The organism is Paenibacillus sp. FSL R7-0128 (assembly GCF_038002245.1).
GTDB lineage: Bacteria > Bacillota > Bacilli > Paenibacillales > Paenibacillaceae > Paenibacillus_AQ > Paenibacillus_AQ silagei.
Window position 1 is genome coordinate 2710560 of record NZ_JBBOCD010000001.1, and the last position, 115343, is coordinate 2825902.

Consider the following 115343-nt stretch of genomic DNA (forward strand, 5'->3'; position numbering starts at 1 on the left):
AAGCTCTTTAACAAGAAGGCCGGGTTCATCAGCAGAGAATGGTACCCGGACTTCGCCAATTACCGCCGGGACGGTTATGATTTCGATGCCAGATATGATGACGGACTGGCCTCCATGGCCAGCAAACGAATCATGGATGTGCTGCTGGAGCATGAGGCGGGGCTGCTCTCCAGTGATCTTAAAGGGCTGTCCGGCTTCGCGGCCAAAGGTGCGAAAGGCTTCGACACAGCCATGACGCTGCTCCAGATGCAGACCTACATTACAGCCAGCAAATTCGAGTATAAGCAGGACAAGCATGGCCGTCCTTACGGCTGGGGAATTGGGCGTTATGCCGTGAGCGAGCATGTATTTGGAGCAGACTATGTGACTTCGCGTTACAATGATCAGCCAGTGTCATCCAGGGAGCGGATTATGGAGCATACGGCTAAGCTGTTCCCGGAGGCAGGATCGAAGCAGCTGGAGAAGGTTCTAAAGTAAGGAAAAGCATTGTGCCGGTTAACGGCAGGAAAGGGCCGGAGTGCCACCTGGACCAAATGTAATTGAAAAACCGATTACAATGGGTCGTGTGGAGGTACCTGGGCCAGATGTAATCGAAAAACCGAGTATAGGTCCCCAGTATTCCAGACTATAAAGTCTGGAATAGCCGCTCACCACCAACGTATCATATATTGATCTGCACCCGCACCAAGAGCCTCGTCCAGAATAGGACGAGGCTCTTGTGTCAGCAGTACAATCCATTACAAGGTGCGGCTTAGATGGACATCGCCAACTGTTCGACTTGTTCTTCCCGGGGAAGGACGGAGGCAAGCTCGGCACCCAGTCCGAGGTAGGCACGCATACGCTGCATCATTTCATTACGGAAGCCGGGCCATAGAATATGGATCTCGCCGACATAGCCCCGGCAGTTATACTCGGCGGTAACTCCGCGCTGGTCCTGGCGGACGGTATTGATCTTCAGCTGATGGGAGGTAAGCTCGCGGGTAACCTCCTGCAGCATCAGGGATGTCTTCTTGGTAGCGCTGGATACCAGCTCCATGTAGAGCTGGGGAGTCTTGAACAGACCGCTCTTGCCGATGGCACGGCAGTCCCGTTCAAATACTTTATGAATAAACGTTAGCAGCAGATAGCTTCTGACCAGGGACAATTCATCTTTGGTTATATTCTCAGGGATGGTTGGTGTAGTTAGGGGGTGTCTCTTGGTAATCGCCATTATAAATCACCTCATTTATAGTATGCGAACCTTTGTTCTCATTATACACCGAATCCGCAAATAAAAGCAATATTTTACTTGCAATTTATGGATAGCAATTTACAATAAAATAAACTTGACTCCATAATTCAGGCATGGTAAGATCTATCTTGTGACTGCGAAAGCAAGTCAACTGAATATGCGGTCATGGCGGAATTGGCAGACGCGCTGGCTTCAGGTGCCAGTGGTAGCAATATCGTGGAGGTTCGAGTCCTCTTGACCGCATCATAGGTAACATCAACACAGGTTCTTGTGTCACTTATTTAAGTGATATAAGAACCTGTTTTTGCGTTCAGCAATTCATTTATTTCATTTTAATATGACAGAATGTAGTCATGTTAGGCATGCTATTGTTTTCTAGTCATTTGAAAAGGAGGGACTTGATCAAGTGGAAGAAATGAAGAAGAGCCTGAGCTTCAATGAGATTGTTGAGCGTTCCCTCGTTATAAGAGAATGCTATCACAGACTGGAGCAGCAGCATCACGGGACACAGTGGAGTGTGGAAGAGGATGCGCTTGCTTTTTTGACAGATGCCGGGTTAGTGGGCCGGTTGACGATGTCTGAGCAGAAGCGTTGGCCCAAAGGCGGCGACACCCGGTCTGAGCTGCAACATAAGCTTAGCGAGTGTATCTGGTGGCTAATTATTCTGGCGGAGCGGATGGAGGTTGATATCAGTGAATCCATGGAGGTCTTCCTGTCCTCATTCGAAGATCAGAATCCTTCATCAGTATAAGCCGATACCCCTCTTGAATATAAATTCTCCGCTAACTTGATGAATTCTTCTGGGGGTACATCCTTATCTCTTTGGAGCCAAAGACGAAATAAAGAAAGGGTCGTCGTCAGATAGAACTCAATGAAATACGGCGTTAAGGCATGGTTTTGCGGAAGGTTCAGGTATTGCTCCATGGAGATGTTCTTTTTTGTCCAGACAAGAGAGCGCATCCTGAACCGAATGCATAGACAGCTCTTTATCGGCAAGTTCTGTTTTGATGTCAAGGAGCAAGTTACTTTCAACAGCGTCCAGCAATTCGTAAATATCAGTAAAATATTGATAAAAGGTACTGCGGTTATACCCTGACCGGTTGGAGATTTCCTGAATGGAAATTTTCTCAAGCGGCTTTTGCCTGTATAGCTCACAAAAAACTTCTATAAATCTTTGTCTTGTTTTCTCTGTGATTTGAGGTTGTTTTTTTCATGTGTCCCTCCTGCTGGTGTATAAGATATCATCCGACAGATATTAAAAAATTGATGATTGATCAAGGAATCCTAAAGCTTTATGATCACATCATACAACATGTTGTTGGATGATCATACGGAAATATGAATCGGCGGGGTGGTAAGATGTCAGCAAAGCAAGAAAGAATTTTAATTTTCGGTGCAGGTGTGATCGGAAGCATCTATGCAATGAAGCTTATGGAAGCCGGGTTTGACGTTAGCCTGTTTGCACGTTCGGACAGATTCAGATCTTTACAAGAAAAAGGTCTGCAATACCATGACAAAGGTACAGTCAGATCGATTCCGGTGAAGGTTATAGATACACTCGAAAATGATGATGTATACGATTATATTTTCGTTACCGTCCGTTATGACCGGGCCGAATCCGCGTTGTTAGCACTAAAGGATAATCAAAGCCCGAATATTGTTACGATGACCAATAGTTCGATTGGATTTTCTTCGTGGCGGGGGATTGTGGGGGATAGACTTTTACCTGCTTTTCCCGGCTTCGGCGGACAGATTAAAGATGGGGTCCTGTACGCCCGGTTCATGCCCAAGTTTCTAGTGGCCACCTCATTTGGCGAAGTGAACGGCGCAGTGACGCAGCGCGTCTTAAAGCTCGCACAAATATTTCAAGCCGCCAAGCTTCCTTACGTTATCAAAAAGGAGATGCAGGCGTTTCTAATCACCCATTCCGTATCCGACATTGCTCTGCTGGGCAGTTTGTACGGCGGAAACGCAGACCCGGCCCGAACCCGAAAGACGGCACGTCAAATAACAGTTACTCTCAAAGCGTACCTCAGGAAAATAAAACAAGCGGGTGTTGCCGTTGATCCGCCACTTTTCACAATTGTCCCAAAGCTCCCAAGCTTCATACTGGATGTTCTCTTCATTGCTTGGCTACGCACGAAAATGGTTAAAGATATGCTGCTGCCGGATTATGCGAATGCTGCGAACCAGGAGGTTGTGCAGCTGGAGAAGGATCTAACGAAATTTTTATCTATGCAGAACGGCTGATGAATCGATTGTTCCGGTATTGTAACCTGTCTGTTTATTCTTTGCTTCCAGCGGATGGTAAGGTTGAAGGACTGAAGCAGGCGGGAGGCTTACCATGCTCACAAGATTAGGGATGATACTGAAAATATCCATATTGGCGGTCTGCCTGGCTGGATGCAGTCAGGCGGCAGAACCGGCAGGTGCGCAGCATGTTCCGGTCACTCCAGCGCCACCATCAGAACATGCTAAGCAAGAGGAGAATCTGATTCCGCTCAATACCTCCGAACCTTTTATCGGGCGAATGGAGCTGGATCAGGCGACGGAGGAATTCATCTATGGAACCTGGAAGGTGGACAAGCTGCTGGGATTCGCGAATTCCTATAATGACGCATCTGAATATCCGACAGGGCAGGACATCATTGGAGATGAGATTGTGATTCATCAGGATTACTTCTCCTCCAAGGGACTAGAGGGCTATGAAGCGTACCAATACGAGTTAACCAATCCCCGCTACAGCATAACCCAGAGAGATTATAACAGGGATTCCTTTTACAGAGTGAACAAACTGGATCTGCCCATTATCGAAATCAACGATGAAATGACAGTCATTGACATAGCGGAAGCTTCGCCGGGGCTGGGTATACCGCTAGGGTTCCTGGATGTGAATCATAGCAAACTGATCCTGTGGATCGAAGCTGCCACGTTTGAGTTGATAAGAGTGGACGAATCGGGTAATAAGTAGTCTAAGTACTGGAGTTTATAATGACAGGAGTGAGCGGCGATGAGCTGGGATGTACTTATTATGAAAACGAAATATGATTTTGAGGCACCGGAGGAAGAACAGCCCCCAGTGCCACCGCTGGGACAACGTGATGACATCGTCGCGAAGCTGACCCGTGCCATTCCGCAGCTGGATTACCGGGATAAGGCGTGGGGCATCCTTGAGGGTGAGGGATATTCGATCGAGTTCAATACAGGCGATGAAGAGCTAGTGGATTCCATCATGCTGCATGTCCGGGGCGGGGGAGCAGTGATGGATACCCTCCGCTTGATATGTGAGACATTGGAGGCTTATGCGCTGGATACATCGGATTCCGGCTACATCGACTTTGAGCAGCCTGAAGCAGCGGAGCAATCCTGGGAGCAATTTCAGAAGTATCGTGACCAAGTGATTAACCAGGATAACTGAAGAATATAGACATGAACAGAGGCGCTGGATGGATTACATCTGCAGCCTCTGTTTTGTTTTGAAGTGTTTGGAAATAACATGCAGAAGGGTATTGACGCCTAATGAAGTAGCATGTTAATATTTTCACGTGACAAACTAACATGTCAGTATACCTAAATAGCATGTTAGCATGTTAACTCATTTATCCTACTTCAGGAGGTTATTTTGTGGATGTGGCTAATGTTGTAATCGGTTTCATTATGGTCTTATCGTTTTTTGGATTGGTGTGGTATTGCGTCAAGGGGTATAACCTTATGGTCGGCTTCTTCGTCATGTCAGTGCTGTGGACCTCGATTGCCCTGATCGGAAATAGCATTCATCCTACCTCCGTGATGGAGGGCAAGACGTTCATTGACGTCCTGACGAACGTGTTCCAGACGGGGCCTGAGAATTACGGGAAGGCGATACTGGTTAATATTTTCTTCGGCGCCTTCTTCGGAAGAGTCCTGATCGACACCGGGATTGCCGCTACTCTGATTCGTAAGGTTGTAGAGCTTGGAGGAGACAAACCAAGAATCACTATGTCTCTGCTATGTATCGTTACCGCTGTAATCTTCACATCCATGACCGGTATCGGACCGGTAATCTCCATTGCCGTCATCGTGCTGCCGATCATGCTGTCGCTAGGAATTCCTTCCCCGATTGCCTTGTTCTCCTTCATGGGCTCAATCATGGCGGGGATCTTCGGGAACATCGTGAACTTTAAGCAATATCAGGCGATATTTGCAACAGCCAATGAAAGCTATGCCAGCTATGACTATAATACATATTTCAAATTCGGCATGATTGCGATGGCTGTATCCCTGATCGTGGTTCTGGTGGTATCTAACGTGATGATGAACCGGAAGCTCTCCCGGGCCTGGGCGGCAACACCGGATAGCGGAGCTACTGTAGATGCACCTGCGATCTCCTGGATCTCGATCATTCTGCCGGTAGTGGGTGTGGTGGTGCTCAAGGTTCCCATCATTTTTGGATTTATCTTCGCCGCCCTGTTCGCCCTGCTAACCTGTGGTAAGCTGAAGGGCGGTTTTGCAAGCGTTTGCAGAATGCTGTCGAAGCAGTTCGCGGACGGAGCCATTGATGTAGCGCCGATGATCGGCTTCCTGCTTACGCTGTCGATGTTCAATAATGCTGCTACCTATGCATCCCCTTATTTCAAAACCCTGCTGGACGGCGCAATGCCCCAGACCGCGCTGCTCTTGTGTATTGTCTTCGCCATTCTGACACCGCTCGGCTTCTTCCGCGGCCCGATGAACCTGGTCGGCTCCGGTTCGGCCATCCTGGCTGTCGTGGTGGCAACCGCTGCCTGGCCGGTACAATTCCTCTATCCGCTGTTCGCCATTACTACAGTAGCACCGCAGCATTTGGACGTTACACAGTCCTGGGTGGCCTGGGGCTTCGGCTATACGAAGGTTCCGGCCAAGGAATACATGAAGATGTCGATTCCTACCGGCTGGATCATCGGGATTATTCTCTGCGCGGTTGTGTTCTTCATGTATGGCAATTTGGTGTAGCGTGTAGCACTGCTTAGCATTAATCAATAAGTAGTACTCAAGTCAATAACGAGAAGCTATAAGGAACGAAGGGGAAATTTGGAACTGTAGGAGCGGTAGCGTCCGCCTTTGTCTGCGGATTTCCACCGCGAACAGCGGTACAAATCAAGAAATTTGCAGACAACAGCGGCCGGAAGTCCAAATGTTCACCGCAGTGACGGTTAGGCTTCAAATTTCACTTGGGTCTACTATTAATGAAGAGAAACGGAGAAATCATATGAGTACAATGGTTAGAATGGGGATCGATGTGGGGGGAACCCATACCAAAGCAGTTGCGATTGACAACGCGACACATGAGATTATCGGCAAATCGTCCGTGAAGACGACGCATGACCATGCCACAGGCGTAGCCGCAGGTGTGGTGAAATGCTTCCAGAATTGCCTGGAGGAGAACAATATCCGTCCGGAGGATGTAGTGTTCGTGGCCCACAGTACCACGCAGGCAACGAATGCGCTGATCGAGGGCGATATTGCCCAGGTGGGCATCATTGGCCTGGCGAAGGGCGGTCTGGAGGGCTGGCTCGCCAAGCGTCAGACCCGGCTTCAGAATATCGACCTGGGCAACGGCAAGGAGATCAAGATCTACAATAGCTTCCTTAATGTTAAAAAAATGTCCGAAGCCTCTGTGCTGACGGTCATCGATGAACTGAAGCAGCAGGGGGCACAGGTGATTGTGCCTTCGATGGCTTTTGGCGTAGATAACGGGCGGCCCGAGGAACTGGTCTATATAGAAGCAGAGAAAAAAGGCATGCCGACCACCATGGCCTCCGACATCACAAAATTATACGGGCTGACCCGCAGAACGCGGACGGCGGCGATTAATGCAAGCATTCTGCCGAAGATGCTGGATACCGCCAATTCCACAGAGAAGTCTGTGCGGGAGGCCGGGGTCCATGTTCCGCTGATGATTATGAGAGGCGACGGCGGCGTCATGGAGATCAGTGAGATGAAGAAACGGCCTGTGCTGACGATGCTGTCGGGACCGGCGGCCTCGGTCATGGGATCACTGATGTATCTGAGAGCGTCGAACGGGGTGTACTTCGAGGTCGGCGGCACGACTACCAATATCGGTGTGATCAAAAACGGCCGCCCGGCCATCGACTATTCCATCGTCGGCGGTCATCCGACCTATGTCAATTCCCTGGATGTACGGGTGCTCGGCGTGGCCGGCGGGTCCATGATCCGGGCGAACAAGAGCGGAGTGGTCGATGTCGGACCCAGATCGGCGCATATCGGCGGTCTGGATTATTCGGTATTCACCGATCCGGATAAGATCAAGGGAGCGCAGGTCGAATTCTTTTCTCCGAAGCCGGGTGATCCTGCTGATTATGTGGCCATCCGGCTGGAGAACGGGGAGCGGGTGACGATCACGAACTCCTGCGCGGCGAATGTGCTGGGACTGGTGAAGCCGGAGCACTTCTCCTACGGGAATGTGGAAGCGGCCAGAAGGGCGATACAGGCACTGGCGGATTACTGCGGAACGACGGTAGAGGATATCGCCAAGCAGATTATGGAGAAGGCCTATGCCAAGATCGAGCCGATCATTCTGGCGCTGGCCGAGAAATACAAGCTGGAGAAGGATCAGATCTCCCTCGTCGGCGTGGGCGGCGGAGCGGCTTCGCTGATCGTCTATTTTTCGGAGAAAATGGGCCTGAAATACAGCATCCCCGAGAATGCCGAGGTTATCTCTTCGATCGGAGTTGCCTTGTCGATGGTTCGCGATGTGGTGGAACGGATTATTCCGTCCCCGTCCAAGGAAGTGATTGCCGCCCTGAAGATGGAAGCCTTGAACAAGGCCATCCAGAGCGGAGCGACCCCGGAGAGCATCGAGATTCATATTGACATTGATCCGCAGACTTCCAAGGTGACAGCGATTGCTACCGGTTCCACCGAGGTGAAGACGACTGAGCTGCTGAAGGAATGTGATGAGGCGGAGCTGCGGGAGCTGGCTGCCCAGGATATGCGCATCCCTGTAGAGCGGACGGAGCTGCTGCAGAAGACTAGATATGTTAGTATTTTCGGCGAGAAAATGGATAAAGCCGGTGAAGCCGGCGCGGTTCGCATCCTGGACACCAAGGGCTTCATCAAGGTGCAGAGAGGCCGGGCCATGGCGCTGAAGACAACAGCCGGGGACTATCTCAGCGCGGTTAAGCAGTTGTGGGAGGCAATGGCCGTCTACCAGACTGAGCTGATTGCAAGACCTGACTTCTACCTGTGTATCGGCGCACGGGTGATGGACTTTACCGCCTCAGACTTCGAGCAGCTGGAGCTGCTGATGGACATTGAGATATCCACGTTCGAGCCGGACACGGAGGTTATTGTTGTGGCGGCCAATATCAAGCAGAGCTAAGAGCCGCGCGGAAGAACGTGTAGACAGGAGGACGTATGCAAGTACAGACGAAGGTGGGAGAGCTGTTGAATCCATTGCTGGAGGTTGACGATGAGGCTTGGGGAATGTATGCCTTCAGGAGAGACATCCTGAACCGGCGTATTCCGCCGGAGACGAAGCGGGAAATGCTGAAGCAGGCCAGAGCCTGCGGCACCGAATATGCACAGCGGATGATGCTTGAATATGAGACCTGTGATGTCCGGGTGCTTGCTGAACGTATGAACCTGAAGCTGGAATTCAAGGATGCGCTCATGACCGGCAAGCGTGTGCTGTTCGCCTCCTATACCCCTCCCGACCGGATCGAAATCATGGAAGAACCCTTGCACAGAGCGGCAGAACAGGTGCGGGAGGCGGGGCCAGGTCTAGTTGAACTTTTTCCGCAAGCTGGTATAATGAATACTATCCTTGGCCACGAAATTTATCATTTTGTAGAAGACCGGTTTGCACAGGAAATATACACCCGAACCGAGCGTATTCTGCTGTGGAAGCTGCTGGGCCTGAAGAATTATTCTACAATACGCACCTTAAGTGAAGTTGGAGCCATGGCTTTTACACAGGAGCTGAACAGACTGCGATACTCGCCGTTTATTCTGGATGTTCTGTTGTATTACAGCTACGATTCAGCCAGTGCGGAGACAATAACCCGTGATGTACTAGGAGTGAGTTCAGGGAAGGTGTAGGGAAGCCGTTGAAGATTATGAATAACAGCAATTCACTGAATGATGTAACTTACAATAGAATAAAAGAAGACATCATGAATATGACGCTCGAGCCAGGAATGGATGTCAGTGTGCAGAAGCTGTCTGAACGCTATGGCGTCAGCCGCACACCAGTGCGGGAAGCAGTGGTCCGTCTTCAACAGTCAGGACTGGTGGAAATATATCCTCAGCGCAAAACGGTAGTCTCCAAGATCGATCTGCAACGGGTCCGTGAGGAGTGGTTCATCCGCACCTCGCTTGAATCTGCGGTGATCGATGAGTTCATCCGCAAGTGCAGCGAGCTGGTAGCAGATACGATGCAGGAACTGATTAATAAGCAGAAGAAATATATGGACAAGAAATACTTCAGAGAATTCTATATTAAGGACAACAGGTTCCATCAGCTGATCTTCCAGACGGCCGGGGAAGAATTGTCCTGGTTCACCATTGAAGAGGTAGCGTCCCATTATAACCGTATCCGTCTGCTCTACGGGAAGATGGAGGGGGTGCAGCCGTCCGATATCGATAAGCATGTGAAGATGGTAGCGGCTACCCGCAAGCGGGATGTGGAAGGGATGCGCAAGGTCGTGATGGAGCATTCCAATACACTGCTGGACCGGGTCCAGAGCATGTCCAAGCAATACCCGCAATTCTTCTGATCATACAAATGACAAGCTTAAAGGCGTATACTGAAGTCTTCTCCGCATGGAGCAGAACTTCCGGTATACGCCTTTTGTTGCGAAAGCACTAAGCTGTCTCTACTTGTGCAGGGCCTTTGCAACAATAGCTATTGCTGCTTGAGCCGCCGGTAATATAGCCAGGTTCGGCCCGCGAACGAGCCGAAGAGCAGAATGGAAAGGAACATAATTGAAGTGTTCCACGCCTGGGAAGCGGTAAATTCATCCCGCAGGATGCTATCTATGAAGGCCGACACATTCAGGCTGTAGAGCAGAATCATGGGCAGGAACAGCAGGGTATAGCTGATGGCGATTTTACGTGCGTGCTTCAGGCGGTGTAACGGATCGCTGTAGAGCTCCGGGTATTCGGCATGCTCCGGGTTCTCCCGGCTCCACAGGGTCCATTTCTGCAGAGAGAAGGGAGAACTGTAGAGTCTGGTCCAGCCTGCCTCCTGATGCAGCTCGAAATACCCTTCACCCGCAACGACCTGATAGTCAGCGTGATATTTCATACGGCGCGGACGGCCCTTGCTGAAATGGAACAACGTTCCTCCGAAGCCTACTTTATAGAGATTCCAGCCGTCCAGCTCCTTGTCCTCCAGCCATTGCTCCAGCCGGTCAGGGGCATACATCCAGCCTAACTTCATCCGTGCCATCGTAGTGCCGGCAGGCTTAGGCGTTGCGGGAGGCTTCTTCATGTCCGTGTGCCCTTGAAGAAGTTCCCTGTTGGCTGCCCGGAGCTTGATAAGCGAATAAATGGCAAGTACCAGCAGGAGTACTGCCAAGGCAGCGGCCGTCCAGGTTGCCGCCCACATTGGGCTGGGCTGAATGCGGATAGGAGCATCGTTGGAGTAGGTTAAGCCTAGAGCAAGCAGGGGAATCAGTGCAATGAGCAGCAGATACACTAGAATTCCCGTGAAAACATAGGAGATGATGCGGTTACGCCTCAGGACATCCTTACGTGAAGGATAGGCGCTAATCTGTGACGGGGACCGATCATTCTCGTACAGGCTCCACTTCCCTTGCTGTAGCCGCCTGCTCCATCCCTCTGCGGACAGATAAGGAGACATGGATGAATGCTTGGATGAATGATAAGCCAGCTGATAAGTTAGCAAGGCGGGTTCACCCTTCCGGAAGGTAAAGCGCCGCAGCAGTAAGCTCCATTCCTCCAGACGCCATCCCCTGCCGGCCATATCGGCTAACCAGGCTTCTGTCCCCGGCAGATCGTAGCTCCAAAAGGGCCGAAATACAGTTCTCATTGAAATTCCTCCTCACTGGTGACGGCGTTGCGGTGAAGTTCCTTTAATCTGCCGATTTCTGCGCGCATGACTTCCTTCCCCAGCTCAGACACCTCGTACACCGTCTTTCTCTCTTCATCGGCAAATACGGTAATTAGCCCATCCTTATTCATCTTGGTCAAGGTTCCATACACCGTACCGGAGCCCAGCCGTAGCCGTCCTTCCGACAGATCATCCACATGCTTGATGATTCCGTATCCGTGGCGCGGCTTGGTTAAGGATAACAGAATATAGAAGGCCGTTTCGGTCATGGGGACGTATTTTTTTAGAACCTTTTGTGCTGCGGACATCGCGTTCACCTGCTTCGTCAATTCGTTGTGCCAAGTCATGGCTATAAAAGAATATGTCATGCTGTGACTATGTCATATCATGACTATATCACGGTGCGACATATAAATCAACTTGAGGTGAGCGAGATGAGGTAGCAGAGTTATATTGGCGAAAGAAGCAGGGGCCGGCACAATGGCTGCCAGAGCTCAGGTACAAGCTGGGGCTGTGAACAGTAGACTGCCTGTAGATACTGGCTGAGTGGGGCCAGCTTGTCCTGGGCCAGCACCTCCTTGATCTCGGACGGCTTGACGGGAATATCCCGCCCGGATGCGGACATGAACTCTGCAAGGGGCAACAGCATCCTGCAGCTTTTGCGGTACGCCATCCGGTGCGGGAACCTGGGGGAGCTGCCGGAATCGTATTTGGATAGTCTGATGCGGGCGTAGTGATCAGCCAGGACTCTGCGGGCATCAAGCTTCAGCACAGCGAAGACCTCGCCCGGCTCTCTGCGCGAATACATTGCAGCCATTGCGAGGCAATCGCGCCAGGTCGGCCACAGGAACACATGACGGTCCAGGCAGCGGCGGAATTCCTCCGCCGTTGTGCCTGGGGCCATGGCTTCGGGGGTAATTCGCAGATGGGCATTCAGAATCGCGGCTTGCCCGGCGTAGCTTACCCGGTGCGCCGCAGTCCGCCGCTCTCCGGCTGCATGGGCGGGACTCAGCACGGCAGAGGAATAGATGGTGTCAAAGGCAGCCATGGAGGGCAGATTCACTGCCCGGGTGAAATGATAGAAGGAGGTGCGGAGCGGGCTTTTGGTAATGGCGTCAATCAGGGAGGTGTTCATGGGAGCTTCTGCCCTTTGAAGGTGCTGAGGGGCATACTCTTCACCTTGCGGTTCAGCAGGACCGCATTGATCTCGCCTCCGGCCAGGATGATAAAAGAGCTGATATATAGCCAGATTAGCAGCACGGTTACGCCTCCGAGACTGCCGTAGGTTTTGGAGAAATCACTGAATTGATTGACGTATACGGAGAACAGGATCGAGGTCGTAATCCAGCCGATGGTGGTGAACAACGCCCCAGGCATTACCTCCCGCAGCGCCAGTCTCCGGCTGGGAGCGATCCAGTACAGCAGGGTGAAGACGATGAACATCACGAGCAGCGGAATCGCGTATTGGAGCAGATCCCAGAGCTTTTGGAATCCATAGGGAAGATCAACCAGCAGGAAGACCTGCGTCTTAAGCCAGCTGCCGAGGACCAGAAGCAGAATGCTGAGCAGTACAACGAACCCGATCGTCAAGGTAGCAAGCAGGGCGATCCCCCGGATTTTCCAGAACACTCTGCTCTCGTCAATCTCGTAGGCACGGTTCAGCCCCTTGATGATGGCATTGATCCCTTTGGAGGCGGCCCACAGGGTAGCCAGCATCCCGAAGGACAACAGCGTCTGGCTGCGTCCGGCGGACACATCCTGCAGAATCTCTTCTATAATAGAGATGGCTTCGGCGGGCATGATCTGCTCCAGCTGCCCTATATTTTTCTCCAGGGAGATATTCGCATACCCGATCAGGGTCATGATGAAGATCAGAAAAGGAAACAAAGACAGGATTAAATAATAGGTCAGTTGCGCAGCGATGCCCTGGACATCATCGTCGTTGATTTTTACCCATAGCTGCTTGATGAACTTGAAAGTGCCTCTTCTACTGCCGGAAGTGCTGTTCATAAGACCCTCCTTCAAGAATTCCCGGATAGACTGACATGGTAGCCAAATCGTTCCATATATATGTATACCCGTTATAATATCCTTTAGTCCGCCGGGGTAGTTTTTATTGTAACATACCTGGATTAGTTGGATCTGGGGCAGTGAAAATTCAAGCAGGAAATCCCCTTGTATTATACTGGAAAACTCTTAGAATAGTAGGAAAGATAACAATATAAGAATATAAGGAGATTGCCCATGAAGCTGCTGCTTGAGGATTACGAGGGAATCAGACGCTGGATGTACCGCAATGCCCGTCCGCTGGACCTGGCGAGATGGAGATTTCACTTTGAGGGCGGCGGGGCTGCGCCGGTACTGGAAGCGCTGTCCGCCTATCAAAATGAGGATGGCGGCTTCGGCCATGCCCTGGAAGCGGACGCGTGGAATCCGAATTCCACGCCCATCCAGACCGCTACGGCGGTAGAAAGGCTGCTGGAGCTGGAATTTGCAGATAACGGGCATCCGCTGGTGCAGGGAATTCTGAAATACCTGGACAGCGGTGTGGATATGGATGGCCGCACATGGAAGAATGTCGTAGCTTCCAATAACGATTATCCTCATGCCCCCTGGTGGCATACAAGCTCGGACAGTACTTCCCACAGTATGTATAACCCGACAGCAATTCTGGACGGATTCATTCTGAAGGCTGCTCCCAAGGATAGCGGGCTGTATGCCAACGGACTAGGGATTGCCCGTGAGCTGACGGAGCTTTTCCTGCATGACCCTGTGATTGAGATGCATCCGTTGAAATGCGTGGCCACCCTGCTGGAATGTATCGCTTGGGCAGAATTGCAGGAGGAGTTCCCTTACGCTGCACTAAGAGAAGCGCTCAAGGTGCAGAGTGTGCAGTTAATCAGCCGGGATGCGGGTGGATGGAACGGGTATAGCTGCAGGCCGTCTGTGTTCATCCATTCGCCGCATAGCCCTGAATATGCAGAGCTTGGCGGGCTGCTGCATCAGGAGCTGGATTATCTGCTGGAGACCCGGAACTCCGAAGGAATCTGGGACCTGACCTGGGGCTGGGCGGGGTATGAACGGGAATTTGCCGTCAGTGAGAACTGGTGGAAGGCGCATATTGTCATTGAGAATTTGCGGCTGCTGCGGGAATTCGGACGGATGGCGGAGCTGCCATAGGAACAATAGTTTACAGTTACAAAATAATGCAACGCATGTTAAGCCACAGCTCTCCGGATGGAGGGGCTGTGGCTTAATTTCGCACCGGATGCTTGCAATGGCAGCAGACAGTATCTGTTATAGTGCGCTGTTCGTCTGAATGAATTCCCGCTGATATATGGCCTGCACGTTCTTCAAAATGGTGCTACCGTGCTCAGAGAATTTGAGCGGCGTGACCTGGTTCTTGTGCAGGAACACCCCGGACCTGCCGCTATGTTCGCCAAGAGCCGCCTGATACAGTAAGCCTGCGCCGTGGGCTGGCGCCGGGAAAAACATGCGCGTAATCGGCCGCAGCCAGAAGGGGATGCCTGATTTTTTGCCGCTGCGAAGGGTGTTGTTGCCTCCGGGATCCGCGCTGCGGATAAGGATGCCTTCGGCTGCAAGCTCAGAGGCCACCGCCTCCGTCCACAAGGACATGGCCCGCTTGGTGTCGGCATAAGGTCCAGTCAGCATCTGAAATTTCGCCGGGCGCTCCAGCGAAGCCGGGTCGAAGCTGCGCTTCATCATAAAAGCGTTGGAGGACGTATTCACGACCGTGCGGAGCGTGCCTTTCAGCAAGAGCGGCTTCAGCTCCATCGTAAGGATATACGGAACCACCGTCTGCAGCTCATAATGCAGCTCACGCCCTTGCTTAGACAAGAGTAACTCGGGGAAGCTGCCGCCGGCATTATTGAACAGGATGTCAATATGTGATTCGTGGCGGTTAATGTCCTGCAGGGCACTTCGCAATTGGCCAAAATCGCTTAAATCTGCCTTATAGATTCGTAGCTGCCTGCTGCCGAGCGCCTTATGGATGAGTGGGTCATCTTCAGCAAAAGCTGAGCGGATCAGCGAAATAACCTCCCAGCCTTCGTTCAGAAGTCTATGGGTCAGGGCCAGCCCGATGCCGTGATTGGCTCCGGTAATCAGCGCGGTGCGCGGGGGATGTGATCGTCTCATATTGGTTACTCCTCTACATGGAAAGTGGTGAATGGTGCTCATTGTATAACTTGGAGCCAAGTCCAAGTCAAGCGATAAAATGTGTCATTGACTTGGAGCCAGCTCCAAGTTATATAATAGAACGAAGGCACCATTAGACCAGTGAAACGGAGTGATTCTATGAGTCTGGCGGAAGCAGATCTCCAGCAGGGATATTCGATTAAGGAAACGGCGGAGCGGACGGGTATGTCTGAGGATACGATAAGGTATTACGAGAAGATCGGGCTGCTGCCCCGGGCGAAGCGCAAAGGGAACAGCCACCGCATCTATAGCGATTCGGACCTGAACCGGATGTTGCTGGTGACATGCCTCAAAAAAACAGGAATGTCGCTGGACGACATGCGGCCCTATCTGGACTTGTCTCTGGATGCAGACCTGTCTCAGTATCCTGAGCTCCACGTGATGATTCTGAATCACCGGCAGAAGATTATCGAGCAGATCGCATCGCTGCAGCAGATTGTTGATTTCATTGACGTCAAAATAGAGCAGGGAAATCTGGGCCCGCAGACCTGCGAGCTGACCGGAGACCGTAAGCAGATGCCAAGAGGACGTAAAGCCAAAGCTAAAGGGTGAGGGTTAATGCGAAGCACGAGGGGATTCAGGTGCTGAAGGCTATGCTTGACGCTGACAGACGGGGAGCTAGAGGAATCGCTTAGCTGACAGGCCGCCCGTGCCGTATCCGCATCCCATTGTTAATAATTGCGTAAGCGCTCCGTACATATTTACCCTTCGTGAGCCAAACAATGAGTACAATTGTTCAATCACGAAGGAGGTGTTCCAGTATGAATACAAGCAACCACAGAGTAAAGCGTGTCCTTCTATATCCCTTGGCCGCAGCTGTGATTATGTCAGCGGCGCTAATCCCGTCAGCCCCGCTTGCCGTGTCTGCTGCACAGGCAGACACGGCACTTTCAGCACCCGCACCTGCGTATAGCAGAGGGAGCAGCGTATCGGGCAACCGGACAGCTGGGAATCAGCAGCAGCAGGCGCTCAGCCGTGTGGCGGTCATTATCGATGATTTCGGCAACAGCATGCGCGGGACAGAGGAAATGTTCAAGCTGCCCGTCAAAATCACCGTCGCAGTCATGCCGTTCCTGCGCTCCAGCGAGCAGGATGCCCGGCGCGCCCATGAGCTGGGCTTCGATGTGCTGGTCCATCTGCCGATGGAGCCGCGCCAGGGCAAGCCGGAATGGCTGGGACCGGGGGCTGTGCTGACCAGCATGAATGACGCCGAGGTCCGCCAGCGGGTGGAGGCAGCGCTGGATAATGTCCCTTATGCGATTGGAATCAACAATCACATGGGCTCCAAGGTGACAGGTGATGAAAGGGTAATGGGTATTGTGCTGGAGGTCTGCAAGGAGCGCGGTCTTTTCTTCGTAGACAGCCATACCAATTACCGTTCAGTCGCGGGACGGATGGCCCGGGAGCTGGGAATGCCGCCGGTGGAGAATCATATTTTCCTGGATGATGTGCATTCGGCAAGCCATGTGGCGAAACAGATGAAGCTAGTGCAGGAGCGGGCTTTGAGTCAAAAGTTCTGCGTCACCATCGGTCATGTCGGCATCCAGGGCAAAGAGACCGCCGCGGGCATCCGCAGCGGCATTGCCGAAATGAAGGACAAGGTGCAATTCGTCGGCATCTCCGATCTGGTCCGTGAGGAATGGAAGTGGAATTCCCGGCTTACACTTCCATAAGGTAGGCAGCGATCCCGTTCGCAATGGCTTCGGCGATCTCTTCCTGGCCCTTTGGTGTACAGAGCTTCTCCCGATCAGCCGGACTGCTGACAAATCCCGCCTCAACGATCACCGTTGTGGCGGTTATTTTGTTGAGCAGGTAGAAGGGCTTGCCCCGGACAGGATCATTCTTCATCCCGTAGAGCTGGTTGAGCTGATCCTGAATGGTCCGGGCCAGCAGGAAGCTGCGCCCTTCCTGGCGGTACAGAACGAGCGGACCATGCTTGGACGGGGATTTCGCCCAGTTAATGTGGATGCTGACCACAACATTGGCCGGAAGCGTCTCTGCCAGTTCCTTGCGCTGGGCCAGATCGCGTAAATGCCGGGATCTGTTCCTCAGCCACAGATTCTCATCGCTGGGCGCATAATCGCCAGTCCGGTTCAGAATCGTATCGAAGCCATCTGCACGCAGCAGGAGAAAGAGGCGGCGGGAGATGGCAAGGGTGATGTCCTTTTCCAGAATGCTGCCGTAGGAGGTTCCGCCGTCAATCCCTCCATGCCCGGCATCAATCAGAATGATCCGCTGGTCATGGCCGAGCATATGCTGGCGCTGTCCGGGCTGCTCTGCCTGCGGATTAGTGCGGGGTGCAGCCGCCGCGTGAATCACTGCGGTTTCTCCTGCCGTAAGCATGAGCAGAACGCTTGCTGCGGCTATGATCCGCTTAAGCCGCCGCCTGGATCTCAGCTCAGACTGCTCTTTTGAATGATGGGAATGTGTAGCCGTATGGGGCTCTAATGCTTCTGACTGTCTCAAGTGAATAACCTCCCTGCCGGAATAATCAACAGCTACTTGTACTTAATGACGGTTTATACAGGTGTAGTCTTGTTAGATTGTGCCTTAACGGCCTAACCTATACGAAGCTTCGGATTCCGGTTTAGAGATCGGAGGATTGGAGCACACTATAGGCATAAGGTCAAGGGGCGGGAACCCGCCCCGGCACTCACCTGGGAGGTGTATGAGATGGCATCCGGCGGAGATGATCTGGTGAAGTATATTACGGAGAAGGTAGTCGTCTACATTGAGAACCCTCGCGCTGTCCATGCCCGGCGGAAGGCAGAGAAGCAGCCGTGGGCGGAAAAATGGTTCGGCACGCTGCCGCTCGCCTGGTCCGTGTGGCGCAGCAAATGGAGCAGGGGCGGGGATAGTAAGGAGTAGGAGTAGCACTTCAGCGGAAATCGGTCGCTGTGTGGGCATGAGGTGCATAAATGCACCTGAATTAGAGGAAATCGGGCCCTAAGTGTGAATCAGGTGTATAAGCAAACAGCCTTCCCAAGTGGCGTCGTGCAGGCGGCACCCGGGAAGGCTGTTTCAATATCGAGCAGGAACTGCCAGTGCCAGTCTACCGGCTTGAACCGGGTAGAGCAGCGGAGCCCAGCGTGGCTCCCCCGGGCAGCGGCACCGGCAGCTTGTGGAAGGTGCCCGCCTTCTGAAGGGCGTTAAGCGGGAGATAACGGATGCCACCGGGACCGGCAGCGGCATAGACTACGGCAGCTTCTGTGCTGCCTTGGTCCCGGGAAGCACCGGGCTTCAGCCAGCTCTGGCTGCCTGTAATCATGAATGGCGCGCCGAGCGTGTCGTTGTGCCCCGGGGACTGGAAGGCGAGACTGCCCCGCTCCTGAAGCAGAGCGCTCAGGCTTGCTCCGTTCAACGTCTTCAGCCCGGGTGCGGTCAGCCACAGCAGATCGGCATACGGGTCATCCTCTCCGCCGCTCCGAAGAGCGGGCTGGGGAGCGCGCGCCTGGCCCGGACCGGAGGACAGCATGGCTGAAGCTTCCGGTGCGGCATTAAGAATATGCTCAGCCTGGCTCTGATTCCAGGGCAGCGTCTCCAGAACGGTAGCATTCAGATACAACGTTCTGTTCTCCGTAGTGATTTTCCAGACAGGCAGCATTGGAGCATAGAGTGCCGTAACCCCGATGGCACCTGAAGAATTAGAGGGTATCAGTCCTTGCTGCGCCAGATACTGGCGCAGTTCAGTCATACTATAAGGGAGACCATCGGTTCCGGCTCCGTATTCGCTAAGCAGATAGCCGCCCTGATCCGCAGCCGAGATAATGAGATAGCCGATCCGCTGACCGCTGTGCATCACATTGACCAGCCAGCTCCGCGTTCCCGGACCAAGAGGGTAAACCTCCGTGCCGGCATCCTTCCATTCCTTAAAAGGAGCATCCGCTGAGAGCTGGCTAATCGTCTGACGGGTGAAGGCCTGCAGCGTTTCCGGCGCTGGAATCGGCTTCATCTCAAGTCCCGGAAGAACCTCCTGCGTGACGGCCTGCATCACGGTCGTCCGGCTGGCTTGTGATGCTAGCGCCTGGGGAGAGGAGGCGCTGGCAGCCAGCAAAGTCAGTCCAAGAATCAGACAGAGGAGCAGGCGGCCACGCCGCCGGGAGCTCTTTTGCCTCGTAGTGATATTCATAGGTTCAGTCACCTTTCCTGTTATTGAGGGAATTTACGCTTCTTACTGTTCATTGTAGGGGACAAGCCCTGAAAAGGCTGTTACTTGCTGTCGCGCCAGGCTGCGGGAGTTTCGCTGTTTTTTTGCCTGCTTTTAGCGGACCAGGTCGCATTCTATGTGCTGCGCAGATGAAACAATCCGTACGTTACGGCAGAAACTGCAATCTGCGGCTCATACTGCCACGAGGTCTCCTGGCGGCGGCGGTTGTACTGCTCCAGGATGGCGAGGCGCTTCTCTTCTTCCGGTTCCTTCAGCAGCTCCGCGTAGTAGATGTCCACGATGCTAAGCTCCAGCTCCAATCGTTCGCGCGCTTCTTCCGCCCAGGTGTAATCCAGCAGCGCCAGCTTCGAGGTCAGGTATCCCTCCAGCCGGTCGGCCCCGTCCGTAATCCCCAGCTCGAACGGCTGGACATGAATGTTCTCCGGCAGCCGTGGCGTCAGCTCCTTGCCGGCCAGCCGGGCCTCGAAGTCCGGGACGATCAGCCCGGAGGTTAACGACACCGCGATGAAATGCAGCTCCTCCCGCTTCAGGTCACAGGTCATTTCGACCTTGTAGCAGACCGCCAGCCATGGCTCGTAGGCGGCCGAGAACAGCGTGGTCCGCTGTCTGAGGCCAGGGTCCTCGAACAGCTGGAGGCACCGGCCTTCGTCCCGTGCCGCCGACCAGATCTGCCGCAGGCGCTTGCTGCCGTAGGTCACATCCTCGCGGCGGATCATGCCCGGTCCGAGGCGCGGCAGCGCCGGAACGATGCCGAAGTACCGCGCGAGGATGCTGTCCTCCGGCGCAGCAGATACCCCGGGCGGCAGCGCAGCTCCCGGCGCCTGCGCTGCGCCGAGCGGCTCCGCAGCAGCTTCGGCATCCGCCGCCCCGGCCAGACCTGGCGGCGCTCCCGCCCCTGCCGGGCGGCTGGCCCCGCCGCGCGGGCGGACCGCAGGCGCCGCAGCCTGCGCGGCCAGTTTATCGTACTTCTGCGGGTCGAAGACGAAGCTGAAGGAGAGGGTCTCGGGATCTACGCCGGTGCGCTCCACGAAGCCCCAATAATAAGGGCGGTCCGTCAGCATCCGGTCCGCGCGGGGGGAGAGCTTCACCGTCACATGCAGCGGTGAGGATTCAAGAATGGTGCATTCAGTCGCTTCCAGATAATCCATGACCTGCTTGCGCACCTCAATAGGGGTCAGCATCAGTTAGGCACCCCGCTATCATCCAGCTTGGCGTGGGTCAGCTCGCTGAGGGAATCGCCGATATCATCCAGACTGCTGCGCAGCTCCTCGTCGCTGCCCGCTTCAAGAACGATTTTGTACAGGCTTTTCTCAAGCGAGCCCTTCTGCTCGAAGCGCTCCAGAATGACATCCAGCCCGCCGATGACCATCTCGAACATGTTGATTTTCTCATGCAGCAGGTGGAGGATATGCTCTTCAATTGTCCCTTCGGTGGAGAGGTTATAGATGACCACATCATTCTCCTGACCCAGCCGGTGGACCCGGCCGATCCGCTGCTCGACCCGCATCGGATTCCAGGGCAGATCGAAATTGATCATATGGTGGCAGAACTGCAGGTTAATTCCTTCGCCGCCGGCTTCGGTGGCAATCATCACCTGGGCGCGTCCGCGGAAGAGGTCCATCATCCAGTCTTTTTTGCCGCGGTTCATCCCGCCCGAGTATGTCACACATTGCAGTCCATGGTCACGGAAATACTGAAGCAGATACTCCTGCGTGGCCCGGTACTCCGTGAAGACGATTACCTTCTCGTTCATTTCACGGATTAACTCCATCGTCTTCTCCGCCTTGGTATTCGTCTTGACCGTACGGATCGTCTGGAGCAGCCCCATCATCCGCTCACGCTTCGGCGAATCGGCCGGCAGCTTCTTGATCAGATTCACCAGCGTTACGAACACCGCATCCCGGCTGCTGCACACCTCACGTTGAAGCGTGACCAGGGAGAGCATACTGCTGAGATTGCCGCCTGCCTCCTGATACTGTTCTTTGACAAAAGCGGTCACCCCGTCATACAGCGCCTTCTCCTCAGCGGAGAGGGTGAGGGGGATATTGCGCACCTTGCGCTTGGTGAAATTAACCGGGCCTTCGCCCCGGCGGTTGCGGATCATAACCTTGGACAGCTCGCCCCGAAGCTTACCCTCGTTCTTGGGCTGGCGCTTATCCACTACGAAATTGGTAGCAAAATCACCCTGATTCCCCAGCTGGCCCGGCTTCAGCAGCGTGATCAGATTGAACAGCTCGCCGAGATCATTCTGCACGGGGGTGGCGGTGAGCAGCAGGCAGTACTTTTTGCGGAGCTGCTGGACGAACAGATAATTCGTCGATTTCTTATTCTTCAGCTTATGGGCTTCGTCGATAATCAGCATGTCGTACTCCTGGCTCAGCAGCATTTCCTTATGCGGGTCACGCTTGGCCGTATCCATCGAGGCGACGACAATGTCATTGCCCCAGGAATAGGCTTTCTTTTGCGCTACGGCAGAGATTCCGAACTTCGTATTCAGCTCCCGCACCCATTGCAGGACAAGCGAGGCCGGCACCAGAATCAGAACCTTGCTTACCAGCCCGCGCACCAGATACTCCTTCAGCACCAGCCCGGCTTCGATTGTCTTGCCAAGTCCGACTTCATCGGCCAGAATCGCCCGTCCCGACATCTCGAACAGCACCTTGTGCGCCGTATCCAGCTGATGGGGAAGCGGAGACAGCCCGGACAGATGCTTCATACACTGCAGCTCATCGAAGCTGGTAACCAGGCCCGACTGCTCTCCCTGCACGGCAAGGCGGGATAACCGCCAGTCGCCCCACGGCCCCCCTTTATCCAGTCTCGATTCCAGATCATGCAGCCAGTTACGCTCAAAAGATAGAGGAACAGGCAGCAGCGGCGCAGAAGTTACCTTCTCTTGGGGCAGGGAATTGCGGAATAATTGCGTCATGTTGCAGCCTCCTCCGTCGCAGTTTCATATCGAAATGCGTAGCAGTAGTATGCTCGTTTCAGAGAGATTTCATAACCAGAGGGGCGTGGAATTGACAGAGGAACGCTGTAATCCGCCTTGAAAGCTTTCAGTTCCAGTGCCTGCAAAAAAGCGAGAAAGAGGGAGGAAATGAGCCTTTCTTTTCCTGTTTTTCCGTTATTCCTGCCTGGGGCTGCTTTTTCAAAAAAGACCTCTATCCACAACATGTGGTATAGTTTAAAAGTTAACGCACACCATATATTGTTACAAAAGCATGAAATTTAGCTGGTATGCGGATTTTTTCGGCTGTTTGTTATTGACAAGAGGAGCTTCCGCCGGACAAGCAGGCTGCGGCTGCCCGGCCGCCGGAAGCATGACCTATTATATCCTGGGAGGTTTTACTATTGAGTACAGTGGAACACAACAAGCGTCTAGAGGGTCTGAGCGAGAAAATATTCCTGGACCGTTATGCCTGGAAGGACGCGGACAGCAATAATGCCAAGGTAGGCGATGTAGTACTTGTCCTGACGAAGGATGATCCAAAGTTCCCAACCAAGGAGGTTGGCGAGATTGTAGAGCGTACAGGCCGGATGGTTACGGTAAAAACCCGCAGCGGCGAGCTGGTGCAGTCGGATGTGGAAAAGCTGACGCTGAACATTGAGAAGACGCCGGAGGAGATGTGGGACCGTCTTGCGGCAGCGATGGCTTCCGTGGAGAAGACTCCCGGGCTTCAGGAAGAATGGACAGGCAAATTCCGCTCGATTCTGGATGACTGGAAGCTGGTTCCCGGCGGACGGATTGCGGCTGGGGCCGGAGCCAGCGAGGAGCTTACACTGTTCAACTGCTATGTGATTCCATCTCCCAAAGACAGCCGGGGCGGCATCATGGAGACACTCTCCGAGATGACCGAGATTATGGCCCGCGGCGGCGGGGTAGGCATCAATTTGTCCTCGCTGCGCCCGCGCCGTGCCATTGTCAGAGGGGTGAACGGTTCCTCCAGCGGCTCCGTGTCCTGGGGCGGCCTGTTCAGCTATACCACCGGACTGATTGAACAAGGCGGCAGCCGCCGCGGCGCGCTGATGCTAATGATCAACGACTGGCACCCGGATGTGCTGGACTTCATTACCGTGAAGCAGACGATGGGCCAGGTTACCAATGCCAATCTGTCGGTCTGCGTCAGCAATGGCTTCATGAAGGCCGTCAAGGAGGATCTGGACTGGGAGCTGGTCTTCCCGGATACCACTGACCCGGATTACGACACCCTCTGGGACGGCGATCTCGATAAATGGAAGGCAGATAACCGCCGCGTCATTCCTTACCGCACCGTCAGAGCACGCGATATCTGGCATACGATTATCGAATCGGCCTGGAAGTCCGCAGAACCGGGCGTTGTTTTCATGGAGTATTATAATCAGATGTCGAATAGCTGGTATTTCAATCCAATCATTTGTACCAATCCGTGCTTCCACCCGAACACCCGCATTGCAACGGAATACGGTCTCTTAACCATTGAAGAGCTATATAAGAAGGTCGGAACGGAATCCTTCCTGGTGGGAACCGATTTGAGACTAGTGGAGCAGGCCAAAGTGGTTGGCGGAAGAAGCTATGAAGTTCCAGGTCTACAGATGAGACGGGCGACAGTGTTCCCAACCGGGACCAGAGAAACCTTGAAGATCTCGCTGCAAAATGGGGTGGAGCTGTCCGTAACGCCTGAACACCGCTTATTTACTGACTCCGGCTGGAAAGAGGCTCAGACTCTGAGTGCAGACGATTGCGTTTATTTGCAGTCTGGTGAGGGAGGGTTTGCGGCTAAGGATACACTTGGTGAGGGTTGGGTCAATGAACAGCTTGAGGAACTCGAAGTGAAGGCAGTTAGAGCCGCTGAAAAAGAGGTTCCGGCTGCGCTGTATACAGCTTCACGTGCGACGGTTGTGGCATTCCTGCAAGGATTATTCTCTGCAGACGGAACGGTATATGAGAATGATGAGATGCACCGTACGGTCAGATTGACCTCAGCTTCCAAAAAACTTCTTCAAGGCGTTCAATTGCTGCTGCTTAATTTCGGAATTAACAGTTCCATCTATAACGACGAACACAGCGGATTCTATGAGCTTATCTTAAGCGGCAACAACATCCTGGAGTTCAAGAATAAGATCGGCTTCAAGCTGATTACCAGAAAACAAGAAGCACTGGAGCGCATTGCCCGGCCTTCCCGCAAAAATGAAAAGTTTATCTCCAAAGTCGTTGGTATCGAAGCAGGCGAGGTTGTGACGGTATACGATATTACTGAGCCTGTTACGCACTCGCTGATCGCTGGTGGTGTTGTTGCTCATAACTGCGGGGAACAAGGCCTTCCCGGCTGGGGCGTGTGCAACCTGTCCGCCGTCAATCTCTCCAAGTTCTACGATGCCGAGAAGCATGATGTGGACTGGGCAGATCTGGCGACAACGACCCGTTATTCTGTGCGTTTCCTGGATAATGTTATTGACAAGACACCATATCATTTCCCGGAAAATGAAGCCAACCAGAAGCTCGAACGCCGCGTAGGTCTCGGCACCATGGGTCTGGCTGAGCTGATGATCAAGCTGAATATCCGCTATGGCAGCCCGGAATCCCTGGAGTTCCTGGACAAGCTCTACGGCTTCATGGCCCGCGAGGCCTATCTGGCTTCCGCCGAGATTGCCGGCGAGAAGGGGTCGTTCCAGGCGTTTGACACCGATAAATATCTGCAGAGCGGCTTCATGCGAAATATCACCGAGGTCTATCCCGAAGTGGGTGAGTCGATCCGCAAACATGGTATGCGTAACGTAACTGTGATTACCCAGGCCCCTACCGGCAGCACGGGAACTATGGTCGGCACCTCCACCGGGATCGAACCGTATTTCGCCTTCAAATATTTCCGTCAGAGCCGTCTCGGCTATGACGAGCAATTCGTGCCGATTGCCCAGGAGTGGCTGGAAGCCCATCCGGGAGAGGAGCTGCCGGACTACTTCGTCACATCAATGGATTTGTCCGCTAAGGATCATATCCGTGCACAGGCAGCCATTCAGCGCTGGGTGGACAGCTCCATCTCCAAGACCGCGAACTGCCCGTCTGACTTCACCGTGGAAGAGACCGCCGAGCTGTATGAAATGGCCTTCGATCTGGGCTGCAAAGGCGTGACCATCTACCGTGACGGCAGCCGTGATGTACAGGTGCTGGAGACCAAGAAGAAGGAAGACAAGAAGGACGAACCGGCAACGGCTGCCAAGCCTGAGGTGATTAAGGAAACGGAAGCCGCTCCGTCAGCACCGACAACTGTAGCCGCAGCGACTGCTCACCAGGCAGCGTCCAGCGGAGTAGACAAGCAATACAAGAAACGCCCGCAGGTTCTGCGCGGCGCGACCTATAAGATCAACACGCCGTTCGGCATGGCGTATATCACGATCAACGATCTTGATGGTATCCCGGCCGAAATTTTCCTGAATGTCGGCAAGGCTGGCTCTGACGTCTTCGCCATGGCGGAAGCCCTGGGCCGCGTCTGCTCGCTGTTCCTACGCTACGGCGATCACGGCGAGAAGGTCGGCCTGTTGATCAAGCACCTCAAGGGCATCGGCGGCTCCGGCGCCATCGGCTTCGGTGCGAACCGCGTCGAGTCCATCGCCGACGCCGTAGCCAAAGCCCTGGAGACCCATGTGCTGAACAACGCCCATGACGATCACATTCCTGCGCCAATCGCAGCCACGCTGGAGCTTGATTTCAACGAGGCGCTGAACGCCGAGCTGAAATCCACGGTTCCTGCGGCGGCTACCAACGATAGCCACGGCGGTCATGACGCACATAGCCACGCTACCGCTTCGAGGGATCTTTGCCCTTCCTGCGGCAGCGCCTCGCTGATTAATATTGAGGGCTGTAAGACTTGCGGGAATTGCGGGTATAGTCGGTGTGGGTGAGGATGGACTTGAGTTCCAAAATTAATTAGATCTGTGTGATTTTTCATTTTAAATGAGAATTGTTTCATTTCATGCGAGAAAAACGTTTCATTTAGAATGATAAAATTAAAATGTACACTTAATTGAATAAAAATACATTGAAACCACATCTAGAACACGGCAGCATGCTTTATTATGTTGCTGTGTTCTTTTTGTTTGTCTCTATTTAATGTAAAGGTTTAATGAACATAAAAAAACGATGAGGGTGGTTTAGAATGCCTAAATATAATATCTATAAAATTAAGGATGGCAACCGAGAAGCTTTACAAAGAAAACTTAGCACAGTAGGTTTAATTGCAAAAAATGAAAAACAAATTGGGGATTATACGGCCAAATTTTATTTTTCTGATAAACCTGATTTAGTCAAAATTTGGTGGGTTGATTTATATAAAGATTTCATAGACGTAAACGAACTTCCTAATAATGAGTTATACTTCGGAATACTATTATTAGTCAATAAAGAAATCTGTTATGCAATCAGCTTTGGTAAAGCGCATTTTTACCTTCGTGAATATTGTGATGGGGAATTTGGTTTAAATTTGGCCGAAAGAATTGTTGACGAAAACAATCTTAGAATAAAAAACTCCAAATTGTTTGGAGGAAGGCGATCTAAAAATATTATCTCTTATCAAGACAGGAGCCCGATTGAATATGATAGTGGAGAATCATTCCAATATATAAAAGCTAAAACAATTAATGCAGAGGATTGGGGAAGCGTAGTAAGCTTTGGTTCCTCAGTTTTATTTAATGTAAAAATATCTCCTTCAGAACTTGATAGATTTCTAGATTCTATAGAGCAGAAACTTAGTCAAACACCTATTCTTACACTACCAAGAGTAGAGGAGGTAAAAGATGTAGAGACTAAGCGGCGCTTGGATAGAGAGCTTGCTATATCGTTATTATCGAACACTACAACAGGTACGCTAGCTGAGGAGTTTTCTGTTTCAGGAGTCGACTTTGTCTTCAGTGAAAATAATCAATACGCATTCTTCTTGAAAGGAAATTCAAAACAAAGCGAACTGAAATTTGATGACTTGTCTTTAGAGCGTCTCACCCATTTCGTAACTGAAAATGGGATTGATTTGATTAATTCAATCAATGATATTCGTATTCAGATAAAAAGTGAAAATAGTAGAACTAGAAGCGAATCTTTAAAAAAAGTCTTAGATTATGTTGATGATGAAAGATATTGCTTAGTGAACGGAAAATGGCATCGATTTAACCAATCTTATATTAACTTTCTTCAAAAAGAGGTAAATAAAATACCAATACTACAGCATAATACAACGTTCCTTTCATCAAATATAAATGAAGATGATTTTAACAAGGGTAAGGTATGTGATGGTTATTTGAATTTTGATAAAGACTTTTCTTATATTGAAAAATACAAAATAGAGAAAATGGATCTCTACAAAGATAAGACACTGTATTTTGTGAAAATGGGTGAGCCTCAAAATCTAAGTTATGTAATTGACCAATCTTTAAATACTGTAAAAATACTTCAAAATAATGTGGATGATATCATTATAAATCAAATGAAAATTGAACCTGAAAATATGTGTCTTTGGCTTATCTTTGAGAGGAAAACAACATTGAAGAGATTGTCAGATCTCAGATCTCTTATATTTCTTATGAAATTAGTAGAATGGAAGCGTAATGTTATTGTAGCTGGTTACAAACCTACTATAAATATTGGTTATAAAGATCCAAAAACAATTTAGATCTCTTTTTATTCTCTTAATAAAAAAAGCATTTCTCCACATCTTCAGGGGAAGTGCTTTTTTTTGTGTGAAAATTTTAAAGTATAAAGTATAAATGTGTTTGTTTAGATTGAATGGGTAATTATATTATAATGAGATGTTTATTGCGATTAAAGAACTGCTCTCAAGAAGATCAAGATCTAATCCTGTTGAAAGTATTAAAGGAGCTATGCCATACGGGTAGAGTTTAATTTTATACTTCCTGGACTTCTGTCAAGAAAGTAGACTGTTACGCAACGGATTTTTTAGTGAATTGCTTAGCAAAGCGGGCGGGGGAAAGATACCCCAGTGAGCTGTGCATTCGCTTGCGATTGTAATAGAACTCAATGTATTGGAAAATAGCATCATATGCCTGTTCCGGGTTTTTGAAGCGCGGATTACAGTAGATGAGCTCTTTCTTTAAAATACTGTGCCAAGACTCAATGCAGGCGTTATCGTAACAGTTTCCTTTACGGCTCATGCTGGATTTCATGTGGTATGTCTTTAGTTGGTCGACATATTCTTTTGAGGTATATTGAGACCCTCGGTCAGAGTGGTGCAGTAGGCCCTCGCCGGGTCGCTTCGCCGTGTACGCCGCCTGCAGCGCGTCTAAGACCAGGCTCGTCTCCATATGGTTATACAGCCGCCACCCTACAATTTCTCGCGTGCATAGATCCATGACGCTAGCTAGGTATAAGCGACCTCCACGACAAGGGATATACGTGATGTCGGTGACCCATACGGTGTTGGGCTTAAGCACCTTAAACTCTTGGTTCAGTGTGTTTGGTGCAATGGGATTATTATGCTTGGAATCGGTCGTCTGCACACGGTATGGCTTAGATACAATAGAGCGGAGCTTCATTTCTCGCATGTACACACTCACTGTGCGTTCCGTGACCGTATAGCCTTCCTGATGCAGCAGGCGGGTGATCTTCGGACTTCCATACCGTTTTTGATGGTCGTCAAAATGGTACCGGATTCGCTCCATAACGGCAGCCTTGCGGAGGGCTTGCACACTGGCTTTGGCGTTCAGCCACTTGTAATATCCGCTCCTGGATACCTGTAGGGTACTGCACATCTTCTCCAAGCGAAACGCGGAGCGATGGTCCTTCATGAACTGGAATCTTAGTTCCTTGGTTTGCTGAAGATGTGCACTGCTTTTTTTACGATTGCTAATTCTTCCTCTGTATCGGCAAGTCGACTGTCTTTCTCTTGGAGCTGACGGCGCATCTCTTGGAGCTCGGCTTCGAGTTCCCGTACCCGATCCATACTGGCTACCGGTTCATTCTTTAGCTCCCGGTATTGCCCCATCCACTGGTGCAGCGTACTTTTCGGAATGTCCAGCTCTTGCGCGATGTCCCCTATGCTCTTCGTCTGCTCTTGAATGAACTTTACCGTTTGCTTCTTATATTCTTCGTTATACCGTTGTCGTTTTTCTCCCATAGGGATGCACCTCCGTTGCCCTTATTATCCCTCCGTCCGTTAACTGTCGTCTACTTTCAATTCTAATCCCATCCTTATCAGTTGTACATACATCTAGGCGGGTAAAGAGTAATATCTAGGAACATATTGAGCAGAGAACGATTTCAAAAACTTAAGTATTTTCGTTGTCAATTGAGAATTCTCGGTTGAAAAATTTATTAAGTAAGAATGAGAATAGCTGAACGTTTTCATAAAGCTAAAGCAACTAGGTACGAATATTGGGTTTATTAGCCTCATCTTTTTCCCCTGCGTTTTTTCACTTTCCGTAATCTTCTTTCATTCGTTTTCAGTATTCGTTCTGGCTCAAATGAACCATATGACTTCTGAAATCGGTTCATTCCCAATATCCACAAGACTGTTATTGCTGCGCTAAAAAGTAAGACCACTCTTAAGGAGGTCTGAAGGAATACAGGGAAATACTTTGTAGTGCTGTACATGACGTAGTAATTCCATAATAATGCTATTCCTTGATTACGGGTAAATCTATTTCGAATCTCTGATCCTATGCTTACGTCTTTTTGGAGCAGTTGAAATAATCCCATTAATAGAATGAGAGGGACAATAGGAAGAAGACCGCTGGCTTTCAAAATGAGCAAACAAATCAGATCAAGTCTGAATATCTGATTTATAATAGGGAAATTAGATTGTAATGCATCTGGTTCTCCGGTAATGAAACTGAGGATCGCATTTAAAATCGAGATGATTCCAGAGAAAGCAATGATTGGAGAAAGGATTTTTCGAGCGAGTGGTAGAAAAAGCCTTCTATCCCACTGAGCAGTAATCAACATCCGATCTTGAAATCGGGCCATTTTATTTCTTGCCCAAAGTATTTGTATTGCTGCTGAAGGGATCTTTATTGAGGGGGATTGATATGCTTTAGTCTTTTTCTTTTTTGTCTTCTTATTCATAGCTCTACCTCCAACGACTTTCCTATTATTACGGTAGCTTGTTTCCGGAGTTCCATCGAATGATAGATGAAGGTAAAGAAATATCTTTTAAAAGATGATGATGTTTCTTACGACTTAGCACTAGACATTTTGTTTAGTTCATGGTATGAGACTGGCCCTCTGTCAAGAGAGTAGACAGTCACGCAACGGATAGTGTAGTAAATTGTTTGCAAAAGGGGAGGGGAAAGGTAGCCCAGAGCTCCGTGCATTCGCTTACGGTTTATAGTAAAACTCAATGTCCTGGTAAATTGCATTGTAGGCTTGCTCAGTAGTTTTAAAACGAGGGTTATAGTAAATATGAGTTCCTTCTTTAAAATACTATGCCAGGACTCAATACAGGCGTTATCGTAACAGTTTCCTTAGCGAATCATGCTGGTTTCCATCTGGTACGTCTCCAACTGGTGGACGTATTCTTTAGAAGTAATAGCATAAGCGGCCTGTAAGGCGTCCAGAACCAGGCTGGTTTCCATGTGGGTATACAGCTTCCCGTTACGCACTAAATCGGCGATGACCTTAGCATCTTTATAGTCATTTTTCGTCTGTGAGTTGTCTTCCAGTTCTTTACTTTTGTGAACATGATGCGGATTGACTATGACGAGTGGAATTCCTTGCTGTCCCAAGTATTCAGCTAGGTTAAACCAGTAGTGTCCGGTGGGCTCAATGCCAAAGAGGAAGTCACTCTTGGCATGCTCTTGTTGAAGCTCCTTCATCCATTGAACCAGTTGTTCCAGCCCGGTACGGGTATTGGAGAACACTCAGCCCTCCCAGTTCGATCCCCCGAAAGTCGATGGCACGGGCCACGTGGGTTTCTTTAGCGATGTCTGCGCCTACGACAAGGGTCTTGTCAGAAATTCGTGTAATCCGTTGATTCTGTTTCTTTGATTGTTTATACTTCATGTTGAGTGCCTCCTGTGCTGGAATTTGTTCTTTGGTCGGAACGTTTCCCAGTATACAGTTGGCGCTTTTTTCTTTCAAACCTCGAATTAATTCATTACAGGAATGGCTCCTTATTCATTTGATTAATTCCAATTATCGAATAATGCCCCCAATTATGGAGACTATATTATGTGAGAAAATCTTAAACCATTTGGAGGTGCACTCAGCATTGGATAAAATAAAAAATCAAAATGACGTTTTCAAGTTCGTGGCATTACGTCCACCAACTGAGCCGAAGCAAAAGAATGGAAATTCTAGCCGTATCGTTGACTCAAGGCATTTAAATGAAACTCCAGTCGGCAAGTTAATTAATGAACTTGAGCCGAATTCACACATTGGACAAGTTCTTCCTCATGTAATGGAACTAGTTAATAAAAATAACTGGGGAAGTGAAATCCAAGGGGATAAAAAATTTAAAGTAATTGTGGCTGTAAGTCGTATCATAGAAAATCAAGTACGGATTTTTGAATCGGAAAAATTCCATAGACAAATTGAGAATGCGATTGGAGATTGTCCTAAAATATTTATCCAAAGCGATTACGCATTTAATTTACAGTGTAATTTATGGGATCGATTACATGCATTCTACCTCATTAACCGTGTTACTCCTGTAAACTTGGAAGGTCTTATGGAAGGCCTTAAATCATTCCATATCTTGGGTAAGTTAGCAAAAGATGATGAAATGGTGACCTTAGAAGATCTACAAGCAGCGTATAGGGGAGTAGTCGTTCTTCCTGAAGAGTTTGTTCGAATTGCACCTGAAAAAGTTGAAGGACAGTTACGTAGCAATGAAAAAAACACACGTAATCATACTATTCAAAAGCATATCTCTGCCCTTTGGGACAAGTATGTTGAGTTACATGAGGCAGCCGAAGAGATTCAAATGCTTCAGCCAATAATTGAACTGAAGCAAGAAGAACAGGAACTCGATCAAGAGAAACTCGATGAATTTCATGTAGCTAAAAATACAACTGAGAAGTCTAACCTGAAAAAAATATTATACCGCTCCTCATTTACTTTTGACCCAGCAGACCTTGAAGCTCTAAGTCAAACTGCTCGGGTCATGATCGAAAATAGTAAAAACTCTGATCAATTTAATAAGCCTCAGGTTCTTAAACGAATTCATGAAGAACTAGCTGCTGTGACTGAACAATTATATTACGAACCTCGCTTAATAGAGAAGGAAATTCCGGATGCTGCAAAAAAAATCCCAGGCACCATGATTTTTATGAATAGAAATTTTAATTTAGAATCACTGAAATCTATTCCCTCCCCCTCTGACTTCCCTTTTCCATGGTCAATCAGATCACAGATAAGACCTCTCGGTATTGGTGATCTCAAAGTTGTAAAACAGACGCTGGAACGTTACGTAGCCGGCGAAGTTGCTCATATTGAAAATGTCATGCAAGGGGAGTCGAAAGAACGAAAGCACCGACGATACGATCGGACAGAAGAATCGCTTACTATCGAATTGGAGAGTACGGAAGAAACCGAAAGAGACACGCAGTCTACAGATCGTTTTGAGTTGAAGAAAGAGGTTGAGAATACCATTCAAACAGACATGAAGGTTGATACAGGTATTACTGTAAGTTCCAGTTATGGTCCTGTTAAGTTTGGAGCACATGCTAATTTTGCATATAATCAATCAACAAGAGATAGTGCTCGAGTATCCTCGAATTTCTCGAAGGAAGTGCTTGACCGTTCCATAGCTAAGATCCAAAAGAAATCTCGCGAAGAGAGAATTACAAAAACAATACAAGAGGTTGAAGAAATAAACACACACAGTATCAACAATATAGGTACGGAAGGACACATTACAGGTGTGTATCGTTGGGTTGATAAACACTACAAAGCACAAATTTTCAACTATGGTAAGCGCATGATGTTTGAATTTGTCGTGCCAGAGCCTGCTGCGTTCTTTAAATATGCCCAAGCAAATAACTCGGGTAATGCAATAAATGTTACGAAACCCATTCCACTAGGTGAAATTACTGCCTCGGATATTAATGAATCGAACTATCTGATACTTAGCCGAAATTACAATGTTCAAGGAATAACACCACCACCTCCTAGCGAGCGAGTTGTTAGCTACGCTTTAGATAAGCATGGGTTACAAATGAAAGAAGGGTTCAGTCAATCCGTAAATGATTTAAAGCTACCTGAGGGATATTATGCAGAGACTGGTTTTGTCGCGTCGAGTGTAATTAAATACATGAATCCTGAGATTCTAAAGGATCAGTATTATATTGTTACTATTGGCAGGCTTGTTCAAGGATATTTCGATCAGCCAGTGATGGGTGGGTTTCTTAACAAAGAGGAAAATTTTTTACCTATTACTGTTAATACCATGAATATAGATAGCTACACGATTGTTGTTTCTGTTATTTGCCACATATCTTTAGAACATTTCAGACAGTGGCAGATTAAGACATTTGAACTAATTCAATCTGCCTATACAACCGCAATGGCTCAATATGAAGAAAAATTACGTGCTGCCGAAGCACGTCGTGGAGTTGTTATAACCGGCTATAACCCAAACACCAACCGGGATATCGAGCGTACAGAATTGAAAAAACATTCAATTAGTATGTTGACTGGACAACGTTATACAGAATTTAATGCTGTGAGTGGAAATCCACCTGAATTTGACCTTGTAGAAGCAGCATCAGAAGGAAGATTTATTCAGTTTTTTGAACAAGCTTTTGAATGGGAACAGATGACGTACCTATTTTATCCGTATTTTTGGGGACGTAAGGATAATTGGGCGACGGTATCAAATACCTATGATAATGATCCATTGTTTACAAAATTTCTTCAGGCCGGATCAGCTCGAATTGTGATTCCCGTACATCCAGCATACAACGAAGCAATACTTTACTACCTACAGACTGGTGAGTTGTGGAATGGTGGTGATGCTCCAGTCATTGACGATCCTCTCTACATCGGGCTCTGTGAAGAGTTAAGAGCAAAACAAGATGATCTTGAAAATGCTGTTCCTGAGGGCGATCCATGGACAGTTGTTTTACCAACAACACTGGTATGGTTACAAGCTGGCCCAGAACTACCTGACTATCGTCAACACTGATACTGCTTAAGGAGGAGCTATGGGAGAAATATTACGACATGCTGAGATATTTCACAATACTCTGGAGAAAATTGGTTTGTTACGTCCTGATGAAGAATACACCTACGTCGAACTTGGAAACTTTTTAACTGATATTTCTCAGTTCCGTGATCCATTCGCTCACATGTTAGCCAAGCGCACCATTTGGAATAAAGCAAAACGTTCAAACCGTTTTTTAGACATTTTGTCATCAATTCCAATTCTCGGCATATTGACCGATACCATTCTTGATGTTGTAGATGCGGATCAATGGCTTGATCAACTAATGGGTAAGTACGCACCTGTTAATTCTAGGTATGGGAAACTGGCCGAATATTTCGAGCACATCATGTTAGGTATTACCCATATGATCTTTTCAGATGATATCCCTAAGAAGGAAGCGTTAATATCCATGCTTCCAGCTCAGTTTCAGCAACTTGATCCAATACCAGCCGCCGAGATTGACAGAATTTATCGGAACTTCTTCACTCAGTACTATCCTCATGAACATTGTGATTACCCGCCTTACGTCTTGTCTGGGGAACAGCGTATTCTTAACAAGATGTACCAGCGAGGTAGTAGAGGGATAATCCAATTCGTTGAAGAATACATTCAACTATTGTCTGAAGAGTTAAGTAAACTTGAATTAGATTGGAAGGAAAAGCGGAATCTAACCAAAAAAAGTCCGGAGCGGCATGATATCCTTGTTGGCTTTGGGAAAGCTCTTCATACTGTGGAAGATTATTTCTTTCATACAAACTTTGTCGAGTTACACTTATGGAATACTAAACGTCGCCAATATTCCTCAGTAGAGCCCGAAGAAATATTTAAGGCTCGTTTTTCCAAGGATGCATTAAAGGCATATCGAAATTATCGAGGCTACAATGAGTATGGTACTGAGAATTCTGCTATTGACTCTGATGTAGGGAATCAGACACGCTGGCGCCGCAAACTTATGCGACGTCTACGATATCCCGTGTATGACTCCCAGAATCGCTTGAGTACTTCCGAATCCCTATCAAGTTTAAATCTAATTTATCCGGGTGGTTTTGAAAGCAAAGATATGTTTCATACTATGGCTGGGGCCCTCGAGAGTATGGAAGCACTATTAGCGGGATTTGATAAATTGGGGAGCGAAGTGCCAGCCGCGTTTCGTTCTAGTCTCGGACTTTCAACATCCGGGAGTCTCCGAGAAAGTGAACTTGTGCTTATTCGGACCTTGTTTAACAAAGAAGAGCGTACAAGATTGGATAATGACCCTGACTATCTAAAAAGCCAAATTGTCCGGCACGTTGAACAACTGAACTCTAATATATATGAGAAAAATATAGAGTACTTTCATAAATTGGGATTCCTGAACCAGCAGGCAGCTAACTCATTTAGCAAGGCGGTTACCCTTGACAAAGGGGTAGAGTCGTTGCACAGTCAAACACCAGGATGTAGCGGATTCTTGATTCAATTTCTTGCTGAAGCACAAGGTGAGTTAAATGACAGTCGACGAGAATCCATTCGTAAAGACTCTGAACATAATGGGACACCGAACGAGGGGAATGTGCTTGATGAACGTTCAGACAATGGTGCTTCTGGTGAAGCTGTAGGAACGCATACTCTTCTCTCAAAAGATACCCCCAAAAGCCAACCTTTACATGAAGATTCCGAGGTTTTAGGAAAGTTTGCTTCACTCGCAGTGGTCCGTCTTTTGCTAACCGAAATTAATGAAAACCGTGATAGCGGAACTGGTCTTGATTGGGATCGTATTCTCCGACACCTAATAAGGTTCCCCAGTGCTCGTCCAACAACTTGGGAAACACAAGCACTTAAATACTTCCGGCAGAGTGGAGTTAATCCAAATTATCAAGATATCTATGATCGGCCAGAATATCCCATAATTAGCGTATTCCACCAAGATCAGCGATTACTACAACGAAGAAATGGGAAGCGTCGAGAGGAAATGGAAATGATGTACGTTAAGCTTGAGGAGAAGGCGGATCGATATATGATGGTAAATATCATTCCCAAATAATCTTGAGTAAAAGCCAGATCATGTAATGCTTTTACAAAGGGGGCTCTTTACAAATGCCACTTAGATGAAGGGTCCTCAATCTGCTGCTTGGCTTATAGATAGAATGATATCTTCTTGTAGTTAAGCTATAACTTTAGGAGCTAACAGGATCCAGACCATGGAAAGCAGGCTACCTCCCTTTCAAAATTTCCTCATGTACATGGCATATTTAGTTTTTTATAAATTAAATGTTTATGTTTATACTTTTTTGCATGTAAAGTTCTTGTTTTTTAAAGGGAATGATTTGAAAAAAAGTATAATTGACTAGAAATAAGGAGTCTTACATAATTAAGACTCATCACAGAAAATACAATATAAGGGATATTACCTATAGATGGAAGGAGGGTGGGGAAACCAGATATGTAAAGATTCCAAACCTGCCTCTAGTTGTTGAGTTGTTGAGGTGTTTCTAGAAAGAAGGAAATCATACTCATGATCACCGTCAAAGTCTCCTACCCAGACGGCACGGACTTCACTATTTCCTTGTAGTGGAATAACGAATGCGGGTTGATTAGCAGAGTTAGCGGTCAGTGTATATACTGCACTGGCTTCTTGTTCTTGATCGCTGATAACTGGTTTTACATAGTATGTATTATTCTTGGTCTTATCAGCGGTTTTATCTGTAAAATTGGTTCCTTCTGTTAGAACTGTGCTGTTAAGTTTGATGGGAGTGTATCCAACGTCAGTAGCCGTAGAAGGTGCAGAGGCTGTACTATCTGTTGTGATGCGGTAAACGTTAAACCCAATATTTGCAGAATCAAGTGCCAGGAAACGCCAACTAACAAAGACACTATTCCCGTTGCGAACAGCAACTACACCTCTACCCAAATTTTCCATTGTTCTTGGAGCATTTGCTGCTTCAGTGGTGGTGGCACCGGGTAGTCCATTGAGGTTACCATTAAAATTAAGGTAACGCCAAAAATTAAAAATCTCCTCCCAAATCCTTTCATAACAATCATCCTCTCTGATGTTTGACCAGTAGGCCGATGCCGCCCATATTCTGAGTGCGCCGAAACCGCAAACTGCAGAATGCATTCGCCTACAGATGCGGTGGCTCCGTACCGAATTGAAACGCACAAATACTCGCAAAGAAGACCGTGAAATGGTCGAAAATTTTGAGCGCTACAGCCATGGATTTTGGGCAGGATTGTTTGCTTATTACGATACCTCCTACCTACCCAGAACAAATAATGACCACGAGCGCTTCTTCCGCCAGACCAAGACCCGTCACCGTCGAATGACGGGTCTGAGGAGTTGGAATCGCTATAATTGGCGTGGTGGCGAATTTGTGGTTTGGGTAGACGATGCCTTGAAGCAAAAGAACCTGCTAAACCGGCTCAGTGGTGTGAAGTATGAAGATTACCTCCATGAACGGAAGGGATGGGAATCCCGGCTGCAGGAAGGCACAAACCGCCTTCGCTTTCGCCGAGATCCCCATCTTTATTTAAGCCGACTTGAAAAAACGCATCTGTTCGTTAATTGGGCAGACGTAGTTTTTTTTTCGTAATTACGGCGTTTATTACAGACATTCAAGAAGTTTTTTATCCGGTATTAAGCAGTTTAAATTACTAACAATTATCAATGAATCAATATTTTAAAAAATGTATATTCATACAAACTGTCGAAAAAAATTTTATAATAAATTCTGTTACATTTTAATTTATTTGCACTCGAATTTCAAAAATGATGATTAATTATAAGTCTCAAATCGACCTAAGTTGTTTTGTATTTAGAATGATGCATAATATTCATAAATGATGCATAAACCATAAAAGTGCGTTTTCTCGTTTAAAATGAAATATTAGAGAGGGCCCGGCTAGTTGGACTGACTTTTCTCATCTGAAATGAAACAGTTCCCCTTGTGATATAAGGGTTTTTTAACTGTGAATTCTCATTTAAAATGAAAAATCACAATCTGTATATTTATACAACTTATTTAAGTTCTGAGTAATTAATGTTCAGTTCCGATGAGACTTTTATTTTCATCGGGACTGTTTTTATTTTTATGAGTTTTCGTTATCAGCTCGGAACATCATTTAAACAAATGCGCTTATCAATTTTCTATAGATGATTACTATTGTATAAGCCACCAAATAAGAAACTAGACTCCAACCAATGTTCCATCCGTTTCCATAATCGACTATCCCTACTGAAAAAGCCCCGTACTCCATTATTGTGGTCAATAGGCTATAGAAGACTAAAAAAGTTAGTGTTGAATACTTTTTTGAATCGATACTATTTATCATAAAACAGCTCAATACAGGATAAATTCCAAAATCAAACGGAAGGGAAGCGATATCGTAAGGTTCGATTTTCCAAAAATCGAAGTGAAAACCGATTATATTCATTAACATCGCAATGCTAGATACAACGGGTACATAAGTGATAAAAGGCGAAGGTTTTCTTTTTAGATAATGGATGCTAATAATCCAAGGTAATATGAATGCAATCAAAATATAAAAGTAAATATTTATAATCATAAGTCCCCCTCGATCAAATTCTTGAACCGAAAAGATCCCCTTTTCATAGTTATTTCCTTATGTGCTGCACCCATTCGTGCTAGGGGGTGCATATTGCGAATTTATACCGGGGATAATCAAAGGGAAGAAATAAAAATGAAGCAGTAGCTAATGGGGAATTCCTCCTTTTTACACAGGCTCCCCTGAGGCTTCCATGATTATTCACCGCAAATTGCCTTTACTTTCTCCTTGGGTGACTATATAATTGCAATAATTGTATACGGAGTTACCGGAGGAGCCTGCCAAAAGCGGGCTCTTTTTGTGTTTTTTACCTGGAATAAATTTACTGATGTGGAGGGTTTGAAATGGAAATGGAAATGAACAATGAGAGCATCATGGTGTGTGTGCATTATGGGCCGCACGGGCAGCGGTTGATACAGCGGGGAGGACAATTGGCCAGATTGCTCAATGCCCCGCTGATGGTACTCACTGTAGATGCATCCGGGGACAATGAATATAACAGGGAGAAGCAGCAGTACTTGTCTGGCTGGGAGAATCAGACCAAGGAGGCTGGCGGACAATTTGTGATCCGCAAATGTAACGGCAAAAAAACGGTTGATGTGATTGTGGAGACTGCAAAGGATAACAAAATTACACAAATTGTACTCGGACAGTCAAGCCAAACGCTGTGGCAGGAGATTACACGGGGAAGCTTCATTAATGAGCTGCTGGAGCGGATGGGTCCGATTGATCTTCATATCGTTGCGGTCCAGCGGTATCCGGAGCTGCTCGAGCAGTCCCATGAGCAAGGGTTCTCTGCTTATCTGGTCAAAGAGGGCGACCGCCATATCCTTATGGATGAACCGGATGGGAATGATGCCATGAAGGGGGTTTTCTTTCGTGAGCTTGATACAGATTTCAATACCGGCCTGTTCAAAATCGTCAGCAACGGTGAAGCGCAATATTTGAGAATTGTACAGAACGAATGGGTGAAGCCCCGTTAAGAGGATTATACCAAAACTAGAAAGGGGGCTTAAGCCTTGCTGCATATGATTATCCTGCTTCCGTTTTTGCTTGCTGCGCTAATGCTGCTGCTGAAGCAAAATAAACGGTTTCACTTGGGCTGGATCGCTCTGCCCCTTCCCGCAGCTCTCTTTATTTATTTCCTGACGAGAATTCCAGCCATCCGGGCAGGAGAGCCTATTGTGAACAGTATCACCTGGATGCCGTCCTTTGGGGTAAATATTTCGCTCGTGCTGGATGGGCTCAGCTTGCTCTTTGTCCTGCTGATTACCGGAATGGGTGCCCTGGTTGTGCTTTATTCGATTTATTATCTGGATAAGCTCATGGAGGGGATCCGCCAGTTTTATATATACCTGCTCCTGTTTATGGGAGCCATGTTAGGAGTGGTGCTGTCAGATAATCTGATGGTGCTGTATGGGTTCTGGGAACTGACGAGCATATCTTCGTTCCTGCTTATTGCCTTCTGGCACCGCCGGGAAAGATCCTCCTATGGAGCAATGAAGTCCATGCTGATCACGGTGTTCGGCGGTCTGGCGATGCTTGCCGGATTCAATCTGCTATATGTAATGACCGGCACCTATAGTATCCGCGAGATTATTGCACAGGCAGGGACCTTAACAGAAAGTGGAATGTTTATCCCGTCCATACTGCTTATTCTCCTGGGAGCCTTTACGAAGTCCGCCCAATTTCCGTTCCATATCTGGCTGCCTGATGCCATGGAAGCGCCGACTCCGGTCAGTGCGTATCTTCACTCGGCGACCATGGTTAAGGCGGGGATCTATCTGGTAGCGCGGCTCACCCCGCTGTATGCCGGACAATCCGAGTGGTTCTGGCTGGTTTCTGTCACAGGACTGGTAACTCTGATCTATGGGTCGTTCAAAGCCATCCGGCAAACCGATCTCAAGGCCTTACTTGCATACTCCACGATCAGTCAACTCGGCTTGATCATGTCTTTGCTTGGACTCGGGTCGGCGGCAGCCTTCTTTACCGGTACGGGGGATGCGGTTTTCTATACGATGGCTACTACAGCTGCGCTCTTTCATCTCATTAACCATGCTGTATTTAAAGGCAGTCTGTTTATGGTTGTGGGCATCATTGACCATGAGACGGGTACCCGTGATCTGCGCAAGCTTGGAGGGCTTATGTCTCTCATGCCGGTCACCTTCTCTATCGCATTGATCGGGACATTCTCTATGGCTGGATTGCCGCCATTCAGCGGATTCCTTAGTAAAGAAATGTTCTTCACTTCTGTACTCAATATCCGGGAGTTTGACATCCTGAGTTCAGGATACTGGACACAGCTCTTTCCGGTGATTGCCTGGATTGCCAGTGTATTTACCTTTGTATACAGCATGATCTTTGTCTTCAAGACCTTCCGCGGCAAGCTGAGGGAGGACAAACTGGATAAAGTTCCGCATGAAGCTCCACTGGGTCTCTTACTGTCACCCGTGATTCTGATTTCACTTGCAGTAGTGTTCGCTTTCTTCCCTGATCTGGTCTCTGCCACGCTGATTGAACCGGCAATGTCTTCCATTCATACGGGGCTGCTCGCACCGGAAGAAGCCTTTGAGGTTTCTATTCATTTCTGGCATGGATGGACACCAGAAATCTTCATGACCCTCGGTGTTATAGCAGCAGGTACGCTGTTGTTTAGAATCTATACCCGGTTACGTGTTCTAGACCGTGAAGCCGGCGGAACCAATGCACTGAGCCGTATGTATGACTTCTCGTTAAGACTGCTCGAGAATGGTTCAAGACGCTTAACCGATGTTTATATGACTGGTTCGGGTCGCCATTACCTGCTCTATATTTTCAGCTTTTTCATCATTTCCTTACTCACAGTTCTGCTACGGCAGCAGGGCATTAGCTTTGGTATGGATCAGTATGCCTCATTGTCTTTTTATGAATTGGCTGTTGTAGCAGCCATGCTGCTGGCTGCCTTTGCAGTTCCATTTGCCAAGTCACGTGTCAACGCGATTCTTTTCACCGGTGGTGTGGGGTATATGGTGACGCTGCTCTTCGTTCTTTTCCGGGCACCGGATCTTGCACTCACACAGATGATTATAGAGACCGTATCGGTCATTCTGTTCCTTCTTTGTTTCCGGTATTTACCGAAGCTGAAGAAGCAGAAGGAGCCTCTGCGCTTTAAGCTGCCCAATCTGATTATTGCGGCTGGAGCTGGTATCACGATGACGTTGATTGCTCTGGCGGCTATGGGTACCAGTCCTTTTGAACCGATCTCCGAGTTTTTCTTGAAGGAAAGCTACAACCGGGCTGGCGGCAAGAATGTGGTCAACGTCATCCTGGTAGATTTCCGCGGGTTTGATACTTTGTTTGAAATCATGGTGCTTGGCATCGCCTCACTGGCCATTTATGGTCTGATTCATCTGAGAATGGAGACGGAATTGCCGCCGCTGGAGCCCTCCAAGACAGAACTATTGCCGCTGCGCAGCAATGATGTGATTCTACAGACGATCTCCAAGGGGATTGTCCTTGTCATTCTGATATTCTCCCTGTATCTGTTCTTTGCCGGGCATAATCATCCCGGGGGAGGTTTTATCGGGGCTTTGATGGCTTCTGCTGCGCTTATGCTCATTGCAATCGCATTTGGAATGGATCAGGTACGTAAGGTGCTCCCTGTGAATTACCGGCTGCTTACAGCTTCCGGGCTCATGCTGGCTATTCTGACAGCGTCAGGTTCATTCCTGTTTGACGCTCCTTTTCTAAGTCACACGTTCGGCCACTTCCATCTGCCAGTACTTGGCGATACGGAGCTGGCGACTGCCGTCCTGTTTGACCTTGGTGTATTCCTGGCTGTAGTCGGCGTGACGATGACCATCATTTTATCGATCGGAGGGGAGAAGAAATGGAACTCGTAATGGCGGTAGCGGTCGGAATTCTGTTCATGATCGGTGTTTACCTGATTCTCTCCAAAAGCCTGCTGCGCATTGTGCTGGGAACCTCCTTGCTGACGCATGGAGTCCATCTGCTGCTGCTCACGATGGCCGGGCTCAAAAGGGGGGCAGCCCCTGTACTAGGCAAGGCGGATACCTATGTTGATCCGCTGCCGCAGGCGCTGATTCTAACCTCCATTGTCATCAGCTTTGGGGTCACAGCTTTCTTTTTCGTACTCGCATACCGGTCTTATCAGACGCGGGGTACTGATGAAATGGACAGCATTAAGGAGGACAACGAATGAGTAATCTATTGGTGCTCCCGATTCTCATTCCGCTGGCTACGGCTGTCATCCTGATTTTTCTCAAAGAGAAGATCCGGCTTCAGCGCGTGATTAGTGCGCTCAGCGGTCTGCTTAACATTCTGATTGCGGTGCTGCTGGTTACACGTGTCCACTCCGAGGGCATACTGACCCTGCAGATGGGGGGCTGGGCTCCTCCGTATGGCATTGTATTTGTAGGTGATATGTTTGCTGTATTGCTGGTAACGATGGCTTCGATCGTCAGTTTTGCGATTCTGTGCTACTCCTTCAGCAGTATTGGAGAGCAGCGGGAGCGGTTCTATTACTATACGTTCTTTCAGTTTTTGCTGGTCGGGGTATACGGCTCGTTTCTTACGGGGGATATTTTCAACCTGTTTGTCTTTTTTGAGGTCATGCTGATTTCTTCTTATGCGCTCATCTCACTCGGTGGGACCAAGCTTCAGCTAAGAGAAACGTCGAAATACCTGCTTATTAATATCGTATCCTCGACACTGTTCGTAGCTGCGGTAGCTTATCTCTATGCAGCGGTAGGAACGCTCAACATGGCGCACCTGTCCCAGCGTATCGCTGAAGCGGGACAAGGCGGCGTGCTTAATGTGATTGCTGTTTTGTTCTTGATTGTATTCTCCCTGAAGGCAGGACTATTCCTGTTCTTCTGGCTTCCAGGGTCCTACAGTGCACCTCCGGCGGCTGTCAGAGCGTTGTTCGGTGCCCTGCTGACCAAAGTAGGACTCTATGCAATCATCCGCACCTTCACGTTGTTGTTCGTGAACGATCCCGGCTTCACTCATGACTGGATCGCCTGGATGGCTGCTGCTACCATGATCCTGGGCAGCCTGGGGGCAGTGGCTTATAGGGATATCCCGCGGATTCTGAATTATAACGTCATTATCAGCGTTGGATTTGTAGCCTTTGGGCTTGCTGCAGGGACTGCAGATTCAATGAATGGGGCAGTCTTCTATCTGCTGCACGATATGCTGGCCAAGGGACTTATGTTTATTCTGGGCGGGATGATTATATCCGCAGCCGGAACTGACCGGCTAGGCAGTATGGGCGGGATGATCAGAAAGTATCCGCTCCTCGGCTGGATGTTTTTTATTCTGGCGCTCGCCCTGGTGGGGATTCCGCCGCTTAGCGGTTTTGCCGGCAAAATTATGATCCTCCGTGGAGCGTTGTCCGAGGGGATGCTGACGCTGTCCCTCATTGGTCTGGGATCAAGCTTTCTGGTGCTGTTCTCCCTGATGAAGGTGTTCAGGCTGGCCTTCTGGGGAAATGAACCCAAGGAAGAGCAGCCTAAGGTGAGCTTGAAGGTTGCTTCGGCTGTGGCTGCCGGCCTGCTGCTGCTTGTGATTGCAATGGGGATCGGAGCGGAGTATGTGTATACTTATGTATCGCAGGCTGGCGAGGTTCTGGCTTCACCTGCGCTATATATTGAAGCCATAATGAAGGAGTAGTGAATATGGCCTTACAATTCCTGTTTAATCTGTTGATTGCCTTTCTGTGGATGGCGATAAATAACAATGGCTCTGGCTCAAGCTTCTTAGTAGGTTATCTGCTGGGCATCGGACTTTTACTGTTATTTAGGAAATCCAGGTCCCAGCCCCGGACCTTCTATCTCATACGTATATGGGCTGTACTGAAGCTTCTGCTGATCTTTGCCCGTGAACTTACGGTCTCGAATTTCGTGGTCATTGGCCATATCATCCGTCCAAAACTGGCTATACGTCCCGGTATCTTTGCTTATGAGACTGCCTTGGCCACACCCTGGGAGGTCACACTGCTCTCGTGCCTGATTTGTCTGACACCGGGAACCCTGACTCTTGATGTGTCCAAGGATGGCAAGACGCTGTACATTCATGCTATTGATATTAAAGATGCACAGCTGATGGTCACGCAGATTAGAGGCACTTTCGAACGAGCGATCAGGGAGGTGACCCGTTAATGATCCCAGTTATGCTAACCGTGGCCATGATCATTCTGGCTCTGGCGATGCTGGCCTGCCTGTTCCGTCTCCTGAAAGGGCCAACCCGCTCCGACAGGGTTGCCGCACTCGATACGATCGGCATTCATGTACTCGCTATGATAACCGTCTTCAGTATGCTGCTGGATACCCAGGATTTTATAGAAGTCATTCTGGTTATCGGGATTCTGACGTTTATTGGTACTACGGCACTGGCCAGATATATTGAACGGGGAGCCGTTATAGAGGATGGAGGGAACCCCAATGACAGGTGAACTGATTAGCTCTATTCTTGTGGTAATGGGTGCAGTCTTCTGCGGCTTAAGTGCCTTCGGCTTAGTCCGGCTGCCCGATGTCTATCTGCGTTCACATGCGGCTACCAAAAGTGCAACCTTCGGGGTATTGTGTTTGCTGACAGGAGGTTTCCTGTACTTTTGGTTCAAAGACGGAACGGTTAATGTCAAGCTTCTGCTGGCGATTGTATTTGTATTCATCACTTCACCGGTAGCAGGTCACTTAAATGGCCGGGCTGCCTACCGTTCCGGAGTGCCCTTATGGAAGGGAAGCGTTCAGGATGACCTGAAGGTGCTGGGGGAAGAAAGCAAGGAAACGTCTGTAAAATAATAGTTAATCGCTGAATTCCTTATAGGAAGCGGGGGAACCAGGTTACATGGGGTGAATCTCGGGAAAAACGAGTAGGGCTACTTTCAGGCCCGAATCCGGCAGCTAACCCCGCAAGCGTTCATGAGAGGATGCACTGTATATGCCGCATATTGAAGTGAATGGAACGTCGCTGTATTATGAGATGTCGGGCAGCGGTCTGCCTATTGTTTTTATTCATGATTATTCGACCTCTCATCATCTGTTTGAGCCGCAAGCGGATTATTTCAGCAAGCGTGCCAAAGTGATCGTATTCGATTTGAGAGGGAACGGGCAATCGGGTAAAATGGATGTGGAGATCAGCCGGATCGTAGACACACAATGTGAAGATTTGAAGCTGTTATTGGACGCTTTATCTGTAGAGAAGGCTGTTATCGTAGCTTGTTCCAGTGGTGCTGTGCTCGCCCAGAAATTCGCCTATCTGTACCCTGAACGGATAATAAATATGGTATTGGTGGACAGTTATTTTCAGGAGGATTACACGGCGAGAGGCAGTAAAATGAAAGGAATCTTTGAGGTCTGCGCATGGGCGGCCCATTATCTTCCTGCCGAAATGTTCGTCCGTTCCTTGCGCATCACCTACAATAAGTGGCTCTCGGCTTATCATATTCTCAGGAAAGAGCTTGTGCATGAACGGACAACGGAATTAATTAAGCAGCGGCTGGCACTTAGACAAACGGACAGCTACGGGTTCGCATTACGGCTGCAGATTCCTGTTCTTGTTGTATCCGGGAATCAGAATGAATGGGCGCTGGAGCAGGTGAAAAGAACAGCCAGCAAGTATCCGTCTGCCCGTCTGGCGATCCTTGAGGATGCGATGTATCCGACTCATCTGTGTCAGCCCCAGCTCTTCAACCGTATATTACTGGATTATCTTAGGGAACAGCATAGTTTTCAGCGGGCGGCAGCTGGCAACTAACTTGAATTATAATGGGAGCCAATGATATGTTCTTTAACAAAATCTCATCCTTCATCACAAATCTCAGACTGACCTCATCCAGAATCATTTTACTCGGTTTTGCAGTCCCTATATTTCTTGGTACAGTGCTGCTGGCCTTGCCGATATCTTCGTCCAGCGGACTTAGTATAGGGTGGCTGGCAGCACTGTTTACTTCGACTTCAGCCGTATGTGTAACGGGCCTCGTTGTACTTGATACCGGTACCGATTTTTCTCATTTTGGACAGGTCATTATCCTACTTCTGATTCAAATTGGCGGTTTGGGATTTATGACATTCAGTGTTTTGATCGCCGTGATCTTGGGGAAAAAGATTGGATTAAAAGAACGTCTGCTTATCCAGCAATCATCTAATTCTGTAACAACACAAGGAGTCGTGCGGTTATCACTCAGTATCTTTCTCATTTCATTTATCGTGGAGACAACTGGAGCTATAGTGTTGGCCCTTCGATGGGCAAATGAACTAGGAACAACAAGGTCCATTTATTATGGAATATTCCATTCAGTGTCTGCCTTCAATAACGCCGGATTTGGATTATGGCCAGACAGTCTGAGCCGCTATGTGGGTGACCCGTTAGTTAATATTGTTATCTCTTTTTTGTTTATCATCGGCGGGATTGGGTTCACGGTGATTCTGGATCTGTACCGGAAAAGAAGATGGAGAGATCTTTCCTTTCATACAAAAATAGTTTTAATTACTTCTGGACTCCTTTGTATGGCAGGGTTTTTGGTGATTTTTGCGATTGAACTTTTTAACACAAAAACATTCAGTACTCTCTCTTGGAGTGAAAGAACTTGGGCGGCATATTTTCAGGGTGTTGTTACCCGGACAGCCGGCTTTAATTCCATCGATATTGGAGCAATGCTCCCGGCCTCACAATTTTTTATGATTTTCCTGATGTTTGTTGGGGCTTCGTCCGGATCGACTGGAGGAGGTATAAAAACGACCACATTTGCTGTACTTATGTTAAGTATCGTCTCAACGATTAAGGGGAAAACAGATGTGCAACTGCTTAAAAAACGCATCTCCCAGGATATCATATTCAGGGCACTGGCAGTAATGACCATATCCCTGGGTGTAGTTCTTACAGCCACCTTTCTTCTATCCATTACAGAATATGCTCATCCTAAAGATTTCCTGGCGCTTCTCTTTGAAGCAACCTCTGCATTTGGAACTGTAGGAATGTCTATGGGAATAACATCAGAACTTTCGCCACTGGGAAAATGCATCATCATAATTACAATGTACATCGGGAGACTAGGGCCTTTGACTTTAGCTTTAGCACTGGCACAAAAAAATGTGAAGCAAAAATATCGGTATCCGGAGGATAAGCTGCTTATCGGGTAAAGTTTACTGAGCTGCGCTAATTCTAATGATTTTCAACGTTATTGTGCTATCTTCTTTTGTTTATTGGGTTGAAGATGTTTTTATCTCATAACCTAGTTATAAATAATTTGATTGCATTTTGCAAGTATTGTATAAAATGCAGGGTCCGATTGGAAGGAAGCAGGAATTAATATTTGCTTTTGAGACATGGTATCTAATATATAAGTACATAATTATGTACCACGTATTTAAGAATTCTAAGAGGACAGTGCATATGTTCAACATCGAAATGGCAGAGAAATTAAAGGTACTGGGTGACAAAACCAGACTTACAATTATGGGATTGTTAAAGGATAAAGAATGGTGCGGGTTCGTGATCAAGTGGGCGAGCGCATCAAGCAATTCGCTATACAGGTGAATAAGACAGAGATACAGCCGGGGCTTCCCGGCTGTATCTCTAAGGAGGACGCGGAGTTCAATTTCCAGGGTTCGTTCGAAAAGCCGCGTGTAATAGACACAACAAGCCCTCCATACAATTTCTCAATAAATCCTGCTCATATACTCTGAGGGGGAGCAGCCCTTCACTTTGCGGAATACCCGGCTAAAGTAAAAGGGGGAGTTGAAGCCGAGCCGCTCGCTGATCTCGGAGACATTCAGATTTGTGTTGCGCATCATTCCTGCTGCTTTGTCCATGAAGAATTGGGCATTGTACATTTGGATGGTGCTCCCTGTTTTATGTTTGAAGACTTCACACAAGTAACTGTAATTCATCTCCAGAGAAGCGGAAAGCTCCTGTGAATTGAGGGTGTAGCTGTCCTTTTGTTCAAGAAATCCGATAATTCTGCTTACCGTCCGGTCCGACTTGCTCAGCGGGGACTGGTGAAGAGACTGCCTGAAGAGAGTGATGAACAGCTCCATCGTTTGCAGGCATAGCGTGATGGTGCGGAGCGGATCTGTTGTATTGTACAGTTGAACGGCGGCTTTCAGCTGCTTCTCCAGCTTCTCGGGGTGTGAGATCCTTCCGTGCTTGGGAAGTGTAATGCACTTACGGAATTCTTCTAATAATGGTTTTCCTTTTAATGGATTACCGTTCTGCTCCGCTTCTCCCTCGGAATTACAGAAGAAATGAATCCAGTACCATGAAGTGCCCGCAGGTGTGCGGGGTTCTCCCCAGTGATGCAGACCGCTTTTCAGGAACAGAAATTCTCCCTTGCGGATGAGATACTCCGTTTCTTCCTCCCAGACCTCCATTTGCCCATCGGCCAAATAGAGGAAAACTTCCCACTCCAGCCTCCTGTCAGGATGCGTATATAAGCTTTCAGTCCTATGGGAACCCAAATCTTGTACGTTCAATACTTTATCGAAGTGTAATATCACGTTGTTGTGCATGCCTTATCCTCCTTACATAAACAGATACAAAATCTGAAAATAGTATAGGTTAACCAAAGGTGATGAATTCAATTATAGATGTCCGGCATTATAAAATATAGATGCAGGAGTTCTACGCTGCACTATTATTTTATAGAAACTGAGGTGTCCGAGCTTGTATGCTAACTTTGGTCTGGATGAAGTAAGGCTGACTGACGGGGATTTTGCGTGCCGCAGAGCGCTTGTTAAAAAGTATATTACTGAGTTTGATACGAACCGGCTTATGCACACATTTAGAATCAATGCGGGAATGGGGTCTTCTGCAGAGCCCCTGGGCGGATGGGAAGCCGTGGAGGTTGGCCTCCGGGGACATTTAGCCGGACATTTTCTGTCGGCTTGTGCCAAATTCGGATTTGGGGACCGGGATGAGGTTTTGAAGGCAAAAGCACTTGAGATTATTGATATTATGGAGTTATGTGCGAAGCCAAACGGGTATTTGAGTGCCTTCGAAGAAGATACACTCGATATTCTGGAGTTCGAAGAGAACAGGAATGTATGGGCGCCCTATTATACTCTGCACAAAATCATACAGGGACTGGTGGACTGTCACATCTGTCTCGGCAGCTCCAAAGCCATGACCCTGGCCCTGAACCTGGCGCATTATATACGCAGACGATTCGAGAAGTTATCCTTCTGGAAAATTGACGGGATACTCCGTTGTACGAAGCTGAATCCGGTGAACGAATTCGGGGGGATTGGCGACGCCTTGTACACCCTGCATGAGATCACAGGAGATCCCCAGCTCCTTGAGCTGGCCAAGCTGTTCGACCGGGATTATTTCCTGGAGCCCCTGGCAGCCGGTGAGGATGTACTTGATAACCTGCATGCCAACACTCACTTACCCATGGTTCTTGCTGCGATGCACCGTTATAACCTTATGGGGGAGGAGAAGTACAAGTCGGCTTCTTTGAATTTCTATGATTTTTTGAAGGGAAGAACATTTGCGAATGGCAATAACAGCTCGAAAGCTACGGCTTTTATCAAAGATAAAGTATCGGAGAAGTCAGAACACTGGGGGGAATATAACAAGCTGGAAGATGCGTTGACCGGCGGCGAAAGCGAGAGCTGCTGTGCACACAATACCGAAAGGATCCTGGAACAGTTGTTGAAGTGGTCTGCTTCCATAGAATATCTGGATCATCTGGAATCGCTGAAATATAACGCGATCCTAAACAGCTCGAGCAGCCAAACCGGGTTATCCCAGTATCATCAGCCAATGGGGAGCTCCGCCGTCAAAAATTTCAGCACGCCGTACGATTCCTTCTGGTGCTGTACGGCATCTGGAATTGAAGCTATGAGTGAGCTCCAAAGAAATATTTGGTTTAAAAACGGGGATGCCTTGCTGCTGAATGCTTTTATCTCTTCAAGTGTAATCTGGAAGGAAAAGAATGCTGCAATTACTCAGCAAACTGCTTTCCCTGATGGGTCAACCTCGACAATTACCATTCAAGTTGCCGAACCTGTTGAATTTCGGATGATATTCAAGGAGCATGCAGTCAAAGCTGTTAAAATCAACTCGGTTCTCTGCTCCCCTAAGAAGGAGAATAACTACTTCATTATTGAGCGTGTATTCTATGATCAGGATACGATTGAAATTGACATCAATGCCTCCCTGCATTTAGTTCCGCTAAAAGGCTCTGAGAATCGTGCGGCAGTGATGTATGGCAGCATCTTGCTCGCTCAGATGGGTCAAGCTGCGCATTTGCAGGACCTTTCAGCGGTTACTATGAATAGTAAATTCACCAGACTTCCAAGTGAGCTGCTGGAATTTGAGGTGGTTGACCTACTTGGCCATCCGGTAAAATTCATCCCGTTATATCGTATCGAGGAAGAGGTGTATACAGTTTATCTGGACTTGAAAGGGGAACTGAATCCTGACAGCCTGTTTTCAGCGGCCAAGGATGGAAGCACGGCGTATACAGAAGGATGCCGCGTTAAATATAACGGCTAAGGCGCGGCTGCAAGAGCTGTGTTGGAAGCTTCCCAATCATCACTTCTTATCAGAAGCCTTAAAGGCCATTAAAGCATGATCATCCAAAGCGCAAATGAGCTGAGCCAGCTCATGGCTTGATACTGTGAATTTTGTCCGTATCCATTCCTTAATGATGGCTAAGCTTCCATTCACTAAATAAGCGTAAGTAAAAGGCTTCATATCTTCAGGAATCTTAAGCTGAAGGTGATTGTCAATGCTCATAAGTATTTCATTAAGCAAACGCTTTGGGAAGAACACATCATCATTTGTTTTGAACAGCATAACGGTGAAGAGTTCTTCATTTCTTTTGATGTAATCTAGAAAAGCTAAAATATATGTGACTGCACTTTCACTGGCTTCTATTTTGATCAGGTACTCATTAGTGTTGTCAATAATCTCTTGCTCTAGATTATCAAGCAACTCGTATGCATTAGCATAATGCAAATAGAAGGTGGACCGATTGATGCCCGCAGAAGTGCATAATTCCTTCACACTGATCTGACTTATCTCTTTGTCTTGTAGCAGGCGAATCAGACTTTGCTTCAAGAGCAACTTGGTTAATCGTTCCCGTTGATTCATTGCGGTATCGCCTCCATGAAAAATTTATTTATGACAATAGACACAATCCACGCAAGTGTCCAGATTACAGCAAATTGACGATAGACTGATGGTTGTTAAATAGACACTGTGTCTGTATTCTGAAGGTAGACGAATGAATTGTCAATACAATGATGATGAAGGTGAATGAGGATGGAGAAAAAACGGGTCATGATCACAGGTGCAGCGGGTAACATGGGGAATGAAACGCTGAAGCTGCTGATAAACGATTTGGGAAAATGCGAGTTAATACTCTTCGATTTAGATCATCCTAACAGCCGTCAGAACCTGAAAGCATATGAGGGAATACAAGGTGTTAAGGTTGTCTACGGTGATTTACTCGATAGGGACCTGGTCTACGAATGTGTAAAGGAAGCAGATATTGTACTCCACATTGCTGCTTTTGTATCTCCAGCGGCTGACGAATTCCCCGAACGGGCTATGCGGATAAATTATGGTTCAACGAGAAACATCATCGATGCCATTAAGCAAAGCGGCCGTGCCGGGATCACCCGCTTGGTAAGTATAGGTACAGTTGCACAAACAGGTGACCGTATGCCGCCAATTCATTGGGGGCGTGTGGGAGACCCGCTTAAGCCAAGTGTCTATGATTACTATGCGGTATCGAAGATTGCTGCCGAGCGTATGGTCATTGAATCAGGACTAAGCTATTGGGTGAGTCTCCGGCAGACAGGGATTATGGGTCCGAAGATGAGCAAGATTCAAGATCCGATTATGTTCCATAATTGTCTGGACAATGTACTGGAATACGTGTCTGACCGGGATTCAGGACGCTTAATGCGGAATCTGTGCATTCAGGATATTGACGGAGAATTGGCTCAAGGCTTCTGGCAGCATATTTACAACATTGGCGGGGGTGAAAGTTGCCGGGTCAGTACACTGGACATGTACCGGGTGCTCTATGGCAAGCTTGGTATAACGAATCTCGATCATGTGATCGACCCTAAATGGTATGCAACGAGGAACTTTCACGGACAATACTATCTGGACTCCGATAAGCTGGAGAATTATTTGCACTTCCGCCGTGACTCCATGGAGTATTTCTATCAATGCTACCTCGATAATCTTGGCGCACTTGTACCCGTTGCGAAGGTCATCACAAAGCTGCCCGGAGGGCAAAAATTCATGGGGGCAATGATTAAGCGGACGATGAAAAAGCAGGCTTTGAAGAAGCGCGGAACTCTGCGTTTTATTGAAGACAATGCCATTGAGGAAATTGACGCTTTTTGGGGCAGCAAACAGAACTGGGAGGCTATCCCTGCCAAGCTGTCTGAAATGAAGGGCTTCTCCCAGTGGGACCAAGCCATCAAGCTTGACCATGGTTACGATGAGGATCAGCCGGCTTCGCAATTAAATATTGAAGATATGAGGGGGGCAGCGGAATTCCGCGGTGGTGAATGTCTCTCTACGGACATGACAACGGGAGATTGGACGGGGCAGCTTGATTTCAAATGTGCGTTTGGACATACCTTCAGCGCCAGTCCCAAGCTGGTCCTAGAGGGCGGACATTTCTGCCCGCAGTGCGAACAGGAGAGCTGGAATTACAAAGAGCGTGCGAAGCGGGAACCGTTCTTTGCCCAAGTGTGGAACCCGATTCAAGGTAAGGAGGATGGACGCGAGTATAAAAAAATTGTATCAGAATTAGATGTCGCAGTTAATCTATGACCGGGTAAGCATTACTCTCAATCCTTTTTTTATATTATAATTATGGGCTCGTTCTCGGCGGTGTGGAGCACAAGCATGTTAGAATAGATCAATTATGGCCCTGCTTAGATCATTGTTTTGGGGCAAGGGGTCTATTAGAATTTGGGGGTAAGCAACGATGTGGATGTAAAGGAGACGGTAATATGCTTAGAATGGTCAATGTGGAGAATGGCACGGTAAAAGGCTTACCCGCAGCCGATCCCCGGATTACGAGCTTCAAGGGAATACCGTTTGCAGCACCGCCTGTAGGGGAGAACCGCTGGCGGGCACCGCAGCCTGCCGAAGACTGGGAGGGTGTACTTCAGGCCCACGAGTTCGCACCGGTCTCCATGCAGGTCAGACAGGAGCTGGATGATAACAATATCTATACCCGTGAGTGGGCGGTGGAGCCTGACATTGCGATGAGCGAGGATTGCCTGTACCTGAACGTATGGACCCCGGCCAAACAGACGGACGAGAAGCTACCCGTCTATGTATGGTATTTCGGCGGCGGGCTGCAGGTGGGCCATCCGGCAGAGATGGAGTTCGACGGAGAACGGATTGCCCGCAGAGGGATTGTGGTGGTGACGATTAACTACCGGCTGAATATCTTCGGCTTCCTCTGCCATCCCGAGATTACCGCGGAATCACCGGAGGCGCCTGCCAACTTCGGCAACCTTGACCAGCAGGCCGCTACCCGCTGGGTGAAGCGCAACATTGCTGCGTTCGGCGGTGACCCCGACAACATCACCATCGGCGGGCAGTCAGCGGGCGGCGGCAGTGTCATGAGCCAGCTTACCTCTCCGCAGAACGAAGGATTGTTTCAGCGGGCGATTGTTGAAAGCGGAATCTTCACGGACCTGTATCCGGGAACCCTGCTGCCGCCGCTCCGGGGGACACTGCAGGAGGCAGAGCAGAATGGCATCGAGTTCTTCAAGTACCTGGGTGTATCCACACTTGCGGAAGCGCGGAAGCTGGATGCGGTCTATCTGCGGGACAAGGCAGTGGCGCTTGGCGGGTTCTGGGGCACCGTTGCGGACCAGAAGTTCCAGGTGGGGAATCCGTTCGATCTGTTCGTGCAGAATAGACGCTTGAAGGTGCCGGTTATGCTCGGCCATACCTCCTCGGAGTTCTTCAGCACTCCGAAGGTGCAGTCCTACGGGGAGCTCAAGCAGCTTGCGGCGGACATGTTCGGGGAGGATGCGGAGACCTTCCTGAAGCTTAGCGGCGCAAGGCCGGATGCTGTTCAGGAAGCGGTGGAGCGGGCAGCGGTAAGCGGGATCGAATACGCCATCCGGATCGCCGGGCAGGCGAATGCGGATACCAGAAGCGAAACCCCGCTCTATTACTATAATTTCGATGCGGAGATTCCGGGATGGGATAACCCGGGCACCTTCCACTCGGTGGATCTGTGGTTCTTCTTCGAGACGCTGGCCAAGTGCTGGCGGCCGTTTGTCGGCAAGCATTATGATCTGGCCCGCCAGATGTGCAATTATACCGCGCATTTCATCCGTACCGGAGATCCGAACGGCGCGGATTCCACCGGCGAAGAATTGCCGCGCTGGGAGCCGTATACCCCGGAAGTGCCTTACGGGATGCTGTTCGCTGACAAGGCGGAGTTCTCCAGAGAACAACCCGGCGAGATCATGAATTTTCTGGTGCAGCAGTACTTCAAGAAGACTGGCAGTCCGGTCTGAGGGGATTCTGCTCTTGATAGGATCAGCGGCAGTTTAAGACTTTATTTATTGAGTCTTAGATTGCCGCTGTTTTTATTACTGGACAGTCCCGTAGCATGTTATTCTCTATCAAACAATAGCCCGATAGAGTAGTTTCGGCTGTATTCACCAAGATGTAATAAAGAGTTGATGCTTTCATGAACGTTTGAAGGCAAAAAGGTGACCGGAGCCGATTTAGTTAAAATTAAAGATATAATAATTCAAAATATCTACGATTTTTATAAGGAGGCACTAACGTAATGGGCATCGATACCGTGCTGTGGAGCAGACTGGTGACAGGCTTGACACTGGGATTCCACGTTATTTTCGCAACAATTGGCGTTGGGGTTCCGCTGATGATCGCCATTGCTGAATTCATGGGCATACGCAAAAAAGACCCTCACTATACACTGATGGCCAAGAGATGGGCCCGCGGGTTTGTCATTTCTGTGGCCGTGGGCGTGGTGACCGGTACGGCGATTTCGTTGCAGCTGGCCTTGATCTGGCCTAATTTCATGAAGCTGGCCGGTAACGTGATTGCGCTCCCGTTATTTATGGAAGTGTTTGCTTTCTTTTTTGAGGCGATCTTCCTGGGCATTTACCTCTACACCTGGGACCGGTTCAAGAAGCCGTATATCCACTGGCTTCTTACGATCCCGATTGTTGCCGGTGCCGGGATGTCCGCTGTTTTTATCACGACCGTAAACGGGTTCATGAATCAGCCTGAGGGCTTTGCTATGGCCGGAGGGCAATTCACAGCGGTGAATCCGGTGGAGGCGATGCTGAATACAGCGACGTTCTCCAAGGTGTTCCATGTCTTAAGCTCTGCCTATCTGACCGGAGCCGCACTGCTGGCGGGTATCGCCGCGTTTGCACTCCTCAGAAAGGGAGTCTCGGAATACCATAAAAAAGCGCTGAAGCTGATGATGGCTGTGGTGATGGTGTTTGGATTGCTGAACGCTCTGGCTGGAGATACGTCGGCGAAATTTTTGGCTGAGCATCAGCCGGAGAAGCTGGCTGCGGCAGAGTGGCATTTTGAAACGGAAAGCGGAGCCGATCTGATTCTGCTGGGGTGGCTTAACGCCGAGCACGAGGTGCTGGGCGCACTGCATATTCCCAAATTTCTCAGCTTCCTCGCCTTTGGCGATTTCAATGCAGAGGTGACCGGTCTGAATGAATTCCCTGCGGATGAGCAGCCGCCGCTCCTGGTTCACTATTTATTCGATCTGATGGTCGGTGTCGGGTTTGCCCTATTAGGCATTTCATTCCTGTACTTCCTGTTTGTCTTCTGGAAAAAACGCAATGAGCATAACAAATGGCTGCTTCGCGTGATCGCGTTAGGCGCACCGCTTGCTTTTGTGGGAGTCGAGCTAGGCTGGTTCTACGCTGAAATTGGGCGGCAGCCCTGGATCTTAAGGGGATACATGCGTGTAGAAGAGGGGGCTACGACATCACCGAGCGTAAGAATCCTGTTTTTCGTATTCCTGTTGCTGTACATCCTGTTAGGCACGGTATGTGTGATTGTGCTGCGGCGCATGTTCAAGGACAATCCGGCGGAAACCGAGATGGAGAAGTGGAATCAGCATCCCGGCGGCAAATCAACAGTAAGGGGTGAGCATGCAAAATGAGTTATGAGCTGATTGGAATTTCAGTGCTCTGGCTGTTTTTATTCGGCTATTTAATTGTGGCCTCTATTGATTTTGGAGCCGGGTTCTTTGCCTTTTATGCCCGGCTGACGAAGCAGGATCATCTGATTAACCGTTTGATCTCCCGCTACTTATCGCCTGTCTGGGAGATTACGAATGTCTTTTTCGTCTTTTTTTACATTGGACTTGTCGGCTTCTTCCCGGATACCGCTTATTATTACGGCTCGGCGCTGCTTGTTCCGGGAAGCATTGCGCTTATCCTGATCGCGATCCGCGGTTCGTTCTATGCGTTCGAGAATTACGGCTCCAAAAATAACATCGTATATCTGTTCCTGTACGGCGCTTCGGGCCTGCTGATTCCCGCGTCCTTGTCAGTGGCACTTACCCTGTCGGAAGGCGGCTTTATCTTTAAGCGGGGAGAGACCGTGTCTCTGGATTACTGGGCCTTGTTCACTAACCCCTTATCATGGAGCATTGTAGGCTTGGCGATTGTATCTGTGTTGTTCATCAGCGCCTCCTTTTTGGCCTTTTATGCTTCCCGGGCAGAGGATCAACCCGCGCTGAAGCTTATGCGTACTTATGCGCTGTTCTGGAGCACGCCGACCATTGTTATCGCGCTGACGGCCTTTATTTATCTGGGCCAGCACAATGAGCGGCATTTTCAAAATATGATGGATTTATGGTGGCTGCTTGCGCTGTCTGTTGCTTTCTTCATGCTTGCCATGTGGCTGCTGTACAGCGGACGCCGTTACGGGTTGGCGTTCATAAGCATCATGCTGCAATTCCTATGCGCCTTCTTCGCTTACGGAATCGGGCAATATCCTTATATTCTGGACCCGTTCATTACGCTTGAGAACAGCATCACTTCACCGGCTATGGGTCTGGCGCTGGTCATTGTGTTCATCGGGGGTATGTGCTTGCTCATTCCTTCCCTGATTCTGGTGTTCAAGCTGTTCCTCTTTGACGCAGACTATGTGAAAGGAAAGAAATAAATGAAGAGCAAAACAAGTCTGATCGCTGAGCAAATGTCGGGGCAACGAAAACGGCTGGTTATGCTGACCCTCCTGTCGCTCATGCTCGGCATTGCGATTGTAAGTCAGGCCGGGCTGCTGGCGGAAGCGGTCCAGCGGGTGTTCGTGGAGAAGGCTTCCTTATCCTCGGTTGCTCTGCTGCTCGCTCTTCTGCTGTCAGTGATGGCGATCCGCACTTTGCTGTTATACGGAAATGGAAGAATAGGCTTGGCTATGGCAGCCGCCGCTAAGGCAAATATGCGTTCATCCGTGCTGCAGAAGCTTACCCGTGCCTCCATGCCTTCAACGCTGCGGGGGCAGACAGGGGGGAAGGTCAGTGTGGCTCTGGATGCAGTGGACGAGGCGGACAGCTATTTCAGTCACTACATGCCGCGGATGGCCGAAGCAGCGATCATCCCGGTTCTGATTCTGGCGGTTACGTTTGTTTTACATGCGAATACCGGCTTCATTCTGCTGTTTACGGCACCGTTCATCCCGCTGTTTATGATTTTGGTGGGACTGCAAACGAAGAACAAATCCGAAGAGAAATATGCGCAGCTTGCAGAGTTCTCCGGTACGTTCCTGGATTCGCTTCAAGGGCTCGTGACGTTGAAAATATTTGGACAATCCCGCCGCCAGCAGCAGCAGATTGAGCGCAGCAGCCTGGGTTACCGTGACGCGACCATGGATATTTTGAAGGTTGCCTTTACGAATACTTTTATGCTGGAAACCATCGTCATGCTGAGCATCGGGATTGTTGCCCTTGAATTGGCTATTCAACTGCTCGTATTCAAATCGATGCCGTTCCACACGGCCTTTCTTGTGCTGCTGCTTGTTCCCGAGTTTTTTAACCTGCTCAAGAATACAGGCACCGCTTTTCACAGCGGGCGGACCAGTATGGGGGCAGTCCGTAAGGTGGAGCAGATGCTTGCGGAAATGGGCGGCGGCACCGGCACACAGCCGGAAGGGAGCCAAGAGTCCTCAGCCAAGCTGCTGCGGATGCCGCCATCCATAGAGCTGAAGAATGTTCATTTCCAATATGCACCCGGTTCATTTGAGCTTAAGGCCGGACCCGTCTCCATAGGACCGGGAGAGCATGTTGCGATTGTCGGCCACAGCGGTTCGGGCAAAACAACCTTGCTCCATCTCATTGCCGGACTGCTGAAGCCGGTATCCGGGACAGTGCTGGTGAACGGAAGCCCGCTGTCGGAGTGGGAGGAAGACTCATGGTTTGAGCAGGTCAGCTATATTACGCAGCACCCCTATATTTTTGCCGGCACATTTGCTGAGAATATCGCCATCGGTGCCGGGCGTAAGGTCTTCAGGGAAGAAATTAGGCAGGCCGCAGAGGAAGCGGGACTTTCAACGCTTGTTGCCGGGCTGGAGCAGGGTTTGGACACTTACGTCGGGGAAGGCGGCAGGGGACTGTCGGGAGGGGAAAAGCAGCGTCTTGCTTTAGCGCGGGCCTTTTTGAAACGTCCGGCTCTGATCCTGTTCGATGAGCCTACGGTGGGCCTCGACTTGCAGACCGAACAAATCCTGCAAAGCTCCATAACCGCGCTGGCTCGAAAGGCAACGATGATCACAGTCGCACACCGGTTGTATACGATCCGGCAAGCGGATCACATTTTGTTTATGGACCATGGCGTATTAGCGGCGGCAGGACCTCACGACGAGCTCCTTGAACGTGTGCCTCAATATGCCGAGATGGTTAATATTCAGCGAAAAGGAGGATCAGCATGAACGAGCTGGCGATTTTGTCCAAGGCCATGATAGCAGAGCGGAAGGATATACTCCTGTCGATTCTGGGAGGGTTTATTGCCGGCGCTGCCGGTGTGGCCCTGTTCTCCGCAAGCGGGTATCTGATTTCACAGACGGTCTTTATGCCGCCGCTCTATACCTTGATCGTTCTTACCGCGCTGGTCAAGCTGCTGGGTCTGCTCCGGGCGGCAAGCCGTTACGGGGAACGCCTGTATTCGCACAGAGCAACCTTTTCCATGCTTAGCCGTTTGCGCACAGGCTTTTTTGCCAGGCTGATCCCGTTAACGCCCGGTATCTTGAACAAGAACCGCAGCGGAGATCTGCTGGCGCGGATTGTCGGCGATGTAGAGAGCCTGCAGAATTATTTTTTGCGTGTCGCTTATCCGCCGGTGATAGTCATCACGGTCTTTCTGGCAACCATGGTGTTCAGTGCCTCTTATTCATTCTGGATGGCCTGCTTGTTCGTAATAGGGATGCTGCTGACAGCAGTGGTTGTACCGGGAATCGTATTGGTGGGCCAGCGGGCGATACACGGCCGCGTCCGTAAGCAGCGGGCGCTGCTGTCAACGGAAGTCACCGAGGTATTGTACGGCTTCCGCGATCTGAAGGTGTACGGGCAATTGCCGCAGCGGGAGCAGCAGCTCCAGGCGGCTTCGGCAGCACTGACAGCAGATCAGCAGCGTGCAGCAGGTCATCTGCTGCGCGGACAGGCGATGCACACCTTTGTAACCTTTTTTATTTCCTGGGGTGTACTGACGCTTGGGGCCTATCTAATTATGGAGGGTGCGCTGGCTGGCGTGTTTTTAGCGATGCTTGTGATGGCCGCACAGACGGTGTTTGAAGAAGCTGGAGCCATGGCCACTTTGCCAGCCTATAAGCAAGACAGTGAGCATGCGGCCAAAAGGCTGACTGAAACCGTATTGACTGCCACTGATTTACCTGTGCAGCCGGACCGCTCCCTGCCTGAAGGAGCGGCTGTGCCGGTGGAGCTGTCCGGTGTTACGTTCCAATATGATGACGAGTGGCGGCCTGCACTGATAGAGGTGTCGCTGCAGCTACCGGCAGGTTCCAGAACGGCAGTGGTCGGACCGAGCGGGTCCGGCAAATCAACGCTGATCGAGCTGCTGCTCAAGCTGCGCACGCCTGTTTCCGGGGACATACGTTTGAACGGCATTCCGGTACAAGAGCTGGATGAGTCAGGCATTTGGGAAGCCTCGAATGTCGTCTTACAGCAAGGTCATTTTTTCCGTGGAACAGTCCGTGACAACCTGCTGCTGAATGGAGAAGAAGCATCTGACGAAGTATTGTTAGAAGCTCTCGCTAAGGCCCAACTGCCGGATGTGGCATTAACCGATGCCGTATTTGAAAAAGGAGAGAACCTGTCCGACGGTGAGAAGCAGCGTCTGGCGTTGGCGAGGGTCATGCTCCGCAAAGGACGGCTATGGCTGCTGGATGAACCGACCTCCTCATTGGATTATGTAACGGAAGAGCGCGTGTTAACCCATCTCTACGAACAGTCCGCCGGAGATACCTTACTGCTCATTTGCCACCGGCTTACCGGCCTGGAAAGCATGGACAGGATTATCGTCATGGAGCAGGGCAGGGTCATTGAAACAGGTTCATATGCGGAGCTAATGGAGCAACAGGGCTACTTGTACCGTATGAAGCAAATAGAGCTGCAAATGATTGGAGAGCTATAGGCAAAAGGTCTCTACCGCGAGGCGATTATTCGTGAATTGATTAACAATGCGACCATCGATATGGTTATGCTGCTCACCTTAAGGTGAGCCTTTTTTTTGGTGAAGAAAGTCACATTTTAATTTTGGGATATATGCTATTTTTATCTTGTTAAATGTAAATATTACCTCCTATACTAATTCTCCCTACTTTATACCTATTCATCCCCTTTAATGGTAATAGTTAATTATCACTACTCTGAAGTCTACCAATCCGTTGTAAAATGCATATTTATGCAAAATAATACATAGTTAGTCAATGGAATTTTTTTGTGATTTACAGTTGTGAATGATAAGCATAGTAAAAGGAGCGAGAGGTATGAATAAGCAGACGGACAAGCTAGTGGCGATTGTGGGGATGGGCTGCAGGTTCCCGGGAAGCGCAAATAATGTAGAACAGTTCTGGGACATCTTGAAGTCAGGCAAGGATACGATTACGGATATTCCCGAGGATAGATGGAGTGTTGAAGAATATTATCATCCTAACAAACAGGTAAAAGGAAAAAGCCACGCCAGGCGTGGAGGATTTATCGATAAGTTTGATCAATTTGATGCAAAGTTCTTTGGGATTAATGCCAGAGAGGCAGATCAAATCGATCCGCAACAGAGGCAAATGCTGGAGATTGTCTGGGAGGCTCTAGAAGACGCAGGAATTAAGCCCGGCAGTCTGAGCGGTTCCCGCACCGGTGTGTTTATCGGCGGATTTACGCTCGATTATAAAATTCTGCAATTTGCTGACGCTGCACAAATTGGAACCCATGCTGCAGTAGGAAGCATGATGACGATGTTATCGAATAGAATCTCGTACATATACAATTTAATGGGTCCCTCTCTATCCATAGACACAGCCTGCTCGTCCTCCGTGGTTTCTGTTCATGAAGCCTGCAAAAGTCTGCACAACGGTGAATGCGATCTGGCCTTGGCAGGCGGCATGGAACTGATCTATGCCCCGGAATATTTCATAGCCGAATCCAAAGGCGGATTCTTGTCGGTGGACGGAAGCTGCAAGACCTTCGACGCTGCTGCGAACGGTTATGTCAGGGGGGAAGGGGGCGGAATCCTTGTCCTTAAAAGTCTGGAAAAAGCGCTCGAAGACGGCGACTATGTGTATGCCGTGATCAGAGAGAGCCTTGTGAACCAGGACGGAAAAACGAATGGTATTACGGTTCCTAACGGCGAATCCCAAAAGATGCTGCTGCAGGATGTATATGCGAGAGCAGGGATTGCCTCCGATGAAGTTCAGTATGTCGAATTGCATGGAACCGGAACAGCACTGGGTGATCCCATTGAAGTCAATGCGGTCGGTGAATTCTTTGGAGAGCACAGGACGGAAGATAACAGATGTATCATGGCCTCGGTCAAACCGAACATCGGTCATCTGGAGGCAGCTTCCGGCGTAGCATCGGTAATCAAGGCGGCGTGCATTCTTGATCATAGACAGATTGTGCCGCATATCGGAATGAAAGAGCTTAATCCTGAGCTTGATCTGGACAAGCTGAGGCTAAGAATTCCCTTAACCAATGAAAGCTGGCCGCAGGATGGTAAAGATGCCATCGTCGGTGTCAATTCGTTCGGTTTTGGCGGAACCAATGCGCACGTGATTTTACAGGGAATAACGGGTGACAGACAGTACGATGGAACAGTCAACGAAGAACTGCCTCAAGTATTAACCATCTCCGCAAAAACAGAACAATCCTTAAAGGCTCTTGCCGCAGAATACACTGAATTTTTGAATCAAACCGCCGAAAGCTTACCGGATATTTGTTATTCCGCACTTACCAAACGTGAGAAATTCCCGAAATCCCTTGTGTTATTCGGAGGGAATATACAGGAGATCATTCAGGGTCTGACAGATTATCAGCAGGATACTTTGCCGCAGAATGTGGTTGTGGGCAATGAAGGTAAAGACAAGCGACTGGTGTTTATTTTCACCGGCATGGGTCCTCAATGGTACGCGATGGGACGCGAGCTCTATCATGTGAATACGGTATTCCGCAATACGGTCGAGAAGTGCCACGCTGAGTTCTCCCGATACTTGTCCTGGTCATTGATGGATGAATTCCTGATTCATGAGGAACAATCCAGCATGCAGTTCACCGAAGTCTCCCAGCCGTTGAATTTTACGGTGCAGGTGGCCTTGGTTGAGATGTGGAAGAGCATGGGGGTTGTCCCGGATCTGATTATCGGACACAGTGTGGGTGAAGTGGCAGGATTGTATGCTGCCGGTGTCTACAGCTTTGAAGATGCGGTCCGGATTTCGTATTACCGCAGTATGCTCCAGCAGCGGCTGACGGGTAAAGGCGGTATGCTTGCGGTTGGCTTGAATGAAGAACAGGCCAAGGAGCTGATTGCTGACAATAACGACAAAGTATCCATTGCGGCAATCAACAGCAACACAAGCGTAACCCTGTCCGGAGATATGGCCTGTCTTACAGAGATCAGCAGCAAGCTTGAAGTTGACGGTGTTTTTAACAAGTTCTTAAGAGTAACGGTACCTTATCATAGTGTGTTTATGAATGAGATTAAATCGGAGCTGCTGGAAGCCCTGCGCGATATTCATCCGCAACCAACCAAAATCAGAACGTATACCACCGGAAATGGCCAGCTGGCGGAAGGGCCGGAGCTGGATAATGAATACTGGTGGCTGAATGTATCCGGTTCCGTGTACTTTGCCAAGGCCATGGAACAGATTTTGGAGGAAGGCTATTCCTGTTTTGTTGAGGTTGGCCCTCATCCGGTACTGGCGAATTCAGTCAGTGAGCTTGCGAGTGAGAAGGATATAGAAGTTCTGATCTCGCCCTCCCTCCGCAGAAATGATCCGGAAATACCAAGAATGCTTAGAACCTTGTCTGAGCTATTCTGTGCAGGCTATGAAATTGACTGGTCCCGGATCTACAGAGGAACCTTTAAGTATGTGAAGCTGCCGCATTATCAATGGGAGCATGAGAGGTTCTGGAAGGAATCCAAAGAGCATATGAAGAGACGCCTTGGACAGAAAGAGCATCCTTTTATCGGATACCGCAAGAACAGCGTGGTTCCGGCATGGGAAGCGGAAATCAATGATTATATTATGCCGTTCGTCTCAGACCATTGTGTAAATGGCAGTGTACTGCTGGCCGGAGCCCATTTCATTGAAGCCTCGTTCCAAATGCTCCGTGATTACAGCAAATTAAGCATTGATGAGGTGTATGGTTTATATCATATTCACTTTAAAAGAGCGCTGTTCCTTGATGAGAACAATGCCGGCCATATGTCTATTAACTATGATCCGCAGCATGGTGTGGTGAAGATCGGAAGCCTGGCAGATGGCGATGTATCCAGAACTACCGAGAATTTCCGTGGGGAATTTGTCAGAAAACAGACCTGGAGTGTGAGCCGGACAGCCGATCTGGAGGCTCTTAAGCACAGTGCCAAGGAAATTCTGAATCAGGCGGAATGCTACGGGCTGCTGGAGAAAATGAATTTCACCTACGGCCCTATGTTCCAGGGACTTAAGAAGGTATGGATTAATCATAATGAAGTTCTGGCTGAGATCTGCACGCTGGACGAGTTAGGCATCCAGGACATGGATAATATCCTGCATCCGGCTATTCTTGATGCTGCCTTTCAGTCGCTTCTCGTTAATCAATTTGATGAGCTGAGAGATCACGGACAAGTTGATATTAAGCTGCCGGATACGGTGGACTCAGTCGTCGTATACGGTAACACGTCCGGTCCATTGCGGGTCCGTTCTATAGTGAAGGAATCGGGTAAGGAGTTCATTGCCGGGGATATTGAAATCTATGATGAGCAAGGCAACATTGTTGTCATTGTAGACAACTTTGTGGCCAGATCCGTAGAGAAAAGTCCGGAAGCTGCCGTGCTTAGCGAGAAGAATCTGAAAGAATGGTTCTATGGCATTGAATGGAAGGCTCAGGAGGTAGAGAACGATGAGCAGCTGATCGCAGCTCGACATTCGTATACGAACTGGGTTGTGCTGTGTGATGCTTCCGGCACGGGTGACAGGATTGCCGGGAACCTAAGCGGCAGAGGCTATAACTGCAAACGGTTCTACGCGGATTATCAGAATCCCGGCAACCAGGATGCAGGCAGTGTTATTGTCAGCAATAATCAAGCGGATTATATCAAGCTGATTCAGCACATGGATCAAGAGCAGGAATACGGCATTATCCACCTGTGGGGTATGGACATTACAAGTCATGATCAGATGGACACGGATGCTATTGAGGCTTCCAAGCAGAAGGCTGTCAACAGTATCCGCCATGTTATGAATACTTTGAATGAGCACTCCGTGAAATATCGTACTTGGGCAGTTACCCAAGGGGCAGTCAGTGTTGACGGCAAGGAGCCAGTTGATGTGCTGCAGGGAGCGGCTATCGGTATGTGCAGAGTAATCAGCCACTCCGAGTGCATTGGAAGCTGGGGAGCAAGTATGGATATCGATCATCACCCCGCCTCTGTCGATCTTTTGATCAATGATCTGGAGAACTATACACGTGAAGATCAGCTGGCGTATAGAAACGGTGTCCGTTATGTTGCCAGACTGGAGCATATCTACGATCTGGACGGGAACATCCCGGTAACTATGGCGGACAATAAGATTTATCTGGTCACGGGTGCAATGGGCTCACTCGGGCAGATCACTGTGAATTGGATGTACGATAAGGGAGCCAGACATTTTGTATTGATAGGCCGTACCCCGTTTCCTGGTAAAAAAGAACGAAAAGTGATGACTTCATCCCATAAGCTGTACAGCCAGGTGCAATTTATCAATGAGCTTGAACGGAAAGGCTGTACCGTTGAAGTAGCCGCGCTGGACATCGCTAATGAAGCAGCAGTCGGGGAGCTTACGCATAGATTGATTCATGAAGAAACCATGCCGATCGGCGGTGTGATCCATATTGCCGGTGTAGTCAAAGACAAATTAATGATGCAAATGGAGCAGCATGAGTTCGATGAGGTCTATGACACCAAAGTTAAAGGCGCATGGCTATTGAATAAATATCTTGAAGAGGTTGAACTGGACTTTTTCATTATGTACTCTTCCACAGGATCAGTCGTTACGGCGGTTGGACAAGTGAATTATGCCGCAGCGAACTCCTTTATGGATTCACTGGCCTGCTACCGCCGCAGTAAAGGCAAATCTGCCTTGAGTCTGGGCTGGGGACCATGGGGTGTAGGGATGGTTAAAGAAAAGAATTTGATTGATCATTATAAATATCAAAGAGGCATGAACCCTATCTATGCGGTGAATGGCATGCAGGCGCTGGAAAGAGTGTTCGGACAACAGCTATGCCATGCTGTAATCGGTGAAGCGGACTGGCCGCTTGCGCTTAATAATTATCCGGGCAAGCCGGCATTGTATAATCACCTCGCCATGCAAAGCGAAGATACTGCAGGGGACATGCAGGAGACCGACTTATTCAGCATACTGGCCAAAGCCTCCGGCATGGAAGAAAAAAGTGCAGTTATCATGGATTTCTTCGCTGAGATCATCGCTGAGACCATTCATGCCAAGAAGGATGCGCTTGTTCTTGATGAGCCGATCAGTTCGGTTGGAGTGGACTCCATTATCGCTGCAGAGATCAGAAATAAAATAAATAAGAAATGCAGTATTAACATTTCCATTGTTGACCTTCTGGGCGGAATCAGCATTGCTGACTTGGCCGGAAAACACTTCAATGACATTAACGACTTAATTATTGAAGACGAATCCGAAGCAGACCTGGAAGCATTATTGGACCAGTTAGAGAATCTGACAGAAGAAGAGGCTGCACTTCTATTATCTAAATAAAAACGGAAAGGAGGATACAGAAGCATGGAAATATCCGCTCAGAATGATGATCTTAGAGACCTCGATATTGCCATTATCGGAATGGACTGCCAGGTTCCGGGAGCAGATGACGTAATGCAGTATTGGGAGAATCTGTGCAACGGGACGGAGTCGCTTACCTTCTTCACCGATGAGGAGCTTCGGGCAGCGGGGGTACCGGAAGAACTGCTCAGCAATCCCGAGTACAGGAAGTGCGGCTTCAAAATAAATAATATTGAGCAATTTGATGCGGCGTTCTTTGGCTTCACGCCCAGGGAAGCGGCACTGATGGACCCGCAGCAAAGAATTCTGCTTGAGAGCTCATGGCGGCTGATGGAAAGTGCCGGGTACCAATCGGACCAGTATGCAGGGAAGGTGGGCGTATTCGTCGGAACGGGAACCAGCAAGTATTTATTGAAGAATATTATGTCCAGTATGGATCTGGATTCCACTCCCGAGATCAGACAAATATGGATTGGGAACGATGTTCATTATGCTTCGACCATGATTTCCTACAAGCTGAATCTGAAGGGACCGAGCGTGAACGTGCAGACTGCATGTTCCACTTCCCTGACCGCCGTAGTTCTGGGCTGTCAGGCTCTGCTGAACTATCAATGCGATATGGCCATTGCCGGAGGGAGCTCCCTGTCGCTTCCTCAGGTTAGCGGTTATCTCTACATCAAAGGAGAGGTTCTTGCGGAGGACGGACATTGCCGGCCGTTTGATAAAGATTGCAGCGGTTCATTAAGCGGCAGCGGAGTAGGAACCGTGCTGCTGAAAAGATTGGAAGATGCTGTGAACGACCGCGATCATATCATCGCTGTCATTAAGGGAGCCGCCTTTAATAATGACGGTTCGGCAAAGGTTGGTTATTCGGCACCAAGCATTGAAGGCGAACGCAATGCGATTAAGAGCGCCCAGATACTAAGTGAGATAGATGAAGAAACGATTACTTATATTGAGACTCATGGAACAGCGACTCCCATGGGGGACCCCATAGAGGTACAAGCACTTACAGAAGCCTTCTCGGAAGCCACGGACAAGCTGAATTTCTGCGCCCTGGGTGCAGTGAAAGCCAATATCGGACATTTGGATTCTGCAGCAGGTACGGCCGGGTTAATCAAAACCAGTCTGATGCTCCAGAAGCAGAAGCTTGTACCCTGCATCAACTATAAAGAAACGAATCCTAACATTGATTTGCAGAACTCGCCTTTCTATGTCAATACCCGCCTCAGAGACTGGAACCCGGACTGCGGGGTAAGAAGAGCAGGCGTCAGCTCGTTTGGCATTGGCGGGACCAATGTTCATGTAGTCCTGGAAGAAGCGATCGACACCCGCAAAGTCGAGAGTAATGAGGAATTTCAATTGCTGCTGCTATCCGCAAAGACAAAGACCGCCTATGAAGAGGTGGCCGGACAATTGCTGGATTTTGTGCAAAATAATGAAGACATTGATTACCGGAATATCCTGTATACGATGAATATCGGAAGAAAGAGACTGCCCTATCGAGGCGGTCTGGTCTGTAACAGCAGAGAAGAGCTGATTCATAAATTGGGCGGCAGCCTTCCTGCCGTGAAATCTCCAAATGAGAACGAAAAGGAAATTGTGTTCCTGTTCCCGGGACAAGGCGTGCAGTATGTGAATATGACAAAACAACTGTACGATACGAAGCCTATATTCCGGCATGAGCTGGATAAGTGCTTCGAAATCCTTCAGAAGCAGTTGAACTATGATTTAAGACAGCTTATCTTTGCAGATCAAGCGGATGCTAAGGGTGAGGAGACACTCACAGAAACCCGGAATACACAGGTTGCTCTATTTGCCGTTGAGTACTGCTTGGCCAAGACTTTGATGCATTGGGGAATTACTCCCAAAGCTCTGCTGGGGCATAGTGTTGGAGAGTACGTAGCCGCTTGTCTTGCCGGGGTATTCTCACTCGAGGATGGTCTTAGATTAATGGTCATGCGGGGCCGGATCATCCAAAGTCTGCCGGCGGGCGAAATGCTGTATGTGAATATGAACGAGCAGGAAGCGCAGGCCTATATTAACGGGAAGGTCTCACTGGCCTTGATTAATTCCGAGAACCGGGTGGTATTGGCCGGGGATAGCGCAGCGCTGCAGGAAGTGGTCGAACAGATTACAGAGGATCGGGAGTACAGAATTCTTCACACCTCCCATGCTTTTCATTCCTATATGATGCAGGGGGCAGTGGAGGACATGCTGAAGGTGCTCCAGACGGTGACGTTCAACAAGCCGATGATCCCGATCATGTCCAATGTCACGGGAGAGTGGCTGAAGCCGGAAGAGGCGATGAGTGCAGACTATTGGATACAGCATATGCTGGGCACTGTCAGATTTAAAGATGCTGGACTTCATTTGGCACAGAAAAATTATAAATACTTCATCGAAGTGGGTCCGGGAAAAACGCTCTCTGTCTTTATGCAGGATAATTTGAAAGACTACGCGGAGTGCCTATTGTTCCAAACGGTCCGCGGCGTTAAAAATACGATGAATGATAATAAATTTCTGGCGGAGTTCGTAAAGAAGGCCTGGATCAGCGGACTAACCATTGATTTTGCAAAATATTACGAAGATGAAAGCTTATTCAGAATCCCTTTGCCGACGTATCCTTTTGAAAGGAAGAGACATTGGATTGAAGCTGGCAAGCAGAAGGCTTATGAAGCGGCTGGAAGCAACGGCTGGGATAGGGAGCTCTCAGCAGACAGTGCTGTAGAAGCGGACACGATAGAGTATAACCGGCCGGATATCTCGGTGGAATATGAACAGCCTGACAATGCGATTGAAGAGAGTATAGTGGAAATCCTCCAGGAGATTATGGGGATCACGCCGATTGGAATCAACGATAACTTCTTTGAGCTTGGCGGACATTCTCTGATGATCACACAAGTCGTCCTGAGAATTAAGGAGCTCTATGGGATTGAATTGCAGTTGAAACTGTTTATCGAAGCACCGACTGTCAAGAATGTAGCTGACCTTGTATTGGAAGAGTTGTCAGAAAGCCTCGATTTGGATGCAGTCTAAATATGGACAGTTAGAGGTGTGGAGAGATGCAGAACAACGAAAGCGGAAGCGTGAAAAACAGAGTGAATGCCTTGTCGGACGCCAAGAGACTGCTGCTGGAGAGTCTCTTGGAGGAACAAAGAAAAAAGAAAAGACAGATCATCCTGCAAGACAAAGGGCTGCATAGGGTCAGCAAGAGAGCACCGGAGTTGACAGTGTTGCCTTCCAACTATATGCAAAAGAAAATTTGGTATGTCGAACAACTCTTCAATGAATCGATTACGTATAATGTTTCGGGTTATGTGAAATTCCATGGGAAACTTCAAGTGGAGCTTTTGCACAAGGCCTTCAGAACGGTGGTTAAGCAGCAGGAGGTGCTGCGTTCCAAATTCAAGGGAGGACAAGGACAGCTTGAGGTTGAGCTCAGCGAAGATACCGAAGAGCCGGTCTTCAGAATGTATGATTGCTCCCAGGCAGGGATGGAAACATCGCCTGACGACATCAGGCAAAGGATGTACACGGAAGGAATACAGCCGTTCAGGTTAGCTGAGGGCAAGCTTATTCGCCTGATCTGTTACAAGCTTAGTGAGACCGAATGGATTGGACAAATTGTTTGGCATCATATTGTATCGGACGGCTATTCAAGCGGCATTTTTATTAGGGAATTGCTTCAACTGTATGAAGCCTATGCGGGCGCAAGCGTGGCACCTGTACAGGAACCCGCTGTACAATATTATGACTACGTAGCTCACATCAATGACCGGATTGCCAAAGGCGAGTTCGATCATCAGCTTAAGTTCTGGAGGGAACAATTGTCGGGCAGCAGCATGAGCTGTATGCTTCCAACGGATTACACGGCCGGTCATGGGCTTACCTATCATGGCGAACGGGTAGCTTTTTCAATCCGCAAGGAGATGAAAGTAAAACTGGAAGCTGCTGCAAAAAAACACGGGGTTACACTGTTTGTATTGTTAATGAGCGCACTCAAAATCATGCTGCATAAGTATGTACACCAAAACGATATTATTGTCGGGGTCCCGGTTACCGGCAGAAATGAAGAGGAATGCCAGAGCATCATCGGGTGCTTCCTGAACATGCTGCCGATCCGCAGTAATATTGGTGAAGAGCAACAATTATTCGATTATATCCAGGCGGAGAATGCCCAGGTGATGCAGGCCTTGAAGCATCAGGATTTGCCGTTTGATTTCATAGTAGAGGACTTGAAGGTAGAAAGAGATTTGCTGTCCACCCCGATCTATCAGGTGGTGTTCAGTTATGAAACCAATGCGTTAAAGGATATTACAACAAAGGATTTCTACATAGAGTTCGAAGAACTGGATTTAAAAACGGCCAAGGTTGATCTGGCGCTGGAAGTCAATGATGAAAAGGATGGGCTAAGCGCCTGGTTTGAGTATAAATCGGATAAATTCTCCTGGGAGCGGATTGAAAAGATTAAGGATTATTATCTGAATATTCTGCAATTCATTGCTGAATATGAAAATCAGCCTATAAAAAATATTGAAATGATCCCGGAAGAAGAAAAGGATGAGATACTCTACTCTTTTAACGAAAAGGTTACGGACTATAAGCCACAGACCATCAAGCAGTTATTCGAGACCCAGGCGGCGCTCCGGGAAGAGGCAGTAGCCGTAGTATGCGGCAATGAGAGGATTACCTATAGAGAACTGAATAACCGCAGCAATCAACTGGCACATCATCTGCGGAAATACGGTGTGGGCTGCGAGAGTCTGGTTGCCATTATGCTGGATAAATCCATTGAGGCCATCATTGCCATACTGGGGGTAACCAAGGCTGGCGGAGCTTATATGCCGGTAGATTCGGCTTATCCCCGGGAGCGGATGGAGTATATTCTGGAAGACAGCAAAGTCCGGTATATGATAACTTCCGGCATCCATCAGGATTGTGCAGGCATTGAGCAGATTTCAATGGGTGACAAGCATATCGAGACCGAGTCCACGGACAATCTTACGGACCACAGCAATCCGGATAATCTTGCTTATGTAATCTATACCTCGGGAACTACAGGTCAGCCCAAAGGCGTTATGGTGGAACACAGCGGTATTGTTAACTTGAGAGATTATTTTTGGAATAAATACAAAGTGACCACGGATGATACGATCCTGCAATTTGCCAATCTTGTTTTTGATGCCTCTGTCTGGGAAATGATTATGGGAATTCTCACCGGTGCAAGACTATGCATCATTACCAAAGAAGTAGCGCTGGATGTGAATCTGCTGGAACTGGAGCTGAAAAGGCATAACGTAACCGTTGCCACCTTGCCACCGCCATACTGGAATGTAATAGCGGATAGGCCCATCGGAATCCGTCTGTTGATCACAGCGGGATCAGCAGCAAACGTCAATCTGGTGGAGAATTTGCCAGAGCCGATTGAATATTTCAATGCGTATGGACCTACCGAGACTACGGTCTGTGCGTCGGACTGGCAATACGAAAGGACTGATCAAATCCCGAATAGAATTCCGATCGGCAAGCCAATTTCCAATATGCAAATCTATATTATGAATTATACTTCCTTATGTGGAAAAGGAATTATTGGAGAATTATGTATAGCAGGAGTAGGCATTGCCCGGGGGTATCTGAACAGGCCGGAACTGACAGCGGAGAAATTCATTGATAATCCTTATGGTCCCGGTAAATTGTACCGGACGGGGGATTACGCAAGCTGGCTGGACGACGGAAATATTGTTTTTACCGGAAGAATAGATAATCAGCTCAAGATCAGGGGACACCGGATCGAAATCGGAGAGATTGAGAATAAGCTCTCTTCTCATAACAGAGTGATTGAGGCGGTTGTTATCCCGGAGATTGACCACAAGAGCAATCTTTATCTGGCAGCTTATTTAGTTGTGGATGCAGCAGTGACTTTGACAGAAATCAGAAGCTTTTTGAACGATGGATTACCTTCGTATATGATCCCATCAGCATTTTATACGCTTGAGGCCATTCCGCTTAATATGAATGGTAAGCCGGATAACAGCAGATTAGCGTCCTTGGGCCAGCCTATGGAAGCGGAGAACGATTTTGCTGAACCGACCACAGAGATTGAAAGAACGCTGGAACGAATCTGGTGTGAGCTCTTAGGAGTTGAGCGGGTTAGTATCCGTGATCATTTCTTTGAAATTGGCGGAGACTCCATTATCAGCATGCAGGTTATTGCTAAGGCGGCAGAGGCAGGAATTAAGCTCGAATTAAAGTCTTTTTACGATGATAAATGTATTGAACAAATGGCCTTAAAGGCTGCGGCAGTTGAACAAATCTGCTGTGAACAGGGAGAGGTTACAGGTTCGTACCTGTTGACACCTATCCAGCAGTGGTTCTTCACCAATAATTTCCCGGAAAATAACCATTGGAATCAGTCTGTAAGCTTTGAATTGAAGCAGACTGTAGATGCTGGGCGATTGAATGAAGCACTCAATGAAGTGTGCCGGCAGCATGATTTGTTAAGAACCCGTGTACTTCCCGGAAAGGCTCCAAGGTATGCGGATATCCTGCCCTTTGCCTACAGCGAACGCTTGAAGACAGTAGAGATTACAGCTTGTGATGACTATGAGCAGCGGATGCAGCAGGAATTGACGGCTTTTCAGCAATCTCTTAATTTGCAAGCGGGAGAAGTGTTTAAAGGGCTGCTTATTGTGTCCGATACATGGTCAAGCAGCAGACTGGTATTGACAGCGCATCATCTGGTATGCGACGCGGTGTCCTTCAGGTTCATCGCTGAGGATGTATTGAATGGCTATCAAGCCTTAATAGACAAGCGGGAAGTCAGGCTTCCGCAGAAAACCTCGTCCTTCATAAGATGGAGCAACGCAGCAGAAGCATACGCCGGCAGCCATGAAGCAGTGAGCAAAAAAAAGGAATGGACCAAAGAAATTGCGGCTCATTCAAGAAATACCAAAAAAGGCTGGTCCAGCGTAGACAATCTTGAAGGAGATGCAGAGCAATGCCTGTTCTCCTTATCGGAAGAAGATACCGCCAAGCTAATGACTGAAGTGCCTAAGCATTACAGCATTCAGCCGATTGAGGTCATGATTGCCGCCCTGGAAACGATGCTGCATGAATGGGATGGGGCAGACCATACCTTATATCTGGAAAGTCACGGAAGAGATATGCTTGCCGATCAGGTGGATCTGTCAAGAACGGTAGGCTGGTTTACCAACCTGTATCCTTTTTACTTCTCCGCAGATGATATTTCAACTACTGGAGCTACGTTAAAAAAAGTGAAAGACAGATTAGCTGCCGTGCAGAAGCGTAAGTTCGAGTTCTTGCTTAGTGATTACCCCCGTGAAGCTATGGATATTGTTTTTAATTACATGGGGCATTTGGATAACAAGAACCCGCAGCATGAACACTTCCGGCTGATTACCGGAGAACCGCTGTATACCAGGGGATTGAAGAATACAAGAGTCAGTCTGCTTGAAGTCAACGGGTATATCCAGCAAGACCGCTTAACCTTCGAGTGGGGATATAACCCGAATATCCATTCCGGGGAGAACATCGTGCAGCAGGCCAATGCTTTCACGGATACGCTTAGGGGGATGATCAGCTACTGTATTGAATCTGAGGATGATGGAGTTTCCGCTGCAGATTTTGACGATGTGGATATGGAAGATTTAGATTTCATCTTGGCAAAGTTCAATTAAGGTCACTCAGGGACAAGAAAGAGGAGAATACATGAACAAGAGGAACGTTGCAGATATCTATGGATTATCCACCATGCAGGAAGGCATGCTGTTCCACAGCTTGAAAAGTGAAAGCAGCAGCATGTATTTGGAGCAATTCTCGTGCAAATTACACGGGCAGATTAATTTCGAATATTTTTGGGATTCCTGGCAGAAGGTCATTAACGATCATTCCGCTCTAAGAACCGCCTTTGTCTGGGAAGGTGTGAAAAAACCTGTTCAGGTAGTTCTGAAGCAATGCGAATGCAGCTACATTCAGTATGACTGGAGCAATCTGCCGCTTGAAGAAATCGGGCATGATTATAGCACGTTTCTTGAAAATGATCGAATGATGGGTTTTGAACTGGACAAGGCTCCGCTGATGAGGTTTGCCCTAATTCAAATTTCAGAAGACAGCTATTATTTTGTCTGGAGCTTTCACCACATCATCATGGATGGCTGGTCACTGCCTCTGGTACTGGAGGAAATGTTCGGGAATTATAAAGCGTTCATGACAGGGGAAGCACCGGCGAAGCACAAATCCGCATCATTTAAGGACTATATCCATTGGTTGCATAAACAGGATGCCGAGGTCTCCAGACAGTACTGGAAAGACAAGCTGAAGGGCTTCGAGGAAGCTTTGCCTCTCTATACTGAACCTGCAGTGGAAGAGCAGAAGGGGGAGACCCGTAAACTCTCCTTACGGCTTTCAGAGGATTTGCATCATTCTATCGAGCAGATCACTAAAAATAACGGGTTCAGCGCCTATCAACTGTATAATCTTTCCTTTGCCATCCTGTTGAGTAAATACAGTGGAAAAGAAGATGTCGTCTATGGGACAACTGTATCGGGAAGACCTGCAGAATTAAAAGGTATCGATCAAACCGTAGGCATCTTTATCAATACCATTCCGGTTCGTGTTCGTTTAGATGGTAACCTTACCTTGCTGGAGTGTCTGGAGAACCTCACACAGGATCAAATCAGCCGCAGTCCCCATGAATATATGTCGTTGGCTGAGATCAGCAGCGCCCATAATCTGCCTCAGTTATTCCAGAGTATTTTTGTATATGAGAATTATGCCAACGCGCAGGCTTATAAGGATATCACAGAGTTCTCGATAACAGAGCTGCAATTAAGAGAAGAAATCAATTATCCGCTGGCCTGGGTGGTTAAGCCGGATCACGGAATCCTTGTGGAGACGATCTATAATTCCGCTTATTTCAGCGACAGGATCATTGAAGAATTTCAAAGGAGCTTCATAACGATTTTGGATGAAATGGTCCTTAAAATAAATGAAGCTATCTGCACTATTCAACTGCTTCCATCTGAGCAGAGTGCAGATTTCAAAGCAGGGAAGGCAGTATCCGCCGTTGTGAACTTGCATAACCAGCCTATCCCTCAGATTTCAGCTTCCGCTATACCGCGCGTTCTGATTGTTGATACATATGGGCACCCGCTTCCGGATGGATTCGAGGGCAGTGTATGGACGCCGGATCAGACCGCTTCCGGGTACATGGGCCGTTATTATGCAGATGGAACGTTAATGATTAATGAGACCTTAAGCACCAGCATGGTAATTGGCGGAATCAAACGTGATTTGCCTGTGCTGGAGCGTGCCCTAAGAGCGGAATCATTAGTAGAAGACGTGAAGATGCTTCACCGTTATAACAGGAAGGGTGAATCCAAGCTTGTTGTCTATTATGTGGAGCCGGTGACGGATGCTGTAGTGGAACAAGCGGCATTCGATGAAGAGCGAACCGGAGCCATAAGAAGTGCAATCGCCGACAGATTGTGCATCTTGCTTGACTTAAATAAGAAGGATTGTCTGGCAGCAGCAGAGTTCGTTCCTGTGTCAAACATTCCTTATTACAGAGATGGCGTTGTCAAAATCAATGATCTGCTCGAACTGGAAATTATTAATGACAACCTCATTCAGCGCTGGAGTAACTTAGTGATCCCGGATGAGCAGAGCGCTATGAGTGAATTTCCTGTGAAGTTCGTGCGTAAGGCCGTAAGAATCAGCCGGGATAATGTGCATATCTCCGATTTGGCCGAGCATTTTTCTTTTATTAAGAAGAAGAGCTCCGGCAAAACGGATAACGTTGAAGTGGTTGAAGTCCGCAAGGAAGAGAGCGGCGCTGACACACAGCTATCACTCATTGTTGGAGAAGAAGTGATCATTCCTGAGAATACCGTCTTTGATCTGGGTTATTACATCAAACGGGCTGCCGATCAAGCTCCTGAGGATTATGGCATCCGGTTCGTTAATTATGATGGCAGCATTGAATTTGCTAACTATAAGCAGGTCTACAGTGAAGCCAAGGCTATCTGCTGCGGTCTTATCGAAAGAGGATTGCAGCCTGGGGACAAGGTCATCTATCAGATGGATAACAACCGGAATTATGTAAATACCTTCTGGGCTTGTATGTTAGGCGGCTTTATCGGGATTCCGGCTACGGTAGCTGCTTCTTATAAAGAAGATAATGCAGTGATCCGCAAACTGTTGAATGCTTGGAAAATGCTTGAACAGCCTGTGATTGTGACGGATGAAGCTCTGGCTGAAAGTATTCGCAGTGTTCCCGGAGTTCTTGGCGGCGAAGAAGAGTTCACCGTCTATTCCGCTGAACAATTGATGAACAGCCGGGAACTAGAAATCACCTACGAGGTGAAGCCGGATGATGTAGCGCTGCTGCTGCTTACCTCGGGAAGCACAGGAATGCCGAAAGGAGTTATGCAGACCCACAGAAATATTCTGAGACGCACGATTGCCGCCTGCCAAAATAACGGGTTTGGTCCAGAAGAAGTGACCTTTAACTGGATGCCTATGGACCATGTGGGCGGAATTGTAATGTGTAATGTAAGAGACATCTATCTGCATTGCCAGGAAATTCTGGCACCTGTTAATTATATTCTGGAAGCTCCGCTCCGTTGGCTTACGCTGATGAGTGATTTCAGAGCTACGAATACCTGGGCACCCAACTTCGCCTTTAATTTGATTAACAGCCTTGAGGGTGGAATCAAAGAACTGAATATTGACCTGTCTGCCCTGCGATTTATAACCAACGGCGGAGAAGTGGTGGTGGCGCGGACCGCACTGAAGTTTAATGAGATCCTTAAGCCATATCATCTGGATAAGTCGGCAATGATGCCGTGCTTCGGGATGTCCGAGACTTGTGCGGGTTCCATATATTCCACAGATTTCGGTCAAGATGTAGTGAAGCAGGAGGATAGCAGTGTAAGTGTAGGCAGACCTCTTCCAGGGAACAGCATCCGTATTGTCGATGCTCAGAATGAATTAGTGCCTCTTTATACAGAGGGACGCTTTCAGATGGCCGGGGTGTGTATTACACCGGGATATTACAATAACCCCAAAGCAAACGCCGAAGCATTTACGTCAGACGGCTGGTTCGATACGGGGGATCTGGGGATTATAACCGACCGGGGACTTACCATTACAGGCAGGGCCAAAGACATCATTATCATCAATGGTGTCAACTATAATAATTCGGAAATTGAGGCCATCCTTGAGGAGATTGACGGGGTTGAAGTATCTTATACGGCTGCGGTATCAGTCAAAGCAAGCGGTTCACAAGAGGAAGAATTAGCGATATTCTTCCATCCAGTATCCATGGATGCCGCCAAGCTCAAAGGAATCATCAAAGAGATGCAAAAGGTCATCACTTCAAAAATCGGGCTTGTTATTGAATACATTATCCCTCTGGCTAAAAAAGAGATTCCAAAGACAGGAATTGGTAAAATTCAGCGGATTCTGTTAAGAGATTCCCTGCTTGCCGGCAAATACGATGCTGTCCTGAAAAAACTCGAAATCGTCAGAAATAAGAACACCGTAAAGCCATGGATATTCAAGAAAGTATGGAAGCCGCTGAGCTTTAAGGTTGAAGAGGGCACCGTACCCTGCGTCAATATTCTGGTGTTTGAGGACCGCCACGGATTGGCGGGTGAATTCATAGAAGGTATGGGCCTGGATGAGACCAGGGTCATATCGGTCAAGCAAGAGGACTGCTTCCAGGTATATGACCGGAATCATTATGGCTGTGATTATACCCGTTATGAGGGCTGCAAAGAGCTGTTTGACTATTTTAAGCAAATCGGGTGGAAGGCTGATCATATGATCTATCTTCCCACTTATCAAATCAACGCTAGCGGAGATACAGATATCTCAAGCAGTAACCAACTCGGTGTCTTTAGTCTAATCCACTTACTGCAGGTATTGGCGAACAATGACCTATGCGCTTCTACAAGCCTGTATGTGGGTAGCAGCAATGTGTTCCAGGATGCAGGCGGCCTGGAAACCCGTTACGATAATGCCGCATTAATCGGCTTCATGGCTACTCTGGATACGGAGAATACGGGTTTACGATCGCTGCTGATCGATTTGGAAGGAAGGGATATCAAGCAGGATGCCCGCTTATTACGCGCTGAGATTATGCACGGAGAGACTGCCGTGAAGGAAATCAGTTACCGTGACGGCAGGAGATTAACCTGGAAGCTCCGGAATGTGCCTTTACGGAAAGCAGAACCCAAGACAAAGATCAAACAAGGCGGAAATTATGTGGTAACCGGGGGCTTCGGGGGCATCGGCACAAAAATCTGCAGTCAGCTCATCGAAAACTATCAAGCGAATCTTCTGATCCTGGGAAGAAGCGATCTGGGGACTCTTGAGGATAATGATAGCAGAGTTCAACATTACAACCAATTAGTTGCACTAGGAACTTCCATCAGTTACCGGCAGGCGGATGTGTGTGATCTGGATTCCATCGTTCAGGCGGTTGAAGATTATGAGCAATCGAAGGGAATTCAGATAGACGGAATTATACACCTTGCCGGGAATTCAAGCTACCAACGGCATTTTGATAACCGGGATTCATACCTGATTACGGCAATCGGACAGCAGACTTTTGCCGAAGAATTCAATGCCAAGGTCTATGGCGTGCTAAATTTGTTTGAACTCTTGAAAAGCAGAAAAGATGCGATGTTGATCACTTTCTCTTCGGTGACCTCGCTGCTCGGAAGTGCGACCTTCAGTGCCTATGCGGCAGGAAACAGCTTCCTGGAAATGTTCTGTAAGTATGCAGCCGGCCAATTAGGGTATGCAGTGAAATGTATCTCTTGGACGATGTGGGATAAGATCGGAATGACTGCGGGAAGCCTGCAATCCATTAACAGTCTCAGTGAATCCATCGGGCAGCATGTGATCAGTGAGCAGGATGGCCTTTTATTCTTTGAAGCCCTGCTGAACCTAGGTGACGACATGGTCTATGTAGGAATTGACGAGAATAATGTGCATATCAGCCACAGAATCGATGAGAAAGTGTATGCCAAAGAATATCTTGCTGTCTACAGGCAGGAAGATACAGAGGCTCTTCTCCAGCTTGAGAACGCCAAGGTCCTAGATGATTATGGCGCGGTAAGCACGCTGAAGATGCTCACGGTCAATAGGGATGGCGAAGTGATCGAAGAGGAACAAGCAGAGCCATATGTAGAAGCGTCTACAGATGCTGAGAGAATCATAAGCAACATTTGGTCCGAAGTATTAGCCGCCGGGAAGATAGGGATGAATGATAACTTCTTTGAGCTTGGAGGACATTCCTTAAAGGCAACCCAGGTCGTCTCCAGAATTAAAAAAGAATACGGGATCGAATTTGCCATCAATGACTTATTCTATCATCCGACCGTTGGGGCGCTGGCTAAGCTTGTGGAAGAGAGAGTTCGCCCGGTTACGGATTCCAAGGGGGAAGGTCCCCTTTCAAAATTATCTGATGAAGAGAAGAAACAGGGCATACCGGCTTCTTATGCCCAGCAAAGACTTTGGTTCTTAAAACAATATGATGAAGAAAGCGCGTTTTACAATATTCTGGAGACCATCAGGCTTAAAGGCGAGTTAAATGTCTCCTGCCTGCAGCAGGCTGTTACAGAAATCGTCAAGCGCCATGAAGGACTCAGAACGACCTTCGACAACATTGAAGGGCAAATTATGCAGGTTCTGCATGATGTGGATGCCGTCTGTATCCCTCTGCAGAATCTAACGCATGTGGAAGAAGAGGCAAGAGAGCAGGTAATTACCGAACTGGCAGATGAAGAAGTACATCAGGAATTTGATTTCAAAAACGGACCATTAATCAGATGTAAGCTGCTTAAATTTGCCGCAGATGAGCATGTTATTTTCCTCACCATGCATCATATTATTTCCGACGGCTGGTCAATGGGAGTCTTTGTACATGAATTCGTCGAGCTATATGATGCCTTAGTGAATCAAAAGCCGGCCGAATTACCCAAAATTGAATGGCAATATGCGGATTATACCCAGTGGCAGAGAAACTGGTTCACCGGAAAGGTGAAAGAGGACCAGTTCGCATATTGGAAGAACAAGCTCCAGGATGTTGCTACCCTGGATATACCGTCGGATTACGACAGACCCAAAGTACAAACATTTAATGGGAAAAAGGACTTCTTCGTATATAACAAGAGCATGATGGACCGGGTGAATGAACTGGCAGAAACTACGGGCGCTACACCCTTTATGATTTATCTGGCGGCGGTCGATGTCCTGTTCGCAAGATATACCGGACAGGAGGATATCGCCATCGGAACTCCGATTGCCAACCGTACGCGGATGGAAACAGAGAATACGATCGGCTTCTTTGTGAACACCCTGGTGCTCCGCAATGATCTGTCAGGAGATATTTCCTTCTTGGAATTGATTGAACGGGTAAAGACAAGTGCACTGGAGTCCTATGATGCGCAGGATATGCCGTTCGAGATGCTGGTGGACGAATTGGAGCTGGAACGCGATTTAAGCAGAAACCCGTTGTTCCAAGTGATGTTCTCCCTTCAAAATGAGGCACTGCCAGATTTCAAGCTGCCGAATCTTGCGATTACCAGAGTGGAAACAGACAATAAATCAGCAATGTTCGATTTCTGGATTTCCATGAGAGAGCTGGAAGACGGAGTTCACACCTTATGTGAATACAATACGGATATTTATAAAACAGGCACCATACGGAAGATGATGCGGCATCTGGAGAACATCATCAACAGCCTATGCGCAGATCCCTATCAAAAAATCAGGCAGTTCAATTTCATGGATAAAGAAGAAATCAATGAAATCCTCTATGAGCACAATAAGACGGATTATACATTTGAGAATGAATTATTTATCCATGAATTATTTGAAGAACAGACTGCCTTAAGACCGGATGCACCGGCGCTGAGATTCCAGGGAGACACGCTTACGTATCGGGAATTTAATATGCGGGTGAACCAAGTCGCCCATTATCTGATTGCGCAGGGAATAGGGACCGAGGATTTCGTTGGTGTGTACGCAGACCGGTCCATTGAAATGATGGTAGCTGTCTATGGGATTCTAAAAGCAGGCGCGGCCTATATCCCTATTGATCCAACATACCCCCGGGACCGGGTAGATTATATGCTACAGGATTCTGAGGTTAAGCTGGTGCTGTACTGCATGGACGAGACCGATGCGCTTGCGGGAATCCGGAAGGTGGATTTGCGGGATAAGGAACTGTTCCTGCCGATGAGTACAGATAATCCGGGAGTACAGGTTGAAGGTACCCACGCGGCATACATGATTTATACCTCAGGTTCGACAGGAAAGCCTAAGGGAACGATTAATATTCACAGCGGCATCCGAAACCGTATTGTATGGGGCCAAAAAGAATTTGGGATGCAGCCGGGAGATCGGCAGGTGCAGAAGACGCCCTTCAGCTTCGATGTATCCTGCAGCGAGATTTTTTGGGCGCTGACGGTAGGCGCCTGTCTGGTTATAGCGAAGCCGGAAGGGCATAAAGACGTGGAGTATCTCGCTCAGCTGATCAGGGATGAACAGATTACCATCGCTCATTTCGTACCTTCCATCCTGAAGCTGTTCCTGGAGCATCCCGGAGCCAAGCAGGCAGGAAGCAGCCTGAGAAAAGTGTTCTGCAGCGGGGAGGCATTGCCGTACCGGTTAAAGGAACAGTTCTTCCAGACCTTCGATGCAGGTCTATACAACTTGTATGGCCCTACCGAAGCCTCCGTTGAAGTATCTTACTTCGATTGCAGCGAGCAACTGGATAAAGAGATAGTGCCGATCGGCAAGCCCATTTCCAATGTACAGCTGTATGTACTGGACGAGTACATGAATCCCGTTCCTTACAATGTGAGCGGAGAGCTATTCATTGCCGGTGTGAATCTGGCCAGAGGATACTACAAACGGGACGACCTGACAGCCGAGAAATTCATTCCGAATCCGTTCAGTAAATATGTGGGTGCACGGATGTACCGGACCGGTGACATTGTCAAATTGCTGCCGGACGGCAACATCAACTTCATAGGACGCGCTGACAATCAGGTCAAAGTAAGAGGACTGCGCATTGAATTAGGGGAAATCGAAAAGGTGATTCAGTCCCATCCTTCCGTTAAGGATAACGTAGTTATAAACCTAGAGGATGGAAATGATGTAAGAATCGTGTCCTATATTGTCCGTGATGTGAATTATAGAGAACAGGATGTCATGGAGGAGAGCAAGGAACAGGTCACCCAGTGGGAGTCGATATTCGATAATGCCTACAACAAAGAGGAAACGATTCAAGATTTCAGCTTAAATACAATCAGCTGGAACAGCAGCTACACCGGGGAGAAGCTTGGGATCCCGGAAATGGAAGAGTGGCTTACCGATTCCGTAGATCTGATTAAGAGCTTTAAGCCGCGGAGAGTACTGGAGGTCGGTTGCGGTACAGGGATGATTCTGTTCAAAATCGCCCCGTTATGCGAAGAGTACGTGGGTATTGATCTATCGAGGATAGGCCTCGATTATATCGAACGGAATTTGGACCGCTCCATGAATGTCAGATTATATCAGAAATCGGCTGATGAGCTTGGCGAGCTGCAGAATGAGACGTTCGACACCATTATTATCAACTCTGTCATTCAGTACTTCCCGAGCGGAGCGTATCTGAATGAGGTGATTACTACTCTTTTAGGCATGCTGAACAAAGAGGGAACCCTTTTTATCGGTGATGTACGTTCCCTGCCGCTGCTGAAGAGCTATCATACTTCGGTGGAATGGTATAAGGCTCCTGCGGAAACCACCGTGCAAGAATTAAACGACCGGATTAAGAATTCCATTACAACGGAGAATGAGCTGCTGGTAGACTCCAAATATTTCTTGAGTCTTAAGGATTCCCTGGAGCAGGTTCATCATGTCTCCATTCTGCCTAAAGTAACAAAGTTCGAGAATGAGATGAGTAAATTCCGCTATCAGGTAGTGATCCGGACGAAAGAAGCGGAGCAACTGGAGAATATCGTTCAGCTCAGCTGGCGGAATATACAATCAGAGCAGGGGCTCCAGGATATACTCACCGGGCGGCAGGAAGAGGTTATTGTCATCCAAGATGTCCTGATGGATAAGCTGGTTCAGGAGAACAAGCTTGAGTCGCTGCTGAACGATCATAGTGTGCGAGCTGCAACTGTCCGTGAGCTGAGAGAAGACGTTAGAGAGCTTCAACTGTATGCTCCAAGCTTATATGATTTGCTCGTGCAGGATGGCGGAAATTACCGGCTTCGCGCTTCGTGGAATGGTCATGGCGAGAGCGGAGATTATCAATTGATCTTGTTCCATAAGAATAAATATGGAGCGGACACCTGTGCCTATGATTATGAAGTACCGAATTTTATCCGCTTCAATGAGGACCAAAGTGTATACTTCACCAATCCTCTGGAGTGGAAAGATAACCACAAGTACATTCCTGTCATCAGAGAACATATCAGAAGTCAATTACAGGATTATATGATTCCATCGTTCTTTATTGTCTTGCCGGAGATGCCGTTATTGCCAAATGGCAAGCTGAATAAGAAGATGCTTCCGGAGCCTGGAAGGTTAAGAAGAAGCGTAATGAATGAATTTGTAGAAGCAGCGAATGACAACGAAGCCAAGGTCAAGCGAATATGGGAAGCCGTCCTGAATGCCCGGAACATTGGCGTCAATGATAATTTCTTTGATATTGGCGGCCATTCGCTGCTTGTGGTTCAGGTCTATTACAAGATCAAGGAGAGCTTTGATACGAATATTACAGTGGTGGATATGTTCAAATACCCAACCATCCGCAGCCTATGTGAATATCTGGAGGAGACAACGAGCAGCTATGCCGAAGTCGCTTCTGCAAGTGAAGTGATGGAGACAGAGAAGGAAGCCATGAAGGTAAAGAGGAAGCGCCTTAAGGAGCTTTTGAAAAGATAGGTAAGGAGTACTTATATGGAGACTAAGAAGGATAAAATCAAATCCTTATCAAGGGAACAGCTCGCAGGACTGATTACGAAGTCCAAAGACAGCAAAAAAAGTGATATTGAGCGGGTCGCCAGAACCTCGAATGCGTTCAGCCAGTCCTTTTCACAGCAAAGACAATGGTTTATGGAGCAGTTCATGAACGGTGGCGTATTTAATGTCCCGCAGTCCTATCGGCTCAAAGGCGATATAAAACTTGATATTCTGGAAGATGTGCTCAATGCAGTCGTTGAGAAGCATGAAAGTCTTAGGACAGTGTTCAACACGATAGATTATATCCCGTCACAAATTATCAAGCCGTATGAAAGATTCAAGCTGGATATTATTCATTTGGAAGAATCCGACCCTTCTTTGAGAGCTGCCAAGATCAAGGAGATGAACAGCGAAATCGCAAGACGGCCCTTTGATTTGACCGTAGGCCCTTTATGGCGGTTCTATGTGTTGATATTGTCTGAAGAAGAAATCGTATTGACCCTTTCCCTTCATCATATTATCTGTGATGGCTGGTCCTTTGGTGTAATCATGAATGAAATTGCCAGTGCCTATCGGGACAGGCTTCACGGACAAGCTACCCGTTCATCGCTGCAGATACAATATGTCGATTATTCGGAATGGCAGCGTAAAAGAATTGAAGGCGGCCAGCTGGATGATCAGCTGGAGTATTGGATTGGCAAGCTTAAAGATGCACCAAAGGCCATTCATTTACCCTACGATTATAGAAGGGGCAGCACACAGACTTATCGGGGAAGGACGGAATACTTTTTCATTGAAACAGAAGCAGTGAAGGCAATGAGCGACAGATGTGTGCAAATGAATGGCTCGATGTACCATATGATGATGTCCGCGCTAACCCTTCTGATGCATGGCTACAGTCTGGATAATAAGCTCTGTATTGGAACACCGGTTGCCAACAGAAACCAGCTTGAATTGGAGAAATTAATCGGCCTATTCATTAATACGGTAGTGATCCAAAGTGAAATAGCCAGCAGCATGACCTTTGCAGAGTTATTCACCCAGGTTAGAGACCATTGCATGGAAGCCTTTAATCATGCGGAGATTCCGTTTGAACAAGTGGTAACGGGCCTAGATATTGAACGTCAGATGCAGCATTCACCAGTGTTCCAGGTGCTGTATGTTCAGACCGAGGAGTCGATGCTGAGTGTTAGTATTCCGGGAATTGAGGTTGAAGTACTCCCAGTATCGGTAGAGACGGCACAATTCGATTTGTCGTTGTACGCAACCATTCTGAAGAATGGAATATCTGCAGGGTTCGAGTACAATACGGATCTGTTCGCCCAGGATACCATTCTGCAGATGATTGAGGATTTCAAGCTATTAATCCAGTTGATTACTGAGAATCCTGACCGGACCATCGGTGAATTCGTCTCCTCTCTATCGCGTAAGAAAGTAGTGATGACGGTCGTCTCCTCCTTCGAATCCGGGCCGGTAGGAGAGCCGATGGAATTCTGGCTGGATAAGCTCCGGATCGACTATAAGCTGCAATTCGCACCGTATAGCCAGGTGTTCCAGCAATTGATTGATGATACGGGACTGTTATGCAGAAGCAGTCAGGGCATCGGCATCCTGTTACTCCGTTTGGAGGACTGGATTCAAGGCATGGATGCTAAGGATGCTAGGCTTGAAGCCGTGCTGACGGACAATGCGAACCGGTTCATCCAATATGCCTGTAGCTTTGTGAACAAGCATCAGTCCAAGGTCATCCTATATCTGTGTCCGGCATCGGATAAAGTCAATCAGATGAATGAAACAAAGCGGCTCATTCAACAGTCGGAGCAAAAAATAGCTGCGGAATGTGCGAAAAACGGGAATATATCTGTACTTCATGGAGACGAAATCGCTGTGAAATATAAGCTTAGTGAGTATAACGACGGTCTTGGTGATGAAGAAGGGCATGTTCCTTATTTAAGAGAGTATTACACGGCGATGGGCACAGAACTGGTCATGAGTATTTACAATACAGCACTGCAGTCAACGGGCTGAATGATGAGAGGATGCTGAAGTTATGACATTAAAAGAGATTGTTGCGGATATTCTGGCCATACCGGACAAAGAAACGATTCACGAAGACTTGTCACCGCAAAATGCTCCGGAATGGACAAGCCTGAAGCATATCAAGTTAATCACAACTATTGAAGATACCTATAAGGTGAAGTTCTCCTTCAAGGAAGTAAAAAGCCTGAAAAATCTTGCCGCCTTTATAACGGTCTTAAAGAGCAAAGGAGTAAGCAATGAAATCTTTGAATAATGCCATTGCCGGGCAGGCGGTTCTGGCGGGAAGCACTAGTGATCATGATCTGGAAAGAATGCTGTTGATCCGTCAATATGAGCTATCGGTCCTCGGGCTTTTTTCAAGCGGACATGTCACAGGGACCACTCATACCTGCATGGGACAAGAATATATCCCGGTAGCGTTGAATCCGTTCATTGAAGAAGAAGACTTTGTGATCAGCAATCACCGGGGGCATGGGCATTATATTGCCAGATATGGGGATGCCCAGGGCTTGCTGGCAGAGGTCATGGGCAAACAAGGCGCCGTATGCAATGGAATCGGAGGAAGCCAGCACATTCGCAGAGACCGTTTTATATCTACAGGGGTTCAGGCCGAAGGCATAGCGGTAGGCACAGGCATCGCCTGGAGTTATAAATACAAGCAACAAGATAATCTGGTATTTGTCTATATTGGAGACGGAACCTTTGGCAGGGGCTGCGTATACGAAAGCTTGAACTTTGCCGGCATATGGAATCTCCCGATGGTTATCGTTGTAGAGAACAATGGAATAGCAATATCAACCCATCAAAGCTACAGCATGTCGGGAAGCATAGAAGGCCGGGTACGGGGGTTCGATCTTGATTACCTGTGCATCCGGAGCAAAGCTGTTAATGAAATAAGAGAACAGACTGGTGACGCTATACACCGTGTCCGCAAAGAATCCAAACCCCTGGTCATTGAATTTATAACAGATCGGGTCGCGTCCCACAGTAAAGGTGATGATACTAGAAGTGCTGATGAGCTTGAAAGAGTCCGGGAGAATTACTGGTACAACCAAATGAAAGCCAGCGATAAGGCAAGGGTAGAAAAGCTTGAAGAAGCTGTCCGGAATCAAATGCAAACGCTGCAGGAACTTGTCATACACAGAGAGGGAGCCGAATGGGCGGACTATGAAAAAAGAAAAAATAAATGAGAATTTGAGACATGCCATTCATCAACTGATGTGTGAGGACGAGGCAGTCGTTGTAATCGGGGAAGATGTACGTGAGCCTTATGGGGGTGCCTTCAAAATCAACAAGGGATTATCTGATGATTTTCCGGACAGAGTGATTGGCACGCCGATAAGTGAAGAGGGATTTGTCAACATGGCAAGCGGAATGGCAATCATGGGCCACAAACCGATCGTGGATATGATGTTTTCGGATTTCACTACATTGTCATTTGACCCTCTGCTCAATTTTGCGTCCAAGTCGGTAACCATGTACGGGGACAAGCTGGATCTCAGCATGATTGTCAGATGTGCGAATGGCGGTTACAGGGGGTACGGACCTACACACAGCCAAAGCATGCAAAAATACTTCATGGGCATCCCGAATCTAAGCGTGTATGAGCTGTCTCCTTTTCATGATAATTATTATGTGTTTAACCGGATGTTGAGTGAGAAAAATCCTTGTATTTTTTTTGAAGAAAAAATAATATATTCCCAGTACAGGTATGAAAATGGCGTAATCGATGAACTTTTCAACTATTCCTTTAAAGGTGACCATGAGAACTGGGCAGTCGCCAGTATAGAAGAAAACAGTGTACCGGATGTTCTGATCCTTTGCCCCGGAGGCTTGGCTTCCATGTGCATGAAAGTGGCTGAAAAGCTGATTATGGCGGATGAAATTGAAGTTAAGGTAGCGGTACCTTCCAAGCTGTATCCCTGCGGAATCGAGGCCATTATTGAAGATGCGGTTGCAGCCGGCAAGATTCTCATTGTGGAAGAGGGGACCAGCGGGCATACCTGGGGCGAAGGAATAGCGGTCAAATTATATCCATATCTCAATAAGCAGAAGGATGGAGCCATTGAGCTCTTAAGTTCTTCTGACAGCATTATTCCTGCATCTAAGTATTATGAAAGCCAGGTACTGGTAGGGGAACAGGACATTTATGAAAGTGTACTGAAGCTGATGAAAATCGCTAAAGAAGGATAACGGAGGCGGGTATGAGACCAATTGTTGTTCCACAGTTAAATGCGAATGATAACAGCTGCTTGATCCAGAACTATTATTGCGCGGAGGGCGAATTCATTCATTCCGGTGATCTAATTACCACCTTGGAGACCTCCAAGGCAGCTATTGATATCGAATGTGAAGCAGACGGCTATTTTTATCCTGCGGCTAAAGAACAAACCGATGTGAGAACCGGCGAGGTTATTGCCTTTGTTTTTGAGTCCCTCCAAGAGATGAATACATACAAGGAATTATCCGTGGGCAGTGCCACAGCAGAGAGCACAGCCAATTACAAACTTTCCAATCAGGCAGAAGCGTTTGCCGCATTGCACCAATTTTCGCAGCAGGAGCTGTCAGCCTTAAATAAGAAATTGATTAAATTAAGTGACTTGGAAGAGCTGCTGAAGCAAAGAATCGATGGGGATGAGGCCCGGATTCTCTTGAGTAAGAATCAAAAACAGGTCTCTAAAACAGTAGCCGAATCGCATACGAATATTCCAAACGCCTTTTTATTAATGAAAGTATATTGTGATGAAGCTCTAACCGGAATGCGGGAAATCGGTGAGCAGCTTGAGGCCATTGTAGGGTTTGGAGAAGTATTACCGGTGCTGCTGGTATCGATCAAGGATGAATTCCCGTTGATGTACGGAAAGCTGAAGGATGAAGATACATTTATTCCTGCTGCTGAAGTCAATGTCGGTGTGACCATCGATGTGGGGACAGGTCTCTACATTCCGGTAATTAAAGCTGAACACGCTGGAAGGATTGAGCATACTGCAGAAATAATGATGGAATATAAATATAAAGCATTAAGAAGCAGTTTTGCCGAAGCGGATCTGATGGGCGGAACGATAACGATTAGTCTGAATACAAGCGCCGATGTGGTCAGCGTCATTCCCATCATTCTGCCGGGCCAGACCGGGATGATCTCCGTGGGTGCGGTAATGAAGGAATTGGTCCTGAAGGAAGGGACGGTGGCAGAAAGAAGCTATATCAATCTTGGCCTGGCGTACGATCATCGTGTAGTGAACGGATTCTATGCGGTCGAATTTTTGGCGCGGCTGAAGAGCAAGCTTGAACATTTTGAGATCAATGTGTAAGGTGTGAGCCCGGAAGTGGAGAGTGAAGGAGGAGGATGGAGTGAGTGACATGCCGCACAATATTTATATATTGTCCAGCTTCACTGCTGATTTACTGGAAGACTATCTTGAAGAAGATATCAAGGAACTCGGGCTTCAGTCCAAAATTGAAACCGGACCTTATAATCAGATTATATCCCAGTGCATGGACCCGGACAGCTTATTATTTCAGAAGAAACCGGATTATTTAGTCATCTGGACCCGGTTGGAAGACATTATAGGCCGGAAAGATTTCTATCGGAAAGAGAGCTTTAATTCATGCAAGGCTGATCTGTCGATGTTGATCGAAGCCGTTCTGTATGCGAAGGCGGCACTCCGCTGCAAGCTGATTTTTATGCTCCCTCCTGTCTATGAGAACAGACCTCTGGGGGTCGGTGACCTGCAAATTGTGTACGGTGCAATGGAAACGTCCATGATGCTGCGAAAGTTTATGATGGATAAGCTTAGATTCGTTGAAGGCATATACCTGGCAGACGGGGAAGAGCTGGTCCGCAGATACGGCGCAGATCAGAGCTATCACATGGGCATGTATGCTTTTGCCAAGGCTCCTTATGTGAATAGCATCTACAAAGAGGCTGCAAGACAGATTAGCCGGCTCATCAAGCTGGATCTGAGAAATAAGCGCAATATTCTTGTCTTTGATGCGGATGTCCTATTGTGTGAGCAAGAGGAACAAGCAGGACACGCAGTTCTTCATCAATTGGATGAGCAAAGAGTGGTTACGGATGATTCCTACCTTTTATTTCAGCGCTATCTGCAGGAACTTGTAAGCTGGGGAAATGAAATCATGCTGTGTTCAAGATCCGCTCCAGGACAATTGAATGCCATATTGGACAGGGAAGATCTCATCCTCACCAAGCAAGAATGTAAGTATATGAGCTGTGAGTGTGAAACGATAACAGAAGCAATCCTGCAAATACATAGAGAACATGGCGTTTCACTGGATCAATTCATTGTACTGGATACGAAAGAACTGTACCTAAACGGAATACGCCAGCTGCTGCTGCCGGAGGATTCTACACTTTGGATGCAGAGCGTAGAGGCCTCGGGGATTCTGGATTATATATCCGTTGAAGCTTCCCGTTACAGCAATGGCGAAGCTGTCTTGGCAGACAACACTGAGGAATACAGTCTGGAGGAATTCCTTCAATCCATCCAGCTGGAAGTCACTCTACGGGAAATCAATGAGCTGCAGGCCGAACTGATCGAGCATATCCTCCATAATACCAAAGACTTCAACCTGACAGGATTACTATGGACACAGGAGGAAATCATCGGAGCGCTTAACGGGGATAATCAATTGATTTATTCCGTAAAGGTACAAGACAGATTTGGAGATTACGGCATGGCCGGTACCATCATTGGGACAGTTAATAAGAAGAGCTTCAAGGTTGACGCTCTGCTCTTAAATTGCCGGGTGCTCGGTAAAAATGTTGAATATCATTTAATGAAGGAATTAGCCAATAGAATTAGAGAACACCAGTGTGACTCTATAGTGTTCCACTATCAATCCAGCGGCAGGAATGAGAGTGCGGCTCAATTTCTGGCCAGGATTACCCGCACGGACTTGAAGCGTGTTCACACAGGTGAAGCCCTGACAATTTCTTGTGAAAAGCTCGAGGATTATGCGAATGAAGCACTTCATCCTAACAAAGCAGACCAAGAACCGGATATGCCAGACAAACCGCACAAGGCAGACCGCAGCTTGGACCCCTACCAGTTCATTTTCAACAGATGGAATAAGCTGGATGAAGCCGAAAAAGCTCAAATTAACGATCTGGTTAGTCATACAAAGTCTATTGAAGAAATAATGAGGGCGATTGCGGATTCGAAAATGAAAACAAGAACAGGCGTTAAGGCTGAATATCTGCAGCCGAGAACGGAAACGGAGCAAAAAATTGCCGCCCTGTGGGCAGATATTCTTAACGTTGACAAAGTAGGAGTTTTGGATAACTTTTTCGAACTTGGCGGAACCTCCATCATGGCGGCCCAGCTCATTGTAAAGTTCAAGAATGCCTTTGATATGATGCTGCCGGTGCGGATATTCTTCGACAGTTCGTCCATTGAGCAAATGGCGATGTATATTGAAGCGGTCAAAAGCGAGCAAAATAAACAGGATATTAATGAATCCGCCGTAAGTAATTTCCGCTATAAGACCCGGGAATTCTTGAAAAATGAGGTGTGGCTGGACGAGGAAATTACCGGAGCTAAGGAGCTTCAAGCGTGGGATCATACCCGGATCCATAACGTCCTTTTGACCGGTGTGACAGGATTCCTGGGGGCATTTCTGCTGCAGGAGCTTATTACTATGACAGATTATCATATGGTGCTGCTGGTCCGTGCGGACAGTGTGCAGAGCGGCTACGAGAGAGTAGTGGCTAATATGGAAATGTACAATTTATGGGACGAAGCTTACAGAAGCAGAATAGAAGTCTGCACGGGCGATCTTGCCAGACCTTTGCTCGGACAACAGCTGCAGGATTTCAACGAATTGGCAGTTCGAATCGATTCCATCTATCATGCGGGCGCTATCACTAATTTCCTGGAGCCGTATAACAAGATTAAAGATGTAAACGTACAGGGAGTTCAGGAGATTTTACGTCTGGCATCCACTCATAAGTTAAAGCAGGTACATTACGTGTCAACTCACTATGTATTCTCTACGCTCTCACACGAAAACGGCTATATCGCATACGAGGATACCATTCCGTCCGATCATGAGGTGCTTGTACTGGGATATCAGCAAAGCAAGTGGGTTGGCGAGAGAATAATGGCTCTGGCCAAAGAGAGAGGCATTCCGTTAAGTATCTACCGCGTCGGCAGAATATCCGGCTCCAGTACCACAGGGGCATGTCAAACCAGAGATATCATGTGGCTTATGATCAAAAGCTGTGTAGAAGCAGGAGTATTGTTCGAGGAGAATGTGAATATAGAATTTATTCCAGTGGATTATGTCAGCAAATCTATTGTGGCATTGTCCATCCAAGCGGGATCAAGCAACAAAAACTTCCATATTGTAGCCAGTAAAATGAACACACTAAATCAAGTGTATACCTGGATGAATTCGTATGGGTTCAAAGTTGAAAAAATGCCCTATGAGCAGTGGAAGGATGAATTGGTGGACAGAGTTGCCGAGAATCCTAATCTGAATACCACCAAGGCTATGCTGCCGTTCATTCCCGAAGATATGGGTGAATGGGATGTGGAAATTACGTATGACACTACCAATGTTACCAAAGGCTTGAGTGAAACCACCATCACTTGCCCAGAGGTAGGAGAGGAGGTGTTCAACCGTTATTTGGATTACTTTGTGAAGACAAAGTATTTTGAGTTAACACCCTGAGGGCAAGTGGATGATCTGAAAAGTTTACATTATATGATTTTATAGGAGGAACAATGATGAAGGAAAGATTGGATGTAATGACAGCAAAAAAAATGAGCCTGTACACTAGCGGGATGTGGGTCTCTCTCCTCATAGGCTTGCTCTACGTGGGAATAGGTATTCTGATGCCTATTGATCCGGCGGAGAAATACAGAGGAACGGAATTCTATGAGCAAATTGCCGCCCATCCGTTTATTCCGCATTTATGGAGATATATCTTCGTAGCGATCGGCTTCTTGTCCATCTACTGGATATCGGCAGCAGTTTCAACATTGAGATCCAAAAGCTATGAATGGGAAGGCTTTTACAAATGGGTAACCATTGTTGGTTATGGCGGCGCCGGCTTGCTGTCCTTGGAGTGGATGAGAGAAATTTTTATTATGAAGGTTATGACTTTGTATTCCACAGGCAATGAAATGTACCGGGTAGCCTTGGAAGTAGCAGCTTTCCCGCTCGACCCTGACTTTATCTGGATGTTTGGCGGCTTTGGATTATGGTATCTGGTAACTTCGCTGTTGGCCAAAAGAAATCAGGTGTTCTCCTCCAAGCTCAACATCTTGGGCATTATCGTCGGACTGGATTTGATCATCACCATGGTTTTTGCCATGACGGACACAATCATTTATTTCGATGGCGGTCAGATGACGGTGATGCAGATTACGGCTCTCCTCGGCGGTATTATGGGGGCTGTGTATCACATCTGGATGTTCTTTGATATGCGAAAGAATCAAGCGCAGTTCGAAAAAAGCATGACTACCTTGCTGGAGCAAAAAAAGAGTGCGGCATAAAAGCATGCAACCCATCCTAACTAAAAACAGGCTCGGCTTTTCTCTCAAGGGCCTTATTATTCTTTTGTTGGTATTGCTTCCTAATCTGCTATTTTACGCATTTGCGATAAACGGAACTGCCGGAACCGGGGCGGCCTTTAACAACAAGGTTGAAATGATTAGTTATATTGAACGTGTTAGCCAAGTGTTACTTATGCTTGTATTAATTTTCCGCGTAAATAAAAGCTCCCCGTCATTGCAAAGCAGGTATGTGGTTGGAATGGCCGTATTTTTACTGCTCTATTACGCTTTATGGATTCGTTATTTTGCGGGCGGGATGGACTATACCTTGATCAGCGGGACTTTTTTCGTATTCATGGGGATGTCCGTCTTCCCGTCCGTGTATTTCGCTTTAGCAGAGAAATGGCTGGGGGATCATTTGGGAGTGGGGATCGCCATTACCTTTGGGGTATTCCATACCCTTAACACCTATCTGAATTTTGCAGCTTAATGAGAATAGTGGAGGGTAACATGAAACAAGAGGTTAAACCATGGTTTTTTTTCAAAAGAAACGCCGAAAAGTCCGAAATCAGATTACGCTTGTTTTTGTTCCCTCCTGCGGGCGGGGATGTGTCAACCTTCCTGCACTGGGAAGAGCAGATGCCGCGAGATGTGGAGACCTGCTTGGTCAGGCTGCCGGGCAGAGGGGCCAGAATAACGGAACCGGCCATTGATAATGTGGATATACTTACAGATCTATTGCTCCAGGAAATGAAAGAGTACACGGATGTGCCCTACGTGTTGTTCGGGCATAGCATGGGAGGGCTGGTCTCCTATGAGCTGACGCAAAAAATATATAAGCAGGGGCTTAACTTACCGGAATATGTAATTATATCAAGCATGAAAGCACCCAACTATATGAACAAGTTCACGGAGAGTCTGACCGAAGACGGAAATGACAAATTATATCTGAAGAGCAATACTGAATTTATGGATACAATCATCGGTCTTGGCGGAATCCCCGACGCTTTCAGTGAAAACAGAGAGTTTCTGGAGTTAATCCTGCCTACCTTTAGAAAAGATATGAAAATGTGTGAAACGTATAATCCTGAGAATGCGCAAGCTATCCCGGTGTCATTTGATATCTATGGCGGGAACCGCGATAGCATTGCTACTAAGAAAGAACTAGAGGGATGGAAGAAATACACCACCCAAAAATATGCACTCACCCTCTTTCAGGGGAACCATTTTTATTTCATGGATAATCCCAATATGCTTCTGTTCCATCTGCGCAATAAATTAATGGATATAGGGAATAAGCTTACGGATCAAACTCATAGAGAGTGGAGGATGAAAGATGAATGTGATTCAAATCGATAATTTGGTCAAAAAGTTTGGTGACTATACAGCAGTAAACGGACTCAATCTGTCCATTGAAAAAGGTGAGGTGTTTGGTCTGTTAGGCCCGAATGGAGCCGGCAAGAGCACCACGATTAATCTGGTATGCGGCCTGCTGCATGCGACATCGGGGAACATCAGGCTATTCGGAAATAAGGTGGAGGATGAAAAAAGAAAGCTTGGCTTTGTCCCGCAAAACATTGCCCTGTATGATAATTTCACTGCGTATGAGAACGTGAAGTTCTTTGGTGAGCTGTATGGACTGAAGGGGAAAGAATTGGAGAATGGAATCGATGAAGCTTTGGAATTCACCGGCTTGTCCGATGTCAAACGTAAAAAAGCGAAGACGTTCTCCGGCGGGATGTTAAGACGATTGAATATTGCCACTGCTTTGGTCCATCAACCGCAGATTCTTATTATGGATGAGCCAACGGTCGGGATTGATCCGCAGTCCAGAAACCACATCCTGAAGTCTGTCCAGCGGTTAAATGAGAAAGGCGTGACGATTGTCTACACAACACATTATATGGAGGAAGTTGAAGCGATCTGTAATCGCATAGCCATTATTGACAAAGGCCAGGTCATTGCTTCGGGTACAAAGAAAGAATTAACAGATCTGATCAGTGATAAGAAATCTCTGCAGTTAACCGTTGATGATGCTCTTGAACTGGATAAGGAAGCAATCTCCCATATTGATGGCGTGGTTAATGTGGAAATCAATGACAACCTGATCCAGGTGGAGTCGTTAAAAGAAAATGATAATTTGAATGCAATTATTGCATACGTAAACAGCAAAAATGTGAAAATCAGAAGTATCGGCACCACAGATGTTACGTTGGAAACCGTATTCCTGACATTGACAGGGCGCAAATTACGCGACTGACCATAGAGTCTAGAGGAAAGGAAGATCATATGTTTCAGATCATAAAGAAAATCATTAAAAATCAAATCAGAAATCCAAAGTGGTTATTATTCTTGATGATATTCCCTATCTTTTTAATGATTCTGATCGGTTCGATTCTAACGAGTGCTTTCTCCGATAAATCAAATCTGACCAAGGTTGACGTTGCGTTGTTCAATCAATCGGAAGGAATGGCAGCCGAGGTTATTGATGCCTTAACCACAGCTTCTGTATCCATCGAAAAAGATTACGGGATCAAAATGGGCTACACCGACTCAGAGAAAGAAGGAAAAAAAGAGGCGCGGGTGAACAAAAAAGTATTCGTGCACCTGGATAAGGAGAAGATCCTGGTCTACGGAAATGAATCGGAGCCGTTAAATACAGCGAGAGTGGTAGCCTTATTCCGCAGCGTGGCCAGCAGCATTCAGACGGTTAAGGAAGCCTATAAAATAGACGGGGAAAAAGCGATTGAACTGATTGGCGCGGATAATGCCACGTATGAAGTGCCTGTAGAGCTGATTCCATCCAAAAGTGCCATGAGCTCCTATGATTACTATGGGGTGGTGGAATTAACGCTTATGGTGATGTATATGATGCTGATTCCCATTGGGGATTTATTTACGGACAAAAGAACCAAAATCAAAGAGAGAATTTTACTTACAGGACTTAGCAGGGTAAAGTATTATTTCGCTTCGTTGGCTGCGTATTCCATTTTTGCCTTAGCGGTGTTCATTCCAGCCTTTATCTTCTCTATCACATACTTGGGAGTAAACTGGGGCAATTATTCTGTGCTCATGTACTTGTATATCGTTTTATTTGCCATATTCAATGTGGCGCTAGGCATGTTATTGGCCCAGTTATTAAAAGCCCGCGGCAAAGTGGATGTGATTCTGTCTGTGATTATCCTGCCGATTTTCTCCTTTCTCGGGGGATCGTATACACCCTTCCCTTATGATATGGGCGGTGTTTTCGGCAAGATCCTGCTGGTCTCCCCGTTAAGATGGGTGAATGTCGGCATTTTCAAAAGTGTCTACGCGCAGGATAGTCAAGTAATCTGGGTAAGCTCTGCCATATTTCTCCTTTTAATATTCATCTGTCTCTTTATTGTGGTTGCAAAAGAAAAGAAGGAGGAATTAAGAGCATGAAAACATTTTATGCATTAATAAAAAATAACTTAAGAATTTCGATAATGCATAAACCGATTTCTTTTCTGTTAATGACCATTACTCCGATCATCGTCCTGATTATTGCCAGTAAGCTGGTCAGCTATTCCACAACCTTTGTTAACGTAGGCATTGCGGATGGGGATCATAGCCGGGCCTCAGAAGCCGTAACCCAAATTGTCGGCGGTCTTGAGGGCATTAAGGTCTTCTATATGGATGAGAATGAAGTGGAGGCTAATTTTCAAAGTAATAAAATCAATGCGGCTTTGGTCATCCGCAGCGGATTCCAGAATGGATTGTTAAATAATTCGATCGAGAAGCTAGTAGTGAAAGGAAATGAAGAGCAGAACGTCTATACCCTGCTACAGGCCATCCTCAAGAATCATTTGTTGAATTTACGTAACTTGGGCAAGATTTCTGGGGGGGATGCTGCTGTATTCGAGAATGCGGTAGGCAATTATATCGCCAGCTCTGAGTTTGTGGAGAAAACCTCTCTTAACGATTTGTATACGGAATACAACAATTCCAATATCTTTGTCGGATTTTTGATCCTGTTCATTTTCTTCAATTCATCAGCTATAGCGAATGTAATCAATACGGATAGGGAGCGCAATATTTACGCCAGGATCTTCCTCTCTCCGGCCAAAGTATGGATGTATTATCTGTCTAATGTACTCTGCAATCTGGTCATCGTCGCCTTTCAAATCCTGGCCGCAGTCCTGAGCATGGAATATTTCACGAATACCTCCATTGGCGTGGAGCCCGGTGTGCTGTTTCTGATTCTCTTCCTGACGGCGTTGGTGGCGGTCTCCTTGGGGACATTCTATGTTTCCATTACGGAAGAGGCGGATGCGGCTTCAATGATTTCCAATTTTGCGAACCTGCTGATTGTTATCCTGGGCGGCTGCTTTATTCAGGTGGAGCTGTTTCCTAAATTAATCAATGCCATTTCCTATATTTCACCGGCAAGATGGGCAATGGGAAGTATTCTGGATTTACAGCAAGGATTAACCTTGGGAGATATAGCTGGAAACGCGTTTTTACTTGGCGGAATGGCAGCGGTGATTCTAGCCGTGTCGGTAATCATAACCAGCAAGCGGGAAAAGAAATTCAGAAGTCTTTCCTAAGTGGCAACTAATTCAACTAGACAAGGATAGGAATATAACTATGGCAGAACTCTATTATATGAATATCGAAGACCCCATACGTGCTGAAGATTATCAGACGTTACTGGGCATATGTGCCTCAGACAAAAGGGAAGCCATACACAAATTCAGATTTGAGGCAGATCGAAAAAGAACCTTGTACGGGGAAGTGATGGCCAGATTCATGATCACAAAGAAAACTGGAGTAACGATGAAAGACATTGAATTTGACAAAAATTCATACGGAAAACCTTATGTAAAGGATCAGAATGAGATATTTTACAATATATCTCATTCTGGAAAGTATGTAGTCTGCGGATTGGATACTGAGGATATTGGAATAGATATTGAAGAAATTCGGGACATTGACCTGGATATTGCTAAACGCTTCTTCCATGTCAAAGAATATGAGGATATCATTTCTCGGGAAATAAGAGAGCAGGCTCATTCGCTGTATGATTTCTGGACGTTAAAAGAAAGTTATATTAAGTTTTTGGGCGTCGGGCTGAGTAAGCCGCTGAACTCATTTTATTTCATGATTAATGGAGAATCCGTACAGCTCTGCTCCCAAGAAGACCATACAGTTTATTTTCACCGTTACTTGCTACAGGATAATTACAGGCTTGCCGTTTGCGTAAGCACATCTGATCTTATCCATATGAAAAAAATATTACTTCATGACCTTGTAGCCTACATTAAGAGTGAAAGTTAATGGATAAAATCTGGTAAGGAGTCCCTGGCATGAAGAAAATAGTTGCGATTTCCGGAGCATTAAGCACTTTGTTTTTTTTGATACATCTTATAGTGGCCTGTATCTATTACGCAGGAATCATGCCGTATGGATATATTCATATGACCATCGGCGGCATTCTGTCCATTGTCATGTCCGTCCATATGCTTTCCGCTATCTTCCTGATGGTGAAAAATCGCCAAAGGGATAAACAAGCCAAGCAATATCCGCAGCTCAATATGGGCACTGTAATCCAGTCCGCAACAGGTATTTTCACAGGGATATTTTTATTGGTGCATATCCTGGTGATTGAATTAAGTAAAAGGATAGACGGGACTGTGTTTAATATTATTTATGTTTCAGCAGAGTTTTTGTTTCTCTTAACTGTAGGTCTGCATATGGCCATCAGCGTGCCCAAGCTCTTTATATCCATGGGAGTCATTAAAAAACGGGAGAATTACCCGCTCTTCATCAGAGGGACCTATGTCTTCTTAGCCTTGGTGCTGGTGATGTATATGGGTTCCCAAATTATGTTCTGGGCAGCATAGACAGCCGGGTGAACCTTGTTGTCTGAGGGAGAGAGAGGAGTGTCAGCATTCGGATGAAGAATATACTTGTAATGGGCAGTGGCCTGGCCGGAATGACGGCAGCGCTGAAGCTTGCGGAAGAAGGGGCAGCTGTTACCTTGGTGTCACCGGCGTATTCAGAGAGAGCACAGTCTGTAATGGCCATGGGCGGAATTAATGCTGCCTTGAATACCAAACAAGAAGATGATTCGATAGATGAGCATTTTGCGGATACCATGCGGGGAGGCAGTGATCTTAATGACCCTGATGCCGTGGCTAATCTGGTACAGAGGGCTCCTGAAATCATCCGCTGGCTTGAAGAAATCGGTGTGAATTTCACCCGGGATGAGAAGGGCAGAGTGGATCTACGGAATTTCGGCGGACAAAAAAAGAAACGTACTGCCTACGCCGGTGCGCGTACCGGTAAACAAATTGCCACAGCTATCATAGCTAAATGCCGGAAATATGAAGCTGCTGGCCAAATCAAGCGGCTGACGGGTTGGAGATTCCACTCCCTGTTAATAGAGGGTAAGGAATGTGCGGGTGCTGTTCTGTTGCACGAAAACACGAACGAATTGCAAAGCCTGGTTGCCGATGCTGTGATTATGGCCGTCGGAGGGCCGAATGGCGTTTTCGGAAAAACTACCGGCTCCAGATTAAATGACGGCTATGCCGCGGGAATGCTGCTTGAACAAGGGGTCGAATTTTCGAATCTGGAGATGATTCAATATCATCCTACGACAGTACATACCCCTTCCAAACGTATGCTGATTACGGAGGCTGCACGTGGCGTCGGAGGAAGATTGTACGTCATCAAAGAGGGGCAGCCCTGGTACTTCATGGAGGAATGGTTTCCGGGATATGGGGCATTAATGCCGCGTGATGTGGTAAGCCAGAGTATCTATAAAGTATGTAATGAGATGAAGCTGGGCATTAACGGGAGCCAGGAGGTTTATTTGGATGTCTCTCATCTGTCCCCGGAAATTATTGATGTACAGTTAGACGAAGTTGTCAGCATCTGTTCGAAATTCTTAAACGTTAACCCGTATAAGGAACCCATTCCAGTGGCTCCAGGGATTCATTACTTTATGGGGGGAATCAAGACGGATAAGAATCACACCACGAATCTAGCGAGACTTTTTGCCGCAGGAGAATGCTCCGCTCAATATCACGGGGCCAACAGACTGGGCGGAAATTCGTTATTAGGCGCGATTTGTGGAGGATGGGTTGCAGCCGAAAGCTCTCTAATGGTCGGCCCAATGGATACTGCTGCCGCAGAAAAAATAGGTGAACAGCAGCTGGAGACAGCAAATCAGGAGCTGCAGCATTGGGAGAAGAGGGCGAATACTTCTATAAAAGGCTATTTTCAGATTAAACAAGAATTATCAGAGCTTATGTATGGCGCCATGGGTATATATAGAAAAGAGAGACAGCTGCTGGAAGCCAAAAAAAGGCTGGAGGCAATGAACAACGACACCGCAGAGTCATGGTATCATCATCATTTTTATGAATACAAAACATTATCAGCCAATATTTTATTGGCAAGGGGAATGGTCGAGTCGGCATTGGCCAGAAAAGAGAGCCGGGGGGCACATCAGAGAATCGATTATAGTGAAAAGAATGATACACAATTCAAGAAATCTACGAATGCAGTATTTCTGAATAATAGTATCTGCATTGAGTTTAATTAAGAAAAGAGGCAGTACTATGAGTATCAGGATTAATATCAAGCGGCAGGAAAATGGGGCGAAGGAAGCCTACTGGCAGAGCTTTGAATACTCGGGTGAATTACATGTATCCATAGGGACTCTAATTAATAATTTGAATAGTGAAATGCTGGAAAAGGACGAGGGAGAACGGCCGATCCGCTTTGACTGCAGCTGTGAACAGGGGCTGTGCGGAGCGTGTGCAATGGTGGTGAACGAGAAGCCGGTACTGTCCTGCCAATTATTTTGCGATGATCTGGTACAAGAGAACAATGAAATTACGATTCATCCCCTAAGTAAATTCCCGGTCATAAGTGATTTGGCAGTGGACCGGAGTCAAATGTTTGAAGTGATGAAGGACATGAAGCTATGGCTGGAAGATCCGGCAAAGGTTAGAACCGCCAATTTAACGCTGCAATATGAAGTGTCCCAATGCCTGATGTGCGGCAGTTGTCTGGAGGTCTGCCCCAATTACAGCCTGGGTGAGTTATTTACTGGAATGTCCTCCGCGATGTCGATGACTAATCTGACCTTATTAAGTGAGGACAAAGCCTATAAAAAACAATATACCCAAAGAGTATATGATGGCTGTTCCAAATCTCTTGCCTGCCAGGAAGTTTGCCCCATGGACATTCCGATTGTGGAGGCGATCTCCAAAATGAATAGAGTATCGGTCTGGGGAATGTGGAACATGTTTGGGAAACATGGATAAAATGAAACTGATTGATATAATTACCAAACTACAATAGCGGAGGACACACCATGAAACAACTCTACATCAAGCAAAAGGTATTCAGCATAGGCGAGAAGTTCACGGTGAAGGATGAGCGGGAACAGGATGTGTATTACGTGGAGGGCAGCTTCATGCGGATTCCGAAGACGTTCTCGATTATGAATGCAGGCGGAAGGGAAGTAGCACAGATTACGAAGAAGGTGTTCAGCTTCCTGCCCAAGTTCTTCGTGGAAGCGGATGGCCGTGAGGTGCTCACCATTAAGAAGGAGCTGTCGTTCTTCAAGGCGCGTTATTCAATAGATTCGGCGGATATTGAGGTGCACGGGAACTGGTGGGATATGGATTTCCAGGTCTTGCAGCGCGGGGCGGTCGTCGGGGAAGTGAGCAAGAAGTGGTTCACCTGGGGCGACAGCTACAGTGTGGAGGTGCTGAATGAGGAGCTGGAGGCCATCATCATTGCGATTGTGGTGGCGATCGATTGTGTGAAGGCTGACGATCGTGCCTCCTCTTCTTCTCAGTAGCTATTAACAATCCTTTCAATTAGACCCTCTCCGGGCGGAGAGGGTTTTTGACATGCACCGGCAAGGTATGCTGCAAGATCATGAGTTCGCACCGGTGCTGGCCAAGTGCTGGCGGCCGTTTGTCAGCAAGTATTATGACTGGTCCGCGCAACGGCCGGAAGCCCCGATAGGCTCTGGAGTTAAGGCGGCGAAGCACCGGCCTTGGCCTGCCGCTGGTAATTTCTCGGTGTATACCCGGTCACCTGCTTGAATTGCCGGCAGAAATGCTCCACATTCGGATAGCCGCACCGTGCTGCGATATCAGCGATGCTCTCTGTGCTGTGGATGAGGTATTCCTTGGCCATGCGGATGCGGCTGTTAATGACATCCTCCATACAGGAGAGTCCGAAGGTTTTTTTGTAGATATTCTGAAGATAGCCTGAACTGATCTCCAGCACACCGGCCATTCTGGCTACGGTCCAGTACTCCCCGGGATTGGTCTGAATGGACGTGCGCAGCTTCAGCAGCTTGTAATATTGCGGGGTAATATTGTCCTGGAAATAGGATTCCCACAGCTTGTTGAACAGTGCGCGCAGGAGCAGATCGATGGAAGAGGCTTTACAGTCCCCGCCCATATGATGCTCGCTGGCCAGCAGCTCAAGCAGCTTTTGGCAATAGTCAGGGTCGCTAAGCGCAAAGGGAATGCCCAAGGGAAGCGGTGATTCCGTAATATAAGGCTCACTTGATTCAAAACGAATCCAGTCATTGATGAACTGGCCGGTGCAGGCCTGATAATAGACCTTCTGCTGCGGCTGGTAGAGAACTACGCTGTGCGCAGGGTATTGCTTGAGTCCGCTATGCACCCAGAATAGCGCCGGAGTCTTGGTAATGACCAGGAGCCAATGCGCACCAGCTGGAACATCTACAACGAAATTCGAAGCGTGTGTTGTATTGCACTCGACATAGTGAATAAGGGCCATCTCCATCCTCCTCCCGGCAAACATGCTTAATTATAGCATGGTTTTTTTGTGTTTTTGTCAATGCCGGATAAGTGAAGTAAAAATGTGAGCGTTGTCAATAAATAGGTGCCTCCCCCATAATGAAAGCGTAACCAAATAAAGACCACAATAATTGAACTGGGGGTTGACTATGAACACAGGTACAAGAAAAGGTCAGAGCCTACTGAAGAGCACTTCCATCCTGTTGTTGTCTGCACTGCTGTTGTCCGCTTGCTCGGGCAAGCTGGAATCCGGTAACGGCGGCAAGGAAGCGGCAGCCGGTAATGATCCGAAGCCAAGTGCAGCTGTAGATGAGAGTCCGCTCGGCAAATACGATCCTCCGATTGAGGTGTCGTTCGTCAGAGATCTGGGCGATGTGGTAGAGAATAACGTGCTTGGCGTATTGAAGGACGAGACGATTGATAATAACCGCTGGACCAAGTTGTATGAGGATCAGCTCGGCATCAAGATCAAATATAACTGGATTGTGAAGGGGAGCCAGACCTCGGATCAATATTTGCAGAAAATCAATGTCACCCTGGCCTCCGGCGATCTGCCGGATGTAACGCCGGTCAACGCCACCCAGCTGAAGCAATTGGCCGATTCGGACCAGCTTGAGGATATGACGGCGTTATATGAAAAGTATGCTTCCCCGTTCACCAAGAAGGTGCTCTCGGGAGAAGGAACGAGTGTGTTCGATGCCGCTACCTTTGACGGCAAGCTGATGGCAATTCCGAGCCTGGAATCCTCCATTGAACGCTCGATGTATATCTGGATTCGGACAGACTGGCTGGAGAAGCTCGGTATGCAGCCGCCGAAGACGATGGCGGATGTCCTGGCGATCTCTGAAGCGTTCGCTGATAAGGACCCCGACGGTAACGGCAAGAAGGATACCTATGGCCTTGGCATCACCAAGGATCTGTGGGGCGGGGCCATGGGACTGGAAGGCTTCATGGCCGGGTATAATGCCTATCCGAACATCTGGCTGGATGACGGAACCGGCAAGCTGGTCTACGGCAGTATTCAACCGGAAGTGAAGAAGGCGCTCCAGGTGCTGCAGGATATGGCCAAGAAGGGCCAGCTTGACCAGGAGTTCGGTGTCAAGGATGGAGGCAAGGTCTCCGAGCTGATCTCGGCCGGCAAGATTGGGATGGAGTACGGCGAGCAGTGGAATTCCATCTGGCCGCTGCAGCTCAACCGTGACAATGATCCCAAAGCCCAGTGGCAGGCTTTCCCGATTGTCTCGGAATCGGGCGACACGCCGAAGGTGCCGCTGAAGTTCAGCACAACCCGCTTCTTCGCAGTCAAGAAGGGCGCTGCCCATCCGGAAGCGGTGATCAAATTGTTCAACCTGCATGTCGAGAAGAACTGGGGCGAGACGGCCGAATTCGATAAGTACTATGCACCGCCGGAAGCGGAAAGTGTCTGGCAGCTGTCTCCGGTTACGCCGTATCCGGTCACGAAGAATGTAGATGCGTTCCGTGAGATTGATGCTGCCCGCAAGGCTGGTGACTTCTCTACACTGAAGGGTGAAGCCAAGACGATCCAGGAGAAGCTGGAGTCCTATGCTTCAGGTTCAACGGAGGGCTTCTCCCTGTGGGGCTGGGAGCGGATCTATGGAGAGCAGGGCTCCATGGGCATAGCTGACCAGTATATCAAGAATGACCAGTTCCTGCAGGAGAAATTCGTCGGCGCTCCGACTCCGACTATGGTCGAGCGCAAGACAACGCTTGAGAAGCAGCAGAATGAAATGTTTGTCAAAATCATTCTGGGTGACCCTATCGATAAGTTCGACCAGTTCGTGAAGGACTGGAAGAAGCTGGGCGGGGATCAAATTACGCAAGAGGTCAACGAATGGTACGCAGCGACTAAGAAATAAAGCGCCCCTGGAGGAAGAAAACGACCTTTTCTTCCTCCATTCCATTCTTGCCTGCAGATGTGGAGGATAACGATGAGAACAAAACTGCGAAAAGAACTGCCGCTTCATTTGATGCTTTTGCCGGGACTGGTGATGATCATTCTGTTCTCCTACGTCCCCATGGCCGGTGTCATGATTGCATTCCAGAAATTCATCCCTGCCAAGGGCTTGTTCGGGGATCAAAAATGGGTGGGCCTCGATAACTTCGAATATGTGATGAACCTGCCAAGCTTCACACAGGTGCTGTGGAATACGCTGTTTATTTCGAGTCTCAAGCTGATTCTGGGCCTGATTATTCCGCTGGTATTCTCGATTCTGCTGAACGAGCTGGCCAGTAATGTAATCAAGCGTTCCGTACAGACAGCGATCTATCTGCCGTATTTCTTGTCCTGGGTCGTGCTTGGCGGCATCTTGATTGATATTCTGTCTCCATCGGGCGGGATTGTGAATGAATTCCTCGGATGGTTCGGTGTCTCCAAGATATTCTTCCTCGGCGACAATGACTGGTTCCCCTTCACGCTGATTGCTTCGGATGTGTGGAAGAACTTCGGTTACGGCACGATTGTATATCTGGCGGCTATTACGGGCATTGATCCCGGGTTATATGAAGCAGCTACCATTGACGGTGCGAACCGCTGGCACAAGACCTGGCATATTACCATTCCGGGCATACGCATGGTCATCGTCCTGCTGTCGGTACTCAGTCTGGGTCAACTGCTGAACGCGGGCTTTGATCAGGTCTTCAATTTGTACAGTCCGCAGGTCTATGAAAGTGGGGATATCCTGGATACCTTCGTCTACCGGATCGGTCTGCTCGACGCACAATACGGCGTAGCGACTGCCGTCGGCTTCTTTAAATCGATCATATCGCTTACCTTAATTTCCAGCTCGTATTTCCTGGCTTACCGTTTCGCCAAATACCGGATTTTTTAGAGGAGGGAGATCCCTTGCAGCAACAGCTAACGCCCAAACCGGAGGAATGGACTCCCATTCGCCCCAAAAAACGATTTGACGGGATTGCGGTATTGAACGCAACCGTTCTGATTCTGGTCTCACTGCTCTGTATCCTGCCGCTCATTCATATTATAGCGGTGTCTTTCAGCTCCAGCGCGGCGGCTTCCGCAGGGTATGTCAGACTCTGGCCGGTAGACTTCACGTTCGCCTCGTATATGTATACAATGAGCCGGACTGAATTCTGGCAGTCGATGCTTGTCTCCCTGACGCGGATCGGCATCGGCACGCCGCTGAATCTTCTGTTAACGATCCTTGTCGCTTACCCGCTATCCAAGGAATCGCACGCTCTGCGGTTCCGCAGCGTCTATGCCTGGGCCTTCTTCGTCACGATGCTGTTCAACGGCGGGCTGATTCCCTGGTATACCACGCTCAAGGAGTATGGCCTGCTGGATTCCATCTGGGCGCTGGTGCTGCCCGGCGCAGTTCCTGTGTTCAGTGTGGTGCTGCTGCTTAACTTCTTCCGGGAGATTCCGAAGGAGCTGGAAGAGGCGGCGCTGATTGACGGGGCCGGCCACTTCCGGACGGTCTGGTCTATCTTCGTGCCGATCTCCAAGCCTGCGCTGGCTACACTGGCCTTGTTCTCGATGGTGGAGCACTGGAACAGCTGGTTCGACGGCCTGCTGCTCATGGGGAATCCGGCCAACTATCCGCTGCAGAGCTATATTCAGACGATAGTGATCCAGCAGAACCTGTCGAATATGTCGCGTGATGCCATGCTTGATCTGGCGCTGATCTCGGACCGGACGCTGAAGTCTTCCCAGATCTTCCTCGGCTCCCTGCCGATTATTCTGGCCTATCCGTTCCTGCAGAAGTATTTCGTGAAGGGAATTGTACTCGGCAGTGTCAAAGGTTAACCTCCCGGAAGTTATGCATAAGCCTGCGGCTCTCCCCGGATTCAGGCTATAATGGTGAAAATGATTGCTGGGGGCCTGGGACTGTTGTTCAAAAAGGATTACTCACTGCGCAATACGATATTTCTGCGGCTGATTGTGACCTTTCTGCTCATTATGCTGCCTATTCTTGTCTTCGCCGCTTATCTGTATCAGTGGATTGTGCAAACGGCCAGCAGCGATATCCGAAGCTCGGCCAGCGCCCAGACCGTCTTCTACTTAAATGATATGGAGAATGAGATCGAGCGGATGAAGCTGCTGCAATACAGTCTGCTGGAGGATGAGGATCTGAACAAGCTGGCTCTGACCTGGGAGACGCTGCCGACCATTGACCGCACGGAGAATCTGAATTCGCTGATGAAGCGGCTGTTCATCGTGCAGAACAGCAGCACGTATATCAAGGACGTCAGGGTTCATATCATGACTATAGGCCGGACCATATCATCAGTCGGCGGCGTGCGTGAGATTGAACTGAAGCGCTTCCGCGAGATCCGCTCGGTCTTCGGGGACCGCCGTTCCCAGGTGATTGAGTGGGATGGCGGCCTGTACCTTAGTGCGATGAAGCAGCGGGGCATCAAGGGGGCGGAGCCGCTGCTGACGGTCGAGATTGAGCTGGACACCAAGGAGCTGCGGGCGGCGCTGGGCCAATTCAATACGTATCCCGGCAGTGGAACGCTGCTGCTCTCCGATAGTGCGAGATTCGCGCTCTACAGCATGACCGGCGAGCTGTCGCAGGCGGAACCGTCCCAGTATGCCCGGGATATCCGTGCGGTGGCCTCCGGGGAGAGGCTGAGGATCGCAGGTGCGCCTTATTATATCGTCCAGACCGGCTCACAGGAGCTTGGCTTGTCCATCTACCGGATCATCCCGGAGGCTATTATCAAGAATCCGCTGAGCAAATTCTATACCTGGGCCTGGGTGTTCGCCGTGGCTGCGCTTGCCATCATCATTGCTTTTGCACTATCGACCTACAAGTTCATTCATAAGCCGATGCTGACGCTGGTGAAGAGCTTCCGGAGAATGGAGCAGGGTGATCTGGACATTCATATCCAGCATGAGTCGAAGGATGAATTCCGTTATCTGTACAGCCGCTTCAACCAGATGGTGAGCAATCTGCACTCCCTGATCGACCAGGTGTACAAGCAGAAGATTATGGCCCAGCGGGCAGAGCTGAAGCAGCTGCAATCACAGATTAACCCGCATTTTCTGTACAACAGCTTCTTCATTCTGAACACAATGGCGAAGACCGGCGATACCGAGCGGATCGAACAGCTTACTACGATGCTAGGGGAATACTTCCAGTTTGTCACCCGGAACGCTTCCGATCTGGTGTCATTGGAGCAGGAGATTCACCATGCAAGGATGTATACAGAGATTCAGGCCATGCGCTTCTCCCGCAGAATTGGGGTCCGGTTCGATGCCTTGTCGGAGGAGCTGAAGAAGGTGTCCGTTCCGCGGCTGATTGTACAGCCGATTATTGAGAACGCGTTCAAGCACAGCCTGGAAAAGAAAGCCATGGAGGGCCTGATCATTGTCCGCTTCGCGCAGGAAGGCCCGGATATCCGCGTTATCGTTGAGGATAACGGGGACCGGCTGAGCGATGACATGCTGGAGCAACTGAAAGAGTCCCTTAATGTCTATCAGGAGCAGGCGGAGACCACCGGCCTTGTGAACATTCACCGGCGCATCCGCATAACCTTCGGGGAAGAGAGCGGCTTGCTGGCAGACCGGAGTGAGCTGGGCGGACTAAGGGTAACCATCCTGCTTAGAGCTGGAGGTGAGAATGCTGATGTACAGGATGCTTATCGTTGATGATGAAGAGATTATCACAGATGGACTAGCGGTAATTTTCGGCAAAATGGAGCTTGAGCTGGACATCTACAAGGCCTACTCGGGCTGTGAAGCGCTAAATCTGCTGCACCGGACCCGGGTGGATATTGTCCTGTCTGATATCTGCATGCCCGAGATGGACGGACTGGAGCTGATGGAGCATATCCGCCGGAGCTGGCCGCAATGCAAAATCGTCTTCCTGACCGGACACAGCGACTTCAATTATGTCTACCAGGCGATTCAGGCTCCGGGCGTCCAGTATGTGCTCAAGAATGAAGGTTATCCGAAGCTGATTGAAGCGGTGATGCGTGCGCTACAGGAATTGAACGACACCATGCAGGTGAATGATCTGATCCGTGAATCCAAGGAGCAGCTGAACACGCTAGAGACCTTGGCACAGGGCGATTATTTCCGCCATCTCATTCACAGCGTCAAGGCGGATCAGGATATGGCCGGGGACTTCGTCCGTCTGAACATTCCGCTGGATGCTTCGCGGCCGGTGCTGATCGCTCTGGGCAGTATCAGTGATCCTGAATCCTCGCGCACGTATATGGACCGCCGGGAGACAGCGCTTGCGGTCAAGTTCCTGTCGGAGAAGCTGCTGAAGGAGCGGACGGTCAGCCTTGGGGTTATCGACCGGTACGGTGACCTGATCTGGCTGATTCAGCCGGGCGGGACGGGAGAGGCTTCGCAGCCGGAGGATTTGGAGCAGATGATTAAATTTCTGGAAGGCACCTTCGAGCTGATTCAGCAGTCGTGCAGGGAATCGCTGGAGGTCGGGATGGCCATCACTCTCAGTGCGGAGGAGTCTGCCTGGTCCAGGCTTCAGGTAGTGTACGATAAAGCGAGGCAGGTTCAGCATTACCGGGCAGGAGACGGAGAGCGGATGGTGCAGAAGGTGCAGCTGAATGAAGCGGCGGCGCCGGATACCATGCGTGACCGGTTCATGCAGGGCAAGGTGGAGACTCTGGCTGCACATCTGGAGGCGGGCCGTAAGGAGGAATTCCTCCGGCTGTTCGGGGAGATGGCTGAACCTGCTGGGCAGGAATGCACGCGGGGCAACCCTTATTTGACTGAGCTGTATTACACCATTGCTCTGATGCTCATGTCGTATACGAACAGATGGGAAGCGGATCAGGAGATCGGGGCAAGCGGGCTGATGCAGCTGGAGGTCCACCGGACATGGGGAGAAGCCTTCCGCTATCTGGAGGACACCGCCGGGAATCTGTTCTCTGTCCGCAGGAGCGGCGAGCAGAAGCGGGCGGCGGGTGTTATCGACCGGATCTGCATATATATAGAAGAGAATCTCGACCAGGACCTGTCGCTGGTCCGTCTGGCCGATGTGATCCACTTCAATCCTTCCTATCTGTCCCGCCTGTTCAAGCAGGAACGGGGAATTAATCTGTCCGAGTATATCGAGGAGTTGCGCGTCCGCCAGGCCAAAGATCTGCTGCGGAGGGGGGAGCTGAAAGTGGCGGAGGTCGGCTCGCTAATCGGCTACGTCACCCCGCAATCCTTCACCCGCGTATTCAAAAAGTGGACCGGAACCACGCCCCAGGAATACCGTATGGATGTGGTTGGCGGGTAAATGTCCTGCGCTCGTGGCTGGCGGCCACGAGCGAGGGTGGAGCAGGGGAGAGATAACGGGGAAGGCCCATTGGGTGAGAGCGACAGGATGAGAGACGTAAGAATGAGATACATTGGATGAGAAATATTAGAGGAAGATATAGTCGCTCCTTCGGATGGATGGCGTTGCCTCCATCGTCCGGGGGAGCGATTGTTCGTTGAGGAGAGTAAATGAGAGGGATAAATCCCATTAATGCAGCCAAAAGTCGGCTGGATGGGGAAATGAAAGGGATAAACCCCATTAATGCAGCCAAAAGTCGGCCGGATGGGGAAATGAAAGGGAAAAATCCCATTAATGCAGCCGAAAGTCGGCTGGATGGGCGAATGAAAGGGAAAAATCCCATTAATGCAGCCAAAAGTCGGCTGGATGGGGAAATGAAAGGGATAAATCCCATTAATGCAGCCGACAGTGATGGTATTAGAGTAACGAGGAGCACCGCAAGTACCCCTGATATCAGCAGAAGTTAGCTAAATGAGTGAATGAGGAGCAGAAGTGCCCCTGATTCCAGCAGAAGTCGGTTAAATGAATAAATCAGGAGCACAAGTGCCCCTGATATCGGCAGAAGTTGGCTAAATGAGCGAACGAGGAGCAGAAGTTGGCTAAATGAACAAATCAGGAGCACAAGTGCCCCCGATTTCAGCATAAGTCGGCTAAACGAACAAATCAGGAGCAGAAATGCCCCTGATTTCACTCTGCCCCGCCAGAAATAGGCCAATGGAGGACATTGAGGCCAGCTTTAGTTAGTTTCTTTTATAAGTAAATCCGATAATTCCCGCTCAGCGCCAGCATGGTGAAGAAGTATAGACAGTTGTCGTAATACCGCCGTTCTCCGGTGCGCAGCGGGGTGTCCCAGAATAGCTTGACGAAATGCCCGGCATCCGGGCCATCGGCGGCAAGCGAGGCCATGGCCAGAGTGGATAGCAGGCCGACCGGATGCAGCGAAGGCTCGTCGAACGGCTGACCGTCAATGGTATACCGCCGGTAATCAGCCGGATCGATATCGCGGAAGAAAGCCTGAATGCGGTTAGACTGCTCTATCTGCCAAGGATCGCAGCGGAACCATTCATAATCCAGCCCAATGTTGGCGGCGACCCGGTAAGCATCACTGAAGAAGTGGCGGAAGTCGCCATGCGGTTGAGGTTCCGCCGGAGTTCCGTCATAGTTGGCGTATTCCGGCGACAGCCCGGTAACCGGGTGGCAGGCCAGATGCAGGTAATCCCGACTCCGAGCAGCGGCATCCTTCCAGAACGCCCGGTCTGCTTCATCCGCTTGCAGCGCAAACAAATCATAGAAATGCGGCAAATGATAGGAGGGATCGCTGAACGGAGTCTCCGGGATGAACTTGATCAGCCGGGTCTCCGGGTCCCACATCGGATGGCCTTCCCCGTCTTCTCCCTTGTGCACACAAGCGCGGAGAATGATTCTGGCCTGCTCGGAATAATTGAATGGCGCGGCCCCGTCACCCCAGCGGCGGGAAGCGAAGAATAGTGCCATCGCGAAGAACTCTTCTCCATCCGGCGCGGGGCCGGGAGACAACCGTGTACCATCCAGCTTGCATTGCCAGGCGAAATAATCCTTATATCGGCCCTCCGTATGCTGCATGAATACCTTGGCGAAATTCCAGAGCCGGTCGAACTCCTCCTTTTTATCCAGCTGAACCGCCATCATCATCCCGTAGGACATGCCCTCTGTGCGCACATCGGTATTGCCTGTATCTACGATATAACCCTTATCCTCATCCATAGTATGATAGAGCCGGACATCAGGGGCGCCGTAGAACATTTCGTTCCAGGTATCTTCCAGCCGCTGCTGAATCGCCTCCGGACGCAGTCCGTTCTCAAGGAACAGATTTCTGTACTCCCCTGTGTAAAAAGAGCCCTCTGTAGTATTCATCATAACATCCTCCAGGTGAATTTTATTTTGCCCAAGTATATCATAAGCGGTAGTATAGAGATTAAAGCGTTTTCCAGATATTTTATAGAGGATTCCGGCTCCGGCCCATAATCTAAGGATAGATCAAGCTTAGGTGTCTATATGTCATGGACTTCACGCCAAAAGCTTCTCTATACTGATAGGGACATGCTGCAAGATGAATGAATAACAAGGTAAGGGTGATAGAGCTATGAATGAGGTTGCAGAGCTAATGAAGCTTACAGTCTACACGCGCATACCGAACCAGGATTACACAGGGTCTCTCGCCAACAGTGTTCATATGGCCTGTGCAGATGACCCTAACGAATTTCAGCCGCTGAACCGTAACTATGGCCTATTATTTGCCGTGGCCACCGTGGATGAGAAGAATGTGATTCATGAAAAAGGACTCAAAAACCCCTATCTGTTCCGCACACAGGATGGTGCTTTCGGGATGATTGCGGTAAGGATTGACGCCTCGGGGGAGGATGACGGGGAGAGCAGGGGGCAGATTCTGCTGTGGACCTCGCCGGATCTGGTGACCTTCGATGCCCAGCGGCTTGTCCGGCTCGATAATGAACGCTGTGTAAAAGAAGCCGTCTGCGCACTGGACAGCACTGGCGGATATGAGATCCGCTGGCAGGATAATGACGGCAGCTATTATGTGAACCGGCTGGCCGACCTGCGGAAGCCGGAAGGGATCTCGCCGCCGGAGCCTGCGGAAGCTTACACAGTAGAGCGGCCCGCTCAGCCGCTGCCCGGAACCTGTCCGGGGAATGTGCTGACAGTAGACGGTCCCGCAGGCCGCAAGGTTCAGGCGGCCTGGACCCCGGTGCATAACACCGGTATTCGCGTGGCGGAGCAGGTCAGTGTCCACTCCGCCGGCGAATTGACAAAGGTCAGAGCCACAGCGCTATATTCTGACGGCTCCACTGCCGA

Annotated in this window: 83 protein-coding genes, 1 tRNA gene, 1 pseudogene and 1 riboswitch (2 of these 86 cut by a window edge); of the genes and pseudogenes, 64 read left to right on the forward strand and 21 right to left on the reverse strand. The window is 48.4% G+C overall.

The window, feature by feature from the left end; genetic code table 11:
- Positions 1 to 477 carry the 3' portion of an AlkZ-related protein gene (locus tag NST26_RS11085; protein ID WP_340954127.1) on the forward strand. 201 nt of this gene lie to the left of the window's left edge, so the window shows 477 of its 678 coding nt (coding positions 202-678); its start codon lies off the left edge, out of view; the stop codon is at positions 475 to 477.
- 274 nt (positions 478 to 751) lie between these two features.
- Here NST26_RS11085 and NST26_RS11090 read toward each other — a convergent pair whose 3' ends face one another.
- Positions 752 to 1210: a hypothetical protein gene (locus NST26_RS11090; RefSeq protein ID WP_340954124.1), complete on the reverse strand. Its 459-nt coding sequence runs from the start codon at positions 1208 to 1210 to the stop codon at positions 752 to 754.
- Positions 1211 to 1390: 180 nt separating this feature from the next.
- Between NST26_RS11090 and NST26_RS11095 the strand changes: the two genes are divergently transcribed.
- Together NST26_RS11095 and NST26_RS11100 are read left to right on the forward strand one after the other, a co-directional pair.
- Positions 1391 to 1474 (forward strand) — tRNA-Leu (locus NST26_RS11095).
- A 172-nt stretch (positions 1475 to 1646) separates the two neighbouring features.
- Entirely contained in the window at positions 1647 to 1982 is a 336-nt protein-coding gene (locus NST26_RS11100) for a MazG-like protein (protein WP_339257427.1), read from the forward strand.
- A gap of 117 nt (positions 1983 to 2099) precedes the next feature.
- Here NST26_RS11100 and NST26_RS11105 read toward each other — a convergent pair whose 3' ends face one another.
- Positions 2100 to 2426 carry a TetR/AcrR family transcriptional regulator gene (locus NST26_RS11105; protein WP_340980834.1) on the reverse strand — a complete coding sequence of 109 codons (327 nt, stop codon included), beginning with the start codon at positions 2424 to 2426 and terminating at the stop codon, positions 2100 to 2102.
- Between the two features lie 164 nt (positions 2427 to 2590).
- Here NST26_RS11105 and NST26_RS11110 point away from each other — a divergent pair, with 164 nt between their 5' ends.
- The 7 genes from NST26_RS11110 to NST26_RS11140 all read left to right on the forward strand — a co-directional run bounded on the left by NST26_RS11110 (position 2591) and on the right by NST26_RS11140 (position 9987).
- The gene (locus tag NST26_RS11110; RefSeq protein ID WP_340954121.1) at positions 2591 to 3481 is read left to right on the forward strand and encodes a ketopantoate reductase family protein; all 891 of its coding nucleotides are present in this window, start codon (positions 2591 to 2593) and stop codon (positions 3479 to 3481) included.
- Between the two features lie 94 nt (positions 3482 to 3575).
- Positions 3576 to 4202, forward strand: coding sequence for a hypothetical protein (locus NST26_RS11115; RefSeq protein WP_340979135.1), 627 nt, complete (start codon positions 3576 to 3578; stop codon positions 4200 to 4202).
- 60 nt (positions 4203 to 4262) lie between these two features.
- Positions 4263 to 4649 (forward strand): hypothetical protein, encoded by a 387-nt coding sequence (locus NST26_RS11120; RefSeq protein WP_340954115.1) that lies wholly within the window; start codon positions 4263 to 4265, stop codon positions 4647 to 4649.
- Positions 4650 to 4855: 206 nt separating this feature from the next.
- Entirely contained in the window at positions 4856 to 6202 is a 1347-nt protein-coding gene (locus tag NST26_RS11125) for a citrate transporter (RefSeq protein ID WP_083684870.1), read from the forward strand.
- A 256-nt stretch (positions 6203 to 6458) separates the two neighbouring features.
- A complete protein-coding gene (locus tag NST26_RS11130) occupies positions 6459 to 8591 on the forward strand; it encodes a hydantoinase/oxoprolinase family protein (RefSeq protein ID WP_036725071.1) in 2133 nt (710 codons plus the stop codon).
- Positions 8592 to 8626: 35 nt separating this feature from the next.
- Positions 8627 to 9310, forward strand: a complete 684-nt coding sequence (locus tag NST26_RS11135; RefSeq protein WP_340954110.1) for a hypothetical protein — start codon at positions 8627 to 8629, stop codon at positions 9308 to 9310.
- Positions 9311 to 9327: 17 nt separating this feature from the next.
- Complete coding sequence (locus NST26_RS11140) at positions 9328 to 9987, forward strand: GntR family transcriptional regulator (protein WP_076157574.1); 660 nt, start codon at positions 9328 to 9330, stop codon at positions 9985 to 9987.
- 128 nt (positions 9988 to 10115) lie between these two features.
- Here the strand turns inward: NST26_RS11140 and NST26_RS11145 are convergent, their stop codons facing one another.
- The 4 genes from NST26_RS11145 to NST26_RS11160 all read right to left on the reverse strand — a co-directional run bounded on the left by NST26_RS11145 (position 10116) and on the right by NST26_RS11160 (position 13295).
- On the reverse strand, positions 10116 to 11264 hold the full coding sequence (locus tag NST26_RS11145; RefSeq protein WP_340954107.1) for a DUF2812 domain-containing protein: 1149 nt from the start codon (positions 11262 to 11264) through the stop codon (positions 10116 to 10118).
- Complete coding sequence (locus tag NST26_RS11150; RefSeq protein WP_036725065.1) at positions 11261 to 11593, reverse strand: PadR family transcriptional regulator; 333 nt, start codon at positions 11591 to 11593, stop codon at positions 11261 to 11263. The genes NST26_RS11145 and NST26_RS11150 overlap by 4 nt, the downstream gene beginning before the upstream one ends.
- 140 nt (positions 11594 to 11733) lie before the next feature.
- Positions 11734 to 12420, reverse strand: a complete 687-nt coding sequence (locus tag NST26_RS11155; RefSeq protein ID WP_339255423.1) for a DUF7002 family protein — start codon at positions 12418 to 12420, stop codon at positions 11734 to 11736.
- A complete protein-coding gene (locus NST26_RS11160) occupies positions 12417 to 13295 on the reverse strand; it encodes a YihY/virulence factor BrkB family protein (protein WP_340954104.1) in 879 nt (292 codons plus the stop codon). The genes NST26_RS11155 and NST26_RS11160 overlap by 4 nt, the downstream gene beginning before the upstream one ends.
- Before the next feature lie 234 nt (positions 13296 to 13529).
- Here NST26_RS11160 and NST26_RS11165 point away from each other — a divergent pair, with 234 nt between their 5' ends.
- Entirely contained in the window at positions 13530 to 14465 is a 936-nt protein-coding gene (locus tag NST26_RS11165; RefSeq protein WP_340954102.1) for a hypothetical protein, read from the forward strand.
- Between the two features lie 117 nt (positions 14466 to 14582).
- On the opposite strand, the gene NST26_RS11170 is transcribed toward NST26_RS11165, so the two are convergent.
- Entirely contained in the window at positions 14583 to 15443 is an 861-nt protein-coding gene (locus tag NST26_RS11170) for an SDR family NAD(P)-dependent oxidoreductase (RefSeq protein ID WP_340954099.1), read from the reverse strand.
- 159 nt (positions 15444 to 15602) lie between these two features.
- Here NST26_RS11170 and NST26_RS11175 point away from each other — a divergent pair, with 159 nt between their 5' ends.
- Positions 15603 to 16055 carry a MerR family transcriptional regulator gene (locus NST26_RS11175; RefSeq protein ID WP_340954096.1) on the forward strand — a complete coding sequence of 151 codons (453 nt, stop codon included), beginning with the start codon at positions 15603 to 15605 and terminating at the stop codon, positions 16053 to 16055.
- Positions 16056 to 16264: 209 nt separating this feature from the next.
- A complete protein-coding gene (locus tag NST26_RS11180; RefSeq protein WP_340954093.1) occupies positions 16265 to 17176 on the forward strand; it encodes a divergent polysaccharide deacetylase family protein in 912 nt (303 codons plus the stop codon).
- Here the strand turns inward: NST26_RS11180 and NST26_RS11185 are convergent.
- Positions 17163 to 17969, reverse strand: a complete 807-nt coding sequence (locus NST26_RS11185; protein WP_340954090.1) for an N-acetylmuramoyl-L-alanine amidase family protein — start codon at positions 17967 to 17969, stop codon at positions 17163 to 17165. The genes NST26_RS11180 and NST26_RS11185 overlap by 14 nt on opposite strands.
- A gap of 207 nt (positions 17970 to 18176) precedes the next feature.
- On the opposite strand from NST26_RS11185, the gene NST26_RS11190 reads away from it, so the two are divergent.
- Positions 18177 to 18371: a YqzE family protein gene (locus NST26_RS11190; RefSeq protein WP_339224087.1), complete on the forward strand. Its 195-nt coding sequence runs from the start codon at positions 18177 to 18179 to the stop codon at positions 18369 to 18371.
- 184 nt (positions 18372 to 18555) lie between these two features.
- Here the strand turns inward: NST26_RS11190 and NST26_RS11195 are convergent, their stop codons facing one another.
- The 3 genes from NST26_RS11195 to NST26_RS11205 all read right to left on the reverse strand — a co-directional run bounded on the left by NST26_RS11195 (position 18556) and on the right by NST26_RS11205 (position 22597).
- Positions 18556 to 19632 (reverse strand): hypothetical protein, encoded by a 1077-nt coding sequence (locus NST26_RS11195; protein WP_340954086.1) that lies wholly within the window; start codon positions 19630 to 19632, stop codon positions 18556 to 18558.
- 152 nt (positions 19633 to 19784) lie between these two features.
- Positions 19785 to 20852, reverse strand: coding sequence for a YqhG family protein (locus NST26_RS11200; protein WP_445323317.1), 1068 nt, complete (start codon positions 20850 to 20852; stop codon positions 19785 to 19787).
- Positions 20852 to 22597 (reverse strand): DEAD/DEAH box helicase, encoded by a 1746-nt coding sequence (locus NST26_RS11205; protein ID WP_340979136.1) that lies wholly within the window; start codon positions 22595 to 22597, stop codon positions 20852 to 20854. The genes NST26_RS11200 and NST26_RS11205 overlap by 1 nt, the downstream gene beginning before the upstream one ends.
- A gap of 422 nt (positions 22598 to 23019) precedes the next feature.
- On the opposite strand from NST26_RS11205, the gene NST26_RS11210 reads away from it, so the two are divergent.
- Positions 23020 to 26547: an LAGLIDADG family homing endonuclease gene (locus NST26_RS11210; protein ID WP_340979137.1), complete on the forward strand. Its 3528-nt coding sequence runs from the start codon at positions 23020 to 23022 to the stop codon at positions 26545 to 26547.
- 254 nt (positions 26548 to 26801) lie between these two features.
- Positions 26802 to 28307 (forward strand): DUF6119 family protein, encoded by a 1506-nt coding sequence (locus NST26_RS11215; protein ID WP_036725046.1) that lies wholly within the window; start codon positions 26802 to 26804, stop codon positions 28305 to 28307.
- A 268-nt stretch (positions 28308 to 28575) separates the two neighbouring features.
- On the opposite strand, the gene NST26_RS11220 is transcribed toward NST26_RS11215, so the two are convergent.
- The 4 genes and pseudogenes from NST26_RS11220 to NST26_RS11235 all read right to left on the reverse strand — a co-directional run.
- Positions 28576 to 29439, reverse strand: a complete 864-nt coding sequence (locus NST26_RS11220; protein WP_339311273.1) for an IS3 family transposase — start codon at positions 29437 to 29439, stop codon at positions 28576 to 28578.
- An 11-nt stretch (positions 29440 to 29450) separates the two neighbouring features.
- The gene (locus NST26_RS11225; RefSeq protein ID WP_036725045.1) at positions 29451 to 29768 is read right to left on the reverse strand and encodes a transposase; all 318 of its coding nucleotides are present in this window, start codon (positions 29766 to 29768) and stop codon (positions 29451 to 29453) included.
- Between the two features lie 272 nt (positions 29769 to 30040).
- Complete coding sequence (locus NST26_RS11230; protein ID WP_036725044.1) at positions 30041 to 30715, reverse strand: hypothetical protein; 675 nt, start codon at positions 30713 to 30715, stop codon at positions 30041 to 30043.
- Positions 30716 to 31236: 521 nt separating this feature from the next.
- Positions 31237 to 31651, reverse strand: a pseudogene (locus tag NST26_RS11235) (IS110 family transposase); the annotation flags it as partial.
- A 208-nt stretch (positions 31652 to 31859) separates the two neighbouring features.
- Here NST26_RS11235 and NST26_RS11240 point away from each other — a divergent pair.
- Both NST26_RS11240 and NST26_RS11245 read left to right on the forward strand, forming a co-directional pair.
- The gene (locus tag NST26_RS11240; protein ID WP_051477992.1) at positions 31860 to 34775 is read left to right on the forward strand and encodes a hypothetical protein; all 2916 of its coding nucleotides are present in this window, start codon (positions 31860 to 31862) and stop codon (positions 34773 to 34775) included.
- 19 nt (positions 34776 to 34794) lie between these two features.
- Positions 34795 to 36816, forward strand: a complete 2022-nt coding sequence (locus NST26_RS11245) for a hypothetical protein (RefSeq protein ID WP_036725040.1) — start codon at positions 34795 to 34797, stop codon at positions 36814 to 36816.
- A gap of 363 nt (positions 36817 to 37179) precedes the next feature.
- On the opposite strand, the gene NST26_RS11250 is transcribed toward NST26_RS11245, so the two are convergent.
- Entirely contained in the window at positions 37180 to 37890 is a 711-nt protein-coding gene (locus NST26_RS11250) for a rhamnogalacturonan endolyase family protein (RefSeq protein ID WP_036725038.1), read from the reverse strand.
- A gap of 31 nt (positions 37891 to 37921) precedes the next feature.
- On the opposite strand from NST26_RS11250, the gene NST26_RS11255 reads away from it, so the two are divergent.
- Positions 37922 to 38362, forward strand: coding sequence for a hypothetical protein (locus NST26_RS11255; protein WP_340979138.1), 441 nt, complete (start codon positions 37922 to 37924; stop codon positions 38360 to 38362).
- 529 nt (positions 38363 to 38891) lie between these two features.
- Here the strand turns inward: NST26_RS11255 and NST26_RS34025 are convergent.
- Positions 38892 to 39335 (reverse strand): CBO0543 family protein, encoded by a 444-nt coding sequence (locus NST26_RS34025; RefSeq protein ID WP_051477991.1) that lies wholly within the window; start codon positions 39333 to 39335, stop codon positions 38892 to 38894.
- A 344-nt stretch (positions 39336 to 39679) separates the two neighbouring features.
- Between NST26_RS34025 and NST26_RS11260 the strand changes: the two genes are divergently transcribed.
- From NST26_RS11260 to NST26_RS11305, 10 genes are all read left to right on the forward strand, one after another.
- On the forward strand, positions 39680 to 40318 hold the full coding sequence (locus tag NST26_RS11260; RefSeq protein ID WP_340954069.1) for a universal stress protein: 639 nt from the start codon (positions 39680 to 39682) through the stop codon (positions 40316 to 40318).
- A 45-nt stretch (positions 40319 to 40363) separates the two neighbouring features.
- On the forward strand, positions 40364 to 43216 hold the full coding sequence (locus NST26_RS11265; RefSeq protein WP_340958088.1) for a Na+/H+ antiporter subunit A: 2853 nt from the start codon (positions 40364 to 40366) through the stop codon (positions 43214 to 43216).
- Positions 43204 to 43536 carry a Na(+)/H(+) antiporter subunit C gene (locus NST26_RS11270; protein ID WP_036725033.1) on the forward strand — a complete coding sequence of 111 codons (333 nt, stop codon included), beginning with the start codon at positions 43204 to 43206 and terminating at the stop codon, positions 43534 to 43536. The genes NST26_RS11265 and NST26_RS11270 overlap by 13 nt, the downstream gene beginning before the upstream one ends.
- Positions 43533 to 45008, forward strand: coding sequence for a Na+/H+ antiporter subunit D (locus NST26_RS11275; RefSeq protein ID WP_340754634.1), 1476 nt, complete (start codon positions 43533 to 43535; stop codon positions 45006 to 45008). The genes NST26_RS11270 and NST26_RS11275 overlap by 4 nt, the downstream gene beginning before the upstream one ends.
- A 5-nt stretch (positions 45009 to 45013) precedes the next feature.
- Positions 45014 to 45496: a Na+/H+ antiporter subunit E gene (locus tag NST26_RS11280; protein ID WP_340954067.1), complete on the forward strand. Its 483-nt coding sequence runs from the start codon at positions 45014 to 45016 to the stop codon at positions 45494 to 45496.
- The gene (locus NST26_RS11285; RefSeq protein ID WP_036725027.1) at positions 45496 to 45789 is read left to right on the forward strand and encodes a Na(+)/H(+) antiporter subunit F1; all 294 of its coding nucleotides are present in this window, start codon (positions 45496 to 45498) and stop codon (positions 45787 to 45789) included. Before NST26_RS11280 ends, NST26_RS11285 begins: the two co-directional genes overlap by 1 nt.
- Positions 45779 to 46138: a monovalent cation/H(+) antiporter subunit G gene (gene mnhG, locus NST26_RS11290; RefSeq protein ID WP_081751132.1), complete on the forward strand. Its 360-nt coding sequence runs from the start codon at positions 45779 to 45781 to the stop codon at positions 46136 to 46138. The genes NST26_RS11285 and mnhG overlap by 11 nt, the downstream gene beginning before the upstream one ends.
- A riboswitch (cyclic di-AMP (ydaO/yuaA leader) is annotated at positions 46137 to 46270 on the forward strand. (Overlaps the previous gene by 2 nt.)
- A 7-nt stretch (positions 46271 to 46277) precedes the next feature.
- Complete coding sequence (locus NST26_RS11295; protein WP_340954065.1) at positions 46278 to 47093, forward strand: alpha/beta fold hydrolase; 816 nt, start codon at positions 46278 to 46280, stop codon at positions 47091 to 47093.
- 26 nt (positions 47094 to 47119) lie between these two features.
- Complete coding sequence (locus NST26_RS11300; RefSeq protein ID WP_340954063.1) at positions 47120 to 48478, forward strand: TrkH family potassium uptake protein; 1359 nt, start codon at positions 47120 to 47122, stop codon at positions 48476 to 48478.
- Positions 48479 to 48731: 253 nt separating this feature from the next.
- Positions 48732 to 48875, forward strand: a complete 144-nt coding sequence (locus NST26_RS11305; RefSeq protein ID WP_340954061.1) for a hypothetical protein — start codon at positions 48732 to 48734, stop codon at positions 48873 to 48875.
- Positions 48876 to 48997: 122 nt separating this feature from the next.
- On the opposite strand, the gene NST26_RS11310 is transcribed toward NST26_RS11305, so the two are convergent.
- Positions 48998 to 49846: an AraC family transcriptional regulator gene (locus NST26_RS11310; protein ID WP_081751131.1), complete on the reverse strand. Its 849-nt coding sequence runs from the start codon at positions 49844 to 49846 to the stop codon at positions 48998 to 49000.
- A gap of 154 nt (positions 49847 to 50000) precedes the next feature.
- Between NST26_RS11310 and NST26_RS11315 the strand changes: the two genes are divergently transcribed.
- Positions 50001 to 51836, forward strand: coding sequence for a beta-L-arabinofuranosidase domain-containing protein (locus tag NST26_RS11315; RefSeq protein ID WP_340954056.1), 1836 nt, complete (start codon positions 50001 to 50003; stop codon positions 51834 to 51836).
- A gap of 39 nt (positions 51837 to 51875) precedes the next feature.
- Here the strand turns inward: NST26_RS11315 and NST26_RS11320 are convergent, their stop codons facing one another.
- Complete coding sequence (locus tag NST26_RS11320) at positions 51876 to 52436, reverse strand: TetR/AcrR family transcriptional regulator (RefSeq protein WP_340954054.1); 561 nt, start codon at positions 52434 to 52436, stop codon at positions 51876 to 51878.
- 171 nt (positions 52437 to 52607) lie between these two features.
- On the opposite strand from NST26_RS11320, the gene NST26_RS11325 reads away from it, so the two are divergent.
- The 27 genes from NST26_RS11325 to NST26_RS11455 all read left to right on the forward strand — a co-directional run bounded on the left by NST26_RS11325 (position 52608) and on the right by NST26_RS11455 (position 104237).
- On the forward strand, positions 52608 to 54140 hold the full coding sequence (locus NST26_RS11325) for an NAD-dependent epimerase/dehydratase family protein (RefSeq protein ID WP_340954052.1): 1533 nt from the start codon (positions 52608 to 52610) through the stop codon (positions 54138 to 54140).
- A gap of 182 nt (positions 54141 to 54322) precedes the next feature.
- Entirely contained in the window at positions 54323 to 55855 is a 1533-nt protein-coding gene (locus NST26_RS11330) for a carboxylesterase/lipase family protein (RefSeq protein ID WP_340954050.1), read from the forward strand.
- A 278-nt stretch (positions 55856 to 56133) separates the two neighbouring features.
- A complete protein-coding gene (locus NST26_RS11335) occupies positions 56134 to 57501 on the forward strand; it encodes a cytochrome ubiquinol oxidase subunit I (protein ID WP_340954048.1) in 1368 nt (455 codons plus the stop codon).
- A complete protein-coding gene (locus tag NST26_RS11340; RefSeq protein ID WP_340954046.1) occupies positions 57498 to 58511 on the forward strand; it encodes a cytochrome d ubiquinol oxidase subunit II in 1014 nt (337 codons plus the stop codon). The genes NST26_RS11335 and NST26_RS11340 overlap by 4 nt, the downstream gene beginning before the upstream one ends.
- Entirely contained in the window at positions 58512 to 60272 is a 1761-nt protein-coding gene (gene cydD / locus NST26_RS11345; RefSeq protein WP_340954044.1) for a thiol reductant ABC exporter subunit CydD, read from the forward strand.
- The gene (gene cydC, locus NST26_RS11350) at positions 60269 to 61990 is read left to right on the forward strand and encodes a thiol reductant ABC exporter subunit CydC (RefSeq protein ID WP_340954042.1); all 1722 of its coding nucleotides are present in this window, start codon (positions 60269 to 60271) and stop codon (positions 61988 to 61990) included. The genes cydD and cydC overlap by 4 nt, the downstream gene beginning before the upstream one ends.
- 355 nt (positions 61991 to 62345) lie before the next feature.
- Positions 62346 to 67820 (forward strand): type I polyketide synthase, encoded by a 5475-nt coding sequence (locus NST26_RS11355; protein ID WP_339255481.1) that lies wholly within the window; start codon positions 62346 to 62348, stop codon positions 67818 to 67820.
- A gap of 24 nt (positions 67821 to 67844) precedes the next feature.
- On the forward strand, positions 67845 to 70880 hold the full coding sequence (locus NST26_RS11360; RefSeq protein WP_340979139.1) for a type I polyketide synthase: 3036 nt from the start codon (positions 67845 to 67847) through the stop codon (positions 70878 to 70880).
- Between the two features lie 26 nt (positions 70881 to 70906).
- Positions 70907 to 75541: an amino acid adenylation domain-containing protein gene (locus NST26_RS11365; RefSeq protein WP_340979140.1), complete on the forward strand. Its 4635-nt coding sequence runs from the start codon at positions 70907 to 70909 to the stop codon at positions 75539 to 75541.
- 31 nt (positions 75542 to 75572) lie between these two features.
- Entirely contained in the window at positions 75573 to 85817 is a 10245-nt protein-coding gene (locus tag NST26_RS11370; RefSeq protein WP_340979141.1) for an amino acid adenylation domain-containing protein, read from the forward strand.
- A gap of 15 nt (positions 85818 to 85832) precedes the next feature.
- Entirely contained in the window at positions 85833 to 87863 is a 2031-nt protein-coding gene (locus NST26_RS11375) for a condensation domain-containing protein (protein ID WP_340979142.1), read from the forward strand.
- Between the two features lie 22 nt (positions 87864 to 87885).
- Positions 87886 to 88128: an acyl carrier protein gene (locus NST26_RS11380; protein ID WP_036725003.1), complete on the forward strand. Its 243-nt coding sequence runs from the start codon at positions 87886 to 87888 to the stop codon at positions 88126 to 88128.
- Positions 88112 to 89065 carry a thiamine pyrophosphate-dependent dehydrogenase E1 component subunit alpha gene (locus NST26_RS11385; RefSeq protein WP_340979143.1) on the forward strand — a complete coding sequence of 318 codons (954 nt, stop codon included), beginning with the start codon at positions 88112 to 88114 and terminating at the stop codon, positions 89063 to 89065. The genes NST26_RS11380 and NST26_RS11385 overlap by 17 nt, the downstream gene beginning before the upstream one ends.
- The gene (locus tag NST26_RS11390) at positions 89043 to 90068 is read left to right on the forward strand and encodes an alpha-ketoacid dehydrogenase subunit beta (protein ID WP_339255491.1); all 1026 of its coding nucleotides are present in this window, start codon (positions 89043 to 89045) and stop codon (positions 90066 to 90068) included. Before NST26_RS11385 ends, NST26_RS11390 begins: the two co-directional genes overlap by 23 nt.
- An 11-nt stretch (positions 90069 to 90079) precedes the next feature.
- The gene (locus tag NST26_RS11395; RefSeq protein ID WP_340979144.1) at positions 90080 to 91186 is read left to right on the forward strand and encodes a 2-oxo acid dehydrogenase subunit E2; all 1107 of its coding nucleotides are present in this window, start codon (positions 90080 to 90082) and stop codon (positions 91184 to 91186) included.
- A gap of 49 nt (positions 91187 to 91235) precedes the next feature.
- On the forward strand, positions 91236 to 94568 hold the full coding sequence (locus tag NST26_RS11400) for a thioester reductase domain-containing protein (protein ID WP_340980837.1): 3333 nt from the start codon (positions 91236 to 91238) through the stop codon (positions 94566 to 94568).
- Between the two features lie 56 nt (positions 94569 to 94624).
- Positions 94625 to 95395: a hypothetical protein gene (locus NST26_RS11405; RefSeq protein WP_036724996.1), complete on the forward strand. Its 771-nt coding sequence runs from the start codon at positions 94625 to 94627 to the stop codon at positions 95393 to 95395.
- Entirely contained in the window at positions 95385 to 95885 is a 501-nt protein-coding gene (locus NST26_RS11410; RefSeq protein WP_340979145.1) for a hypothetical protein, read from the forward strand. The genes NST26_RS11405 and NST26_RS11410 overlap by 11 nt, the downstream gene beginning before the upstream one ends.
- A gap of 20 nt (positions 95886 to 95905) precedes the next feature.
- Positions 95906 to 96754 carry a thioesterase II family protein gene (locus NST26_RS11415; RefSeq protein ID WP_340979146.1) on the forward strand — a complete coding sequence of 283 codons (849 nt, stop codon included), beginning with the start codon at positions 95906 to 95908 and terminating at the stop codon, positions 96752 to 96754.
- Complete coding sequence (locus tag NST26_RS11420; RefSeq protein ID WP_036724993.1) at positions 96732 to 97655, forward strand: ABC transporter ATP-binding protein; 924 nt, start codon at positions 96732 to 96734, stop codon at positions 97653 to 97655. The genes NST26_RS11415 and NST26_RS11420 overlap by 23 nt, the downstream gene beginning before the upstream one ends.
- 29 nt (positions 97656 to 97684) lie before the next feature.
- Positions 97685 to 98818: an ABC transporter permease gene (locus NST26_RS11425; protein ID WP_340979147.1), complete on the forward strand. Its 1134-nt coding sequence runs from the start codon at positions 97685 to 97687 to the stop codon at positions 98816 to 98818.
- Positions 98815 to 99963 carry an ABC transporter permease gene (locus tag NST26_RS11430; RefSeq protein WP_340979148.1) on the forward strand — a complete coding sequence of 383 codons (1149 nt, stop codon included), beginning with the start codon at positions 98815 to 98817 and terminating at the stop codon, positions 99961 to 99963. Before NST26_RS11425 ends, NST26_RS11430 begins: the two co-directional genes overlap by 4 nt.
- Before the next feature lie 40 nt (positions 99964 to 100003).
- The gene (locus tag NST26_RS11435) at positions 100004 to 100693 is read left to right on the forward strand and encodes a 4'-phosphopantetheinyl transferase family protein (protein ID WP_340979149.1); all 690 of its coding nucleotides are present in this window, start codon (positions 100004 to 100006) and stop codon (positions 100691 to 100693) included.
- A 29-nt stretch (positions 100694 to 100722) separates the two neighbouring features.
- A complete protein-coding gene (locus NST26_RS11440; RefSeq protein ID WP_209878062.1) occupies positions 100723 to 101259 on the forward strand; it encodes a hypothetical protein in 537 nt (178 codons plus the stop codon).
- Between the two features lie 71 nt (positions 101260 to 101330).
- Complete coding sequence (locus NST26_RS11445) at positions 101331 to 102968, forward strand: FAD-binding protein (protein WP_340980838.1); 1638 nt, start codon at positions 101331 to 101333, stop codon at positions 102966 to 102968.
- 16 nt (positions 102969 to 102984) lie between these two features.
- The gene (locus NST26_RS11450) at positions 102985 to 103695 is read left to right on the forward strand and encodes a succinate dehydrogenase/fumarate reductase iron-sulfur subunit (RefSeq protein ID WP_340979150.1); all 711 of its coding nucleotides are present in this window, start codon (positions 102985 to 102987) and stop codon (positions 103693 to 103695) included.
- Positions 103696 to 103745: 50 nt separating this feature from the next.
- A complete protein-coding gene (locus NST26_RS11455) occupies positions 103746 to 104237 on the forward strand; it encodes an LURP-one-related/scramblase family protein (RefSeq protein WP_340979151.1) in 492 nt (163 codons plus the stop codon).
- A gap of 179 nt (positions 104238 to 104416) precedes the next feature.
- Here the strand turns inward: NST26_RS11455 and NST26_RS11460 are convergent, their stop codons facing one another.
- The gene (locus tag NST26_RS11460) at positions 104417 to 105196 is read right to left on the reverse strand and encodes a helix-turn-helix transcriptional regulator (RefSeq protein WP_340979152.1); all 780 of its coding nucleotides are present in this window, start codon (positions 105194 to 105196) and stop codon (positions 104417 to 104419) included.
- Between the two features lie 169 nt (positions 105197 to 105365).
- On the opposite strand from NST26_RS11460, the gene NST26_RS11465 reads away from it, so the two are divergent.
- The 6 genes from NST26_RS11465 (at position 105366) to NST26_RS11490 (ending at position 112960) form a co-directional block, all read left to right on the forward strand.
- Positions 105366 to 107093, forward strand: coding sequence for an extracellular solute-binding protein (locus tag NST26_RS11465; RefSeq protein ID WP_340979153.1), 1728 nt, complete (start codon positions 105366 to 105368; stop codon positions 107091 to 107093).
- A 72-nt stretch (positions 107094 to 107165) separates the two neighbouring features.
- Complete coding sequence (locus NST26_RS11470; RefSeq protein WP_036724972.1) at positions 107166 to 108065, forward strand: ABC transporter permease; 900 nt, start codon at positions 107166 to 107168, stop codon at positions 108063 to 108065.
- A 56-nt stretch (positions 108066 to 108121) separates the two neighbouring features.
- The gene (locus NST26_RS11475) at positions 108122 to 109000 is read left to right on the forward strand and encodes a carbohydrate ABC transporter permease (protein WP_076074807.1); all 879 of its coding nucleotides are present in this window, start codon (positions 108122 to 108124) and stop codon (positions 108998 to 109000) included.
- A 51-nt stretch (positions 109001 to 109051) separates the two neighbouring features.
- The gene (locus NST26_RS11480) at positions 109052 to 110848 is read left to right on the forward strand and encodes a sensor histidine kinase (RefSeq protein WP_340979154.1); all 1797 of its coding nucleotides are present in this window, start codon (positions 109052 to 109054) and stop codon (positions 110846 to 110848) included.
- Positions 110826 to 112454, forward strand: coding sequence for a response regulator transcription factor (locus NST26_RS11485; protein WP_340953992.1), 1629 nt, complete (start codon positions 110826 to 110828; stop codon positions 112452 to 112454). The genes NST26_RS11480 and NST26_RS11485 overlap by 23 nt, the downstream gene beginning before the upstream one ends.
- Positions 112455 to 112663: 209 nt before the next feature.
- Positions 112664 to 112960 (forward strand): hypothetical protein, encoded by a 297-nt coding sequence (locus NST26_RS11490; protein ID WP_340979155.1) that lies wholly within the window; start codon positions 112664 to 112666, stop codon positions 112958 to 112960.
- A 283-nt stretch (positions 112961 to 113243) separates the two neighbouring features.
- On the opposite strand, the gene NST26_RS11495 is transcribed toward NST26_RS11490, so the two are convergent.
- Positions 113244 to 114386: a glycosyl hydrolase family 8 gene (locus NST26_RS11495; RefSeq protein WP_340979156.1), complete on the reverse strand. Its 1143-nt coding sequence runs from the start codon at positions 114384 to 114386 to the stop codon at positions 113244 to 113246.
- 229 nt (positions 114387 to 114615) lie between these two features.
- On the opposite strand from NST26_RS11495, the gene NST26_RS11500 reads away from it, so the two are divergent.
- Positions 114616 to 115343, forward strand: the 5' portion of a protein-coding gene (locus NST26_RS11500; RefSeq protein ID WP_340979157.1) for a family 43 glycosylhydrolase. Its footprint extends 1090 nt past the window's final position; 728 of the gene's 1818 nt are visible here — the first part of the coding sequence; the start codon lies at positions 114616 to 114618; its stop codon lies off the right edge, out of view.

Excerpts from the sequence above, each read along its gene's own strand:
- mnhG (WP_081751132.1), top strand. The coding sequence starts at position 45,779 with ATGACAGGTGAACTGATTAGCTCTATTCTTGTGGTAATGGGTGCAGTC.
- NST26_RS11400 (WP_340980837.1), top strand. The coding sequence starts at position 91,236 with ATGCCGCACAATATTTATATATTGTCCAGCTTCACTGCTGATTTACTG.
- NST26_RS11305 (WP_340954061.1), top strand. The coding sequence starts at position 48,732 with ATGTTCAACATCGAAATGGCAGAGAAATTAAAGGTACTGGGTGACAAA.
- NST26_RS11330 (WP_340954050.1), top strand. The coding sequence starts at position 54,323 with ATGCTTAGAATGGTCAATGTGGAGAATGGCACGGTAAAAGGCTTACCC.
- NST26_RS11275 (WP_340754634.1), top strand. The coding sequence starts at position 43,533 with ATGAGTAATCTATTGGTGCTCCCGATTCTCATTCCGCTGGCTACGGCT.
- NST26_RS11460 (WP_340979152.1), bottom strand. The coding sequence starts at position 105,196 with ATGGCCCTTATTCACTATGTCGAGTGCAATACAACACACGCTTCGAAT.
- NST26_RS11225 (WP_036725045.1), bottom strand. The coding sequence starts at position 29,768 with ATGGGAGAAAAACGACAACGGTATAACGAAGAATATAAGAAGCAAACG.
- NST26_RS11265 (WP_340958088.1), top strand. The coding sequence starts at position 40,364 with ATGATTATCCTGCTTCCGTTTTTGCTTGCTGCGCTAATGCTGCTGCTG.
- NST26_RS11155 (WP_339255423.1), bottom strand. The coding sequence starts at position 12,420 with ATGAACACCTCCCTGATTGACGCCATTACCAAAAGCCCGCTCCGCACC.
- NST26_RS11420 (WP_036724993.1), top strand. The coding sequence starts at position 96,732 with ATGAATGTGATTCAAATCGATAATTTGGTCAAAAAGTTTGGTGACTAT.
- NST26_RS11380 (WP_036725003.1), top strand. The coding sequence starts at position 87,886 with ATGACATTAAAAGAGATTGTTGCGGATATTCTGGCCATACCGGACAAA.
- NST26_RS11495 (WP_340979156.1), bottom strand. The coding sequence starts at position 114,386 with ATGAATACTACAGAGGGCTCTTTTTACACAGGGGAGTACAGAAATCTG.
- NST26_RS11390 (WP_339255491.1), top strand. The coding sequence starts at position 89,043 with ATGAAAAAAGAAAAAATAAATGAGAATTTGAGACATGCCATTCATCAA.
- NST26_RS11230 (WP_036725044.1), bottom strand. The coding sequence starts at position 30,715 with ATGAATAAGAAGACAAAAAAGAAAAAGACTAAAGCATATCAATCCCCC.
- NST26_RS11175 (WP_340954096.1), top strand. The coding sequence starts at position 15,603 with ATGAGTCTGGCGGAAGCAGATCTCCAGCAGGGATATTCGATTAAGGAA.
- NST26_RS11115 (WP_340979135.1), top strand. The coding sequence starts at position 3,576 with ATGCTCACAAGATTAGGGATGATACTGAAAATATCCATATTGGCGGTC.
- NST26_RS11285 (WP_036725027.1), top strand. The coding sequence starts at position 45,496 with ATGATCCCAGTTATGCTAACCGTGGCCATGATCATTCTGGCTCTGGCG.
- NST26_RS11360 (WP_340979139.1), top strand. The coding sequence starts at position 67,845 with ATGGAAATATCCGCTCAGAATGATGATCTTAGAGACCTCGATATTGCC.
- NST26_RS11425 (WP_340979147.1), top strand. The coding sequence starts at position 97,685 with ATGTTTCAGATCATAAAGAAAATCATTAAAAATCAAATCAGAAATCCA.
- NST26_RS34025 (WP_051477991.1), bottom strand. The coding sequence starts at position 39,335 with ATGATTATAAATATTTACTTTTATATTTTGATTGCATTCATATTACCT.
- NST26_RS11450 (WP_340979150.1), top strand. The coding sequence starts at position 102,985 with ATGAGTATCAGGATTAATATCAAGCGGCAGGAAAATGGGGCGAAGGAA.
- NST26_RS11385 (WP_340979143.1), top strand. The coding sequence starts at position 88,112 with ATGAAATCTTTGAATAATGCCATTGCCGGGCAGGCGGTTCTGGCGGGA.
- NST26_RS11170 (WP_340954099.1), bottom strand. The coding sequence starts at position 15,443 with ATGAGACGATCACATCCCCCGCGCACCGCGCTGATTACCGGAGCCAAT.
- NST26_RS11180 (WP_340954093.1), top strand. The coding sequence starts at position 16,265 with ATGAATACAAGCAACCACAGAGTAAAGCGTGTCCTTCTATATCCCTTG.
- NST26_RS11340 (WP_340954046.1), top strand. The coding sequence starts at position 57,498 with ATGAGTTATGAGCTGATTGGAATTTCAGTGCTCTGGCTGTTTTTATTC.
- NST26_RS11150 (WP_036725065.1), bottom strand. The coding sequence starts at position 11,593 with ATGTCCGCAGCACAAAAGGTTCTAAAAAAATACGTCCCCATGACCGAA.
- NST26_RS11215 (WP_036725046.1), top strand. The coding sequence starts at position 26,802 with ATGCCTAAATATAATATCTATAAAATTAAGGATGGCAACCGAGAAGCT.
- NST26_RS11220 (WP_339311273.1), bottom strand. The coding sequence starts at position 29,439 with ATGAAGGACCATCGCTCCGCGTTTCGCTTGGAGAAGATGTGCAGTACC.
- NST26_RS11110 (WP_340954121.1), top strand. The coding sequence starts at position 2,591 with ATGTCAGCAAAGCAAGAAAGAATTTTAATTTTCGGTGCAGGTGTGATC.
- NST26_RS11445 (WP_340980838.1), top strand. The coding sequence starts at position 101,331 with ATGGGCAGTGGCCTGGCCGGAATGACGGCAGCGCTGAAGCTTGCGGAA.
- NST26_RS11490 (WP_340979155.1), top strand. The coding sequence starts at position 112,664 with ATGAGAGGGATAAATCCCATTAATGCAGCCAAAAGTCGGCTGGATGGG.
- NST26_RS11160 (WP_340954104.1), bottom strand. The coding sequence starts at position 13,295 with ATGAACAGCACTTCCGGCAGTAGAAGAGGCACTTTCAAGTTCATCAAG.
- NST26_RS11190 (WP_339224087.1), top strand. The coding sequence starts at position 18,177 with ATGGCATCCGGCGGAGATGATCTGGTGAAGTATATTACGGAGAAGGTA.
- NST26_RS11320 (WP_340954054.1), bottom strand. The coding sequence starts at position 52,436 with ATGAATCAACGGGAACGATTAACCAAGTTGCTCTTGAAGCAAAGTCTG.
- NST26_RS11365 (WP_340979140.1), top strand. The coding sequence starts at position 70,907 with ATGCAGAACAACGAAAGCGGAAGCGTGAAAAACAGAGTGAATGCCTTG.
- NST26_RS11375 (WP_340979142.1), top strand. The coding sequence starts at position 85,833 with ATGGAGACTAAGAAGGATAAAATCAAATCCTTATCAAGGGAACAGCTC.
- NST26_RS11335 (WP_340954048.1), top strand. The coding sequence starts at position 56,134 with ATGGGCATCGATACCGTGCTGTGGAGCAGACTGGTGACAGGCTTGACA.
- NST26_RS11310 (WP_081751131.1), bottom strand. The coding sequence starts at position 49,846 with ATGCACAACAACGTGATATTACACTTCGATAAAGTATTGAACGTACAA.
- NST26_RS11145 (WP_340954107.1), bottom strand. The coding sequence starts at position 11,264 with ATGAGAACTGTATTTCGGCCCTTTTGGAGCTACGATCTGCCGGGGACA.
- NST26_RS11395 (WP_340979144.1), top strand. The coding sequence starts at position 90,080 with ATGAGACCAATTGTTGTTCCACAGTTAAATGCGAATGATAACAGCTGC.
- NST26_RS11370 (WP_340979141.1), top strand. The coding sequence starts at position 75,573 with ATGAACAAGAGGAACGTTGCAGATATCTATGGATTATCCACCATGCAG.
- NST26_RS11470 (WP_036724972.1), top strand. The coding sequence starts at position 107,166 with ATGAGAACAAAACTGCGAAAAGAACTGCCGCTTCATTTGATGCTTTTG.
- NST26_RS11415 (WP_340979146.1), top strand. The coding sequence starts at position 95,906 with ATGAAACAAGAGGTTAAACCATGGTTTTTTTTCAAAAGAAACGCCGAA.
- NST26_RS11465 (WP_340979153.1), top strand. The coding sequence starts at position 105,366 with ATGAACACAGGTACAAGAAAAGGTCAGAGCCTACTGAAGAGCACTTCC.
- NST26_RS11405 (WP_036724996.1), top strand. The coding sequence starts at position 94,625 with ATGAAGGAAAGATTGGATGTAATGACAGCAAAAAAAATGAGCCTGTAC.
- NST26_RS11120 (WP_340954115.1), top strand. The coding sequence starts at position 4,263 with ATGAAAACGAAATATGATTTTGAGGCACCGGAGGAAGAACAGCCCCCA.
- NST26_RS11485 (WP_340953992.1), top strand. The coding sequence starts at position 110,826 with ATGTACAGGATGCTTATCGTTGATGATGAAGAGATTATCACAGATGGA.
- cydC (WP_340954042.1), top strand. The coding sequence starts at position 60,269 with ATGAACGAGCTGGCGATTTTGTCCAAGGCCATGATAGCAGAGCGGAAG.
- NST26_RS11100 (WP_339257427.1), top strand. The coding sequence starts at position 1,647 with ATGAAGAAGAGCCTGAGCTTCAATGAGATTGTTGAGCGTTCCCTCGTT.
- NST26_RS11325 (WP_340954052.1), top strand. The coding sequence starts at position 52,608 with ATGGAGAAAAAACGGGTCATGATCACAGGTGCAGCGGGTAACATGGGG.
- NST26_RS11270 (WP_036725033.1), top strand. The coding sequence starts at position 43,204 with ATGGAACTCGTAATGGCGGTAGCGGTCGGAATTCTGTTCATGATCGGT.
- NST26_RS11430 (WP_340979148.1), top strand. The coding sequence starts at position 98,815 with ATGAAAACATTTTATGCATTAATAAAAAATAACTTAAGAATTTCGATA.
- NST26_RS11250 (WP_036725038.1), bottom strand. The coding sequence starts at position 37,890 with ATGCATTCTGCAGTTTGCGGTTTCGGCGCACTCAGAATATGGGCGGCA.
- NST26_RS11440 (WP_209878062.1), top strand. The coding sequence starts at position 100,723 with ATGAAGAAAATAGTTGCGATTTCCGGAGCATTAAGCACTTTGTTTTTT.
- NST26_RS11355 (WP_339255481.1), top strand. The coding sequence starts at position 62,346 with ATGAATAAGCAGACGGACAAGCTAGTGGCGATTGTGGGGATGGGCTGC.
- NST26_RS11200 (WP_445323317.1), bottom strand. The coding sequence starts at position 20,852 with ATGCTGACCCCTATTGAGGTGCGCAAGCAGGTCATGGATTATCTGGAA.
- NST26_RS11090 (WP_340954124.1), bottom strand. The coding sequence starts at position 1,210 with ATGGCGATTACCAAGAGACACCCCCTAACTACACCAACCATCCCTGAG.
- NST26_RS11245 (WP_036725040.1), top strand. The coding sequence starts at position 34,795 with ATGGGAGAAATATTACGACATGCTGAGATATTTCACAATACTCTGGAG.
- NST26_RS11280 (WP_340954067.1), top strand. The coding sequence starts at position 45,014 with ATGGCCTTACAATTCCTGTTTAATCTGTTGATTGCCTTTCTGTGGATG.
- NST26_RS11300 (WP_340954063.1), top strand. The coding sequence starts at position 47,120 with ATGTTCTTTAACAAAATCTCATCCTTCATCACAAATCTCAGACTGACC.
- NST26_RS11140 (WP_076157574.1), top strand. The coding sequence starts at position 9,328 with ATGAATAACAGCAATTCACTGAATGATGTAACTTACAATAGAATAAAA.
- cydD (WP_340954044.1), top strand. The coding sequence starts at position 58,512 with ATGAAGAGCAAAACAAGTCTGATCGCTGAGCAAATGTCGGGGCAACGA.
- NST26_RS11195 (WP_340954086.1), bottom strand. The coding sequence starts at position 19,632 with ATGAATATCACTACGAGGCAAAAGAGCTCCCGGCGGCGTGGCCGCCTG.
- NST26_RS11455 (WP_340979151.1), top strand. The coding sequence starts at position 103,746 with ATGAAACAACTCTACATCAAGCAAAAGGTATTCAGCATAGGCGAGAAG.
- NST26_RS11165 (WP_340954102.1), top strand. The coding sequence starts at position 13,530 with ATGAAGCTGCTGCTTGAGGATTACGAGGGAATCAGACGCTGGATGTAC.
- NST26_RS11260 (WP_340954069.1), top strand. The coding sequence starts at position 39,680 with ATGGAAATGGAAATGAACAATGAGAGCATCATGGTGTGTGTGCATTAT.
- NST26_RS11480 (WP_340979154.1), top strand. The coding sequence starts at position 109,052 with ATGGTGAAAATGATTGCTGGGGGCCTGGGACTGTTGTTCAAAAAGGAT.
- NST26_RS11205 (WP_340979136.1), bottom strand. The coding sequence starts at position 22,597 with ATGACGCAATTATTCCGCAATTCCCTGCCCCAAGAGAAGGTAACTTCT.
- NST26_RS11295 (WP_340954065.1), top strand. The coding sequence starts at position 46,278 with ATGCCGCATATTGAAGTGAATGGAACGTCGCTGTATTATGAGATGTCG.
- NST26_RS11130 (WP_036725071.1), top strand. The coding sequence starts at position 6,459 with ATGAGTACAATGGTTAGAATGGGGATCGATGTGGGGGGAACCCATACC.
- NST26_RS11435 (WP_340979149.1), top strand. The coding sequence starts at position 100,004 with ATGGCAGAACTCTATTATATGAATATCGAAGACCCCATACGTGCTGAA.
- NST26_RS11135 (WP_340954110.1), top strand. The coding sequence starts at position 8,627 with ATGCAAGTACAGACGAAGGTGGGAGAGCTGTTGAATCCATTGCTGGAG.